This is a genomic window from Algoriphagus sp. (genome assembly GCF_024305035.1).
Taxonomy (GTDB): Bacteria; Bacteroidota; Bacteroidia; order Cytophagales; family Cyclobacteriaceae; genus Algoriphagus.
In genome coordinates, this window is the sequence record NZ_JAMWZB010000008.1 from 1 (window position 1) to 115,343 (window position 115,343).

The window sequence follows — 115,343 nt, forward strand, 5'->3', positions numbered from 1 at the left end:
CTTTTCATTAATAAAAAATCAAACTAAGCAAAGACGGGGTTGCTCGGGTGGATACCTTGATTTTGGCTTGCTTTCGAGCAGCCTTTCTGAAATTTAGATTTGACATAATAGCCATAATTAATTATGTGAATAATGATTTACTTGGCGTATAGGCATAAAAAAAGGCAGAACTAGTCCACCTCTATGTAAGCATATATCCACCAGTAAGCTGATTAACTGAACTTTTGCTACTTTTAAAAAAAGTAAGCTCAAGACTAAAGAAATGTAATGAAGCACTGTTTGCTTTTATTGATATACTCTTCAATTGAGTAAAAAATTAGAGCTATTAATTTTACACTGGCAGACCCCATACGGGGACTATCCCCCAAAAAAGTTTGGCGGGGGGACTTTCTCTAATGTGGTGCTTGAAGGGGGGTATACAAATGGACAGGGGTCATATATTTATTAAAAAGAATCTAACCCCTGTCCAAATTATTTAAGAAGGTAGTCAATATCCTTCCTATCTAAATGAAGTAAAAAATACCTAATTGAGGAACCCATTTTATCAGATAGTTCTACAGGTGTTCCATATCTTTTACTTGATAAGCTAACTTTAGAATTTTCTAATCTCTCAAATGATGGACTTTCAAATGCGATGATTTTATACTTATATGGACTTTTCTTTCGTGTTATTGGATCAAACTTTCTATTTACTTTTTCTACTTTAAATAATAGAGATAAAACAGAAACTAAATATGCCTGTTGAGAGATTTCTTTTTCAATGAAAAATTTCCTAATTTTTTCATATTTAACATATAATGTAGAGATCTTAGTTTCAATCTCAATAGCAGAATATTCATCATTTAACTTAAATTCCCCTTTAAATTTTTTGAACTCAGAACTCCAATAAAATTGAAATAGTAACAAAAGTTTTCCAAATCCCTTAATCTTAAATTTTGGAGAATTAAATTCTATAAAATCCTTCTTAGTCAACTCTAAAGATTGTGTTTTATCCAAAAAGAAAGCAATTTGAAGTCCTGCACAAAAAAGCCTTTTATTTGACTTATGTTGCTCCAAGAACTTAAAAAGATACACATTAAAAATATCTCCGACCCTCCATTCTTTGTTCTCTTCAATCCTTTTACTTAAATCTTTAAATAAACCTTGAACCTTTTCGCTAAAAGAATCAATAAAATCAATGCCTTTATAAGACTCTATTTCACTAACAAATGAATCACTCAATGAAACTTCCCTTTCAACATTGAAATAAACCTCAAGTCTTTCAACAAGTGATTCCAAACCATCATTATACTCTTGAATAGATTCATAAAAATGATTTTTATAATCTATAGTAAAATTAGAAGGAACCAAAAATCCATCCTTATTTATCCTTAAAAACCCGTCTTGACCATCTAATTTTGTCTTAGAAATTGATACTTGTAAAGATTGATAGTCATCTTGAAATTCTCCGTCTTGGTAAATACCTTTACTAAATTCTAATATTTCATTAATCTTAGAAATTCTAGATTTCATTTCTTCCAAATCAAAAAAGTCTTTATATAATTCTAACCTCTGAAACGAAATTAATTGAGTAGAATAAGTGCCATTTCTAGCCCTTCCTGTAATCTGATAAATTTTCTCAAAAGTAAGAATAGTATGCTCTCGATAATTAATGTTACCTATAATTAAATGAAAAATATCCTTAATATCTATTCCAATGAAATAGGCTGATGTCATAAAAGTAACTTGGTGCTGAAGATTTATCTCACCATTTTCTGGAACATCTATCCATTCCAGCTCATGAGTTGCATCATATTTACTATATTGACTACATAGAAGACCTAAATCACCTTTGATTAATGATGTTCTTTTGATAAGTGTTTTTGTTATTCTATTGATATTCGAGATAGAATTAATTGCCACAACTATTCTCTCTCCCGAATCAATCAATTGTATAATCTCTTCTACAATTTTATCAACTGGAAAATTGGATTCAATAATTTTAAAATCAGGCTTATCCTCAATCTCTTTCTCAACTACCCAATAGTCTAAATTATCCACATCAAATTCTGGGTCAGAGAACGGAATCAATGTGGCTGTTAAAGCACACTTATTTGTAAACTCTTTGAAATAGTCAACTGCATATTCTAATGACACCCTATAAGAAGTGTCAATTTGAAAGGTATCTATCTCATCAACCATCAAAAAGTAATCAGAATATGCTGACTCACCCAAAATCTCTATCAATCTTGGCAGGCTATCAGCAACAACGAAGAATTTTGTAAACTTCTCAGGTTCTTTGATTTCTAGAAATTCTTCTATGTGACTATTTTTTACACCTCCACCAACATAAAAGAATTCAAAACTAGACTCCTCCTGATTCTCCTTGTATCTTTTTACTTCAGCTAAAGATTTATTACATTTAGATTTTGCCAAGCTGACAGTCGGAAATACTAAAATACTATTTCTAGGAGCCTCAATTTCACATGTTGTAGCCCCAATTCCTGTGAACTTTTTATGTAATATTCCATTAGGCAATCCTTGGTTAAAGTTCCAGACTTCGCCACTATATTCCTTAAGGAACCTTATGCCCTTATTTAGCTTAATGATTTTACTATTTAAATAGATCATAAAGAAAGAAAATGAAATTATAAATAAAGTTCTTCATAAAGGTCTAATAATTCCTTCTCATCATATTTATAAATATCTACACTTTCCCCTAAGTGAGTAAATTTGACAAATTCTAAATTTTGAGGAACCTTTAAAATATGCCCCATCATAAAATCTAAATCTTCACTATCCAACAAGTACTTTTCAGCAAAAAATTCAACAGTAGAATATAAACTCCATAACTCCATACTGAAAAAATCATTTAAATCTTCAATTTTAGCATCTACAAGAATTAATTCATACATATTCAACTCTAATTGAGGGAATTTTTCCCTAAGTAATAAATAAGATTTCATATCTAATAAAACTTGACCTAATTGAACACTCTTACTTATCGACGGAAGATTATACTGGAGAAAAAAATCTATTTTCCCATTTAACAAAAAAATACAATCTATATTAGGCAAATTCAAAATATGTATGAATTCATTTGGAGTTATATTTCTATTTTTAATTTCAACCACTTTAAGATTTACCAAACAATCCAAATCATTAATTTTTCCAGGATAGTTAATTTCGATAAAATCTATATTATCAATATCAGAGGGACCTATTCCTTCTTTCTCCAACTTTCTCTTGGTGTTTAAATTAAGGTTTTTCCAATTTTCATTAATTTCCAAACTAGGATAATTATCAATAATTTCTAAATCTCCTTTTATAGATTTGATTTTATCTTCAATCAGAGGTATTAAATAGCTTCTCTCTATATTGATTTCCTCAGGAGTTATTGAATTATAATTTGGATTTTTTTCTTTTAAATCCTCTACGAATTCATAAGACAGCAAATAATCTATCTCACTCAGTAGATTATTTATTCTATTTTCATACTCAAAGTTTAGGGAATTAAATTTAATTCTAAGATCCTTAAATTCTTTCAAATTCTCTTTCAGAGTTTGTAATTTAACTTGTGCAGCTGTAGAGGCTTTTTCCGAACTTGACTTTTCGGAATAATTTCTTGATTTATTATCAATCGTTCTACCATAATTCATAAAATAAATAATTAATCCAAGAATAATTATAATTGTAAATAAAAGACTTTCCATTTTTTAATTTTTTAGACAACTAGTCATTCCTATTCAACCAATCCAATTTCTCCTTTTTTAGTTGGTAAAATGCTATATTTGCAATATTTTTTGCCAGTTACATTACTTTTTAAGTGGATTATAAGTTTAGCCCAAAAGATTTTTTTGAGTTTTTGTGCCATTTTGTTTAATTCTTAGATAAATACAATATAAAAGCTAGCATTAAAACTAATGAAAGCAAAAAATAAATAATGTTATTTAATGCTTCACGACTTTTTTTGAGCTCATATTCAGATTTTTTACGAGCCGAAATAGATTTCTCTCCTTCTTTTGAATTGGATTTTTTGCTAATTATCAACTTCAAATAACTTCCAAGTTCTAAATCAGGCAATTCGTTTTGATTAGCGAAAGATAAAAAATCTATTGCCAATCCATCCCGTTTTAAAATCAAAGCCTTTCCATCTGCAAAAACCTCATTCATTAGGATTTTCTTACCTCCTAAATCTATCACCAGAGAGTTCATCGCTGGAAGGTACTCCCACTTACTTTCTTGGATTTCTCCTTCTCGGACGATGTATAAGGAGTTGTCCTTTCGGAATATTAGTCGCTGAAGATTTAGATCCCCATCTACCATAGTCCAAGGGATATCTACCAATAGGTTTTGTTTGGTAAGTCCCTGACTGTAGTTTTTCAAGGTGGATTGTAGGTCTTTGATGAGTTCCTGGAGCATTTGCTAAAAATAGATCTGGCATGAAAATAAGAATTTAATTTAAAACTTCCTCTTTCTTATTGATTTCAAATTTGACAGGGCTTGGAATTTTTCTTATTAATTAGCTGACTCCTGTCCCGGGGGTCGAAATCATTTGGGAACACAATCTTCTTTACATGCTCCACAGTTTAAATTCAGACCTATTCGTTTGGCAGTCTTTCTGCAGCGAGGAATACCACCAGCATTTGGTAGCATAACACTCCTTCGTATCAAACTCTTTACAGATTAACTCTACTATTTGATTCACTGATTTATTCTCAACAGAAATGGTAAAAAATTCGCTCATCAATTTCCCTTGGAGGTCTAAAGGAATCCCACTCATCTTGTAGCTCCTGAAGTGCTTCGTGTTTTTCCTCTTCCGAAAAATTGATTTCCTTGTTTTTCATTAGAATCCTTCTTCAAAAAACTCTTTTAAACTGATATCCAATCCTTTCAAGATTTTTAGTAAACTGCTGAATTTCAAATCTTCCCCTTTTTCGTATCTGCCATACTGAGCCCTTGGGATATTGTGATCATAGGCAAAATATTCATAGGAGGTGTAGCCCTTTTTGATTCTCAGCTCCTTGATCCGACTAGCTAATTTCTGGAGCTGTTCCTGCTTAAATTCCTCGAACTGCTCATCTTTATTCTTCATAAAGATAAAGCAAATTCATTCCGAACTCTTGCGTTACCACTCAAAAGTTACTACTTTAGAATAGCAAAAAAAATTTTGAGCTATGAGACTTATAATATTTACAACTTTTGTATTTTTCATCTCTTTCAGCAGTTTCAGTCAAGTAAACAGGTACACAGCTCCGCCGCCTGTGGCTAAGTACAACCCTATGACTTTCAATGAGCTATTGTTTGCTCCAACAATAAAATCAAAAAAATCTGATGAGAATTTTCAAAAGTTAATATCCCTTCACTCTAAGGTATTAGCATACGTTGAGGTCTACAAAGAGGAATTTGATGAAAAATTTAACAATGAAATAGTTGATTTCGCAACTAAGTTCGATGAAATTTTAAAAGGAGACTTGTCTTCTAAAGAATATGAAATTCAAAAGCTTGAATTCAGTTTTGAAAAAATTCAAAGGGATTTTGAAAACAGGTTAAAAAATAAATCCTCTGCCCCACCAAAAAGCTATTCACCCCAACGGAAGAGAGAAGAATCGAATGCTCCAACAAAAGTGGTTTTAGGTAGTCCAGTTTATTCTATGCCTATTTTAGCTAGAGAATCTTCAAATAGTAAAATAATCGGTTATACAAAAAGATACAACTATCAACTTCTTGAAAAGTATGATGAAAAATTCCACAAGATTAAAATTGAAGGTAAACTAGGCTACATTTCTTCAAATTGGATAAATGAGAAATGGAGGTAGTTGCTAATTGGATAGATTATTTAAAATAATTCGTAAACTTCTCCAGCTCAGATTTCTTAGAGTCATCCGCAATCTCCACATACTTCTGAAGCGTGGTAAGCTTTCTATGCCCTGTTATCTTCTGGATCACGGGTAACGGAATCCCTGCAAGAATAGCATTCGTGATAAAGGTTCTCCTGCCTGTGTGACTGGCTATCAGCTTGAATTTGGGAAATACCAGGTACTTTTTTACTCCCTTTTCATGCCTCACTATCTCCACAGAATCTTTTATCTCCGCAGCTTCACATAAGTCTTTGACGTAGTCATTGAATTTCTGATTGGAGATTTTCAATGGAGCTAAGTCAAAATTATACTTCATCAATACTTCTTTCAGCTTAGGGTGAATAGGTATAGATACTTTCTCTCCTGTTTTCTGTGTATTGATATAAAGGAATTCTCCCCTTACCCAGCTACTATTGATCCGAATTGCATCCCCAAACCTCAGTCCTGTGAATATCAGAACTAGGAATAAATCTCTCACTTTACTCTCTGAGGCAGTTTTTGGATGGTACTTCATCAATTTTACAACTTCAGATTTGGTCAGGACGATGGTATTGGTTTCTACCGCTCTGGGGTATTGGAAGCTTTTGTAGAAATCAGAATCTATTACACCTTCTTTTCTCAGGTAATTCAGAAATAGCAAGATAAACCTGAAATTCTTGTGGATAGTATTAGGTTGAAGCCCTACTTTTTGTTCCCAGTAATGAGTCAATTTATTGATAAAACCTTGGTTGTATTCTACGATATACATTTTCTTACTGCCAAGGAATATCTTGAGATGGTTTTTGATAGTATTCAGCTTGATCACCATTTTGTGTTTAGCTGTCAGCTTCTTCACCTCCATAAACTCATCGTATAGGGTAAGAATATCCTTTTCAGCATTTGACTTTTCAGAGAGCTTGTTTCTCACCAAGTCTGCATTGAGGAATCCCAATTCATTTTCCCATCGATGGAGCTTTTGTTTGAGTTCCTGATGCTTCTCATCCAGCCTTTTCAAAAGCTGATTTTTTAGTGGATAGGATTTAGAAATAGATCCCTTGTTCCAATAATTATTGTTTAGCTCCTCCCCTGTAGGAAAGTACATTCTATCTCGAATGCCATCCTTATAGAAGTAGATTTCAATTGCGATTTTACCTTTGCCAGTTCTCTTACTGACATTTTTAAGGACAAATTTTGTACGATACATTCTAGTGGCAATTCAGTGGCAAGCCACCTACATCATCACAGATTATACTCATTTTTGACACATTTTGTCAATTCGAAGTTTGGTTGATATTTATGTCAATTTATGACGTAAATACTTTTCCACATCTCACCACCTGTGGTCTGATCCGGACGGATCCGAGGTGTCGATCAGGTCAGACTGCGGCTTGTGATGCGATTAAGCAAGCTTAAGTCCCAATCGCTAAGCTAGACTCAGGTGTGTCTCCCAGCATAGTCTAGTCGAAAAACCAACAGGTGACTAAGCATGTAGACGGTACGGTGTTTCCTTATCTGGACGCGAGTTCGAATCTCGCCAGCTCCACAACTTTTAAGAATCAACCCTCTTGTTTTTCAAAACATTACAAGGGGGTTGTTTTTTTTCTAGTGACAAAACAGGAACAAACTGCCATTTAAATGATTATGGCTAACCTATCTGCTAAATTTCTCATCACATCGATGCCCTTTATAAATCATGATGAGTTAGGAAATATTTACTAGATAAGGGTAGATAAACTGTAATTCATTGGCTCTAAATTGATTGACTATTGAAACTATAGCCTTTGTAGTTGCGCAAAATTGCTTTTCTGGCTTCTAGTATTTTTCAAAATGAGCCAAAAAAAGAGAATTTCTCCGATTTCGCTTGCTGATAATTTGACCCTTGACCAGTTCCAAGTGCAAAGATTACTGCTGCCTAATTTTATCCCGGCCCTTTCAATGCTTAGGATCGCAACACGTTAAAATTGATGTCGGTCCTCAAAAAAACAATGTTACTAAAGGTCTTTTTATCAAAACCCTCACCCTTCAGGGTAAAATTTACCTGTCAAAACAAGATCGCCAATTCTCTCATGCTGTCTTGCCCATTTTTAAACCGCACCAAAAGAGCTCGCCCAAAATCTAGACAAATTGTCTATCCGTTAATTTCCCCTTCCAGTCTTTGATAAAATCCCTGCGCTCAATCAGTTCATTAAGATTCGCCTCAAAAGTTTTGGTCTCACCCAGTTTTGGAAAAGTCCATTTCCCTTTTGCAATGGAATAAGAGAGCATAAGATTAAAGTAATTGTAAACTAAAATACATTTCTGCAAAAAATCAGTCTGAACAATTCGGAATCCCAATTTCTGGGCAGTCCTCTCATTGATTATATAGCTGGTGCCCCGTAGGATTAGATTCCTTTTATTCTCTTTTTGAAGCTGATCAATGAGTTGATCTAAGCCCTGAAGATAAAGAAGGAGGATCATGTTCATTCTTTTCCTTCCACTCAGTTTTCTGTCGATCACAAAAACATAGTCAAACAGGGTTCCTCCATGAATGATTATCTTTCCATTTTTAGGCTTTTCTGCCAGGAATAAAGGAGAATAATAAACCAAATTACCGGTCTTTTTTAACGAAGGCACATCAAAAAAAGGAGCAACAAGGGAGAGTGTGATGGGAACGATGATGATCAAAGGGAGAAAAAATCCAGTTATCCAACAAATGATAAAAACCAAAAGTAAAGTCAAAAAAGTAGTAAATCCAATTTTTACCTGAATCCAAACCTGATCCTGTTTGGGCTTCAAATAAAATCCATGTTCTTGGTCCAAGTTTGGTAAATTTAAAGTGGGCATCAGTTAAATTCACCCAAAACTACCCAAAGTGTTTCAAAAAGTATGCATCTCTTTTAAAGTCTGCATCGCTCTTACTTTTCCAATCCCGGCTCCTCTAAAAGCCATACAACAAGACAAATCATGACTTAAACAAAACCAACCAACACAAATCCAAACATCCGCCAATAGGCCTTGTAAATCCTCTTGGAATTCTTGACATCAAATTTAAGTTTTTCCAGTTCTAGCTTTTTCTTTCTACTGCTTCTTGACTCTCTTTTTCTTGCTCTTCGAAAATTGGCCTAAAAACCCATTGAACTAGAAAGCCGGGAAAGTAATCATTTGCCAAAAAGTATCAGGGGCAAGATTGGTTATTGGAAAAAGCTGACCTCGCCTATGCTTATTGGGCCGGTAAAAAACAGAAATCAAACAATCCTTTAGTTTATCTGAAAAAAGAACCTCCTTCGTACCTTCCACAAAACAATTTTAGGATTTTCCATAACCAATTCTTTGATTAGAAGATCCAAATCTTTGCTTTATACTTAGTTAATTTATGAAAGCAATTTGGCTTTGGGGTAGGCTCAATTTCCCAAACCCCATGATTAGATCAGTCAGTTTTATGCTTTATCCATTACCTCTTAAAATCTCCATCGGAGGTTGATTGATGATTTTCCGGCCATTGAGCCAGCCTAAAACGATGGTAAGTATGGTAATGGTTGCATAAAGTCCGAAAGCAGCTGCCCATGCGGGTCTAAAACTCATTTCGAAAACAAATACGCTCAATAGCCAAGTGGCCAGAAAGGATAAAATAATTCCAGATAAAGAGGCCAAACTTCCCAAAAAGAAATATTCCAGCGTATTGATTTTACTCACTGTGCCCGAATCCGCTCCTAGAGTCCGAAGAAGAATACTTTCGCGCATTCGTTGGTACTTACTGATGATCAATGAACTGATCAAAACCAGTATCCCAGTCACAATGCTAAACAAGGCCATAAACTGGATTACAAAACTGATTTTATTTAAAATATCCTCCAGCGTTTCCACGATCGCTCCTAAGTTCACTACAGAAATATTTGGGAATTCCCGGACCACTTCTGATTGGATTGCCGCAGATTCGCGGTCATTATTGGCATGGGTAATAATTACATGAAACTTGGGTGCCTGTTCCAATACTCCTTCTGGAAACAAAACCACAAAATTGGTTGAAACCTGATTGAATTTAATATCCCTAAAGCTACCAATATAAGTTTTAATCGGCCTGCCTTGGACATTAAATTCGATTTCATCCCCAATTTTCATCCGATCACCTCCAAACCCTTCGGACAAACTCACAAAAATAGAGTCTCCACGAGCTCCTACGGGGATTAATTCTCCCTCTACCAGCTTTTCGGTCTCAATCAGCGTATCTCGATAGGTCACCCGGTATTCCCGATTATACATCCAGCGGGAGTAGTTTTCCTCATCAGGTAACGCTTCGTTTTCCCGTTTATCGATTCCATTGATTTCATTGAGCTGCATGGTCACAATGGGAACCTCTTGGATGATTTTGAGATTTCTGCTGAGCACTTTTTTCCTTACTTCATCAAGCTGTGGAGTTTGAATATCAAACATCAACAAATTGGGTTGATCTTCTTCATCAGCAAATTTTGCCTCTTCCAAAAGCTGACTTTGGAGAAAGAAAAGTGTACTGATCATCGCCGTACCTAACCCTATGGTGGCAATAAGTGAAATTGTCTGATTATTGGGTCGGTAAAGGTTTGCCAAAGACTGACGTATGGTATATCTGAGTGTAATCGGAAGGAATTTTCGGACCGACCACATGATCAATTGCCCCACCCCCCAAAGGATACCAAAGGCAAAAACCACAAAACCGGTAAAGCCAAAAGACCAATCAATTTGACCTAGAAGATAATAACTAAAACCCCAGATAAATGCCAAAATTCCAAAAATAACCAGCCAACGCATCGGATCTTTGAGAAGCGAAGCGTCTGCTGTTTCTGGCCTCAGCGTAGCCATGGGTGATACTTTCCTCACTTTCAACAGCGGTAAAAGGGCAAAAAGAATGGAAACAAATAATCCTGTAATCACCCCAAACCCTATGGATAACCAAGAAATATTCACACTTACCTCCACGGGTAAAAAATCCGCAAATACTGTCGGTAAAATAAACTGGAGCCCAGTGCCCAGAAAAGACCCAAGTATGGCTCCCACCAAGCCCATAACCACAATCTCAAACAGGTAAATCAACAAAACGTCTCGGGAGGAGACACCCAAACAGCGCAAAACTGCAACAGAAGCGAGTTTTTCTTTGACAAAAACATTAACTGCCGAGGCCACTCCCACACAGCCTAAAAGCAAAGCAATAAAAGCCACCAAGCTTAGAAAATTAGATAGGTTTGCAAAAGACCTGCCCGTTGAACGTTTCCGGTCTTCAACCGTATCCGCATCCACCCGATCAATTTCCCATTCCTCTTCAAATGGCTCAATCAGGGCTTCAACATCTGTATTGGCTTCAAACTGAAAATAGCGATTGTACTCTACACGGCTACCATACTGGACCAATCCCGTCTGTTCCAAATAAGCCATCGGGATATATACGGCGGGAGCAACTGTGGCAGTGATTCCAGTCTGACCGGGAACTCCCTGAAGTTCACCTGCAATTTCAAATTCGAGATTTCCAACTTTTATTTTATCGCCCACTTCGGCATTAAACTGGGCCATCAGAACTTTTTCTACCAAAGCCTTTTGTCCTCCAGATCTAAAATCCGTATCTCCGGATTCGGGAATAGTTTCCAATTTTCCATAAAATGGAAACGCTCCTTCTAGGGCCCGGACTTGAGTTAAGCGACTAGCTCCTGTTTCTGGAAATGCAACCATGGAGGCAAAATTCACCTCACTTGCCGTTAGGATAGCCATCGAATCAATGGCCTGATCACCGATTGGCTTGTTGTTTTCCAAGACTAAATCAGCACCGAGAAGTTCTTTGGCCTGATTATCAATATCCGCAGTTAGATTATCACCAAATGAGCTAATGGCTACCAGTGCGGCAATTCCCACAACGATAGAAGATACAAAAAGCAACAATCTTGAAATATTTTTCCGAAAATCCCGAAGGGCCATTTTCAGAATCCACGCAAAATCAGGCATGATTATCCTCCTGTATTTTCCCTCCCTTGATGTGAATAATTCGCTGTGTTTTGGCGGCCAGTTCGGTATCATGGGTAACCAAAACCAGAGTGGTTCCTTTTTCTTTATTTAAATCAAATATCAAACGTTCGATCATTTCCCCGGTTTCGGTATCCAAATTCCCCGTCGGTTCATCTGCAAAAAGGATCTTGGGTTCATTGGCAAAGGCTCGGGCTATGGAAACCCGCTGCTGCTCGCCTCCTGAAAGTTGCGTCGGATAATGAGTCATCCTGTCACCCAAACCCACTTTCTTTAAAAGTTCCATGGCCTTAGTTCGCGCATCTTTTCGTCTTTTTAGTTCGAGCGGTACCATCACATTTTCCAAAGCAGTAAGTGTGGGCAATAACTGGAAATTTTGAAAAATAAACCCTACATGCTGATTGCGGATAGCAGCACGTTGATCCTCTGAGAGTTTTTCCAATGAGGCTCCATTTAAAACCACCGAGCCGGAACTAGCAGAATCCAATCCTGCACACAAGCCCAAAAGCGTAGTTTTGCCACTCCCGGAGGGCCCAACAATGGAGATCGTTTCCCCGATAGCAAGGTCAAAGTTCACATCGTCCAAAACAGTCAGTTTTCTGCTTCCGCTTTGGTAGGTTTTGCTCAAATTTTGAATGGAAAGTATATTCATTTTACTAGTAAGATGCCAGATGATTTTCTTCTCAAACGAAAAGCCCAACCCTTTGTTAACATACCTGGGTTAACATACCTAGGTTCTGGAATTTCTGATTTGACAAGAAACAAAAAAATCGGGTCACTATCGGACTTTAAGACGATGATCGGCTCAAAATCTGTATGATTTTTGAACTTGTGAATAAAAAAAACAATTCTCTAAAGTAATTAGCCGCTCAAAATGATCCATCTTCGAGTGGAATACCATAGTTCTTAAATAAACCGATGATAAAAATAAAATCAACCTTGTCCTTATTATTTACAGCTTTTGCTTTCTTACTGGCATTTGCCTGTACTAATTCCAATGAAAAAACAGCACAAGACTTACCTAAGGAAGAAGTTGAGGAATCTACCAATCCAACTTCCCAAAAGACTATACTTTTCTTTGGAAATAGTCTAACGGCAGGCTATGGAATAGAAAAAGACGATGCTTTTCCAGGGTTGACCCAGCAGCGTATTGATAGTCTGGGATTGAATTATCGGGTGATCAACGGGGGATTAAGTGGTGAAACTACTGCGGGCGGATTAAATCGCCTGGATTGGTTTCTGGAAGAGGAGCCCTCTATTTTCGTATTGGAATTGGGTGGGAATGATGGGCTTAGAGGAATAGCTTTAACTGAAACCCGGTCCAATCTGGAAAAGATTATCGACAAGGTTCGAACGAAATACCCTTCGACAAAAATCATCTTGGCAGGAATGCAGATCCCTCCAAATATGGGCATGGAATATACGCAGGAATTTCAAACGATTTATCCAGAAATAGCCGAGAAAAAAAAGGTAACCTTGATCCCTTTCTTACTTGAAGGAGTAGCCGGAGATCCAAACTTAAATTTACCCGATGGCATTCATCCAACCGATGAAGGTCACCAGATCGTTTTCGAAACAGTCTGGCCCTTCATTGCTAAAGAAATTTAAGAAATACAGACTTATTTTAAATCGATTAAAATTATTTTCAACCGCCCATCCATATTTTAAATAAGTAGTATTTTCATCATCTATTTTTTTACCCTATATTTTCAACTTCATTAAAATTTTTAAAAAATGAGCTTTCAAATCAAAGAAACTCCTGATAGCTATGACGTGATCATCGTAGGTTCAGGAGCAGGAGGTGGAATGGCTTCAAAAGTCCTTTCGGAAGCAGGGCTTACGGTAGCTGTGGTTGAGGCTGGAGGAGATTTCGATCCAGCAAAAGAAGAAGACCGAACCCAACTAAGACCACCATGGGAATCCCCAAGAAGAGGAGCGGGCACCAGGATTCGCCCATTTGGAGATTTTGATCAAGCCATCGGAGGATGGGATATTGAAGGGGAACCCTATACCCGTAAAAACGGATCCCAGTTCGACTGGTTTCGCTCCCGAATGGTCGGTGGTCGGACCAATCACTGGGGTAGAATTTCCCTTCGCTTTGGTCCAAATGATTTCAAAAGAGCTAGTATTGATGGGTTTGGGGACGATTGGCCCATAGGTTACGAGGATTTAAAACCCTACTACGATCGAGTCGATAAGCTAATCGGTGTTTTTGGCACCAAAGAAGGAATCTATAACGAACCAGATGGCTTCTTCCTTCCCCCTCCCAAACCACGCCTTCACGAGCTGTTCATCAAAAAAGGTGCAGACAAAGCAGCTATACCGATGATTCCTTCAAGACTTTCGATGTTGACTAGGCCCATCAACAATGAACGCGGGGTTTGCTTTTTCTGCAATCAATGTAACCGAGCCTGTCAAGCCTATGCAGATTTTTCAGCAGGAACATGTCTGGTACATCCTGCAATGAAAAAAGGTAAAGTTGATTTATTTACCCATTCGATGGTCAGAAAAGTAACCACCAACGACCAAGGAAAAGCCACCGGCGTTTCTTTTGTATCCAAGCTGGACATGAAAGAATACAAACTTCGTTCGCGAGTAGTCGTTCTTGGCGCCTCAGCCTGTGAATCGGCGAGAATAATGATGAACTCTAAATCCAAGTCTCACCCTAACGGAATTGGAGGGGATTCCGATGCCTTAGGTCGGTACCTCCATGACTCCACCGGTGCGGACCGAATGGGAATCATGCCTGACCTAATCGACCGGGAGCGTTACAATGAAGACGGCGTGGGCGGAATGCACATGTATACTCCTTGGTGGCTAGATAATAAAAAACTTGATTTTGCCCGCGGTTATCACATCGAATATTGGGGAGGAATGGGACAGCCAGCCTATGGAACCGGAATGAGCATGGACAGCATGCGGAAATACATCAAGGATGAATTTGGCAACCCAAGTCCAAACGGCGGATATGGAGAAGGCCTGAAAAAAGACATTCGCCGGATCTATGGCTCTACGCTGGGAATGTCAGGTCGGGGAGAAAGTATACCTCGCTATGATAATTACTGCGAAATCGACCCTAACGTCGTCGATAAATATGGAATTCCTGTACTTCGATTCAATTACAATTGGACGGATCAAGAAATCAAGCAGGCCAAACACATGCAGGATACTTTCGAAGAGATTTTGACCAATGCCGGGGCAATCCTTCTGGGAAACAAACCAGGACCCGAGTCAAAATATGGACTTGCAGCTCCTGGTCGAATCATCCACGAGGTAGGGACCACCCGAATGGGTACTGATCGCAAAACATCGGTTGTTAATTCGAATTGTCAGGCACATGACTGCGATAATGTATTCGTGGTGGATGCTGGACCATTCGTTTCCCAAGCAGACAAAAACCCCACTTGGACCATTTTGGCTTTGTCTTGGAGAACTTCAGATTACATCGTGGATCAATTGAAACAAAAAAATATTTAAGCCATGAACAGAAGAGAAAACCTCAAATTGCTATTCACTGGCTCAATCGGAGCTGGCTTATTGATGACTGGTTGTGAACCCGAGGAGCAAATTGCTACCGGACAACTATTGGAAGGAGGGACTCCAGGTGCCCGCACTGCCGAAGAAAAAGAACGAGATGCTAAGCTTTTGGCTGATTCTTTTTTTACAGAAGAAGAGCGAAAAAAACTTGATACCCTAATCGATATTATTATGCCTGCCGACTCAGAATCCCCCGCAGCCACAGAATTAAATGTGACTGATTTCATGGATTTCATGATGCTGGACCAGCCCGGCTATCAAACTCCCATGCGGGGTGGGTTGATGTGGCTGGATTTCGAAGCGGATGAAAAATTTGGAAAACCCTTCAACGAACTTTCCAAAGACCAAGTCATTGAAATCGTTGAGCTGGTCGCTTGGCCAGACAAAGCCGATCCTGCTTATGAAGGTGGAGTAAAGTGGTTTAATTTACTGCGAAACCTGACTTGCACCGGATACTTCACAACTGAGGCAGGATGGAAGTACATGGGATACCAAGGAAATACTCCCAACGTCTGGGACGGAATTCCGCAGCAAGTATTGGATAAACACGGCTTATCCAACCCCAGCCAATATGAAGAGTTCTATCTCAAACCAGAAGACCGAGCCAAAGTGGTCCAATGGGATGAACAGGGGAATATAATTGGTTAAAACTGACAAAAAATCCACGGGAAGCAACCGTGGATTTTTTATTTCGTAGTAACTTTTCAAATTCAACCCACACGATGAAAACAACTTTTCGAAAAATCCTCAACCTAATCCTTTCCATCGGATTAGTCCTCCAATTTTCCAGCTGCTCGAAAACGGTAACCATGACCCGATTGGTTCCTGCAGCGGTCAGCGTTTCTCCCGAAATCCAAAAAATAGTCATTGTCGATCGAACCAAGCCTCAAAATGAAGTTATCAATGTCATTGAAGGATTAATTACCGGAGAGCTTCCTTTTGAAGTTCGAAACTCGATCGAGGCGACACTTTCTTCGCTACAGCAGACCTTAAACACCAGTCCACGATACCAGGTAGTCAGGGCCAATCAACGCCTAACTGGGGGAATGTTTGGACAGATTTTTCCCCATCCATTAGATTGGTACACCATTGAGCGGCTTTGTGCGGAATACCAGGCAGACGCCGTATTGGTTTTGGAAAATTTTAATGCAGACTTTGTGACCACTGAACAAGAAAAACTCATCAAAAAAAGCGTAGGAGAGGGAACGAATGCCCGTACTGTTGAAGTCAAAGGAATTGGGGTTGAGGGAATTGCAAATGTATCTGCCGGTTTTCGCCTCTATGATCCTTTTCAGAAGAGCATTATTGACCAGCAGCGCTTTCAAAAAACGAATACCTGGTCAGCCGAAGCAGAAACCAAAACCCAAGCTTTGGCGCTGTTGATTGCAAAAGCAGAAGCCACCCGGATCGTTGGCGAGTTGGCCGGAGCTGGATATGCTACCAAAATTGCCCCCATGTACGTAGATGTCGACCGTGGCTTTTTCCCCAAATCAAAGACTCATCCTGCAGTGGCAGAAGGAGCTCGATACGCCGAAGTGGATCAATGGGAACAAGCTATTCAAACTTGGGAGTCCGCTTTACCCAATGCCGACGAAAAGACCGGCGGCATGCTACTTTATAATATTGCTGTAGGTTATGAAGTACTGGGCAGCCTAGACTTAGCCAAAGATTGGGCTGGCAGGGCATATACGGAATATGGGTTAAAAAAAGCAAAAAACTACGTACGAACCTTGGATCAGGAAATTCAAAATGCGAACTTATTGAATCAACAACTCCAAAATAATTAAGCTCAACTTTTCGGCCATGAAATCTACTTTTTACACCTTTGCAGTCTTTTTTTTATTTGCCTGCGGAAATGAAAATTCGAAGAAGATTGACCAAAACCTGGGAGAAAACACTTACTCTGAAGCCAAAATTAAACTTCAAATAGTAGATTCCACGGATTATAAAATTTTGGGTAATCCTATCCTCTCAGATGTCAGCGAAGATGGTAGCCAAATTCTATTTTACGATTACGCTTCCAGCCAAATTATCTCCATCGATCAACATGGACAGCTTTTGGGGAATTTTTCAAAGAAAGAGGACACTCCCGATGCTTATGGGTTTATGATGGAATTGCCAGGTTTCTTGGGAAATAACCAGATTGCTTTGGTAGGAATGCGCGGCATATTTATATATAATCTCACTGGCGATTTGGTTAAGAAAATCGATCATCCAGAATCGGTGGGCGGAGTGGGTTTTATGCCTACCGAAGGAAAATCAATCGAAACTGCCCAGTGGGATGGGAAAAATTATTTACTCCCAAAATCCGTACGATCCAGAGAAACTTATCCAGGCGAGCAGGCTTTTTATGATCGATTTAGAGCATTGGAATGGGTTGATGTTGTATCCGGAGCATCCCGGGAAATTATTCCTTTTGAGGAAGAAAGTTTGTTCAAAAATGGATATGGCTACATCCTTAGTGATTATACACCCGCTTTTGAGTGGATGGAGGAAAGACTGTACCTCAGCTTGGGGGCAGACCCAAAACTACACGTTTATCAGTTTTCAGAAAATGAATTTAAGCGAGATACGACCATCCTGATGAATATACCCGGGTTTCAGGAATTAGTTCTCAAAGCGCGAAGCGAGTTCCAGGAAGGCACCGTCTCCCTAAATGGAAGCACACCCGCCATTCGGAATATACATCGCTTAAAAGATCTTTTGGTTATTCACTATTTTGGAGGCTTAGACCCAATAGGCACAGAAGAAGCGGAGCAAATTTGGATGTCAGGAAATGAAGAAGAAGCAGAATTATTATTCGAAAAATTGGAACAAGATGCAGCCAAGGGACTCCTGATTTTTGATCCAAAAACCAGTAAATTCCTGGCTAACCTACCTTTTCCCGAAGGGGTAAATGATGGAGGGCTTTCAGCAGGAGGAGATTTCCTCTGGTTCCAAAAAGCCCCTTCAGAAGAAGTAGAAGAAGATTTTGTGCGATTTTATGCATACAAATTAGATTATTAATGAGGTTCACAACTGCGTTTTTTTTATGTTCATTTTGTCTATTTAGTTGTAAACAGGAAAAAAACAGCATCAGTGAACAAAGTAATACTTGGCAATTGGAGATTTTGGATTCCATCCAAGTCGATTACATGGCTCAAATCCGGGAGGGAACATTTTCAAAAGGGGTGGGGATAATCAAAGATATTATGAGTACTACCTTGGTGCAATTTGACAGTACTGGAAAAATCCTAAACCAAAAGACTTTTCCACAAGAAGGGCCAGGTAGCATTCAATTTTTAGCTACGATTTACCCCATTAGAAATGGGTACTTGGGAACCTCTTCCTTCAGTGGAATTTACCGACTGAACAAGGATCTTCAATTGATCGATGTACTTGAAATGCCTTTCATGGGAGAAGCGAGAGGGGGAGCTTACAACCGAACGAACATTGAAGTATGGAAAAGTAAGATCATTCTCTGGTATCCAGGACGCAATGGCGCCAGCCCCTACCAAGATTTTTTCTATCGAGATCACCCCTTACTTGAGGTATATGATTTAGAAAAAAAAGAGACCCGATCCATTGTAAGGATTCCTCCAACTTCCAAATTTAGCTCTGATGATTATTTCGGAAGGCCGGATGTCAATTTCACCATAGAAAATGACAGTCTGTACCTCACCCTCTCCAATGAACCACTTGTTCATGTTTATGCTCTGGGAGATTCGGTCAAATGGATTCGAACCCTTGACTTTCAACCTTCCGAGTTTGTTCAGATTCCCGGGCAAAAAAAACCAGTAACTTACCAGCAAGAAATGCAGTTAAATGAGGCCTCCATTCTAGCAATCTACAGTGATCCCAATCATCTAATCGTCAACTATCAAGGCGGAATCGAGAGCGAACCCTTTATTGAAAATGAATTAAAAGAACGCAAAAACTTTTACCGATACCCAGAATTCAGGAATGAATACCTTAAAATTTATCATCCCAAAAAGGGCTGGTCACCTGAGGTCATAATTCCCAAAAAAGTGGGATTTATCCTAACTATTGAATCCTTGAATGAATCCTTTTACGCCCTACGCGATGACGAATATATTGGGGAAGAACAGGATTATTTAACCTTTTATAAACTCCAATTGAAACGCAAATGAAATTCAACTTCATTCTTTTTTCAGTCCTTTTAGCCATACTAATCAGCTGTTGTAAAACCGGTAAAGAAGAACCCACCGCTCCGCTAAGCGAACAAAGCTTAAAATTTGAGATTTATGATTCCTTGGTTGTGGATTATTTGGGTAATTTACTTCTCATGGACATCAGCCCGGATGGAAAAAACTATTTGATGATCGATCAAAATACCGATACGATTTTCGTGACCAATCCAGAAGGAGAAGTAAAATACAAATACTACCGAAATGGAGATGATCCGCAAGCTATTCCTGGAAATAGAGCTGGTTTGGGTAAATTTTTGGATAATCAAACTATTTTAATTCCCGGTACACGAGGATTAGCATCCTATTCGATTTCTGGCTCCTTAAATGATTCCTATCAACCAGATTTTACCGGCGCAACAAATTTGGTAGTGCCGTTCAACCAAATTCATGATGTGGTAGGCAGCCAAGTTTATCTGTATCTTCCTGGAAGATACGGTGATTCGGGTTCACAGGGTATTGAGTTCCAAAAAAAATCTACAAGATTAGAAATACTAGATTTAAACTCAGCAGAATTTGAACCTTCAATTCCTTTTCCGGCAGAATCTAAATATAGCAGCGAAACTCAAGCTTTTGGAAGCATTGACTACTACCCCACTTTTAAAATAGTTGGTGATTCACTTTTTATTTTCTTCAGAAATGAGCCGAAACTATTCACCTATCATTTATCAAACTTGGATAGCCCATCCAATGTGAAAATTATTCCATATCAGGAATTTATTGAAAGAAAACTTGAAGATAAGCCATCGAATGGAAGCTTCAATTTGAGAGATTTTTTCTTGGGTATAAATCTTTCCTTATTTCCAACTGAGGATAACGAGTTTTTAATCCAATACCTCTCTGGATTAACAGACGAGGTGGCCAATGAAGTCATTTCCGCTGGAGGAAGTGACTTCGAAAAAATTTTTGAAGAAGCGGAAAAATACAACACCGGAGGCTTTGTGCTCTTCGACGGTACTCAACTTAGCCCCCTGATTGATCAACCCGAGATTCTAGGAACCTTAAACAAATACGTTTCCAAGGACGAAATTTGGTTTTCGCTTAATTTTGCTGAAGCGGAAAACGACTACTCAGTCATCTATAAAACAAGGCTGGTGAACAAATAAGCACCACTTATCTTTTTCCTTTTCCATTGGAGGGCAAAGCTGATTCGGTTTTGCCCGCTTATGCTTATATTCCAACTTGATCAAATGAATCCGTATGAAAAAATCATCGACCTACCTGATTTTAGCTGCAGCAGGAATGCTATTGATGGGCACAGCCTCTGCTCAGCAAATCAAACCCACTACCGAAAAAGAATTGGTGGAAGCGATCGAAAAACACCGAGCACTATTTGCCTCCACCCCACTCAAAGACTTCAAAGCTAGAAATATCGGCCCAACCAATATGTCCGGCAGAATCGTGGATTTGGAAGTAGCCCAAAACCCAAACACCTTTTACATCGCTGCCGCATCGGGTGGCGTCTGGAAAACCGAAGACAACGGTCAGTCGTTTATCCCGATTTTTGATCATCAGAGTGCGTTAGGAATCGGTGATATGGCGCTTTCTCCATCTGACAATACCATCCTGTGGGTAGGAACTGGCGAGGATAACTCCAGCCGATCTACTTATGCAGGTTCTGGGGTTTATAAATCCACAGATGCTGGAAAAACATGGGAGTTCATGGGTTTACCACATTCACAGCATATCGGTTCAATTCAGATTCACCCCACCAATCCCGACATCGTTTGGGTGGGATCCATGGGCGGACTTTATTCTCAAAACAAAGAACGTGGACTTTACATGACCTCCGATGGAGGTTCTACATGGGAAAAGGTGCTCTACATCGACGATAATACCGGGATCATCGACATTAAAGTTCACCCAAAGAATCCCGATATTTTATTAGCTGCCTCTTGGGAGCGATTCCGACAAGCACATGATTTCGTAGGAAATGGAGATGGATCTGCGATCTGGCGATCTGAGGATGGAGGGAAAACCTGGAAAAAAGCAGTTGAGGGTTTCCCCCAAAATGAATTTGTCGGTCGAATCGGTTTTGACTTTGCCCAAAGTAATCCTAATGTAGTCTATGCCCTTCATGACAATCAAGGACCATCCGATAAAGAGCCTCAAGAGCCTCGCCAAAGAAGACAGGAAGAAGAAAACCCACTGAATTTTGAAGACTTTAAATCCATGTCAGTTGCCGATGCTTTGGGATTAGAGGAAAAAAGGTTGAATTCTTTTTTACGAAGAAATCAGTTTGCCAGTCACTATACCGCTGAAGAAATTAAACGGCAATTACAAACTGGCAAAATCACCACCGTACAGATCGCGGACTACAACAAAGAAGCAAATGATGCCAATGCCGCATTGACCAATGCTTCGATCATCGGAGCAGAGGTGTTTCGCTCGGAAGATGCCGGCAAATCCTGGAAAAAAGTATCCGAATCCGACTTGAGTAGATTATACAATACTTACGGTTACTATTTTGGCGAAATTCGAGTCGGAACCGAAAACGAAGATGAGGTTTTCGTGTTGGGAGTTCCCCTTCTAGTCTCTCGAGACGGAGGCAAAAACTTTACCAGAACCGACTCTATCGGCAGACCACACTCCGATCATCAAGCCATGTGGATCAATCCTAAAGATGGAAAGCATATTTTACTCGGAAACGATGGAGGCCTGTATCGAAGTTATGGTGGTGGAGCCCGCTGGGATCACTTAAATACTCAAATGCCTATTTCCCAATTTTATTCCATCATGACGGATAATGCCACTCCTTATAATGTTTATGGGGGTATGCAGGACAACGGGGTTTGGTTTGGCAGTTCCAAGAATGACCCTGCTGATCGCTGGGAATCCTTGATGGGCGGTGACGGAATGGTCGTAGCTGTCGATACGCGAGACAATGATATCGTATACACGGGTTTTCAGTTTGGCAATTACTTTCGAATTGATAAATCCTCAGGAGAGCGAAAACGAATTACCCCAGGACATGATATAGGAAATGATCCCAACCGTTGGAATTGGCGTACTCCTGCCCGTCTGAGCCATCACAATCAGGATATTATTTATATGGGTTCGCAGTATGTGTACCAAAGTCTAGATCAAGGAAGCACTTGGACGACCATTTCTCCGGATTTGACAAAACATGAAAAAAGTGGAAATGTACCATTTGCGACCCTAACTGTGGTGGAAGAGTCTCCATTCGAATTCGGTACACTTTATGCCGGAACAGATGATGGAAATGTCTGGATTACTCGCACTAATGGGGGGAGCTGGGAATCTCTCAATGAAGGCCTTCCACAAGATCGTTGGGTGAGTTCTATCGCTCCCTCCAAACATCAAGAGGGCCTGGTGTACCTCACGCTAAATGGCTATCGCTATGATGAATTTAAAACCTATGTATTCCGAAGCTTTGACTACGGTAAAACTTGGACATCGATCAAAGGGAATTTACCTGAAGAATCTACCAATATCATTTTGGAAGACCATCTCAACCCATCTATCCTTTATCTAGGAACTGACCACGGTCTTTATGTCACCATGGACGGAGGAAATAACTGGAATCTCTTCCAAGGTGAAATCCCCAATGTCGCCATTTACGATATGGTGATTCAAGAAAGAGAAAATGACTTGGTCATTGGCACACATGGCAGAAGTGTTTACCTGGTCGAATTGGAACAAATCCACGAATTGGCAACCCCTGATCAAAAAGTAATGGATTAAGACCCATTTGATAATGAAAAGCCCGAAAGATGATCTTTCGGGCTTTTTCAATTAACCTCTTACCGGCTAAAAGAGCTTAAAACCTACCGACAAGACCCATTGGTTTAAGCGATTATCCGTTCCAAATCCAGCGATATTTTCGGTTACTTTACTTAAGCCTCCCTCATATTTGGCATCGATAAAAAGATTCCCAAAATCTACACCTACCCCTGCTTGATAACCTAAAGTAGCGGAATTAAAATCTACATCACGGACGGTTCCGCTAGCATCTTCCAGATTGGAATTCACATTGATACTGGCGATCGGACCCGCTTGTAGGCGTAACAGTTTAAACATTTTTACTCCCAGCATAACTGGAATATCAAGTCTATTGAAATCCGCCTGATAACGTTCTGACCCTGAACCTTGCGGATCCAATACAAAAACACCACTGGTTTGGGTAAAAAGAAGTTCTGGCTGCGCATAAAAACCCGCGCCTCCTAGTCTTGCAAAAACACCCAAGTGATACCCCGTCTGTGCGCCTTGGGGAACAAATTGATCGGATTCAAAATCGATTTCCGTACTACTCAATCCCCCCTTAATTCCAAAACCGAAATTTTGACTGAATGCTGGAAGTGATAGCACAAACAACAATAAAATAATTGGTAATTTTTTCATAGCAGTAAAGGTTTAATGAAAAACTATAACGAAATGCTTTCAGAAAAATTAGCAATTCTACTGCCAGACTTTGTTAATTCAGCGCGGAAGTGGCTTTGGCCTTAGCCAAATTATACAATTCCCAGAAATCAATTGGTTTTGGAACAAGCGTATCAAAAGGTATAGGTGTTTTTTGCCTGTAATAATCCACATCTCCGGCAGTAAAACCTATGACGGGTATACCATGTGTGACACTATTACTTTTCACTTCGCTCAAAAATTCCAATCCATCCATTTCAGGCATCATGATATCAGTCAAGATCACATTGAACCCTGGATTTTTACGCAATTCATCCAGGGCTTCTTTTCCATTATTCGCAATCACCACGGTTGCTGCCGATTTTTCAAAAATCTTTCGCAAAATCAATAAGTGAAGGGCATTATCATCGACGACTAGAACTCTCATGATGGTATTAAAAACAGTTAATTTGATTTGAAAAGCGTTTAAATATAGGTAAAGTGCTGATTAAAAGCCAGCTAAATCACAAAAAGTATTTCTCCAAGAATCATAAATCCTTCAAAAGAAAAGATCCACGTACCCGGATGGCTTTAGGAAGTCCAGATCACTCATTTTAAAGAAAAAAAAAGGGGTTGATTCTCGAAGAATCAACCCCTTTGAAATTGGAAACGAAAACTTAAGCAGCCTGAGGAGCTCCAAATATTCCAATCATATTTAAAATCAAGAGAATAATCACTATGGGACAAACCCATCGGATAAAGAAAATCCAACCTTTTCGGAAAGAACCTTTAAATCCAGGAGAACCCATCGCCAATTCATCAGCAAAGTCCGATATTTTACTCGCCCAGCCGGTATAAAGTGCTAACATCAAACAAATCACGATCACCGCAAATGTCCCGAAAATAAAGTCCATTGCCCCAAAGAACCCCTCAATAGGATTGCTCAGAAAAGTAAATTGGATATCGGCAAAGAAATTTCCCTCAATATTAGAAAGTGCTGAAGGTACCGACATGATCATTGCTGCGATTCCCACAATCCAAGTGGCTTTTTTACGATTCCACTTTCTATCATCAATCAAATAAGCTACGGGCACTTCCAGCATGGAAATCGTAGAAGTCAAAGCCGCAACCATTAAGAGTAAGAAAAAGAGCGCCCCGATAAAGTTACCCCCCGGCATTTGATCAAATACCCGAGGTAAAACGTCAAATACCAAGGCAGGTCCTGCTGAAGGGTCCTTTCCAGGCAGTAAAGCAAATAGAGCAGGAAATACCATCAATCCCCCCAACAGCGCCACCGTGGTATCCATTCCAGCTATCCAACCCGAAGATTGTATAATATTGGATTGTTTTGGTAAATAGGAACCAAAGGTAATCATCAATCCCCAGCCGACAGACATGGAAAAGAAGGCTTGCCCCAAAGCTTGAAGTACCACAGTCCCGGTTATTTTTGAGAAATCAGGATTCAGGTAATATTGAATCCCGGCTTCTGCTCCTTCAAGGGTTACAGACCTACCCGCGATAAAGATGATAATTATAAACAGTACCGGCATCATAAACTTTGCCGCCTTTTCGATACCTCCAGAAACACCCCCCAATACAATCAGAATAGTCACTAGGATAAAAACAAAAGTTAAGGGAATGACATATTCAGGTGTCTCTACAAAGACTTCAAAATCAATAGGTATATTGATAATCTCGGTGAAAATATAGCCTAAAGTCCAGCCAGCAATCACAGAGTAATAGCTAAAAACAAAAAAACAGACCATCACACAAAGGACGCCTGTTAATTGCCAAAACTTATTTCCACCTGTATCTCGAATCGCTCCAATTGGATTTTTACCAGACTTTCTTCCTAAGGCAATTTCATTGAATAATAAGGGAAGTGCGATCAAAACCACACAAATTAAATAAACAAATACAAAGGCACCTCCTCCGTTTTCTCCTGTGAGATAGGGGAATCTCCAAATATTTCCCAGGCCGACTGCAGATCCTGCCGCTGCCATGATAAATCCGAGACTCGAGCCAAATTGATCTCTATCGTCGGGGTTTACGTTTACTGCCATAGATAATGCTAAAGTTAATGAAAGGGTATAAACTGCTTTTTACGAGCGGGCTAAGATAATTTGTTTTGATAAAATACCAATTGCCGCTCGGAAAGTTTTGGGTTCAAAACCCAGCTCTTTTCGTGCTTTTTCAATTTTAAATCCTGTTTTAAGGGGTCTTTTGGCTGGCTGGGTAAATTTCAATGAGTCTGTCCTTTGAATTAAAGATGAATCCAATCCAAAAAAATCAGCGATGATCTGAGCCATTTGATAGGGGGTAAGAAAATCCGGCCCTGAAAGATGAAAGATGCCGGCTGCACCTGTTTTGGCAATCAAAATACAGCCTTCAGCCAAATCCTCTGCCAAGGTTGGAGTCCGGAACTGATCATCCACCACCTGAATTTCCTTTCCGGATTCCAGACTTTCTTTGACCCACAAGACAATATTGCTTCGGCTCAAATCATGTGCACTACCAAAAACCAAGACAGTCCTGGCTATTGCCCATTTTAATTTTGATTTCAACAAAATGGACTCCCCCTCCAGTTTGGTCTGCCCATAAAAATTTACAGGATTGGGTACCGCCGATTCTTCCAATGGACCTTCATTTCCTTCGAAAATAAAATCCGTGGATACAAAAATGAAATGCGCATCAATTTCTTCGGCTCCCTCCACTAGGTATTTTGTAGCCAGCACATTTGCCCTGTAGCAAGCCTCCTTTTGAAGCTCACAGGTATCGACATTGGTCATTGCAGCTCCATGGATAATGATTGAGGGACGCTCAACAGACAAAACTGTTTTGACCAACTCTTCATTTTCAATATCTAAGGAAAGGTACTTGAACCCGGTACCCGGTAAACGACATTCACCTCTACCTGTGGCCAAAACTTCAACCTCCCCTTCTTCCACCAGCCTTTGAACCAGTTTCTGCCCCAATAGACCGTTGGCGCCGGTGATTAATATTTTCTTCCTAGTTGCCATCCGGATAGGTATAGCCAAATTCTCTTTCGATTTTCCCTTTGGACACCCGCTCAATGCTTACCGTCATATACACCGGTTCTAACGGTTTATCACGTGGGCCACGTCGTTCCTGCGCTATCTTTTCAGCCACGTCAAGCCCTTGTATCACTTCTCCAAATACCGTGTACTCGTCATCCAAATGTGGCGTCCCTCCCACTGATGTATAGGCATCTATCCGTTCCTGAGGAATATCTTTGGTCAGTTTCATACTGAGTGATTGCTCAATCTCATCCCGTTTGGAAAGCAACAACTGATTCAAGGAATCATAGGCTTCGGCTTCATACAGCCTGGTGTAGGTATTTCGCAGCTCTTCTTGACTTTGGACTTGAATATACTGCATAAAAGCTGCTTGAAGCTTAGGCATATCGGTGGTCAACTCCAACTCGGTGTATTTTTTACCCAAAACAATGTAAAACTGCGAACCACTAGACCTTCGCTCAGGGTTAATGTTATCTCCCTGCCGAGCTGCGGCAATTACTCCCTTTTTGTGAAAATGATGGGGTAAAATCTCCTCCTCCAAAGTAGGCCATTCTTCAGATGGCACATCCTCTTTCCCAAATACATCTCCACCCTGCACCATAAACTCTGGGATCACCCGATGAAATTCTGTCGAATCAAATCTGCCATTTTCTGCCAAATCAATAAAATTTGTCTTGTGGATGGGGGTATCATCATATAACACGGCTACAATTTGTCCATGTCTGGTATCGATCTTAATCAAATGATCTTTTTGTCCTGCACAGGCAAAAAAGAGCAGCGCCACTAAGCCTACTATAATTCGATTGGATAGTTTCATTTATTCAAGGTTGATTTAATCTGGTCTAAAATTTCTTTTCCCCCAGCGTCAAAAACTTCTTTTGCAAGTTGCTTTCCAAGGGCTTCGGGATCCTCTTTGGAGCCCTCAACTTCCAATGAAATTCGCTGTTTCCCATCCAGGCTTACAATTCCACCACAGAGCTTCAGCCGATTTTCCCGAAGATGGCCCAAGGCAAAAACGGGAATACTGCAACCTCCCTCCAAAACCCGAAGGTAGGCCCGTTCTGCTCGCAATTTTAGTGCAGTTTCGGTATGATTCAAAGCCTCCGTCAGTTTGATTTTCAAGGCAGAATCCATGTTGGAAGCCACTTCCACTGCCACTGAACCTTGTCCCACCGCAGGGGTGAATTCCTCCAGAGAAAGTTCCTGGACAATTTGAGCATCATATCCCATTCGATGGACTCCGGCATAAGCCAGTAGTAACCCGTCACACAGCCCTTCATCCATTTTTCGAATACGTGTCTGTAGGTTCCCTCTGACTTCGACAGTTTTGATATGGGGGTAAAAATGCCGAAGGGTCGCTACTCTTCTTGTGGAAGAAGTTCCCAACAGAAGCGGTTTGGATCCATCTGTCAAATCCATTTCCGGTTGATGCGATAGAATCACGTCATTTTCCTTTTCCCGCTCGGTAAAGGCTATTATCTCAAAGCCTTCCGGCAGGATGGATTGCATATCCTTAGCTGAGTGAACTGCAAGATCAATTCGCCCATCAAGCAACTGATCTTCCAGCTCTTGAGTAAACACTCCTTTACTTCCAATTTTCGAAATCGATACATCCAAAACTTGATCACCTTTAGTATCAATAATGACGATTTCAGATTCCAAATCTGAATTTTTCAGCAATTCCGCCACATGATAAGCCTGCCAAAGAGCCAACTTACTTCCACGGGTTCCTATTTTAATTTTTCTCATTGTTCGGCAGCTCGTTTTGGGGATTTCTTCTGTACTCCTTCTTCAATAAACTTAATAATTTCGGCGGCAATGTCTATCCCCGTGGCCTTCTCAATCCCCTCTAATCCCGGCGAACTGTTCACTTCTAAAATCAAGGGCCCTCGAGCAGACTGAAGCATATCCACCCCGGCAATATCCAATCCCAAAGCTTTGGCCGCTCCTAATGCTGCCTGACGCTCAGCCCTACTCAATTTGATAATGGTTGCTTTTCCCCCTCGATGGAGATTGGATCGGAATTCTCCTTCAGCTCCTTGGCGCTTCATAGCCCCAACCACTTTACCATTGACCACAAAAGCACGAATATCAGCTCCTTTGGCCTCCTTGATAAATTCCTGAACTATAATCCGGGCTTTCAATCCATGAAATGCCTCGATCACAGATTGCCCCGCTTTCTTGGTCTCGGCTAAAACCACCCCAAGTCCTTGAGTTCCTTCAAGCAATTTAATAATCAAGGGTGCCCCCCCCACATGCTCTATGAGTTGTTTTTCCCCGCCTTTGGAAAAATTGGTAAAGGCGGTTTTTGGCATTCCCAAGCCGGCCTTGGAGAGAATCTGAAGGCTTCTTAGCTTATCTCTACTTCTGACAATAGCTTGAGAATTAACTGCAGAAAAAGTTCCCATCAATTCAAACTGCCGGACCACCGCAGTGCCGTAAAATGTGACCGAAGCTCCAACCCGTGGAATAATCGCATCCACATCAGTTAGCTTTTCACCCTTGTAGATAATTGAAGGTCCTTCTTGCTCAATGATCAAATCGCAAACGCTATGATTGACAATCAATGGCTCATGACCTGCTGCTTGAATGGCTTGATACAACCTTTTAGTGGAATATAAACTGGGGTTCCTTGAGAGAATTGCTATTTTCATTTTACTTGCGGTATGCTTTGGCTTGATTAATGGTCGATACATCCACTAAAAAACGATTTCTGAGGATTTTTCTTCCCAATAGGATGGCATTCTTCATACTAGACCGATCAGTTAACGTGATTTCGGCCATAAAATTCTCTCCCGCCAATTCCATGGTGGTTTCAATCAGGTATCGAACTTCAGCTTGTCCAAACGAGTTTTTTACTTTCTTCTCTTTGTATTTCTCAAAAAGGACTTGTTTGCCCGTAAACCCTTTATGTCCCGGAAGAAGAGCTTCGAAAACCAACACTTTCTTCCCATTGCGGACTTCCTCTCTGATATTTTCAGCATGAACAGAGCTGGTATAGGCACCGGTATCTACTTTGGCCCAGACCAGCTTCAAGCCCAATTCAGGAAGTGAGATCCGTTCCTTTCGGCCAATTATTTTTTTATCCATGTTGACTGATTTTCATCATAAGACGGGCAATTTCCATCGATAAATCGGTAAAGATTAACTTTGCATTTCCATTTCGCTCCAAATGGTAATGGGCCTGATTAAATAACTGATAAAGTCCGGGTATATGGTCTTCGGTGAGTACGTTCCCACTAATTTTCTCAATAAAATCCCGGTCCTCACCCTTGGTTCGAAGAAGTGAGTCTACCGAAGAATTCTTCAATAAAATCTCCCTCAATACATTCATCCCAGTCTGTAAAACGGATTTTTGTGCTTCTTTATCATATTTATGATAAGCGTCCGAAAGAGTGAAAATCTCTTTAAAATTACGACGATTACACAATCTAAACCAATCTCTCACCCAGGCGACTTGCTGATCTTCCACCTGATGGACCAAACGCACAGCTTCTCGGAGGTTTCCGTCGGCAATCATAGCAATCTGACTAGCCGTTTGAGCATCACAAAATCCACCGTTGACCAAATATTCATGGATTTCCTCATCGGTAAAAGCCCGGATCATGACTTTTTGAGTACGGGATAAAATCGTGGTCAAAAGCTGCTCAGGCCGAGAAGTAATGAGCATGAAAATCGTTTTATGCTGTGGCTCTTCCAGTATTTTTAAAAGGGCATTGGAGGCTTCAGTATTAAGATATTCGGCCCCCCATATCAACATCATTTTATATCCCCCTTCGAAAGAAACCAATGAAAGCGTCTGAATGATTTTTCGAGCTGCACCCACCGAAATATTCAATTGTTTCTTTTCCAGACCATTGAAATAAATATAGTCATGAATATTTCCATATGGCTGCTCTAAGGCAAACTTTCTGAAATTAGCCAAATGATCAACCTTATCCTCTTTTTCCTCTTTTTTTTCTTCCTTATTTTTTGAAATAAGGGGAAAAGCAAAGTTTAGATCTGGCATCACCAATTTTGCCATCCGCTGACAGGCAGGACAGGTCCCACAAGAATCTTCTTCACTCGGATTTTGACAGTAAAGAAAAGTGGATAAGGCCAAAGCCATCGTCAAACTAGCTGAACCCTCCGGCCCATGAAAAAGCAGGGCATGCGCCAAATGATTCTGTTTGACTGCATTAATTAAATGTTTTTTGGTTTCGGGCAAACCTGGTATTTCGGCAAACTGCATGAGGCTATTTTTCTGGGTTGTTTTCCCAAATTCGATAATTTTTGGTCATTTCAAAGACCTTTTGAAAAAGTGCTGATTCCACTTCAGTCCATCTTAGTTTTCTTCGTTGCATGACAATGGCTGCGGTCTGCTCAAATTTGGAATATTGAAAGGTAGAAAAACCAGCCGCTCCACCCCAAGCAAATGAAGGAATAAAATTGCGGGGAAATCCATCTCCAAAAATATTTGCTCCTACTCCGACAACCGTACCGGTATTAAACATGGTATTGATTCCACATTTGGAGTGGTCTCCCATCATCAATCCACAAAACTGCAACCCGGTAGACACAAACCCTCCCCGGACGTAATTCCAAATTTTTACAGGCGCATAATTATTTTTCAAATTTGAGGTATTGGTATCTGCACCCAAGTTACACCATTCCCCAATGACTGAATTCCCGAGAAATCCATCGTGCCCCTTGTTGGAATATCCAAAAAACACAGAATTTGAGATTTCTCCACCCACCTTTGAATAGGGCCCCACAGTGATATCTCCACGCATTTTAGCGCCCATATTGACCGTGGATCCCTCACATAATGCAAATGGGCCTCTAATCACCGCTCCTTCTTGAATTTCAGTATTTTTTCCGATGTAAATCGGTCCATTTTCTGCATTGAGTAGTGCCGCTTTGATCATTGCCCCCTCTTCGATAAAAATATCCTGCCCATAGGTCCTCGTATAAGGGTCGGTAATCGTTTGACTTTTCCGCCCATCAGTGATGCGTTGAAAGTCCCGTGCTATTTCTTTCCCATTTAAACTGAAAATTTCCCAAGGATGCTGAATCAGTTGCGGTACTTCAGATAATTGAATCACCTGCTTTTCTGAAGCGGATGAAAGATTTTTCTCTGTTTCTCCGATATAAGTTGCAATCAGTGTTTTCCCAAAATAAAGGGATTGATTTTTATCCAATCTCCTAAGGAATGCCAGGGTATCAGGCGTGGGAATCAGTGCACCATTAATTGCTAAAGCTTCACCGGATAGCCGGGGGTATTTCTCTTGCAAATAATCTTGGGTAAGAAATGAAACTTTCTTATGGGTGATGAGCTCCCATTTTTCGGAAAGTGTTAGGATTCCTACTCGGATCGCTCCGACCGGACGCGTAAAAGTAAAAGGCAATAAAGCTCCTCGAATCGAGGGGTCGTCAAACAACAGTATCTGCTCCATGGGACAAAAATAAAAAAGTCTCCCGGAATCCATGCTCCGGAAGACTTTTTCGATAAAGACTCTTGCGAATTACTTCTTGTATCTTCTGTTGAATTTCTCCACCCGACCTGCGGTATCGAGCAACATTTTCTTTCCTGTATAGAAGGGATGAGACTCAGAGCTCACTTCTATTTTGTAAACAGGGTATTGCTTGCCATCTTCCCATTCGATTGTCTCAGAGGTTTCGATGGTAGATTTGGTCATAAATTTAAACTCAGAAGAAGTGTCATAAAACACAACGTCTCTGTAGTTTGGATGAATATCAGCTTTCATATCACTAGTATTTTTGGAGTACCTTTTTCAAATGAGGCACAAAGTTATCCTTTTTCGCAAAAACCACCAAATCTTTATTGGAAATTTCTAAGAAGCACCGCAAATCTCTTGGTCTGTAAAGGTAATGAGCTGCAGGAATTTCTAACTACGGATTATAAAAGTTTAAGAAAAAGATCAGGATCTCTTTGAAAACTGTATTTTCGGGTAGAAAAGCGTTTAATTTCTCGCTTTTCAACTAGAGACCCTATGCAAAACTCCCTTTCCACGCCACTCCATTTCAGTTTGATTCTGAGCTGTATTTTAGCTTTTATCACCTCCTCTATTTTTGCTCAGGGCAGCTACATTCCCTACGAACGGGATTACTATCATAAAATCGAGCGCTATGAAATTCTACAAGGAGCGATTACCCCGTTTTTTCTAACCGGATTCAAACCATACCGAAGGGATATTTTAGCTCAATACCTGGACAGCTTGTCGGGAGACCCAACGATTCAATCGGCCTCGGATCGATTTAACATCGCCTATTTGGCTCAGGATAATTGGGAGTTCGTCCAGCAAGAAAGTTCAGAATCCAAAACCCCATTTTTAAATAAGATATATCGTCGACCGGGGGATTTTGCTCATTACTACAGTGAGGATTTTGACATTCATCTCAGTCCGGTACTTTTTTTAAGTGGAGGAATAGAAAGCGATCAAGAACGGAAACCCGCCCAACTGAGTCGAGGAATTGTGGTTCGAGGAGCCATTGATAAAAAAGTAAGTTTTTATACTTACCTAACCACTTCAGAGGTTTTCCTTCCCTCATGGACAAAGGCTTATGCCAACCAAAACCTCGCAGTTCCCGGGGAAGGATTCTGGAAAGAGTATCAGCAAGACGGCTACAGCTATTTTTCTGCCCGAGGCCATGTCAATTTTCACCTAACCAAAAGCATCCAGGCACAAGTAGGACATGATCGGAACTTTGTTGGCGAAGGCTATCGGTCATTTCTCTTATCCGACTTTTCCAATCCCTACATGTTTGTGAAACTGAACACCAAAATCTGGAAATTTCAGCTCACGAATTTATGGTCCCAAATGACCGCAGATGTCTTTTACAATCGCCGAAGGCCCACAGACGGGCGTTATCCTCAAAAGTTTTTCTCCATGCATCGTCTGAGTTTCAACCTGGGCAAAAAGCTTACTATCGGGTTTTTTGAATCCGTAATGACCGATCAGATTAATTTTAACTATTTCAATCCGGTTGTCTTTTTCCGCTGGGTGGAGCAGCAACTCGGTACTCCAGACAAGGTCATGCTAGGGATGGATGCCAAATGGAATTTCCGTCCGGGAATGCAGCTTTATGGACAATTTGCATTAGATGAATTTGTCTTCGGAGAATTTTTTGGAATTGACGGAAAGGGCTCCAAGCGAAATAAATACGGCGTTCAAGCCGGTTTCAAATACATGAATGCGTTTAAAGTGTCCAATTTGGACCTTCAAGCTGAATTCAATACTGCGCGTCCTTATACTTTTCAGGAAAAAGTCGATTACCAATCCTACTCCAACTGGCGAACTCCACTCACCCACCCTCTTGGAGCTAATTTTCGGGAATTTATTGGAATTCTACGGTATCAACCACTCCCGCGATTAACCCTAACGGCTTTGGGCATGTATCAATTTTTTGGAACTGATCCGGAACCTGAAACCAATTGGGGGGGAAATGTCTTGAAAAATCGACTTAACGGAAGCCCCACCGGATTGTTTGGCAATGTCATTGGACAAGGAGTAGAAAATCAAGTGTATCAATCAAATCTGACTGCAAGCTATATGCTGAAGCATAATTTCTTCCTTGACGCATCGCATACCTTCAGACATCGGCAAATCGAGGGAACAGATTCCCAGCGATCCCAATTGATTCAACTGGGAATCCGATGGAATTTTATCCGACCAGAATTCAATTTCTAGTCCAACAGCTATTTTCCGTAACTTGCGCGCTCAAATGATGAATCGATATTCATGAAGACTTATCTGCGGATTCTTTCCTATGCCAGACCCTATGGAAAGTTTGTGCCCACCTATATTATCTACACGCTCTTTTCCATCATTTTTGGACTGATCAATTTTACTCTGCTCAAGCCACTTTTTGATGTCATTTTTGAGCAAGTGGATCCTAAGACTTTGGACCAGTATCGGAACCTGCCTGAATTTAATCTTTCGATAGACTACTTTACAGGCTTGTTCAACCATTATTTCTTGGAGGTTTCAGGTGAATACGGGAAAGTTGGTACGCTGATTTTCGTTTGTATCATCATTGTTATTTCGGTCTTTCTCTCGAATCTTTTCACCTATTTATCGGGAGTGGTTTTAGCCAAAGTCCGAGCGGTGGTCATCAAGCGGATGCGGATGGATATTTTTGGGAAAGTGAGTGGGCTGCACATCGGCTATTTTTCAGATGAGCGAAAGGGCGATCTTTTGTCTAAAATGACAAATGATGTCCAAGAAGTCGAAAACACCATTGTACAATCCCTTCGCGTGGTATTTCGCGAACCCGCGACAATCCTACTTTATTTTGCTGTCCTGTTTTTTATGTCGGTGAAACTGACTCTTTTTACCATTTTGATTATCCCAATTTCTGGTGCTATCATTGGGGGAATTACCCGAAGGTTAAAAAAACGTGCCGTTCAGAGTCAGCAATCGTTGGGTAGAATTGTGAACATTCTAGACGAGACACTTAGCGGGATGCGAGTCATCAAAGCTTTCAATGCCGAGCAGTTCATGTTTGGAAAGTTTGATCAGGAAACTGACCAATACGCTGCTATCAATGTCAATATGGCCCGAAAGAATGAATTAGCTTCACCGATTTCTCAATTTTTGGGAGTGACAGTAGTTGCGGGAATCTTAGTTTATGGTGGTAGTTTGGTCTTAAGTGGAAATTCAGATTTGAGTGCCTCAGATTTTATCACCTATATTATCATTTTCACCCAAGTCTTAAATCCCGCTAAAGAAATCTCACGTGCGGTGTCCAGCATTCAGCGGGGTATTGCCTCGGCGGAACGAATTTTTGAGGTGGTGGATACCGATTCAAAAATCAAAAACCCAGCTCATGCCCTCAGCCTTGATCGGTTCGAACGGGGGATTAGTTTTGAACAAGTTAGCTTTGCCTACGAGGAGCAACTCATCTTAACAGACATTAATTTTACCCTTGAAAAAGGAAAAACCATCGCACTAGTCGGCCCTTCCGGAGGTGGAAAATCTACCTTAGCCGATTTGGTTCCACGCTTTTATGATCCCACCAAAGGAAAAATCACTCTTGATGGAAAAGATCTCCGAAGCTTGAAGCTAGAAGAGCTTCGCAAACTCATGGGTATTGTCACGCAAGAATCCATCCTCTTTAATGACACCGTATTTAACAACATCGCCTTCGGAATAGAAGAAGTCACAGAAGACCAAGTCATTGAGGCTGCCAAAATCGCCAATGCCCATGAATTTATCCGAAAAATGGAGGAAGGCTACCAAACTTCCATTGGAGAACGTGGCACAAAACTTTCAGGTGGCCAGCGGCAGCGACTAAGCATTGCCCGAGCGGTTTTGAAAAACCCTCCAATTCTCATTCTGGATGAGGCCACTTCAGCTTTAGATTCCGAGTCAGAACAATTGGTACAAGAAGCTCTTAGTCATTTGATGAAAAACCGGACTACTTTGGTGATTGCCCATCGGTTGAGCACCATACAGCATGCCGATGAAATTTTGGTAATTGAACGGGGTCAAATCGTACAGCGAGGAAATCATCAAGAATTAATAAGTCAGGATGGACTGTATCAAAAACTTTCGAGTATTCAGTCGGTTTAGTATATTTAAGCAAGCAAATTTTACTGTTTATGAAAAAATTTCATCAAATACTTCAGATTACTCTCTTAGTTTATTTCTCCATTTTCTTGGTCTTTTTTATTGCATTTGAAACGTTGGGAGGAATTTTCGGAATGGAGGAAGTTACTTCAGACACTGTGGTTAAAATTATCTTGGTTGGGTTTATCTTGTTTTTGGCCTCTTGGCTAATTGGGAAGGGAGTTCGATCTTCTTTGGAGAAAAAAATCAAGAAAATGGAATCTGAAATGAATGGACTCAAGGCTAAAATCTATGACATGGAACATCCAACAACCCTGCAAAAACCAACGCCGAAGCCCATGCCAAAACCAACTGCATCTGGAGATTCCGAAACCGGAAATTTGCCGCCAAGACAAAATTTCACGGATAAATAAGGAGTTAATTTTCAAAAAAACTGTATATTAAGGAAACCCAAACAGGTTTCCTTTTTTCATGATGGTAACAACAATTTTTGGAAGTACGGTATCTGGCCTCAATGCCAACCTGGTCACCATTGAGGTCAAGGTGGACCTGAGCACCAGTTTCTTACTCGTAGGATTACCCAAATCTGGGATCAACGAATCCCAGCAACGAATAGGGTCTGCGTTACATTATTCTGGCTTTCTAACAGCTGAGAAAAAGGTCATCATTAACTTTTCATCCGCTGAAAGCTGTCCAGAAAGCGCTGCCTATGATCTGCCCATTGCCCTGGGGATTTTACAGGCTTCTCAACAAGTCGAATTTCCCGAACTCGGTCGCTATAGTATCATGGGTGAATTATCCCATGACGGAAAACTTCTGCCCATCAAAGGGGTTCTTCACATGGCCATCGCCGCTCGGAAACAAGGGTTCAAAGGCTTTATTCTTCCACTGGAAAACGCCAAAGAAGCCTCTATCGTGAACAATCTGGACATTATCGGAGTGGAAACACTACAGCAGGCCACAGATTTTCTGAAAGGTGATCTTCAGATTGAGCCCCTCATAACCGATACCCGAGAGCTATTTTTCCATTCGCTCGACAAGGTAGCGTTTGATTTTGCCGATATTCAAGGTCAGGAAAAAATTAAACGGGCCATGGAGATTGCCGCTGCAGGAGGCCATGACCTTATCCTGATCGGGCCACCCGGTGCGGGAAAAACTAGGCTTGCCAAAAGATTTCCCTCGATTCTTCCTTCCCTTTCTTTACAGGAAGCATTGGAAGCAACTAAAATCCACTCCATTGCAGGAAAACTTTCACACCATGCTTCCTTACTTACCAATCGTCCTTTTCGTAATCCTCATCACACGATGTCGAAGGCAGCGCTCATGGGATGTGCCGACAATTCAAAACCAGGGGAGATTTCACTGGCCCATAACGGAGTACTGTTTCTGGATGAATTACCCGAATTCGAGCAATCCTTATTGGAAGTCATCCATCAAGCTAGAGAAGGGCATAAAATAACCCGCTCAAGTACGAAAACATCAGAAGCTTATCCAGCTGATTTTAGCGTGATCGCCAGTATGAACCCTTGCCCCTGTGGCTATTCCAATCACCCCGAAAAGGAATGTGTATGCGGGCCGGGAATCGTTCAGCAGTATTTAAAAAAGATCTGCAGCCCACTACTTGAGCGAATTGACTTACAGGTGGAAGTGACTCCGGAAAAATTTGATCAGATGACAGCCACCCGAAAAAGCGAATCCAGCAAAGCTATTCGAGAGCGAGTCATCAAAGGCCGTGAAAAACAAAAAGAGCGTTTTCAAAATATCCCTGAAGTCTATTGCAATGCCATGATGCCATCTCATATGGTCAAAGAATTTTGCCAAATCAATGAGGCTAGTAAAACTTTCCTGAAAATAGCCCTAAAGCGACTGGGAATTTCAGATAGGGTCCACGAGGGGATTCTTAAAGTGGCTCGTACCATTGCGGATATCGCTGACAGTTCCGAAATCAAAGTAGAGCATTTGGCCGAGGCAATTCAGTACCGGAGTTTGGATCGACAAGACTGGGCAGAATGAGTGTTTTATTCATGATTTTATTAACTATTACTTCTTTGGACGGAAAAGAAATTGAAGGAACCACAAGTTTTAAGTACCATGAACCTGAACCTGACCTGATAAGTCACAAGGAGGGTGATAATTACCTGAGTGAGACTCTATCTGACCATTAAAAAAATAAGAAACACATGAATCCCACGAAAAAAATCACCAAACGAGAAATCATCGCTTTCATCTTGGGAATAGTCAGCATTTTAACTTTGGACACATCACTCAACTGGGACCATGCGAAGGACGCTTTTCAAAGCGGATATGAAGATGGTTACCAAAAAGGATATGAATCGGTAAACTAAAATCAAAAAATGCCCCACCCAAACGAATTTTTCTCCAAAGAATTTATGCTCACCTTGTATCGAGAGCTATGGGAAGCGGATACCGAAACCAAAATCCAATTTACCCTTGACTACATCGAGACTGTCCAAGAAAATTATCCGCCCAACCTAGTCGACTACCTAACCAAAGGACAGCTATCATCGATCTATTTTGATCATCAGGACTATGAAAAAGCCCTGCCTTTTCTAAAAGAAATCAACGAACAGGAGGCCCCGGAGAAAACTGCCGGGAAACACCTCTACACCCTCTTACTCATTCGGACTTATCGATTCCTAAAAAATTACAAAAAGGCATTCTCGGTATTTAAAAAAGCAATGGAGCAACAAAAACAAGCCCGGAAAGCTTTTGAAATCTTGGACCTTTTGGAAGATTATGTAAATCTGTGCCAGGATTCGGGCTGGTCTTTTGACCCAATTTACCAACCCAACATCCATCAAGTGATCCAAGATTTGGGCTTTCCACCACAGGATCTACCCCCCATGGAATCGGTGAGGTCTCTCAAGGAGTTAAATAAAACTTGGAATTTTCGTCTCGGAACTATTCATCTTAAAAAGGAAATTTCTCAAGAAGAACGAAATCAACTATTTCAGGAATACATCCAAGAATGTCCTATCCAATGGTATCGGGATTATGCCTCTCGGTGCATATCCTCATCAATTTAATCTCCAAAACTAATTCCCATGCCTTTTGCAGCCTGCACCAAAGTACCTTTTGGGTCCACATAATTATAAGCTGAAATCGCTTTTTTGATCGGAACGGAAGTGTATTCATTGTTGAGCAAAACGACTAATTCACCAAACTTTCCTTCCAAAACCAGTTCAAAGGCTTTCACCCCAAAAACCGAAGCAATCACTCGGTCAAAAGCAATCGGCGTTCCTCCACGCTGCGTATGTCCCAAAACGGTTTCTCGGATATCTGCATCTAGACCGGCAGCTTTCAACTGTTCACTTAACGTATACGCCACACCACCGAGGCGAACGGCAATTCTACCTTCTTCCCCCTGACTTGAAGTCACGGTTCCTTCCTCGGCATGGGCGCCTTCTGCAATGACAATATTCACAAACCCACGACCATTGGCATAGCGGGACTCGATTCGCTTCACTACTTCTTTGAGGTCATAGGGGATTTCGGGTATCAGGCAAATTTCAGCACCTCCGGCAATCGCCGTGTAAAGTGCAATCCAGCCGGCGTTTCTCCCCATTACTTCCATAATCATCACCCGATGATGGCTGGCCGCTGTGGTCACCAACCGATCAAACGAATCAGTAGCGATTTGTACCGCAGTCTGAAATCCAAAAGTAAAATCGGTGGAAGACAGATCATTGTCAATGGTTTTGGGTACACCGACAACCGGCATTCCCGCCTCAAACATGGCCTGAGAAATTTCCTGTGAACCGTCTCCTCCAATATTAATTACAGCATCAAACCCCTTTTTTTTAAGGTCAGCTACCAACTCAGGGATTTTATTGATGACTTTAACCGAGCCATCAGCCTGCTTTGCTGAAAAGCGAAGCGGATTTCCTTTATTCGTGGTTCCCAGCATCGTCCCTCCGATCACATGGATTCCAGCCGTGTTTTGCTCGTCCAACTTGAGGATTCGAGGAGGATTTTCCATGACTCCGTTAAACGCCTCAAAACTTCCCCAGACTTCCCATTCTCCTGACTGAGCGGCACGTTTGGTAATTCCTCTAATGACTGCATTGAGCCCGGGGCAATCCCCGCCTCCGGTAGAAACCAACAATTTTTTCATATCTTCTGGAAAATAAAGAACGCTGTCCCCAACTAGTTTTGGATTCAACCTTCAGAAAGTACAATTTTAAAACAGATTTTAAGTATTCGAGTTATCCTTCAAAGCAATTAACCTATGAAAAAATTCAGCTTTCTCCTAGTTTTTATTTCCTACTTCAGTTTCGGACAGGATCAAATCCCCGCTCAAAATGGACCCATCCAAATCACCCCCATTCTTCATGGTTCTTTAGTGATTGAATATCAGGATCTGACCATTTATGTAGATCCTTACGGGGGCGCTGAGCTATTTTCAGAACAAAAGCCCGCAGACTTGGTATTGATCACTGACATTCACGGTGATCATCACAACCAGGAAACCTTAGACGGTTTAGACCTGAGCAAAGCTACCATCTTAGCCCCTGCAGCCGTAGCTGAAAAACTTCCTCAGAGCAACTATGCAAAAATCGAAGTCATCAGTAATGGTGAGCAAAAAGCAATTTCAGGAGCTGACATTCGTGCCATTCCCATGTACAACCTCCCAGAAACGGCTGATAGTCGGCATCCCAAAGGAAGAGGGAATGGGTATATTGTGACTTTGGGGGGAAAGCAAATTTATCTTTCAGGAGATACCGAGGATATTCCCGAAATGCGCGCATTGACCGGAATAGACGTCGCTTTTGTATGTATGAATTTACCCTATACTATGGATATCAATCAGGCAGCAAGTGCAGTTTCTGAATTCAAACCTGCCATTGTTTACCCTTATCATTTCAGAGGAGGAGACGGATTGGCCGATGTGGATCAATTCAAAATCTTGGTTAACGAATCCGCACCCAGTGTAGAAGTCAGGTTGAGAAACTGGTATCCCGAAAATTAAAACTCCAAATTCAATTTAAGATTAAAAGCGGCTCAACAGGCTGCTTTTTTGTTTTTTGATAGGGCAGGAAATTTAAATTCCCTGCTACTTTGGTGTGCGGAGTCACAAAGGAAAAACAGTGGAATTGAATATTTTTGCTGCATAATTTACCCACTATGAAAAATTTGCTTTTTGCTTTTGCCACACTTCTGCTTTTGGGAAGCTGTACAGGTGGAGGTCAAACCGACTCCCAATCCCAAACCGATCAGTCTCCAAATGCCCGCTTCATCACCTTGGATGCTAAAGACTTTCAGTCCAAATTTCATGCAGGAAAGGGGATTTTACTGGACGTGAGGACTCCGGCTGAGATCAATCAAGGCCTCATTTCCAAAGAAGCCATAGTGATTGATATCTATTCCAGTGATTTTGCCAAGCGCGCACTCGAGCTACCCAAAGATCAGGAAATTTACATCTACTGCAGTGCAGGAGTCCGAAGCGAACAGGCAGCTAATTTTTTAATCGAAAATGGGTATACTCAAGTATTTCACTTGCGTGGTGGCCTTGGAGATTGGGCACGAAACGGCCTTCCACTAGAGCGCCTTTAAATCTTCGAAAAGGCCTGGTCCAGATCCTCCAATAAATCATCACTGTGTTCTAATCCTACCGAAACTCTAATGAGATTTGGGGGAGTCAGGGTGTCTGGACCCTCCACCGCTGCTCTTCGCTCGATGATACTTTCTACACCTCCCAAGCTCGTGGCATTGACAAAAAGATGAAGCGCCTTAATCAGTCGATCTGCAGCATCTTTACCCCCCTTGACTTCAAAAGAAACCACGCCACCAAACCCTGTCATCTGACCTGCTGCCACCTCATGGCCTGGGTGAATTTTTAGTCCCGGGTAGTGTACTTTATCCACTTTGGGATGAATCAAAAAATATTCGGCCAAAACCATGGCATTCTGAGCATGACCTCGCATTCGATAAGCCAGCGTTCGGATGCTTCGACTTAGCCAGTAGCAATCTGCTGCTGCAGGGACAGCTCCTCCTACTCGCTGCACGGTTCTGATTTTTGCCCAAAATTCATTGTCTTCTTTTCCCACCAGAATTCCCCCCAAAATATCACTGTGTCCCCCAAAATACTTGGTACTGCTGTGCATCACGATATCCGCACCTAGTGCCAAAGGATTTTGAAAAACAGGAGTGGCAAAGGTATTGTCACAAGCAAAAATAGCTTTTTGGTTTTGGGCTATTTCAGCGATTTTTCGGACATCACTGATTTTCAGCAAAGGATTAGACGGTGTTTCTACCCAAAACAGACGCGTATTAGGTCTGATTGCTTTTTTCACTGCCTCGAGGTCTGCCATATTCACAAAGCTCACCTCATGAATCCCTTTGAAAAGTATGCTCATGGAATTGTGCAGACCATGGTACATATCATCCGGGGCGATGATATGAGATCCTGGTTCAAGTGCTTGAAAAACTGCCGTGCCCGCGGCATTTCCGGAAGAAAAAGCTGCAGCGACCTTTCCCCCTTCCAGAGAAGCCACCAGCTCTTCCAATGCCAGCCGATTGGGATTCCCTGCGCGAGTGTAGAGCATTCCGGCTTCATTCTCATGCTCAAACGTGGTACTCAGCGTAATGGGCTGAACCACCGGTCGGTTAGTGTCAGTAATATGATTTCCTTTATGAATAGATCGGGTCTCAAATTTCATAGCTTGAATATTTTTGGGAAATTAAGAAAACCTAGCTCATAAGAATATGATTTGAGTCACAAGCCTCAAAAAATTCAAAAAAATTCAAAAAAAAGCCCGGCAAAAAACCGGGCTCACTTATTTTTTATCGTATCCGATCAACCGACCTGACGAGTGCTTCATCTTTCTTGATAAATCGATTTGCGAGCATATTACAAACCATACCCCCTAAAATCACCCAAAACCCAAAATGATAAGTCCCTCCTCCGGAAGCATCCAGCTCGGTATTGATTCCATTGGTGGTGAGAAAAACAGCTACCACCAAAGACACCATTACCAAACTATTGATCATATTAAAGAGCATTTGTTTAGCTCGACTTTTATATTGAAAAATAGAGATCAGAGCCAAAAACCCTGCAAAAGCGGCCAAGGCAGAAAGATACCATTTCGAAGAAGATTGGATCACCTCACCATTAGCGTCCAAGTTTGTCAGCATAAATGCGGTTAACTCCCAGGAATCTCCCGTACCGCTTCCGGTTTCTGTTTGGCTCCAAAGCGAAGTACCTATGGTAATTCCCATAGCGACGACTACCAGAAAAAGGAAAATGGTTTGAACCCGTTGAATCATAATTTTTAATTTTTTGCAAAGAAAAGTCCAAATCCCCGCTTTCACAAGAAAAGGCTAAATCAGAATCAGGGAGGAAGTGTATCTTTGTGCTTGATGAGTACATCCAAAAGATATTTTCTGGAATTGAGTTACGATGGGGCTGATTTTCATGGTTGGCAATCCCAGAAAAATGCCCATTCTGTCCAAAAAGAAATTGAAAACGCGCTATCCACTTATTTTCGCCAACCGATTGCCATCATGGGAAGTGGCCGGACAGATGCAGGGGTCCATGCCTCCATGCAAGTTTGTCACTTTGATAGTGAAGGAACTGTTGATTTGGAACGAACCGTCAAAGCACTCAATGGGATCCTCCCCAAAAGCATTGCCATTCATCAGATACGCCCGGTTAAACCAGAGGCTCATGCTCGTTTTGATGCCGTGGAACGCTCCTATTTTTACCGTGTGATTTTCCGAAAAAACCCGTTTTTAGATCAATTTGCCTGGGTTTGTTTTCATTCCCCTGAGCTGGATCGAATGAACCAAGCTGCGCGATACCTGTTGGAACACGAGGATTTTGAATGCTTTAGCAAGGTGCATACCGAAGTAAATCACTTTCGCTGCCAAATAAAATCCGCCTATTGGGAACAAAAAGAGGGGGAATTGTTATTCCATATAACCGCTAATCGCTTTTTACGTGGGATGGTACGTGCAATTGTGGGAACTTTGATGGAAATCGGTTTGGGAAAACGTCATCCGAATGATATGAATCAGATCATCCAATCCCGTGAGCGATCAAAAGCAGGTAAAGCAGCCCCAGCCAAAGGACTGTTTCTCAGCAAAATCATCTACCCGAACGACATTTATTTAGACTAGCATACCTTGAGCTTAGAAAAAGAGAAAGAATCATCTGGAGAAATCGTCGACACCCGTGTCCTGAGAGAGCTCTATCGCTACGTGCAGCCCTACAAAGGAAAATTTTACCTTTTGATATTTTTGACCGTAGCCTTGGCTCTCCTGGCTCCCACTCGGCCTTACTTTATCCAAGTGGCTATCGACGACTATGTGACCATTGGAGACAGTCAAGGATTGATCAGAATGATTTACATTTTGGTAGGATTAATGGTTCTACAGGCCGGAGTTCAGTGGGCTCATACCTTTTATTCAGGCTGGATCGGGCAAGTAATTATTCGAGATATTCGAATCAAATTATTCAAACACCTCTTAAAATTAAAGCTGAAGTTTTTTGACAATACGCCCATCGGAAGACTGGTGACGAGAAACATTTCAGATATCGAAACCTTGGCAGATGTATTTAGCGAAGGGTTGGCGGCAATTATCGGGGATTTACTCCAGTTGGTGACCATTTTGGCAGTAATGTTTTACATCGATTGGAAACTGACACTAGTAAGTTTGTGTACCCTTCCTCTAATGATAATCTCGACCTACATTTTCAAGGAAAAGATTAAGGTCACCTTCAATGATGTCCGAAATGCCGTCTCCAACCTCAATTCTTTTCTTCAAGAGCACATCACAGGAATGAATATCGTTCAGATCTTCAACAGAGAGGAACGAGAATTTGAAAAATTCAAGGAAATCAATCGGGAGCACCGAAAAGCACATATACGTTCGGTTCTTTATTATTCCATTTATTTTCCGGTGGCCGAAATCATTCAGGCGATCGGTATTGGTTTAGTCGTCTGGTACGGGGCTGTAGGTGTATTGGGAATGGAGCTTCAAATCGGAGTTTTGATTTCCTTTATTATGTATTTGCAGCTCTTTTTTAGACCGATACGCATGATTGCCGATCGATTTAATACACTCCAGATGGGAGTAGTGAGTTCTTCGCGTATTTTTAAACTTTTAGATAGCAAAGAACACATTGCCAATGAAGGCACGTTCAAGCCGGAAAAAATCCAAGGAAATCTGTCGTTTCGGGAGCTTTGGTTTGCCTATGTTGACCAAGATTATGTATTGAAAAACATTAATTTTGAAGTTAAAAGAGGACAAACCGTAGCCTTAGTCGGAGCCACAGGAGCTGGCAAATCTTCCATTATCAATCTCCTTTCACGATTTTATGAAATTGATAAAGGGGCCATCGAAATAGACGGCACAGACATCCGAGAGTTTGAGTTGGATACCCTAAGAAAACATGTTGGAGTAGTCCTTCAAGACGTGTTTCTATTTTCCAATACCATTTATTACAACATCACTTTGGGTAATCCCGACATTAGCCGAGAACAGGTAATGGAAGCTGCTGACATGGTAGGGGCAAGAAAATTCATCGAGCGACTTCCGGGTGGATTAGACTACAATGTCATGGAGCGTGGCTCCACACTCTCGGTAGGTCAGCGACAACTGATCTCTTTCGTTCGGGCTATGGTTTACAATCCTGAAATCATCATTTTGGATGAAGCTACTTCTTCTGTGGACACTGAAACCGAGGAGTTAATTCAAGAATCCATCGAAAAAATGATGAAGGGGCGCACATCCATCGTGATTGCCCACCGACTCTCCACGATCCAAAAAGCAGATCAAATTATCGTGCTGCACAAGGGTGAGATTGTCGAACAAGGAACTCACGATGTTTTATTGGAAAAAGGCGGTTTTTACACCCAATTGCATCAAATGCAACTCAAGTCCATGGCAATCTAGCCTGGAATTTGCTCTCAAACTCGAGAAAAATTAAACCAACGATACCGTGAAAAATTTACTAGTAGCCATTTTTGCTTTCTTAACTCTCACCTCCGTGGCCCAAGAACGCGGGGCAGGTGTTAGAATCGGGGAGCCGTTTACACTAACCTACAAGGATTTTATTGATGATTACTTTTCTTACGAAGTAATGATCGGAAGTGGAGGAATCAATAGTGATGGATATTTTCAGCGGGATTTTGATACCAATCCCCCTTCATCGAATGCCTTTTATGTGGGACATACGGCCAGAAAAGGCGTTTCATTTCATGCCAGAATGGCCTACCATGAGGATATCACGGATATGTTTGAAATTGAGCAAGGCTATCTTTTGGCCTATGGTGGCCTTGGCGCTCAGCTGAGAACCACCCGAGTCAATTACACCTTTACAGAAGGTCAGGTCGGCGGTGGAATTGTGCCGATGAGCGAAGAGCGAACCAATGCTGATTTTGGTCCGGAGGCTTTTGTGGGATCAGAATATTACTTTGACGATGTCCCCATTGCTGTTTTTGCTGAACTAGGGATGTTTTTGGAACTTTTGGATCGTGTCGGCCACATCAAGGGTCAAGGAGGGATAGGGGTCAGATATCTATTCTAATTTCATCATGAATCGGAAACTTATTACCATTTCCCTGATCCTCATCATCTTAGGAGGAATAGGATTTTGGCTTTTTGATCGGATGGGCGGAAACAATCCTGTTTCCATTTCAGTGGTTGAAAAAAGACCGGAGCCCTTATCAGGTATTTATTTTGTCGGAGTACCGAGAGATGAAGCGCTCGGAAAAGCTTTTGAAGCGATGGAAGCGCAAAAGACCCTTCATCCCGGAAGTGCTTTGCATACGATTTATGAAATCGAACCTGCAGGTAAGCTTGACACGATGCGCGTATTTGTGGGAATCAATGCCTTGATTTCTGCGGATTCGCTGGAGTTTAGACAGTTTCAATCCTCCCGTTATTTGCTTGCTAAGGTCAACGCAAGCAAATGGGTCATGCCAAGTCCCAACACCGTCAAAGAAAAAATCAAGAATTTTGCTGACTCTGCAAAACTCACATTATCAGAAACCTACATCGATAAAATCATTTCCGAGCAAGAGGTTCACGTTATTGCACCGATCAAGGACTAAAATCATTTTACATTTTTTAACCAACCCTTGGCATTCTTTTAGCGTGAAAGAATTTATTACTTCTTAAAACCCCAACATTCTATGAAACGACTCAGCACAGTTTTTGGCTTCTTGGCCTTGGTCCTATTTCAGGCTTGCGAAGGCCCTCCCGGTCCACAAGGCCCTCCCGGATTTGACGGGCAAGACGGACAGGATGGGGTGAATATCGTCGCTACGACATTTGAAGTAAATTTTGATTTTACTCAAGAGGAAAATTATGAGGCCATTTTTGACTGGCCAGAGCCCATATTCGAAAGCGATGCGGTCCAAGCTTACATCCTTTGGGAAACGGATGGAAATGACACAGAAATCTGGAGAGCACTTCCGCAAACTGTTTTCTTTGAGGAAGGACCACTAGTGTATAATTATGATTTCACAGTTTTTGATGTCAGACTTTTTTTAGACGGTGCGATAGATCCTACCTTGCTTGGACCTGAATGGACAGACAATCAGACTTTTCGAATCGTAGTCATTCCCTCTGATTTCCCAAGTGCTAGAATTGATTTGACTAATTATGAAGCCGTGACTAAGTATCTGGGAATCACCGAAGAAGACTTCAAAAACAACACCTTGCTTCCCCAGAAAAAATAATAGCTAAACCAACTTAATTACCAACAGGATTGAAGCCTTGCAGCAATCCTGTTTTTTTATTGCCTTGCTTTTAGCTCCCAAATATTATTTGCTTCCTATCTTTGCAACATGCAACTCCAAAATGATCTGCTGCTTAGAGCAGCCAAAGGTGAAAAAGTAGAACGAACGCCAGTTTGGCTCATGAGACAAGCGGGAAGAATTCTACCTCAATACCGTGCGGTGAGAGAATCAGTTTCAGGATTTATTGAGCTCGCGCAAACTCCGGAATTGGCCGCTGAGGTCACCATCCAACCCGTAGAATTGTTAGGTGTGGATGCGGCAATTATTTTTTCTGACATTTTGGTGATTCCTGAGGCGATGGGCTTGCCTTATGAAATGGTCGAAAAAAGAGGACCTTGGTTTCCTCAAACTGTACAATCAGAAGCTGATCTGAAAAAACTCCGAATCGCCGATGGAGCCAATGACCTATCCTATGTAATCAAAGCGATCGAAATTACCAAAAAAGAATTAGCTGGCCGAGTTCCTTTGATCGGATTTGCTGGAGCCCCTTGGACGATTTTTGCTTACATGATTGAGGGAAGCGGAAGTAAAACGTTCTCCAAAGCCCGGGCGATGCTGTATACACAGCCTGAATTTTCACATCGCCTTTTACAGATGATTACTAACTCCACAATCAATTACCTGAAGGCTCAAATCCAAGCTGGAGCAGATTTGGTTCAGATTTTTGACAGCTGGGCAGGAATTTTGGGTCCAAAGCAATACCAGGAATTTTCATTAAAATACATCGCTCAAATCTGTGATGCTATAAATCAGGTTCCTAAAACCGTTTTTGCAAAAGGAGCATTTTTTGCACGGGAGGAAATGGCAAAATTAAATTGTGAAACCATCGGACTAGACTGGAATATGGGGATAGCAGAGTCCCGAAAATTGATTGGTTCAACCAAAACTCTTCAAGGAAATCTTGATCCTGCGGCACTTTATGGAAATCCCGATCAAGTTCGAGAAGCTACCCAGGATATGATGCAACAATTCAAGGGTACACGCCATATTGCTAATTTGGGCCATGGCGTCTATCCTGACATTGATCCTGAGATGGTCAAAGTGTTTATAGAGACGGTAAAAAAATATTAGATTACTGATCGTTCAAGTCTGGAACTTAAAGGGGAGTGACTAGGTCGCCGACTTGGATTTTCCCTGATTCTAGGGCTACTGCATTCTGTCCGAAAAGCACCTTATTGCCAATTTTTCGATAGGAAGACAGCGTCTTTAAGGGTTCTTTTCCACCTTCACCCGTATGCTGATCCACGGTGATCATCACGCAACGCGCGCAAGGCTTTACGACCTGAAACAGCACCTGACCGATCCGGATTCGTTTGAGATTGTCTTCTTGAAAAGCGGTTCCTCCTGAAAAAACGATATTGGGTCTAAATCGATCCATATTCACCGGTAATTCCAACCGAGAATTCAACTCATCTAGCGAAGACTGTCCGATAACCAAGTACGGCATTCCATCTGCAAAACTGACAGATTCGTCCTTGACCGAGTACTTTTGACTGACTTTTCGATGGGTTTGTTCCGAAATTTTGACTAAAAACAGCTCCATTTCCAAAAATTCGGAAAACCACTGATCAAAACTCTCCCCGACCCGGGCAGCTTTCATTTCATCATCCCAAACCCTGACCGTAAGACTTTCATCAGTTTGTTGCTCAAAAGGAATCAAAATAAAATTTTCAGGCCTAGCTCTTTCAAAAACCAGCAAACCATCTTGGTCAACCTTGACTTGAAGCAAAGCCATTTTGGGATGTTTTCGTTGTGAAACAAACATCCCATCAGGGGTAACCAGCATCCATCTTCGATCAAAGCGAAAACCCCGCTCTTCCACTATGGCTTTTTCAAGGCGGATTCCACCAAGAGATTTGATGGGATAAATAAAAATATCCTGAATACGAAGTACTGAACCCATAAGTCAAATTGCTTTTTCAGCAAATTACATTCAAAAACTCAAAAATGAACAAAACTAATTCCCTCTTTTTTCTTCACCGAAAAGGATCTAATGAGTTGAAGCCTTCAGCAAAGACAAAAATCAGACAAATCAACAGAAATACCAGAAACCAGCGTAACTTCTCGGATAAAGGTCTTTTTCCTAACTTTTTCATCTTATCCCTTAGATGCAGGGGCCCGTGAAAAGGTTGCTTGACTGGCATTCTTTTTCCACAGATTCTGCCAAGAATACTTCACAATTCAAGGGATGGTGCCAAAACCAACAGTAAAAAACCGAATTCTGCCAACATCTTCTGACAATCTGACACAAAAGATCTGTAAATAAGGGATGGCACAAGCATTGAAGCAAAGGAAAAGTATCGATTTAGCAACTAAATAAAAATCATAATTATGGGAAAAATTATAGGCATTGACTTGGGTACTACCAACTCCTGCGTAGCTGTCATGGAGGGAAATGAGCCTGTAGTCATCCAAAACAGTGAAGGCAGAAGAACCACACCGTCAATTGTGGCATTTCTGGACAATGGAAATGGCGAACGAAAAGTAGGTGACCCGGCAAAACGTCAGGCCATTACCAATCCAGCCAATACCATTTCTTCAGTCAAACGATTTATGGGAAAGAAATTCTCTGAAGTTTCTGATGAGAAAAAACATGCTTCCTATAAAGTAGAGCAAGGTTCAAATGATACCGTTGTCATCAAAATAGGCGACCGTTCCTATACTCCTCAAGAGCTTTCAGCGATGATTCTTCAAAAAATGAAGAGTACTGCTGAAGATTTCTTAGGACAAGAAGTGACCGAAGCGGTCATCACAGTTCCTGCTTATTTCAACGACTCCGAACGTCAGGCAACCAAAGAAGCCGGACAAATTGCAGGCTTGGAAGTAAAGCGTATCATCAATGAGCCTACCGCTGCTGCTTTGGCTTATGGAATGGATAAGAAAAATCAAGATATGAAAATCGCCGTGTATGACCTCGGTGGTGGTACATTTGATATTTCTATTCTTGAGCTTGGTGATGGTGTATTTGAAGTAAAATCAACCAATGGAGACGTTCACCTAGGTGGTGACGACTTTGATCAAGTGATTATCGATTGGCTGGCAAGCGAATTTAAAGCCGAAGAAGAGATCGATTTGAAACAGGATCCGATGGCCCTTCAACGATTGAAGGAAGCTGCAGAGAAAGCTAAAATAGAACTTTCGAGCTCTTCATCCACTGAAATCAACCTGCCCTATATCACGGCTACCCAAACCGGACCAAAGCACTTGGTCAGAACATTGAGCAGATCAAAATTTGAGCAGCTTTCTGAAAATCTGGTCAAAAGATCTATGGATCCATGCAAAAAAGCTTTGGCTGATGCTGGTATGAATCCTTCCGATATTGATGAAGTGATCTTGGTGGGCGGATCTACTCGAATCCCAAAAATCCAGGAAGAAGTTGAAAAATTCTTTGGCAAAAAACCTTCTAAAGGTGTTAACCCTGATGAGGTGGTAGCGATCGGCGCTGCGATCCAAGGTGGGGTATTGACTGGAGAAGTAAAGGACGTTCTTCTCTTAGACGTCACTCCTTTATCACTTGGTATCGAAACAATGGGTGGAGTTTTCACCAAATTGATCGAGTCCAACACCACGATTCCGACCAAAAAATCAGAGGTATTCTCCACTGCAGCTGACAATCAGCCCGCTGTAGATATTCACGTATTGCAGGGAGAACGCTCCATGGCCAAGGATAACAGAACCATTGGAAGATTCCAACTTTCTGATATTCCACCTGCACCACGCGGGGTACCTCAAATCGAAGTAACCTTTGATATTGATGCCAACGGGATCTTAAATGTATCTGCCAAAGACAAGGGAACCGGAAAAGAGCAAAAAATTAAAATTGAGGCTTCTTCTGGTCTTTCTCAGGAGGAAATTGACAGAATGAAAAAAGAAGCCGAAGCGAATGCGGCTAACGATAAAGCTGAGAAAGAAAAGATCGATAAGTTAAATGCTGCAGATAGCTTGGTCTTCCAAACTGAAAAGCAGCTCAAAGAATACGGAGACAAACTTTCTGAAGGTAACAAAACCGCCATTTCAGGTGCTTTGGAAACCCTCAAATCTGCACATCAAACTCAAGACTTAGCCGGAATCGATGCAGCAATGGAGGGATTGAACAAAGCTTGGGAAGCAGCCTCTCAGGAAATCTACAACGCCACTCAAGGTGCTGGTGCTCAGCCAGGGGCTGATGCCGGAGCTGCTTCAGGCTCTGCAGAATCGGGTGATGGGGTGTCCGATGTTGATTACGAAGAAGTCAACGAAGACAAAAAGTAATTTCTGAACCCATAAAGCGCGGTTGGGGACATCCCATAGCGCTCTAGTTTAAGAGCCAAGAATCAAGATGTAAATCAAGAATCTTGGCTCTTTCTTCTTAACTCTCGTATTACTAGACATGCAGCTTACAGCCGATAATAAACTAAAAAACCTAATCGTCGTTGGGGATCGGGTATTGATCCGATTAAAAAAGCCAAACGAAAAAACTGGATCAGGACTCTATTTGCCTCCCGGTATCCAGGAAAAAGAAAAAGTACAACAAGGCTACATCATTAAAGCCGGACCGGGATACCCTATCCCCTCTCCTGTGGAAGAACATGAACCTTGGATGGAAAATGATGAAAAGGTCAGATACGTTCCCCTTCAAGCCAAAGAAGGTGATCTGGCGATTTTCCTTTTGTCAGGAGCTCACGAGGTAATTTATGAGGGAGAAAAATACTTTATCGTATCCCAAGGAGCCATTTTGATGCTCGAAAGAGAACAAGATCTTTAACTCAAAAACGGAAACAATTGGCTAAAAGAAAGCTCGGATTAACCGAGCTTTCTTGGATTTAATGCCACCAGATTTTTTTCTTTCTCAGGCTTTTGGGTTCAATGTAGGATGCTTTTGAATTCACGCTGATCTGGTTGGAATTTTGCCAAACTTTCTGATTCTTGGCCTCCAATCCTTTTGGGTTGTTGATCTCCTTACGGGTTTGGATTTTTATCGTCTCAGACTCACCCATCCAAAACTTAGAGGACTTAGCCTTGATTCCTTGCTCAAATTGTGGGCTTTCAAAAGCGAGGAGTACATTCCCGTCGCCCCTCTTTTCCCAAACTTTTTGGTTTTTGGCTTTAGGACCTTTGGACAGATTTTGCCCATAAGAAAATCCTCCGATCACAAGAGTCGCTGCTAATAAAAGGGTCTTTTTCATATCTCTGTATATTGGGTGTACAAAAGTATACAGAAATGAATCCTATTTGTTTCAAGAATCAGTATTTATTTTAGGTTTTATCCTTTTTTTTAAAATTTTATTCTTAAATACGAAGTTTTTCAATCTAAAAACAAGGTTAAATTTTAAGCTAATTTTTAAAATAACACCCTAAACCTCCTTCTTTTGGATCATTTTTATCCCCTAAACCTGCTAAAAAACCACCTTTACTAAAAAAACCGAGGTGAAAATCACCCCGGCTTTTCTAACAATAGACCCTGTTTTAAATTTTAGAAAGCAAAAACAGCAGCAAGCAAAACTGAGGAAAGGTTTTTGGTGGCTGCCAAATCTTTATTCATGAAAAACTCATTTTTCATAGTATCGAGTCTGAGTTCTGGAATGAGCGTGAGATTTTTTCCGACTTTGGCATTTCCTGATAAAGTCACTGCAAACACAGAACCGTCTCCTGAATCATCGATCCCCACTACACCTTCCAGTCCGGTATTAAAGACATTGAAATATTCTCCACGCAGTCCTAGGCCAAACTTCTCTGATGTGGTCGTCTGCAGGTATCCAGCGAACCCATAAAAACCATAGCCATCTCCTCCAATTTCTTGAATGTCAGACCCACTGAACAATTCGCCTGATGCCGTACTGTTGTAGGTAGTATTCACTCCCAAATACAGCGCTTCAGTCAAATTAAACCCCGTTGTCAAATCGATCTGAAAGGTATTCCCTCCAGAACTTTGCCCATCGATCAAGGATCCGTCATTGACCAGTTTTCCATCTTGATCGCCATAGACTAGGTTTAGGTAGGTACTTCCCGCATCAGTAGAATAACCCAATTGAGCCCCCAGGGTATAAGTACCATTAAGGTTAAACTCCGTCATATCCGTGGGATTCATCACCGAGGTCATCAAGGAAAATTTATCAGAAAGTGCAAAGTCAACTTTCAAACCGGTGTGAGAAAACGGACCGTAGGAAAACATATAAGAGGTGGAATAATTGAAATTACCGGTTGGTGAAATTACTTCATAGCCGAGAAAGGTATTGAAATTACCCATCGTGAATGTCACCTTGTCGGAGACATTCCAATACACATATAATTGATTCAGGATTTGAGAACTACCCGCTACTCCACCACCGTAAAGCGGAGAACCAAAAACCGCATCTTCGCCTCTTGGTCCAAAGACCAAATCAACTACTGCCCCGATTTTTTCTCCTTCATAAGTGGCGATAATATTGGCCATCCCGAGGGAGAAACCGGGTAAATTCCCAAATGAACTGGCTGGAGCCATGATATTTTCCCCTTTGTTTGGGGCGTTTAAGTTGGACCGAAAATAGGCATCAACTGAACCCGAAAGCATCAGTGTAGGAGGATCACTTTCTGAAGCCTCCTGAGACAATACTACATGAGTGGAGCTAATCGCTACGCATAGAATTAGTAAGAATATATTTTTCATTATACTTTTGAATGTTGGTGAATGATAGAGTTGACCAATAGGACCCTGACCCAATCGAAAGAGAGTCGCGTTTTTTTCTTTGGGCAGGGTTCTTTAATTTTTCTTTTGATTATTCGTCAAAGACGATCGTATATCCGCGGATTCCATGTTCGTGAGAATCTAAACCAGTCCGCTCATGCTCTTCGGAAACCCGTATTCCAACCGTCTTTTTAAGAAGGTAAAAAATCACAAAAGCTGCCGAAAAAGCCGTAGCACCACAAATGGCTACGCCGATGAGCTGAGTTAATACGGAGTGCTCCGAATTGGTCGAAAAAATTCCCACAGCCAATGTTCCCCAGACGCCACACGTCAGGTGTACTGAAACCGCTCCCACTACATCGTCCAGCTTCAAGCGGTCTAATAAAATTGCTGATAGCACTACCAAAATCCCCCCAATAAACCCGACCAATACAGCGGCACCCGGATTAATGACGTCCGCACCAGCGGTAATCGACACCAAGCCAGCCAAAATTCCATTTAGCACCATTCCCAAATCCAAGCGCTTGAAGGCAAAATAAGCAGCTAAAAACCCCCCTAAGCCCCCAGCACAGGCTGCCAATGAGGTGGTCACCAAAACAAAAGAAACTAATCCTGGGTCTGCAGAAAGCACGGATCCCCCATTAAATCCGAACCAGCCCAACCAAAGTAAAAATACGCCGATTACAGCAAGCGGAACACTAGCCCCCGGTTTTTCTATGGTTTTGCCATTCACATACTTACCGATTCTTGGGCCAACCAAAATCACTCCGGCCAAGGCACCCCAACCCCCCACAGAGTGGACCAATGTACTCCCTGCAAAGTCATAAAAGCCCATTTCGTCCAAGGCTCCGCCGCCCCACTTCCAGCTTCCGATTATCGGGTAGACTACCCCTACAAAAAGCAAGGTAAACATCAGGTAAGCTCCAAGCTTAACTCGTTCAGCAATAGCTCCAGAAACTATCGTAGCAGCCGTGGCTGCAAACATCGCCTGAAACAGAAAATCTGTCCAATAGGTGTATCCCCCGTCGGCATACCCCGCGGTAATGTCCGCTTTGCCTGGGGCAAACCAAAACATATTCCACCCTGCAGAGTCAAAACTCAACCAGCCAGGAACATCAAATCCAGGATACATCAAATAAAATCCGATAGCTGCATAAGAAATGATACCGATAATCGGAGTCACGGTATTCTTAAACAGAATATTCACTGTGTTTTTGGCTTGGCCAAAGCCCGCCTCTACTCCAGCAAAACCCAAGTGCATGATAAAAACCAGCGCCGTGGATAACATCATCCAGACATTGTTAGTCGTCAGGATGTTTTGAGAAATCTCCAAAGAGAGATCCAATGAGGCCATATCATTGGCCAACAGGGTTGCAAAATTCTTCATAGGTTTGAGATTAAATTTGAACTTTTTTCAAAATTTTATTGGGTAATTATTGAATTACACACAAACGAATGTAAAGTATTTTCACCCAATAAAAAAAATCACTTTCTCACAAAAAGACATTTTTTATTATTTTAATGATTAATATTCAAACCTTTTTTTAATGATTTTTCAATTTTTTGACTCATATAGGGTATTTTTTAACCCTTTGATTAAAAAAAATAATATTCTGTTTTGTTCTAGAATATTTTTTGAAATCGATTTCGAAAAACTAGATTCAAAATGAAGCCCACCCTATTGAGACATGAACCAATTTTAATTCTGTTTTATGCCATATTTTGCAATATCGTATTGTTTAGTGGGTTTTATGAAAAATATAAATTTTCATGATAGGCACATTTTTTTAACCTAAAAATCAATCTTACTCCACATTTCGTCGCATCATAGCCCAAATTCGGGGCAAAAAAATAAGATCCTCATTGAAAATGAGGATCTCACAACCAAAAGCAAACTGGTGACAATTAACGCTTCAACAGGGCAAATTCCTTGGCAAAATAGCTCAGGATAACCTTTGCCCCTGCTCGTTTGATACTGGTCAGCATTTCTATCATCGCCCGGTCATTTTCCAACCATCCCTTTTCTACGGAGGCTTTTAGCATGGAGTATTCCCCAGATACGTTATAGGCCGCAATAGGAAGCGGATAAGTCGTATTTAGGAGCTGAATAATATCCAAATAAGCCAAGGCAGGTTTAACCATCAAAAAATCGGCTCCTTCCATCAAGTCAAGTTCCCCCTCAATCAAGGCTTCCCGGCTATTGGAAGGGTTCATCTGGTAGGTTTTCTTATCCCCAAACTTTGGGGCAGAATCCAATGCATCCCGAAACGGCCCATAAAAGGCACTCGCATACTTGGCCGTGTAGGACATGATGGAAGTTTCACTGAAGCCATTTTCGTCCAAAAGCTGTCGAATGTAACCTACTCTCCCATCCATCATGTCAGAAGGGCCCAGAATATCCACTCCTGCCTCGGCCTGTGCTAGAGCCATTTTTCCCAATATCTCCAAGGTCTCATCATTGAGGATTTTCCCATCCTTTACTAAGCCGTCATGCCCATCGCTACTGTAAGGATCCATGGCCACATCAGACATCAGGCAAATTTCAGGAAATTCCTTTTTAATCTCCCGCAAGCCTTTGAGGTAAAAGGTATCGGGATTGTAACTTTCAGTGGCAGTAGCATTTTTTAATTGCTCCGGGTAAGCGGGAAACACATCAATTGCTTCAATTCCCAGCTTCATACAAGACTCTATTTCCTTCAGCAGGGCATCAATAGAAAAGCGAAAAATTCCGGGCATCGAATTGACCTCAATTTTTTTACCTTGGCCTTCGATCAAAAACATCGGAAAAATCAGATCCTTCACGGAAACTGATGTTTCTTCTACCATATTTCGTATAGCTTGGGATTTTCTATTTCTACGAGGTCGTCGGTTCATGGATAGTAAAGTTTCTTTTTCCAAAGGTACAATCAAACCTTCCCTTCTTAAAATCCTGAAGAAATAATCATGAATTCCCGCTCATAAAAATCGGATTTCTGTAAATTGAGGGAAATAATTTTTTCTATGAACCACCCAAAATACATCCAAACTCTTTTTGGTCAGAGAGACGCTTTTCAATGCCTAGATATCCGAGATCTAAATACGATCCATTCCATACCTAATCCATTATTTGAACCTTCAGGCATTTGTACTCACTCCGAACTTCAAAAATTAAGAAGAAAGGGTTTTAGTTCTGAAATAGGAAGTGAGCTAATGAAACGGGTTGAAAAACTAAGCCAGCATTTCTACCCCAACACCCCAATCCTTCTGTTTGATGAGGCTCCCCAGCTTATGGCTCAGGCAATTTGGCAGCATTTTCGTGCCCAACATCCAGTCTACATCTATAAAGGAGGGATAAAAAAACTACTTTTTGAGGCGGAAACTGTGTTTTCACGCCACTATGATTTCATGGTGCTTTGCGGGCCTACTGGGGTAGGAAAAACTGACCTATTGGAAGAATTATTCAAAAAAAGCCAACAAGTCCTCAATCTAGAATCCCTGGCAAATCATCAAGGTTCTACTTTTGGCAATCTAAGACAGGAGAAGCAAGCCCCACAAGAAACCTTCCTACTGAAACTAGCCGCCAAATTAGATTCTTTTAATCCTGGGTTACCTATCTTTACCGAATCAGAAAAACTGAGCTTAGGAAAAAACATGATCCCTTTAGGGCTTGCAGAGCAGCTGGAAACCGGAAAAATGATTTTGCTTAGGCTCTCAAATAAAAAGAGAGTCGAACGACTGGTTGCCCAATACGCAGGCATAAATGACGGGATGCTGGCGGATGGAGTAAATACCTTGAAATTTAGAATAGGAAAGGAAAAATCAGCAACAATCCTTTCCCATTTGAAACGGAAAAATTATACCTCCGTGGCGGAAGGACTTTTAGCCTACTTTGATCACTCCGAATCCTATCAAAATGCGTATAAAAATGAATTCTATACTATCCTAGACAATAGCAATGTGCAGAAATCAGCTGAAGAGTTATTGTCAAAAATTCATTCCATTTAATAGGCAAAAAAAAACGTCTCCCGATGGAAGACGCCACTGTGTTGACACCGAATTATTGCATTACTCTTCGTTATGCTGTTACTCAGACTTCAATTTTCCGTTTTCTTCTGCATGCCTACTCAGATTTCTAACACTCAAGGTGCATTTATCTTTACCCTAGATTGGCTTCATATTTTGGTGTAAATTAAGCGATTACGTATTATTTTCCAAGACTTGGTCAAAATTTAGTCCGCTGCTTCCCTCTCCTCTTCCGGTTCGTTTTCTTCTCCCATACCAAGTGACGATTTTACCATGATACCAACGCGTGCGCTGATAGGTACCGGTTAATTTAACTCCAGACCGAGGCACTTCTTCTTCGTCAATAAACAGTGGGTGTAGTTGTTCATCATTCGGGTTTATTCCTTCTCGAAGCAACTGTGTACGGGGTCTGACCGCATGTGTTGGCATAAATTCTGTAATTCGAGGCATGGAAGCCCGCTGGAAATGGATCTCCCGATTGGAGCCCTTTTGATGTACGGGGATAAATGGAATCCAATTTTCACTGATTGTATTACCCAGTTGATACTTTAGCATGGCTTTATACGTACTGGCTTTACCTTCGGGGGAATTTAAATTAAGCTCAGGAAGGGCAAGCATGGACAATGCTGATGGTTCCTTTTGAAGCTTCTCCAATAATTCCTGAAGATTCCGAGCAGTTTCATAGCCGTCGATCGATCCTCCTAAGCCGTCCGGAATTTGACTTTCGATTGCCCAAACCAGATTGGCCATTTCATCCCGGATCAGTTTAATCTCCTCTATTGGTTCACTTTCCATGGTTCGGGCAACCACAGGTGGCAGCAGGATTCGTTTGTCAAAATCAGGTTTTTCAAACTCACCCTTTTCCACCGATAGAGAATACATATTCCAGTCGTTCCAATCATTTCCGGCTTGATGAGCTGGCGCTATGAAATAATTTTGTCCAAAAGTATCTCTGACCACAATCCCTTCTACTTCTGCCAAAGAGCCACTAGGAATATCATAAGGTATGGAAAGCCAATCATTGCTGTATTGCATCGCATATTGCGTGACCAGGATTTTGGCGATATCCGTATCGGAAGCTTTCAAATTACCCAGATCGATCGCCCCGTCTTCCATCTCCCACCATCGTGAATTAGGCATTCCCGCAAATGCTGCCTCAGTCGGAATCAGGCTGATAACCCTTCGGGTTTTTAGCGATTCGTCAAATTCGGTTTCTGAGGATGAACTTTCCTTGCTCACGTCAAATGAATACCAATCCAAATGACCCTGAAAATACGCTGCAGCAGTAAGTTCAGTTTGTCCACCATTTCCTTCCTCCACCTTGGCTTTGAAACTATACTCCAACCGCTCCTGATGCCAACAGGTCTCTGCGGGATCGACCGGAATATTCAATTCCTCTCTCACAAATTGGATCCAATTACTCGCCGCCATCTCCAAGATCGCCTGATGTTTCCAAAGGACAAATCGGTCAGTTTCCGGACTTTGATTTTCTTCCAAGACCAGTGAATTGATTTTTGTAAAATCCCCCTCCAAAAACAACCACAATTCCAAACCATTTACGGCCCTGCCAGCCAAGGTTCGAAGAAAGGCTGTTGCTTGCTGAAGACTCAATTGACGGGCCTTTGAAATCTCCTCTCCCACTGATTCATTTCCTTTATCCAATTCAGGAACCTCAAACGAGAATTTGACTAAAAGGTCATTCTTGTATTGACCAAGGGTATAGCCCTCTTCTTGAGGGGCATTTGACCCTTGCTCATCTAAAAGCTGGAGAAATTTTCTACCCCACTTTGCTGCTTTTTTTAAATCAACCTGAGGAAAAAGCCGCTCTACCTGCGTTTCAAGCGGTATATTTTCAGAATACACTTGACTGAAACCATTTGGAAATTCCAAATTCGAAATCCGAACGGAATTTACCGCCACCTTGGCCAATATAGCGGAACCTGCATCTTCACCCTTAAATTCACCAAACTGATATTGCCGGGCCAGCATCCACAGGGGATCATGGATACGCGCAGCCAACGCATCCTCCAGTTCCTCTTCACGCGGCCTACCTTCTATTCGATTAAATGCCCTAAAGGGCGCACAATAAATATTACTCATAGCTATTCTGGTTCATACCCAGTGTTTATCCTAGAAAAATCTACATATAATCCCATTTTGGACTCACTATCTTCATCGATTTCATCCTCTATCAGCCGTTGGACATGCTCCGTATTACCGTAGGCCAAAGTCGTTGTGGCAGGGAGTAATTGGGAATACATGGACTCCTCCACATGCTCCGGCTCGACGGCCCTGAGTTTACTCAGACTCAATGCTTCCTCTACACAATGAGCAAGTTCTTCAAAGTCCCAAGTGCCATTCTTTTCCCCCGGTACGGCAAGGAGCAAACTTTGGGGAGCTCTGGCATCGGGTTGATTGAAATGAAATGCTATCCCCGTGGTTTGCTTAGCGATCGGGATTAATTCTGTCCATTCGTCCAATACCAATCCCACGCATTTTTCCTCCACTTTCTGGTGGCCCAGGATCAAAAGCGACAATCGGTCGCCATCAGGCTGGTAGGAGTCTGGGAAGGCCGCCCCAAACCAATAATCTCGATCACTCAATGGGGGAAGATTATCCATATCCCAGGGAAGTTGAACAGGTTTTAGATGCAAAGGGTCTTCATACAGGAGTTCACCGAGCATGGAAACGGACTCCAACTGAGACATTGGTTTGCGAACATGGGAAATCTCAGCCCACCAATCCACTAAATCACTTTCTCCAGAAAGATGTCGTAATGGGCTTTCACCCCATGGCATAGCCAGTTGGCTAGTGATTTGAGCAGCATGGGTTAGGCTGATTTCTGGAAGAATTTTAAATCCACTTCCCAAAAACTTGGAGCTAAAGTCTTGACAAAAGGTCAACCATTTTGCCTGATCAATCTCTAAATCCAAGGCTGACAGTTTTCCTTCGGCAAAGGAGATATTCTGCTCCATTTTCTCTTTTGCAGAACTAATCCGTTGAGCCATGATCAACACATCTTCAGCTGGATTTGACGGATAAAATCCTGCAAATCCGAAAAGACTGAGGGATTTGAGCGAATCAATGGCTAGATTTCGCTCAGTTTCAGTATACGTAGTTTTGCCCGATTGAAAGGGAGAAAGTGTATCGAACATGGTTTTATAGTCTTGGAGAATTGAATTAATTCTCGACTTTAACTTCGAGATGTCGATTCCCGGTGCCTCTACTCCAAAATTGGCCTCCTCCTCGGCGACTCTAAAATCACGTGCATCACAACTCCGAGCAGATCCGATAACTTTGCCCAGATGCTGAATCAATGAAACCAACTCCCCAAAACTCAAATCCGCAGGATTGCCCGGGGAATTAAATCTGATTTCGACTTTGCCTTCCGTACTGTGCCCTAAACCTCGAAGATGGTCCAGACAGCGAGCTTGAAGTTCTTCCTGACTTTCATCACCTCCTGCAGCTACCAACAGCACCAAATCGATCGGCTGAAGTCCCAAATCAATCAAATGAATTGAAAAATCTCCGGAATCGAGTTTAATCAACCAAGAAATATTAGCCGGATCTCCTATTCGGGAGGCCAACCAGTGATTGAGTGAAGGCTCAGCTTTGCCTCGTGGGCTTTCTGGAACTCCATCCCAAGGAGATCCTACCGCAGCTGAGACCGGAATCTGAAGAATTGCCCGATGTGAGACCATCACACCTTGCCGCATACTCCTGATGATATCCGGGTCCATGATATTTTTCCCTTCAGCGATGGCATCCAAAATAGCTGCTGCTTTCACATGATTACCTCGAACAAGTTGATACACTCCTTCAGCAGTCATCAGGTCACCCAGTGCATCCAGTGCATCCATCACATGGTCTATTTCATGAATAATGGCCCTTATTTTTTTGCGCTCCAATTCGGCTGTAGAACCTACATCAGGAGCACTTGGATTGGGGAGACTTCCGGTCAATCCCCACGGATAATTGGCAAAGCCAATCGTACCTGAGTTAGAGGTAATGACACTTTCCACCAAAGTCTTATCAGCGAGAAGGTAGGATTCAAAATGATCAATTAAAGCAATTCCGTCCACCACATGTGCGGGGCGTATGCTCTCCTTTTGAACTTGACTTGCCGATTCAATATTTTCATCCGAATAGCTTGGAAACTTCCTTCGAAGACGGTAAATGTATTTATCCATTTCCAAAGGATTGCCTACACCATCCTCATAGTTCTCGTGCAAGGCCCGCTCAAACTGATACCCGAGTAAAGCCCCCAATTCCTGGCCTTGGCTGACTCCCTCCAATAGATGAAGCGCCTTTCTTATCCTACTCGATGTTAAGTTAATGGCAAGTGGATTAGCCTTACCTTCTTGATTCTTCATTGCATTAAATCCTGCCCGCAAAACCGCAGCGGTCACGGCATGATTCATACTGGGGCCATGAACAAAACCCTGACTATCCGGAAGCTTGCTTACCAATCCTCCATTGGGAGGCTCCAAGCCTTTAGGTAAGGTGGTTATGAGTTGTTGCGGAGATTTTTCCCGACGTAAATCATGCACAAACCCAAAAGCTCCCAAATACGTACCTTTTTCGTTTTCCTTTCTTAATTCGCCAAGCCTGAAATTGGATAAGCCAGTCAACCAAGCATCCAGTCGATAACTCACCAAATCAATATGCGAGGCCAAAAGTCGCTCTAACGACTCCACGTCAAGATCAACCAGTTTTTCTACCGCATTTTTAGCGAACGTCGATCGGTCAAAAACTAACGCTCCACGAAGCATCGCAAAGAGTGCGGTGTATTGAATACGTTCCTCTTCTTCAATCCTAACTTTTGGGAGTTGGTCAAATTGCAATTGGGTGATTTTATTGAGAGTCTCAGGTTTGAGCAGCCATTCGATATAATTGACTCCCTTATCCGTGACAGCAAGCTTCTCCCCCAATCTAGAATCTTGTACCAGCGGTCCAAGAATAAAGTTACCTTCAGTAAAACGGTTTTTGTAAATATCTGCTTTACTGATCGCATTGCTTTGCGCAAAAGAAGTGGTAAGATCCAGGTTTTTGAGCAGCTGGCTGTAATTATTGGCCACTTTAGTCGGTGAAAAAACATCATTTTCCAAATCCCAATTGACCACAAAAGTGGAATCCTCGGGTTCCTTCCAACGACTCGCAGCATTGACCCCAAATCGGTAAAAGAACTCCTTGGAAAGTGGCTCTAAACCTAAGATCTTCAAAAACTGTCCTTGAGGATCATTTTTATATTCTGGGTCATTGATGGAAATGGGTTGGGTTGAGAAATGCTCAAAGGCTGCTTTGGTCTGTTTCAAAAACAGGGTAAGGTTTTTAATATAGTTGGCCTCTGAACCTTTAGTCAATGCCCCTTGAGATTTGAATAATTTCACCGGACTGATCGGCAAAACACCATAGGGCTGATTATCAATTTTGAAACTAGGAATAGTCCCTATCCCTGAAACATGGCGAAGCATGAAAAGCATAGTCTGGCTGATATCATAGTCACCCATCAGGTTGTCCACCATATTTTTGAAATAGTACTCCAGTGAGGTCGAGAAGAGTGCACGATTCATTGCTCTTCCATTACAAATATCTTTTTTGTTGAAATGCTTCATTAATCGAATCAAATCCTCAGAAATTCCCAAGCCCTCTTTGAAAAACTGACCGTCCGATATCAACAGCTCATTTTGATCCAAGGCACTATTCACAAATTCGGCTTGATCCCCATTGAAAAAGACCTGGTAGGCCTCATCAAAATCATTGTCTAGTCCCCGATAGGGAGATTTGACAGATTCCGTATTGTTGGTTGCTGTGCCCAATGGCAAAAACTCCAATCCCCCTTCACTATACAGGTGATTGGTAAAAAGCTTATCGATCAACTCTTGACTGGATTGTGCATCTTTGTTTTGGACACCATAGGCCATCACTAGATCAAAGCCCTCTTCAAAATCAATCTTGTCCAGCGGGATTTTAAGCCCCATCCCAACCTCAACTGCTGCTTCAAAATCAAACATCCAATTCAGCGATTGGGGAACTTTCAACTCCCCATCCTCCAAGTGTTCAAACTCATCTGCCTGATTGCCACTGGGGTCAAGACTCAGAGGAAGTGGATTAGGGATAGTTTTACCGGTCACAATGTGCTGGTATTCATCTCCACGCTTGGTTACCACCACAAAGCGATCCGGCAGCACTTCAGTAAACCCTGCCCGATCCCAGCTTTTGCTTTTTTTCTCTACTTTAGGGAAAGTCAACTTAGGTTTAAAAGGCTGATTCAAGCCTTTCAAATTCGATTGATAAAAATGATAGATCAGTTTTCCAACTTCGTTTACTTGCTTGACAAAAGCCCTGATATCCGATTCCTGAAGGGTTCTACTCCCAGACCGATTCCAGGTAGCCGCCCAATCAATGGCTTCCCGGCAGTGCGCCAAAGCCTGATCAAGAGAGTCTTTATTTTCCAGACAAACTGTAAACCGTTTGGGTTGCAGATAAATTTTCACCTTACTTGACCAAGCTGCAAAGGCATCTACCATTTTTTTCGAATCGGTCGTATTGCGAACAAAACCTCTTCCTTTCGGCACATAGAATAATTCTCGAATAAGAATATCCCAAAATTCATTTTTGATTTCCTCAACCTGACCTAATTTGACCTCTTGCGGCTCCAAAATCTTGATAGCATAGGCTGCTCTCCAGACTCCCATACTAGCAGCAGCTGCACGCCATGCACCCAATTCAGCAGTTTTCCGCCCAGCTGGCAAAAGCCGATATACCTCATGGTAAAAATCCTGAGCGATTTTAATCTCATCCTCTGTCAATCGCTCATCATGATTGTCGATGGCAATATCATCGGGAAAAATTCGCACCCACAATTCCATAACCTCCACAGAAGAAGGCACCCGGAATACCACCCGATCACGATTTCGCTCATAAAACCGATCCCGAGGATCATTTATATCTACCAATTGATCCAAAATTTGATTTTCGATCGCAACCAGGTTAATCTCGGCCTCCGCTCTAGCAGCAGAAGCATCTGGTCTCGGATTGGCAGTGAGGATATTATTCACCTGATCCTTCAAGCTGAAATAGGCGCTTTTCAGCTGATTGTAATCCCCTCTTGGAAGTAAAATTGTGTTGGATGAGGATATTTTGATTTTATCCTGAAGTTCACCAAGCTGTTTGCTCAGGACTTCCAGTTGTTTTTTGGGAGCTGAGGCCTTACTTACACGAATTACATCTCGGGCTCGAAGCAGATTGATCCGTGAGTCATTTGCTGCTCTGGCACTGAGTCGGATTCGATCATCTGCTATGATTTGATTTTCGGTTTTGACCAGTTCCGGATCGAGCTCTCTTAATTGGTTCAGGTAGCTCGTAATCTGATTTGATGCCTTAGTCAAGGACGCCTTTTGAGCAGGCGTCACGACTTTTACCCTTCGGATCTTCTTTTGAAAATCAATCAATTGATTCTTCAATTTCAGAAAATTCCCCTTTAATTCATTAATCTCCGTCAAACTACCCTCAAGCGGAATCTGAGCATGTTCGTGGATAGATTTCAGCTGGGAAAAAAGAACCTTTTGGATAGTGGATACGGACCCGACGTTGAGGGAAGAAAATCTGGATTGATCCATTAACCTACTCATGACTTTTAGGATTTCCGCATTCAACTGCTTGACAGGATAGGTTTTCAGCTGTCCCCGAGTCCGAATGAGCGGAACATGTTCTTCATCTATCCGCTTTTTGAGCGCATTGATTTTTTTCCGGAGATCATATTCTTCTTTTTTGAGATCTCTGATTCCGGTATAGCCAATTTTGAAATTAGTCAGCCGTACATCCCCACTTTTATGACGCCGCTTGATATAGGAAATCTTACGTTGGATTTCCTTTATCATTTCCTCAGTCGCCCCAAAATCCGGTTCATCTGCGAGCTGGTCAAGTTCTTCGATTTGAAGGTCAATTTTATCGAGCTCCGCGTCTAATTTAGCAGCGTTGATTTCATTGGAGACAAAAATTGCATCTATACTCTTATTGAGTTTGTTTAATGAATCCAGGTATTTGTTACCCTTCTCAAAGATGGAAACTGAGGGAGTCTTTAGCTTCTCGATGGTTTTGGTTAACCTTCCTATTGCTGAAGAAAGATCTCCTATTTTCCCGCTGTACCGGGGATCTTTGTCTATTGATTTGGCCAAAGAGTCCAAGTCCTTAGCTGCATCTCGAAGGACTATTTTGTCTGCTCGGGTAGCCTGATCAATCGCCTCGATTTGGGAGATTTGTTTTTGGATTAGGCTAATAAAAGTTGTGATTTTTGACTGGATCTGTCGGGTGCTTGGCTGCTTTTTTCTTTCGGGTAAAAAGAAAGTTCGGATCTGATGATAAATGGCGTATAAATCTTGAATGATCCCTCCTACATGGGGTTGGCTGGGCTTTTCAGGAGAAATTATCCGCGCATATTTCACAAACTTCGTCTCCAGCCGCACAGGAAGCATCAATACGGGAAAATCATCGCTTCGCTGGTTGAAGGCCGATTTGATATGGTGAAAAGTGGGGTCGTTATATTTTCCTATAAGTTCGGTGATAGGCATGGCATTATTCGGTTAGCATGGTGGACGCATGACGAGCAAAAAGGATTGGAGACTGATAGAGAATATAAGCCATCTCACTACTGCTGGAATTCCAACTGACTTTAGGAGAACCCAATCCCAAACTTTTTCCATTAACCTTCAATTTTCCCTTAACCTGCAGGTAAGGAGGGTACTGGTCAATATCCTGAGTAATGTGCTGCCATGCTAAATCGTCCCAACTATTCAGTGAAGGCAAGGTTTCGGCAGCATCATCCAATCCAAAACTGATCTGGGCTGGACGCTCCCGAAGTACGAAAAACCAACCTGGGTCCCCGGTTCGATTTCCGTTGGCCTCTTCAGGGGTAAGCTCAAATCCAAAGAAATAGACATCCGGCTCTAAGGTGCCACTCAGGACCGGCCATTTGACATTTTGAAGATCATCATAATCACTTAACTGCCTGTGCAAAGCTGGATTGTCATTTTGGTACACAGCCTTCTGTGCATAAACCAGTGTGTTTGGATACTTCCTTAATAGGTCACCCTTGATCAATAAGACCAAACCTATCCCTTTCTTGGCTTGGTTATTTCCCAAGGAAGAATTCCAAAGGTGAATTTTATCGATATCTGCACATTTATCCTGATTTTCAATTAGTTCACTCAATTCAGCCACTGAGCCTAGATTCGGATTATTTTCGTAATCCCAAAAATGCCTGAAATAACTTCCTCGCATATCGGTAGGAAATTCCCTCCATAGAAGTTCGCGAGAAAACTCATGATTCATTCCCACAAGAAATGACTCCACAAATTTCCAATTGGGCTCCATCAGCGTAATGGTATTGGGCTCGATCTCAGACACGTTGGGAATAATGTAATCCGGAGAAATTTCTTTGAGGTAATGATAAACCGGAAATGGAAATCTCGGATAGGCCATGATCGGCTTATGATTTTTTGGTACTGCTCCTTTGAAAAATGCTCCTAACTTTCGCTTAAAGTTGACTTTTGGATCCAGTTTGCTTTGTAGCGTAGCCACGAACGTCTCCTCCAATACCGGCTTAATAGGGCGGGTCGTCACCTGAAATGCAGCAGGATCACTCGCCGCATTAATATTAAAAAGGGTAGAAAAGCCATTCGAATATGCTATCCGACTTTTCAGCATTTCTACCTGTTGAAATTGAATCAGTGTGGAATTGGTCGATGCTGACTTCTTTTTGAACAAAATTTGCTTTTCAAACTGAAAATCAGAATTAACAGTCTTGACAGTGCCATAGATTCCTTCATCAAAATCATCACTTATCCGTCCTTCAAAGACCTCATTTTCCACTAAAAATTCCCATGCCTTATTGGCTTGAATGACTTTGCGTGAACCGGCTTTCTTACACGAATTCACGATTGCAACAGCTCGCTCAAATTCTGCAGATTTGGTAAACTCAGCCTGCAGTGCAGGAAGAAAGGAGTCCGTGTTAGTCACCATTGGCCCCACAGCAATCAGTACAGTGGCAAATCGCTCCATAAAAGATTTAGGTGGATTGGTCACCACCTGGTTGATTAACTCAAAAGTTTTTGTAGAGCTAATTGACATCAGGGGTTCTCCTTTGGGAGGTGCAGCTGAGATTTTGCCAATTTCCCCTTCGGCCTTATTCATCTTGGCAAAAAGTTCCTGATTAAGAACCGCTTTAGCTCCGTCTACTCCTCCATTCATTAAAGCGGTAGGGGTAAAATTGTTGGCTACTTTCAAAAACGTCCCTGATCGAATGGCTGTGGGAACGGTCGATGTCTTTAAGATTTTTTTGATCGTTGCATTAGCCTGAAACTTGACCATTTCAAAAGATTTTCCAGCAGCAAGCATCAAATTCAACTGATCGAATTTTTGGATTTTTTTAGAAAACAGTGCCTTGGAAGCCCTTTTTGCAAGCTCATTTTCCCGGATTTTCTGATTGGCCTCATTGATTTCACCGATCTGTTCCCAAGCCAACTCCATAAACTTCTCTTGATGCTTTTGGACCACCTGAACTCCAAGGCCTGCTGCGGCGCGGTTGCTGGGATGCAGGTTTAATTTATGAACCCAATCTGTCCCATTATTGGAAAGCTTATCCACTCCTTTATGCCATTTTCCATAAATGGGAGGTGTGATAATCGGATCCTCTTCCCGATTGGGAGAAAAGAAAAAAGCCGAATGATCAGAATCCGTGGTGCTCTGTAAATGGAAGGATAGATTAAGCACCTCTAGCAGTTGCTGCTTTAACGCCAAATTTGTCATGGGCCATGCTGCCGTTTGGTAATTGGGGTGGCGCATGGCACCTTCTATAAAACCCAGCGCATCATCACCCACGGGCATAATTCCATAACCCATATCATCCAACAGCATCTCACGCTTTCCGATATTTTCAGGCAGTTCGCGCGCTTCCAATAGCTGTGCTAAGCTTTCAAAATCTCCTCCTTGATCCACCTGGAAGTTCCAAGTGAAATAATAAGGGTAATCATTGGGGTTAGTACCTTCAGTGATCGCATGGTTACTCCAAGAAGACTGCTGCGCGGGTACCTCACGCGTGTCCAGATTTAATCCAGCCCGACGCCCCGTCTCAAAGGCGGGAATCAAAAAAGCATGATATCGATTCGGGTCATAATCAAGACCAGGGCCGGGAGTAGTAAATTCGAGTTTGCGAGCGCATAGCAACCGGGAAAGGGCCGAGTCAGGATCTTTGGCAATCAAATCGGCTAAACCGGAAGAAAGATTGGGGCTACTACTTTGAATTTCCTCCAGTACTTGGACGTGAGCCAGTGCATAGGTATCCTCTGTATTACAAAAAACTTTGGATAATGCCTCATTGGAAATCGTGATATACGGAGTGGGAGTTCCTCCTTTACTTTTTTCAAATTCATTTTCTCTCAGCACAATCAAAGCTAACCATGGACGTAACTTCTCTCCATTGGGTCTAGCTGGCGTAAACCTCCAAGGAAGGTCTTCTTCGTAAAATTCAATATAGCAGAGATTATTGGTTTCAAAATTTGCTACCCCACTTTTCGGGTGTACCCGGATAATTGACTGGGAATTGACGCCCAACACATCTCCCGGACCTTGCACCTTGACCGTTTTGGTGATGGTGGATTCTTTGCTTTGATTTTCTTGAATTCCTTTAAGAGTGGCGGAAACTGAAATCTCGGGACGCTCCAAAACCGGATTGTTCCCAAGAGCAGCGCCCAAAGAATCCACCTCAATGATTTCATTTCCGAGTCCCAATCGAACCCACGGCAAAAAAGAGTAGCTTGCTAAATCTGGCATAATTATAATTCTAACATATCACTGGAAACCACTTGTATACTTCGTGCACCCTTTTTGGAAGTTGACTTGACCACGTTCATCGCCTCGATATAAGTCATTTGCTTCTCATTAGGCAAAGCCGTCAGATCTTCCGTGCTAGCCACCGCAAAGGCAGGCTTATTCAATTCCACACGATGAAGATTATGGATTTTTGTTCGTTTAGCCGAAAGCTTGGATTGGGCTATTGCACCATTTTTACCAAAATAAGCTCCCTCCACTTTAGGTAATGAAAATGTATTCCCCCTAACCAAACTCCACTGAGTATTGACTTCATCCATGACCATCTCTTCGTACTGAACGGGACGATGGATCAGTTTGCCACAGGATAACTCACTTCCGGCTTTTAAACTGACACCGGAGTCCTGAGGGTTGAAGGAAGGCAAGCTGAGCTTTTCATTATCGGGCAAGTCCACAAAGTTGGCCGATGCAAAAAGCTCTTGAACAAAACTTGGATCTACATCAGAGCTGCCAATGGAAATCTCGGATATTTCAAACTCGGAATAATCTGCAGGCTTAAATTGTCCAAACTTACTTATCTCCACATTGAGCGGGACGATTTTCTGACTGATTTCTATACTACCATTTGGGGTCAAAATCAACTCCCCTTCATCACTGAGTGTCTTCATGCGCAATCCCGAACTTCCTGCTGACTGGGTAATGCTTCGCCAGTTTTGACTATCTTCCAAGGCCTCCAACAGCAAAGGGTACACCTCAATATCCGGTAAGCTGGTATCCCGCTGATCTCCCCAAGTGACATCAAATTTGACCTTGACCGAGAAAAATAGCACTTTGAATTTGGCTGTACCTTTGGCACGCCAAGGAGCAGGACCTTCCAGGCTAAATTCAAGCGATAGGCTTAGAAGCGTTGTATTGCCAGCCATAACGGCCAATCTTGCCCTTGCATCGGCGATAAAGCGAAACGGTGAAAATTGGAATAATACATCAAAACCAAACTCTCCCACGACCTTAAATCCAGCTACGCCAAAATAAAAATCAATCCCGGCACCAAACTGAACCGTATTTGAAGTCACTGCAAAATAGCAGGTAAGGGTCAGTCGAGGATTGCCTGAAAGAATTTTAAGCGTCATCCGCTTCATGGTTGGAATCTGCAAATGGGTGGGGGGCTCAAACCTAGGGTGAAAACCTCCCACAGAGAGGACAAAATCTGGTTTTCCACCCCAACTGATCCGAAGTACCATATCACCTTCCAAGCCAAAAGTCAATACTTTGGAATCGAACAGACTTGCATCGAAGCTAAGCATGCCCTTTTCAAAATCAATCAGGCCCAAGAATGCTACTTGAATTTTGATCAAGGAGACATTTTCATCGGGTAATATCACTCTCAACACACCCAATATCCCAAATCGGACCGGATTGGCAAATTCTATCACCAATCCCAAATCCACTCGGAGGATTGTCGGAACTCCCCAGGTGATTGCAGCCATCGGGCCGAGTACAAATTGATCCCGCTTGACTGGAAAAACCTCCTTAATATCAGTCAGAATCTGATTGATATTGGCGATGATATCCTTTGGGAATAGAATATTTTGAATGGTGCCCGATCTGACACCGTCTCGTAGGCGCTCTACTTGAATCGTACGATGAATCCCTAAAATACCCCCTAAACCCGATAAGAAAAACCCGAAGCCTAGCGCGATTCCTGTTCCAAACTCAACCGAGACAATAAACAAAACAGAGGTCCCAGGTTTCCCGTCTGGCATTTTGCTATTGATCAGCCCGATGGCCGACACTGCAAAAAGATTCATAAAGGAAAGCTCTACCGCACCGGCATATTCGCCCTTTTCATGGTCAAAAAATAAATACCCGCCCCCTGTAAAAACAGGAGTTTCCAAAGAAACCCCTAAGCCGGTCGGTGGCTTAAATTGGATATCGATATTAACAATCCCAAAATTGGCATCCCCTTGTGGCGATCCGTTTGAAAATGTTGCCTTAGTCAGCCTAGCCTCTATCCCCAAGCCTTCTACCGAGGCTGCAACTGGGCCCAGCGTAATCGTTGCCCCTGAAAACGCAATACCTAAATCAACTCCTGAAGACCCATTGTCTTTGAAGGAGATTTTGAGTGCATCCAAACTGACTGCATTTCCAAATTTCCCGTTGACTGGAATCAAAGCTTCACTTTGTACCCCACCAAACGAAATATTCAATCCGGATGGCCAGCGGATATCCAAGTCAATATCAAAAGCAGAACCAAATTGAAGATTTTTTAAGTTGATTTCACTGGGAAGCAGATCATCCATTCCGGGGATCACGATTTGATTTTCTATCAAACCTCCCAATCCAAAATCCCAATCATTAGTCGAAGTTCTACTGAGTTTGATTTTATTGAGGTAGATGCTTACAACACTCGGTACATCCACCACTTTGAGTGCATTGGTACTTGGATTGATTTGACCGAGAATTTCAAATGCCCCCTGATTATCGATCTTAATTCCTACTTTCAAAGCCGTGGCTTGTCCATTTGCTCCGGTAAGTCCTTCCAGCTCCAATTCTCCCTCCAATTCGACTGTGACTTCCTCACCCTGCTTAGTTATCCGTATTTTGGAAATTGAAATTTTGACATTACCGAGGTAAAAAACCGCATCACTTTCTACATTTCCCGTAAATTCATCCTCAGAAGTTACTTCCACACGTACTTCGACTTTGGCCTGTTGATCAGATTCATCTTTTAGGCCCGGAATCTCGAGTTCCCCCTCGAACGTAAAAGGATACTGCAAATCCTCTGGGGTGAAACTGACCACAAGGGTTTTGATTGTAAAAGCAAACCCTCCAAACTTGATTTTTTGATCCTGAGTGATTCCTATTTGATACTGGTTTGAGCTCTTCTCATAATCGAAATCAATGGCTATTTCCGCAGGACCTGAGCTATCTTCGGCTTCGAATCCCGGAAAGCTCAATCCAGCTTTGGCAGTGATGGACTCCAACTCCCCAGCTAAAATCTCCAGGTCAAAATTTTCTATAAAAAGACTGATATCGCCTAGCTTAAGCTCCGTTTTTTGTCCATCAGGATTGGCCTGGATTGTATAATTATTCCCATCGGTCAGTTCAAATTCAAAAAACAATTCATCATGACCCGGCTCACAGGCAGGGATTTTTAGATTTCCCTCAAATTCAGCATCTGTTAATGCCTGACCTACGATAGCAAAACCAAACTTGCTGAACGTAAAATCCATCCCTCCGATCTGAAAGACAGGGATCGAATTGGCCACAAATTCCAGCTTATTTTCGGGTTTGCTGTAGTCAACATCCACTGCCACTGGTTCATCGCCTCCCGGCAGCTTAAACTTGGCTCCGCCATTTAAAGACTGGAGACCGGATTCCAAAACCGTCAATTCAAAAACCACCTCATCCAATACCAATCCGTTTCCTGTGAGTGGACCTGAGGAATTGATCTTGATTTTGTAGGAATTACCCTCATCTTCCACCTCAAAAGAAAAATCCAATTCCCCACCCTGATCGAAAACTGGGAGCCCCAGAGTTCCGGAAATAGACGCCTCATCGAAACTTTTGTTACGAACGGTAAATCCCAATTCTGAAACTTCCAGCGTAAAAATTGCCAGATCGACAGGGGGGAGGCCTTCTGCTTCTAGTTTGAAAATTTCGTCTCCATTTTTAGAATAATCTACCGCTACAGTAAATGGTTGTCCTTCTGGAGTGATTTCGGGAATAAAAAATTTGGCTGAACCTGTGGTACTGGTCAATTGACCATCCTGAACTCTGAGATCAAAATCTAAGTCACTGAGTACAAAAATTCCAAAATTAGCGGTTTGACCAGGGCCTGAAAGTGCAATGATATAAAATTCATCTCCGATCTCCATCGAAAAATCAATCGGGTCACCATCAAAAACCGGCAAAGTAAGCTGACCTATACAATCAGCTTTGAATTGATTTCCGCCATCAGGAGACTCAAAACGGATTTTTTCAAAGAAGAGACTAAAACTCTCCAGTTCAGCCCCCAAATTATTAACCTCGATCACAAACTTAGAGTCTGACCCATTTTGTTCGATAGTTAGCTGAAAAGCAAAAGAGGGGGGCTGTAGCAAGGGAAGTTCCATTGCACCTGCACCAGAGAGATTCTCTAAATCCCCATTTTTGACTTTCAGATTGAAGGAGTCAAACTTTAAAACCGCTACGCCAAATTCAATTTGATTTTGGTCGGGATCGCCTTGGACAGCTAGCTGATAGCCTTTACCGTCTTGATCGACTACCAACTGAAATTGAATACCTGCCCCACCAGTGTTTGCTGGAAGCTGAAATTTGCCTGTCGCAAGCCCCTCTTCAAAACTTCCATCTTGAATGACAAAATTCAAGCTTTCGAGATCAACAGACCCATCAAAAAGATCGACGTCAAGGGGATTTTCAAGTTGAATCTGGTACCGGTCCTGGATATGGGAATAACTGATGACTACGGCACTATCTTCCTCAAAACCCGGAATACGAAGCAAAGCTTCTCCTTCAAAATCCTTCAGCTCTCCCCCCTCGATTTCAAGATCCATCGAGGCCTCCTTCAGTTCAAAATCTCCGAATTTGACCAATTCACCCGTCCCGTCAACTTTGATCCGATAATTGGATTCGCTGCCAAACTCTACTTCAAAGCTCAACTGGCCATCCTCTTCAAATACCGGTAGAACTAAACTGCCGAATGCTTCCGCTTCCAAGGATTGACCTTTTTCTATTTCCAGACGGATCCGATCAAATGTCAACTTGAAGTCCTGAATCTCCGCCTCTACATTATTGACCTCCAAATGGTAGGAAACATTCGGACCACTGATGTCGGTATCAAAACTGAAATCAAATGCTTGGCTCAATCCAGGCAGTTTTAATTTGCCGCTTCCATCGACGGAGCTCAATTGCTGACCGACTATTCTCAATTCAAATGTGGTCAGCAGCAATTCAATCGTTTCAAATCGTAAAATTTGAGTTTGTGGATCTCCTGAAAGTTGGATAGAGTAATCCTCCCCTCCATTTTCGATTTCCAATTGAAAACCAACACCTGTTCCTTCATTGGAATGAGGAAGTGAAAGCGAGCCGGTAATTTGACTGGATGAAATTGTATTGTTGACAAAATCGAATCGAATCTGCGCAAAGTCAATTTGGCAGCCCGCAACCTCCGGAGTACCAAAATCTGTCGCTTCTAGAGTCAGATTTTCTTGGTTCCCCACACGGTTAAACTTAACTGAGACCCAGATCGCGGACCCATTGGTAAATTGAGGAATCAGTAGCTCCCCTGCTCCATCAACATCCTGCAGGATATTGTTTTCATAAATCAATTCAAACTGCTGAAGATTCAATTCAAACCCACCATGGCGCAGCGACTGACTGGCAGGATTACTAGCTGACAGTTTAAACCGGTTACTGGGCGTATTTTCAAACGTAACTGCAAAATCAAGAGCCCCATCTGAGAAAAATGGCAGGGAAAGTTTGCCCAACCAGTTACTTTCTTCCAGGGTGCCGTTTTTGTGAATTTCCAAATGAACTTCATCGAAAGTCAAGCTGCCAAACCCGAGAGGAAATGTCTGAAAGTTTTTTCCTGTAAATTCAAAATAAGGATCTGTGTAGGCAAATTGAAAATCGGTTTTCACCGGTTCATCCGTAGCAGGATTCACCAATCCGGGAAGCTGAAACCACCCCATGATGTCCACATCTGCCGGAGAATCAGGATGAGTGAGGACTTCGATTTTTTCAAAAAAGACAGAAACGCTGCCTTTTTTCAGCTCTTGTCCTTCTGGATTTTGGGCTTGGTAGCGGACATCACCATTATTGAGCAATTCGACAGAAAAGTCGAGCGTACTTCCATCCAAAAAATCAAATTCAAACGCTCCCGACATTTGGGTACCGGATTGAAAATCTCCATCCTGAATCACCAGAGTCAATTGGGTGAGACTGGCCCTGATTCCTTGTAATCGGGCTGGAGGAAGATTGCTGGCAGTTCCAGTAAATATCCCAGCAGCAAAATCCAATTTAAGGTTGATTGGTTGAGAGGCGGCATTATTTAGCGCATTGAGCTCAGGCATCAACACATCAAGATCTAATGAAAGCCCGGACAGCATGGATGTGGTAAACGAAAGCTCGGATTCTTTGATGTTCATGTTTACTCCATGGACCTTGCCCTCGATCATTCCTGTCTGAGTGATGAAAAACTCCCGAGTTCCGTTAGTGTCTCGGATTCCAATTTCATAGGGGATTTTGACTAATTCATCACTCACCCGATCCCGTATAGACAGAAGCTGAGACTCTGCACGAAAAATTAATTCCTCAATAGCCGTGGTGGTTTCATTGAGTTTGATATGAAACTCCTTTAAAACCGATTCTAGATCTTGGAGAAAAAATTCAAATTCATCAGTAACCAAATCCTGAACGGTCTCGATGACATATTGCGCGGATTCCTTGGAAACCGAAACCGGGATTTTGATGGGAAGATCTGCATTATCCCGCAAATGCTCTAGAACCATTTGGCCTCTATCAGAGGGATTGGAAAGCAATTGATCCAATTGTCCTTTAAGCTGATTTATTCCAGAATCAGAAAGAAGCGATTCAAAAGGCAAGTCGATTACAGCCATAAAAATGGATGGTTTGAAAAATTCCACAAAAACACAACAGCCTCAATCTAAGAAGATTATATTTTATTTAAAAATTTTGTGGAAAAATTTTTAAACCAATATTCAATTGAATAGTATAATTCAACCCATAAATTATTTTGCTTTTTTAAATACTTATGAAATTAATTAAAAAAATATTTATTTTAAAAAAGGTCTTTTCTCGGTCGCAAGAATAGGTTAAAAGTACAGAAAAAAAGACAAGCTCTTCTGAACCCGTCTTTTCTAGTATAATTTTTTATTCTTAGAAATTCACCTGTGCCTGCAATCTGAGCAAGCTTCCTTTTTGACGATTGGTGGGATTGGTTGAATTTTCAAAGGTCCGATCAGAAATCGTATACATGGTCACCAATTCAAAATTGGGGTTAAACTGCCACTCTACACCTAACTCCAACTCTTTGACTCGATGACGGGTAGCATCCATCTCAAACTTTTTTCCTCCTTTATAAAAATGATAGCGCGTAAAGGGGATGAATAATTTATTTCCTGCTTTCCACTGATAATTGAGCATGGCATAACCGCCACTCAGCGGAGCATCGACGACATCATTTGTCTCAGGATGATACTCAGGTCCCCTTCCCCAGTTGTATTCAAGTTGAAATCCAAAAGGCTGTGGATATAGAACGAATGTAGGCCCGTAACGATATTCTCTAAATTCATTTTGATCTTGATCAGAAGGCGTAGTACGCTGTACGATATAAGAACCCGAATAGCCTTGAAAGGAAGCTTCAAAAATCTGACCCGAAGGCAGCAAAAGCGGATAGGTAAATCGCGAAACGACGTGGACATTTTTGTCCCTATCTTGCGCATTGGGTCCTTGCCCGTTGTAAATCCCAAATCCAAACATCCCGTAATCACCTGAACCCTTCAGTCCAGAGGAAACCAAATAACTAAATCGCTTGCGGATTTCCTGTGGGGCATAATAGAAGAACACCCCTGCTTCACGTTCATTAGGTACTGCAGAATTCATTCCATCATGGCGGTCAAGGGGAAGTCTATTTTGACTGGACTGCATATTCTCAAATCCAAACGGAACTTTGGATTGGCCGATCCGCAGTCTAAACTCCTGCTCAGCATCCAGAGCCACATCAAAATAGGCATCTCTGATTTGAGCAAAATTACCTCCACCCGAGGCAAAATCCGGCTGAATGTAAACGTAAACTCGCTCATGAACCTGACCAAAGAAAACCAAGCGAATTCGACGGAAGAAGAACCCTCCCCCATCACCTCCCCAGGACTTATCGCATTGGTCACACAGGAGGTTGGGGTTGGTTTCAAACAACCCGTTATATCGCAGCTGCGCATATCCTCTTAATCGTAGTTTTTCATACCAGCCCTTGATAGGAGCTGATTCTTTGGAATTGGATGGCAGTGAATCACTCTGCACGTCCCTTGCAAAAACGGCAGGTAGTGACATCATCACTTGGATGATAGCCATCGCGAAGAATCTTCGCATATAAGATGTAGTAATAGGTATTATAAATTGTACAGCGGATCAAAGGTCTAGGTTAAAAATGTCTAAATAATGAAGCCAATATTATCAAATCATTACTTGAACTAAGATTAAATTTGATTTCAAATAGAGACAGTTTAATTAATTAGCTGCTAATCAATTTTTAACCACATTTTTAACATTATCTAAATGTGACTTTAAAAATCAATGTTAAAAAAATATTAGATCATTGTTAGCTAAAAACTTTCTTCTCCCAAGTGCTCCAACAAAAATTCAGGCTCTAGTCCTTCATAGTTTTCAATATAGTAATGACACACTGGCAGCTCTTCTTTGCTGTGAGAAGAAAGCACCGCGACTACTTTCATCCCCGCATTTAATCCTGCCGTTGCCCCTGAAAAGGAATCTTCAAATACAATACAATCAGCGGGATGTACATTCAGCTTTTCGGCGCTTTTCAAGTAAACCTCCGGATCCGGCTTATGCTTGGTCACATGTTCACTAGCCATAGCTGATTCGAAGTGTGGAAACAAGTTTAATTTTCCCGCAATCAATTCTAGATTAGCCAAAGGAGCAGAAGTAGCCACAGCGGTTTTAAGGCCTTTATTTTTTAGTTTTAAAAAGAAATCCATGAATCCCGCAATGGGTTCAACCTGGTATTGATAGATTTCCCGAAAGAGACTCTCCTTTTCCTCTTCCAGTTCCAAAAGTTCTTCTCCCTGAATTTTCCTCCCAAAAAAATGACTCATTATATAAGAGTTACTTTTTCCATACATGTGAAGCGAAAACTCCTCTTCAGTAGGAAACAGGTTCCGTTTTGAAAAAAACTGCTTGAAGGCTAAGGAATGAAATGGGTTGGTGTGACAGATGACACCATCCATATCAAATAAAATCGCTTTGTTCATCGTATTATTAGGTAAAGGGGTGGCCAGACTATTCAGCCAAGCCCCCCGATCTAAATAAATTCTTCTCTTATTTAAAATTGTGATATCACCCGCTCAATAATATCGCAGCATTCGTGCAGCTGCTCTTCAGTTATGACTAGCGGAGGGGCAAATCGAATAATATTACCATGAGTTGGCTTGGCCAAAAGTCCATTTTCAGCCAATTTCACACAAATATCCCAAGCGGTGGTACTATCCTCGGAGTCATTGATTACGACCGCATTCAACAACCCTTTTCCTCTAACCAGTTTTGCAATCGGATGCTTGTCAATCATTTTTTGCATTCGCTCACGGAAAAGCTGTCCCAGCTTTCGTGCATTTTGAGCCAATTTCTCATCACGAACCACCTCAAGGGCAGCAATTGCCACTTTAGCTCCTAAGGGATTCCCTCCAAAAGTGGATCCATGTTGGCCCGGCTGGATCACATTCATGATTTCATTATCTGCTAGGACTGCCGATACGGGATAAAACCCTCCTGAAATAGCTTTCCCCAAAATCAACATATCCGGCTTGGTATAGCTCCTCTGTTTTTCGCAGTGACCTTCACAACTGCAATTTCCACATACTGCCAAAAGCGAACCTGTCCGGGCTATCCCGGTCTGAATCTCATCGGCGATCAACAAAACTTCTTTTGCCAAACAAGCTTCTTTTGCCTGTCGGATAAAATCATCTGCAGGGGTGTATACCCCTGCTTCACCTTGAATGGGTTCCACTAAAAAAGCCACTACATTTTCCTCACTCAAAGCGGCTCTTAATGCTTTAATATCATCATATGGGATTCGGATAAAACCGTCGGTGTAAGGTCCAAAATTTTTGCGGGCATTGGCATCATTGGAAAACGAAATAATGGTAGTCGTTCTTCCATGGAAGTTATTTTCAGCAACGATGATTTTAGCCTTATTTTCTGCCACACCCTTCTTTTCATACCCCCACTTTCGGGCAATTTTAATGGCAGTCTCCACTCCTTCTGCCCCTGTATTCATCGGTAAGACTTTGTCAAATCCAAAATACTCGGTGATGTATTTTTCAAAAGGACCCAATACATCATTATAAAAGGCCCGTGAAGTCAGTGTAAGTGTGCCCGCTTGCTCGATCAAAGCATTCTTGATTCGAGGGTGGCAGTGTCCTTGGTTGACTGCCGAGTAGGCTGAGAGAAAATCAAAATATTTTTTTCCTTCGACATCCCAGAGAAAAACCCCCTCACCTCTACTGAGCACTACAGGCAGCGGATGATAATTGTGCGCGCCGTATTGATCTTCCAGGGTAATAGCCTGCTTGCTTGAAGTGATGGTCTCCATGATTTTAATTAATTTTGAGTTTAAAATAATTTTACCAGAGCAAATATAGCAAATGCCCGAGAGGCCTACCATGAAAACAGAAAAGAAGAAAGGACCAATCCCGGAGTTGAAGCCTGGAGACTATTATTTCAATGAACAGGGGCTGATGGTTTTCACCGAGCAATACCACCTTAACAGAGGCTATTGCTGCGGAAGCGGATGCCGACACTGCCCCTACCCCAAGCGCTAAAATAAACCCATATATTTTTAAGGGGCTTTGTTGTTAATTCCCAAAAAGTTCCGATATTTGCAGACTCATTACAGAAACGCATACCAATTACGATATAAAATCATGGCAAAAGTTTGTGACATTACCGGAAAAAGACCTCGAGTAGGTAACAACGTGTCCCATGCAAACAATAAGACAAAACGTAGATTCTACCCAAATCTTCACAAGAAGACTTTCTACGTTCCTGAAGAAGACGCATGGATTACTTTGAAAGTGTGTACCAAGGCATTGAAGACCATCAATAAGAAGGGAATCACTGCAGTGTTGAAAGAAGCACAGAACAAAGGAATGATTGTAATCAGATAATCAGAGTCACGACGCAATAAAAGGACAATAAGATGGCTAAGAAAGGAAATAGAGTACAAGTGATTATGGAATGCACGGAGCACAAAGCCTCTGGCATGCCAGGTACTTCCAGATACATCACAACCAAGAACAGAAAAAACACCACTGAGCGTTTGGAGTTGAAAAAATTCAATCCAATCCTCAAGAAGGTTACTGTTCACAAAGAAATTAAATAATTTAGCTGAGGTTTTCCTCCATAAATAACATAAGATATGGCTAAGAAAGTAGTAGCAACCCTAAAAAAAGAAGGCGGCGTATCCTACGCCAAAGTGATCAGAGCGGTCAAGTCTGACAAAACTGGCGCATACACCTTCAAAGAGGAAATGGTTCCAGCCACTTTGGTTCAGGACACCCTGAAAAAATAATTTGCCAAAAGCATCGTAATGATTTATAGTCCCTCTGTCCATCGGTCAGCAGGGACTTTTTCATTATATTCCACTTTCAACTCAATCATTTCAGTATGGGAATCTTTGGTTTCTTCTCAAAAGACAAAAAAGAAAGTCTAGATCAGGGACTTCAAAAATCCAGTGAAAATATCTTTTCAAAACTTGGGAAAGCTGTCGTCGGCAAGTCCAAAGTGGATGAAGAGGTTTTGGATGAACTGGAAGAAATACTCATCACTTCCGATGTGGGGGTAGATACCACCATCAAGGTCATTCAGCGGATCGAAGAGCGGGTAGCCCGAGACAAGTACCTTTCTACTGATGAACTTGACCGGATATTAAAAGAAGAGATTGTTGCCCTCCTTGAGGAAAACAATACTCAAGATTTTTTGGATTTTGATATTCCAGAGGACAAAAAGCCCTACGTCATCATGGTAGTTGGAGTGAATGGAGTAGGAAAGACAACCACCATCGGAAAGCTTGCCAACCTTTTCAAAAATGCCGGAAAAAAAGTAGTCCTTGGTGCAGCAGATACCTTTCGTGCAGCAGCTGTAGACCAGTTAATTCTGTGGGGGAATAGAGTTGGAGTCCCCGTAGTATCCCATGGAATGAACACTGACCCAGCTTCTGTGGCTTTTGATGCGGTAAAGCAAGCCGTGGATCAAAAAGCAGATGTAGTGATCGTGGATACTGCGGGCAGGCTGCACACCAAAGTGAACTTGATGAACGAGCTCAGCAAAATCAAACGCGTCATGCAGAAGTTTATCCCCGATGCTCCACATGAGATCCTTTTGGTCCTTGACGGTTCTACCGGTCAAAACGCTTTTATCCAAGCCAAAGAATTTACCAAAGTCACTGAAATTACCTCGCTTGCCATCACCAAACTAGATGGCACGGCCAAAGGCGGAGTAGTCATCGGCATTTCTGATCAGTTAAAAATCCCGGTCAAATACATCGGTGTAGGAGAGAAAATGACCGATCTACAACTATTTAATCGAAAAGAATTTGTCGATTCATTATTTACCAAAAAGTGATTTTAACCAACTAATCATTCGAAGTCCTGAAGAAATTCAGGACTTTTTTTTTACAAAATTTGAACAAATGAAATCTTTTATCGTAATTCAATATAATATCAATTTAATATCATATTGAAATGGAAAAAATCATCAAACCCGCATCAGGCTACCTGCTCCTTCTGTTGGAGTTGGCCCTTATTCCCACCATTGCATTAAGCTTTATCAATGATCTTCTCATCCTAGGAGTAATTGCAGCTATTGCTCTTATCCTGATATTACCGGGATTTTTTACGCTTCAGCCCAACAAAGCTATGGTTTTAATCCTTTTTGGCGCCTACAAAGGAACGGTCAAAGCCAACGGTTTCTTCTGGGTCAATCCGTTTATGACCAAACAAAAGATTTCACTTCGAGTCCGGAACTTTGAAAATAAACCGCTCAAGGTCAATGATAAAATAGGAAACCCAGTCATGGTGGGGACTATTGTCGTTTGGCAGGTAGAAGACACCTTTAAGGCCACCTTTGATGTGGAGGATTACGAAAACTTTATCCATCTGCAATCAGACGCTGCGGTGCGAAAAATGGCTGGAAAATATCCTTATGATGATTTTGAGGCAGAAGATGCAGAAATCACTTTACGATCTGGAGTGGAAGAAGTCAATCACTCCCTGGAATTGGAGATTTCTGAGCGGCTGGAGCATGCCGGCATTAAAGTAATTGAAGCCAGAATTTCGCATTTAGCCTATGCTTCGGAAATTGCCTCAGCCATGCTTCAGCGTCAGCAGGCCACAGCAATCGTTGCTGCCCGACGTAAAATTGTAGATGGTGCAGTAGGGATGGTCGATATGGCTTTAGAGGATTTAAAACTCAAGGGGATTGTAGACTTCGACGAGGAGAAGAAAGCCGCCATGGTCAGTAACCTGATGGTAGTGCTTTGTTCAGACCGGGCGGCTAGTCCAGTATTGAATGTAGGAACGCTAAATCAGTAAAGTAGTGGTCGTCACAGAAACTCAAAGCTTTCGAGGTACCTGGCTCATGTACCTGGTGATTCTGTTGGAATTGCCGGGCTTAGTTTTGATTTCGACCTTTTATTACCTCGACCAACTCGGTGATGATGGTTGGATTCCCCTTCTAATCATGATTGCAGTCATCGGAGGAACTTTCCTTTTGATAGCTAGCCTAAAACTGGAAACAAGAATGGACCGCTATAGCTTTTCCTATAGGAATCCACCTTTTGTGGCTAGCTGGAGAAAACTAAATCCCGAAGAAATCACATCCATTCAAGTGGAAAAGAAAGACGGAATTCTGGACCATGGAGGGTATGGAATTCGATTTGGGAGGAAAAAGACAGGATACATCTATTTCGCAAATCACCTTATTCGAGTGGTCACCCAGAAAAAAACATTGGAGTTTACCACCCGAAAACCAGAAGAGTTCCAAAAAATGATTACCCAATGGAACACCGAAAACTCATAAATGATGGCTAATTATATCTTCACCGAAGCCCAGCGATTCCGACAATTCTGGATTTGGATAATCCTAATTGGGACAACAGCAGTGAACTTAATCGGAATATTTTCTTCTGGACTAAAAAGCGAACCCATCCTTTACCTGTCGATTCTCCTTTTGATTCTTGGGCTGGTCATTCTACTTTTTTCAACCCTGAAACTGGAAACAAGAATCGACTCCCACCGTCTCTCCTTTCGACTTTATCCCCTGATCGGAAACAAAACCTATCTTTTGGAAGAGATTCAGTCCCTTGAACTGATTAGATTTACTCCCCTTTGGAATATTGGAGGATGGGGAATCCCTTACAATTTTGATCACTGGGCTTACACAGTGGGTGGAAATACTGGGATTTTAGTCATTACCAAAAAGGAGAAATTCCTCTTAGGAACAAAACAACCCCATGAGGCCCAACTAGCTATCAATCCATTCAAGAAAGCAAAGCAAACCCATCATGCCAGCTAAGAAACCATTTGCACTTCGTCTCAATGAAGAAATGATGAAAGCGGTCGAAAAATGGGCAGCTGATGAATTTCGCAGTACCAATGGGCAGCTGGAATGGATCGTTCGCGAAGCTCTGAAAAAATCTGGCCGCTTACCTAAGAATAAAGAATGAACTATTTTTATAAAATCATGTTATATTACTACTAAACTTTATCATCATGACTTATTCAAAAATTCTTAAAATTGCACTAATTGCCATCGGAGTCTATCTTTTCAACCCTATTTCCGAAGCTATAGCTCAAGAAGTCATCATCGAAAGTGAAATGACCAAGGAGGAGAAAAAAGCACTTAAACTGGAAAAGAAAGTCAAAAAGGCGGAATTAAAACTTTTGAAAAGCCAAGAGAAACTCGTCAAGGAAAACGAAAAGAAAGAAAAAATCCAAGACAACTATGAGAAAGATAATTCTGCGGGAAAACTCTCACCCAATGACATCGATAAAATCAACAAAAAGATTGACAACCAGGATAAAAAAATAGAAAAGCTGGAAAAGCAAATAGAAAAACTCAGTGAGTCCATAGAGGACTATAAAGAAGACATGGCTGAACTTGACCCAATGGCCCCCACGCTTTAACCCAGATATTTGACAGAATTCAAGAAAAAAGGTTGTTTCTTTAGCGGAAACAACCTTTTTTTATCAACTGAAGAAATAGGATTCAAATGACTTCACTCCACTACTGAAGCATAGAGATCAAACTCTGAAGCTTCATAAACTTTAGCTTGAACAAAATCTCCTACTCGGCAATAGGTCTTCGAAGCATCAATCAAGACTTCATTATCCACTTCCACTGAGTCAAATTCGCTGCGGCCCACGAAATAGCCACCTTCTTTTTTATCAATCAATACTTTAAACGTCTTGCCTACTTTCTCTTGATTGAGGTCGTAGCTGATCTGTTCCTGTACCTCCATTAAGTGATTGGCACGGCGTTGCTTTTCTTCCTGGGAGAGTTTATCCTCCATCCCAAATGCATGGGTATTTTCCTCATGAGAATAGGTAAAAACCCCTAATCGCTCAAATTTCATCCGCTCCACAAAGTCCACCATTTCCTGAAATTCCTTCTCTCCTTCTCCTGGGTGTCCTGCGATCAATGTTGTACGAATGGCAATCTCCGGGATCATTTCCCGGATTTTATTAATCAGTTCCTCCTGCTTCTCACGGGTTGTCCCTCTACGCATGGCCTTTAAGACATCAGTTGATCCATGCTGCAGGGGAATATCCAAATACTTGCAAATATTATCTCGTTCCTTCATCACCTCGATCACATCCAAAGGAAAGCCCGTTGGATAGGCATAATGAAGGCGAATCCAGTCAATTCCTTCCACATCAGATAGCTTGCGAAGTAACTCCGCCAGATTACGCTTTTTGTATAAATCCAGCCCATAATAAGTCGAATCTTGGGCGATCAACAGCAACTCTTTTGTTCCTTGAGCGGCTTTGTGTTGTGCTTCTTTGACCAACTCTTCAATCGGTCGGGAAACGTGGCCACCACGCATCAGTGGAATCGCGCAAAAAGAGCAAGGCCGATCACAACCTTCCGAGATTTTCATGTAGGCATAATGTGCCGAATGAGTCAGTAATCGCTCACCTACCAATTCATGCTTATAATCAGCCTTGAATTTTTTCAAAATCGCCGGCAAATCCCGTGTTCCGAAAAAGGCATCCACCTGAGGAATTTCCTTTTCCAAGTCATCCTTATAGCGTTGCGAAAGACATCCCGTTACATAGACTTTATCGACCAATCCCTGTTCTTTGGCATCGACGTATTGTAAAATCGTATCAATGGACTCCTGTTTGGCATTGTCAATAAATCCACAGGTATTGATGATAATGATATTATGCTCCTCTGAATTGGACTCATGACTGGCATTGATTCCGTTTCCTTTGAGCTGTGTCAATAGGACTTCTGAATCCACCAGGTTTTTGGAGCAACCCATGGTGATGATATTGACTTTGTCTTTCTTTAATGTTCTCGCTTTCACTGCTATTCCTCGATTTTGAGTTTGCAAAGGTAGGGAAAAAGCCTTGCAAAGTGCGGAAAGATGTCTAATCTACTCTTCAAAAATTTTAGAGCTCTGTATTCCAAAGAAAAAGACCATTAGCCGGCGCAGGGGGTATTTTCTCCCAGTTTTTTTCCGGAACTTTTAACCGTTCACTTATTTCGGCTAAAGTCCAATTTCCTAAACCCACGTACCAAATCGCTCGCATGATTTTCCGTACTTGATGATGGAGAAAACCTTCTCCTTTGATTTCCATCATCCAGATTTCCCTTGAAAAAAACTCCCCAGAAAATTGATCAGATTTTGAAATTTGGCAATGAGTGATTTTTCGCTGATAGTCAGACTTCGATTCGGAAAGCGTGCAAAAAGCCCGGAAATCATGTTTCCCTTCAAAGAATTGGGCAGCGGCATTCATTTTGGACAAATCTAATTTACCCTCAGAAACTTCAGCGACAAAGGCTGTGGCAAAGGGATGAAGATTTGAATCCGAAAAAAAATAGCGGTAAGTTTTTGATTTCATTCCTGCGATCAAATTAAACGAACGCTCTGTCGCCATAACCCCAAGCAATTTTATTTCCCCTCCTAAATTTTGGTTGAGCCGGTCAAGATAATTCTCCCAGTTAATTTCCTCTTTGGAAAAAAACTGAAAATATCCTTCCCGACAACTTACTCCCGAGTCCGTCCTACTCCCACCAAGAATCGTAAAATCGTCATTCCCCAATACAAATCGAAAAACCCGCTCCAGTTTCCCCTGAATTGTAGGCTGGCCTTTTTGAACAGCCCACCCCTTAAATCGGGCTCCAAAATAACTGATAGTAAAGAGGTAAGAGAAGGGTTTACTTTGCAAAATGATGAGGATTAATAGTTCGGATGAGTTTGATGCTTGAAAGCAGTTCTGTACATTTAAGAAAACCCAAAAATACAGCTATGAAAGCAATTTTGTTTCTATTCCTCGTTTTTAGTGGATTTTCAGTCTTTGCGCAATCCACAACGTCCAAAGAAACCCAAATCAAGTTAGCAACTCTTGCTGCTCCTGAAGATCAGCGAGCCGATGCAACTGTTTATGGATTTGATGGCACTTTACTTCGAAAAGGCAGCAATCAAACCGTTTGCTTAGGAGATGATCCTAGCAGAGAAGGCTTGAGCGTTTCCTGCTATCACATCAGCGCCCAGCCTTTTATGGAGCGGGGATGGGCACTTCGAAAAGAAGGGAAAAATGCCCAAGAAATATTTGATATCCGGGAAGCTGAATCCAAAGCGAGCAAACTCCAACTCCCTGATCAAGGGGCTACCCTACATGCACTTACTGCAGAACATAGCGATGTAAACTGGGAAACAGGTGAGGCCAAAAACACCTACACCCGTTCTGTCGTGTATATCCCCTGGGCCACAGCGGAAAGTACTGGACTTCCCCTAAAGCCCGCCAGTCCGGGATTACCCTGGATCATGGATCCGGGCACGCACCGGGCGCATATCATGATCAATCCGGCGAGAGATTGAAAGAGATAGATTCAACTGTTAATCTGCTTAACACTCATAAAAAGCTAAAATTCAAAAATGAGCATCCCCCAATTGTTAGGCCAGTAAATTACGTTAAAAATTAACCTTTAAATTTACTGTGATGACCACACGAAGAAAATTTACATCGAAGTTCAAGACCAAGGTGGTTTTGGAACTGTTGAAAGAGCGCTCCTCACTAGCCGAGCTTGCTTAGAAATATGAACTGGCACCCCAGCAGCTCAGCAACTGGAAACGTGAGTTCCTCAACGGCACCGAAGAGGTCTTTGAAAAGGGCGGCAATAACAAGAAAGATCCGGCCGATGAAGAGAAAGACCAATTGCTCAAAACCATTGGCAAGCTTTAAGTTGAGGTTGATTTTTTAAAAGACGCCTTGCGCTAGAATCTCTGGCAAAACGACGCAGCATGATACGCAAGGGTCATACCGAACTGAGTCTAAAGACTCAATGCAACATTCTCAATATCCACCGTTCTGGGATTTATTACCAACCCAAGCCGGAGTCGGAACTGAATCTGGAACTCATGAGGCTGATGGACGAACATTATCTCCATCATCCCTTCAAGGGTGCCCCAGGCATGCATACTTGGCTGACCAGGGACAAAGGATACAAGGTCAGTAAAAACCGGGTGGAGCGCCTGTACTACCGCTGCATGGGATTGCAGGCCGTCATGCCCGGCAGGCATACTTCGCGACGGCATAAGGCGCACAAAGTATATTCTTACCTGCTGCGGAATCTGGAAATTACCCGTCCCAACCAGGTATGGGCTATCGACATCACCTATATTCCGATGAAGAAAGGCTTTATGTACTTGACAGCGAGTATTGATCTGTACAGCCGATATATCGTCGGCTGGTCGATCTCCAACAGCATGGACGCCGCATGGTGCAAAGAAGTACTCCAAGAGGCTATCAGTCAGTATGGCTGTCCCGAGATCATCAATACCGATCAGGGAAGTCAATTTACCTCAGAGGTCTTTACTCAATCCGTATTCTCCCATGGAATCCGCTTAAGTATGGACGGCAAAGGAAGAGCTATAGACAATGTGTTTATCGAACGGTTCTGGCGAACCGTCAAGTACGAAAAGATCTATCTCAACCCACCACAGGACGGATTGGATCTCTATGCACAGCTGGCAGAATACATGGATTATTACAATCACCGTAGAAGGCACGGCAGTCTGGACAACCAAATTCCTGCAGAAGCATATTCCTTGGTTGAGCAGGTGCCGTGAAACGAGTTTACCACATTCCCACACTCTTCTGAAAATCTAAAAAGGGATTTTCAGGTGTGGAAATATGGAAAACTCAACCGGCCTCTGTATACTTGAAGTCAAATGAATTCTGTCCTAACAATTGGGGGATGCTCACTAGTCATGGGATTAGATTATCCCAATATTTTTGAAGCCAACCAGTCTCCCACTTCGGAGGTTTTGTAGGCCTTACCACCTTCGGCAATATCTTCGGTTACTATTCCTTCGGTTAATGAGAGGTTGACGATATCGGAAATTAGGTTAGCTTCTTCTTTTAGGTCAAATGCATACTCAAACATCATTGCTGCAGAGAGTACAGTTGCCAAGGGATTGGCGATATCTTTTCCCGCAGCCTGCGGATAGGAACCGTGAATTGGTTCGAAAAGCTTCACATTCGAGCCCAAAGAAGCAGAGGGCATCAAGCCCATGGAACCGGAAATCACCGATGCCTCATCGGTTAATATATCTCCAAAAAGATTCTCTGTGATCAAAACATCATAAGCTTTAGGCCATTGAATCAGTCGCATCGCTACCGCATCCACAAATTCGTATTCTACTTTCACATCCGGGTAGTCAGAAGCCAACTCCTGTACAGTTTCCCTCCACAATCTGGACGTGGCCATAACATTGGCTTTGTCTACACAAGTCAAAAGCTTTCTTCTTTTTTGTGCGGCTTCGAAACCCATTCTCGCTAATCTCACGATCTCTTCTTTGCTGTACACGTTAGTATCAAAAGCCTTAGTACCTTGCTCATTTCGACCTCTAGGTTCGCCAAAATACACCCCGCCAGTCAATTCTCTAAAGAAGACAAAATCCACTCCATCCACACGATCGAGTTTCAGTGGAGACTTATGAACCAAGGAAGGAAAAGTAAAGGTCGGCCGCACATTGGCAAAAAGCCCGAGTTTTTGTCTCATTCGAAGAAGACCTTGCTCAGGTCTTACTTTCGCTTTCGGATCATTGTCATATTTCGGATCTCCGATTGCTCCGAAAAGGACAGCATCTGAGGCCGCACAAATTTCATGGGTAGCATCCGGATACGGGTCCCCGGTAGCATCGATGGCACAGGCACCTACCAAGCCTTCTTTAAAAGTAATTTGATGACCAAATTTCTGGCCTACAGCCTTCACCACTTTGACTGCCTGAGCAATTACCTCAGGACCAATGCCGTCACCCGGCAATAACGCGATATTCATTTCCATAATAGGTGGATTCTTCTTTTTCTGGGTTGTAATTAATTGTTTCGATGATATTGAGCATCTTTTCTGTAGCCTTCATGGCTGCGATGGTTTGATCGGCGTCAAGGCCCTTTGTTTTAAATAGTTTCCCAAATTCCCATGTGATCACCGTTTCCACAAAGGCATCTGTCTTTCCTCCAGGGGGAATGGAAACATGATAATCGGTCAACCTAGGCAGCTCTTTCCCGATTGATTTATAGATCTTCTTCAATGCACGCATAAAGGAATCGTACTGCCCGTCTCCAGTGGCACTTGCATCAAAAAACTTCCCATGAATGTTCATTCGAAGCTGCACGGTTGGCTTCAATCCCTTTGAATGCGTCATATGGTAGCCTTCGATACTGATATTTTTAGTAATCGAGTTATTTTGTAGGACATCAGAAATAATATAGGGCAAATCCTCCGTCGTAACTCGCTCCTTTTTATCACCCAATTCGATGATTCGTTGAGTGACTTTGGTAAGTTCATCCTTTTCCAAAGAAATCCCCAATTCCTCCAAATTCTTCAAAATATTGGCCTTACCTGAGGTTTTACCCAGCGCGTACTTCCGTTGACGCCCAAAGCGCTCAGGAAGCAAGTCATTGAAATAGAGATTCTTTTTGTTATCCCCGTCCGCATGGATACCGGCAGTTTGCGTAAAGACATTTTCGCCTACCACGGGCTTGTTAGCAGGGATATGATGTCCGGAAAACTGCTCAACCAGCTTGGAAACACGGAAAATCTTCTGCTCTTGCACGCTGATCTCCAAGTCTGTAAAATCCTTAATAACCGCAATCACGGACTCCAAAGGAGCGTTTCCAGCACGTTCACCCAGACCATTGACCGTGGTATGGATCCCAGAAGCCCCATGAAGAACTGCTTCCATCACATTGGCAACCGAAAGGTCGTAATCATTATGTGCATGAAAGTCAAAATGAACAGTAGGAAATTTTTCCACTAATTCATCAAAGAAGGTCCTCACCTCATTTGGAGACAAAAGCCCCAAGGTATCCGGAAGCATGATTCGCTTAATGGGCTGAATGCTGAGAAATTCAATGAGACTGAGGGTATAATCTTCGGAGTTCCGCATCCCATTGGACCAATCTTCTAGATACACATTCACCGACACTCCATTGTCCTGCGCGTAGCCAATACTCCGTCGAATATCCTCAAAATGCTGACCAGGTGTTTTTTTAAGTTGATGGGTCAGGTGATTGAGTGAGCCTTTGGTCAATAAATTCATTACTGAGGCTCCGGCTTTCAAAATCCATTTTACCGAAGCCGGAGTATCAACAAATCCCAACACCTCCACTCGATCCAAGTAGCCCTTTTGGGCGGCCCATTGGGTGATTTTTTGGACCCCTTCCATTTCTCCCTCAGACACTCGGGCCGAAGCCACTTCAATCCGATCCACTTTGAGCTCCTCTAACAGGAGTTTGGCGATTTGAAGCTTTTCCGAAGGCAAAAAGGAAACCCCCGAGGTCTGCTCCCCATCCCTCAGTGTGGTGTCCATAATTTCTATTTTCCTATTCGCCTCCATTTTCAATCTTATTTGGACGCTTCAAAAGCGTCAATTTCAGCTGACATGTTTAACAAATAATCGATATCGTCAAACCCGTTTTGCATATTGTCCTTTTTGTACTCATTGATGTCAAAAGACTCCGAATCTCCCGTGGAAAGGAGTGTGATTTTCTGTTCGGGAAGGTTCACTTCGATTTCGACATTGGGGTTCTGCTCAATTGCCTCGAATAACTTCTCAGCGAAATCCGCAGAAACGGTCACCGGAAGTACCCCGATGTTGAGACAGTTGTTTTTAAAGATATCGGCAAAAAAGCTGGAAACCACGCATCGAAAACCGTAGTCATAAATCGCCCAGACGGCATGCTCCCGACTGGAACCTGAACCAAAGTTTTTGCCTGCCACCAAGATTTTACCGGAATAAGTGGGGTCATTGAGCACAAAATCCTTTTTGGGATTGCCTGCTACATCGTATCTCCAGTCACGGAATAAATTATCCCCAAAACCTTCTCGCTCCGTCGCTTTTAAAAAGCGTGCAGGGATGATTTGATCGGTATCCACATTCTCCGCTGGGAGTGGGACTGCGGTACTTTTTAGTATTGTAAATTTATCGTAAGCCATTATTTTTTCGATTTTAAAACGTGAGAAGCAGGTAGAACTTTAAGGCATGAAAAGATGGGACACCTTTCCTCTTTTCGGATCTTCACCTTCTAACTTTTTAATTATTAAACACTTCTCTTGGATCAGTAATTCGACCGGTGACAGCAACTGCCGCTACGGTCAGTGGCGAGGCAAGCATCGTTCGGGCACCGGGACCTTGACGGCCTTCAAAATTCCTGTTGGAGGTCGAAACCGCATATTTCCCTGCAGGAATTTTATCATCATTCATGGCCAGACAAGCTGAACATCCGGGCTGCCTGAGTTCAAATCCTGCTTCTTCGAGAATTTTCACCAAGCCTTCTTCATGTGCCATTTTTTCCACTTCTCTGGATCCCGGTACTATCCAAGCCGTGATATTATCGGCTTTCTTTCGACCTTTGACAAATTGGGCTACCGATCGGATATCCTCGATTCTCCCATTGGTACAGGAACCTACGAATACATAGTCCACCAATTTCCCTTTGACTGCTTCTCCTGGCTGAAAACCCATGTAATCCAGCGATTTGAGGTAAGATTTTTTATTGGAACCTTCCATTCCATCCAAACTGGGAATAGTGCCTTTTACTTTGATCCCCATACCTGGATTGGTTCCGTAAGTGATCATGGGCTCGATATCTGCAGCATCAAAGGCGTATTCCTTGTCAAAGACTGCACCCTCATCGGTCTGAAGCGAATTCCAGTAAGCTACAGCTTGACCCCAAGCTTCCCCTTTTGGAGAATATCGTTTGCCTTTCAGGTAATTATAGGTGGTTTCATCCGGCGCGATTAATCCTCCACGAGCCCCCATTTCAATGGACATGTTACAAATGGTCATCCGGGCTTCCATGGAAAGATTTCTGATGGCAGACCCCGCATATTCCACAAAATATCCCGTAGCTCCAGCTGCTGATATTTTCGAAATGATGTAAAGGATGATGTCCTTAGAAGTGACTCCAGGGCCCAATTCTCCCTCTACAGAAATCCGCATCTTTTTGGGTTTAGACTGCATGATGCACTGGGTGGCTAAAACCATTTCAACTTCGGATGTACCAATTCCAAAAGCAATCGCTCCGAAAGCTCCATGCGTAGAGGTATGAGAATCTCCACAAACAATAGTCATCCCAGGTTGAGTGACTCCGAGTTCCGGTCCGATTACATGGACAATTCCATGATGAGCCGAACCCAAATCATGAAGTTCGATTCCGTATTTTTTACAATTTTCCCGAAGCCGCTCGACTTGCATTCGAGAAAGTTTATCCTTAATCGTTTGATCTTGTTCCACTGTTGGAACGTTGTGGTCTGGAGTGGCAATGGTCCGTTCTGGGTATTTAACTCCAATGCCTCTTTTTTCCAGGTTTAGGAAAGCAACAGGGGAAGTTACCTCATGAATAAAATGCTTATCGATGAAGAACACGTCTGGACCTTGGGGAACCGATTTAACCACGTGTGCCTCCCAAACTTTATCAAATAATGTTTTCTTTTCCATAGTAATTATGCAGTCGCGTATTCCTTGACCGGTATTTTGTTTAATGCATCTACAAAAGCAAACGCTGATGCCAAGACGATATCCTCATGGGAAGCAAACCCATAGTAGGGTTTGTCTGATTTAATGACGCGCATGTGAACTTTGGCTACGTCATTTGATCCGTGCGTCATGGCCTGAATTAGAAATTCCTCCAAATCAACTTGAGGCTGAACCAAGGTTTCAATTGCCTTTAACACCGCATCCACTGGCCCCACACCAGTTTGAGTGGCTTCAAGACTTTGGTCTCCAATTTTTAGCTGAACGGTTGCATTTATTTCACCGTTTGAAGAGTATGTCACTTTTTCAAGTTCAATAAAATTCGACTCATCCAGGTATTTTCCAACCAATTCCAAAAGGTCTTTTCGACCGATATCACGCTTGGAGTCGGCCAATAGCAGAAACTCCTCATATACTTTGCGAAGCTCTTCCCCTTCCAATTCTACGCCCAAAGCATCCAAATGATGTTTCAATGCAGCTCTGCCTGATCTGGCGGTCAAAACGATGGAAGACTCCTCTACCCCTACTTCCTTGGGATCGATAATTTCATAGTTTTCTCGATGCTTCAGCACCCCATCTTGATGGATTCCAGAAGAATGCGCAAAAGCATTTCTACCCACTATGGCTTTATTGGGCTGCACCGGCATATTCATCAGTTTGGATACCAAACGGCTCGTTTTATAGATTTTTGGGGTATCTATCGAAGTATGAACAGGAATAGATTTATGGCATTTGATCGCCATAACCACTTCCTCCATGGAGGTATTTCCCGCCCGTTCACCGATTCCGTTAATCGTTACTTCCACCTGCCGGGCCCCATGCTGCACACCGGCTACGGTATTGGCAGTCGCCATTCCTAGGTCGTTGTGACAATGAGTTGCGATAATCGCTTTATCAATATTGGACACTCGGTTTTTTAGATCAGCGATAATCCCCCCATACTGCTCAGGAAGACAATAGCCCGTCGTATCCGGAATATTCACCACAGTCGCTCCGGCTTTGATGACTTCTTCAATGATTTTGCATAAGAAATCAGGCTCAGAGCGGCCAGCGTCTTCGGCATAAAACTCCACATCCTCGACAAATTGCTTGGCGAACTTGACCGCTGCTACTCCCCTTCGGATAATTTCTTCAGGAGTAGAGCGAAGTTTGAATTGAATATGATATGGAGAAACCCCAATTCCGGTATGAATACGTCCTTTTTTTGCAAATTTGAGTGCTTGTGCCGCTACTTCGATATCCTTTTCGACTGCCCGAGAGAGTGCACAGATAATGGGGTTTGAAACCGCCTTCGAAATCTCTACCACCGAATTGAAATCACCAGGACTGGAAATAGGAAAACCCGCCTCAATGATATCTACGCCCAGATCCTCCAGGGCTTTGGCCACAATGATTTTTTCTTGGGTGTTCAGTTGACATCCCGGCACCTGCTCTCCATCTCGGAGTGTCGTATCAAATATCCACAGCTTGTCACTCATCTTATTTGGGGTTTTGGGTTATTAATTATTTTCTGGTCTCAATTGACGGACAACAGCTCCAGCCTGCCACATCTCAGAGTCTCTTAATTCTTTCAATTCAGCTTCAAGCTTCACTCTATAATCAGACTTCGAATTGGAATCAATGGATTTTTGAGCTTCTTTACCCGTTTTCACAGACTCGTACAGTTCTTCAAATACCGGCTTGGTTGCATCACGGAAAGGCTTCCACCAATCCAATGCCCCACGTTGAGCAGTAGTAGAGCAGTTGGCATACATCCAGTCCATACCATTCTCTGCTACCAATGGCATCAAGGATTGAGTCAGTTCTTCCACCGTTTCGTTGAACGCCTCCGAAGGCGTATGTCCATTGGCTCTCAATACTTCATATTGGGCAGCAAAAATCCCCTGAATCGCTCCCATCAGCGTTCCTCGCTCTCCAGTCAAATCAGAGGTCACTTCCCGATAAAAATCTGTTTCAAAAAGATAGCCTGATCCTACTCCGATCCCCAAAGCCACTACCCGGTCTTTGGCTTTGCCTGTGGCATCCTGATAAATGGCATAGGAAGAATTCAATCCTCTTCCTTCGACAAACATTCTTCTCAAAGAGGTCCCCGAACCTTTTGGGGCAACCAAAATCACATCCACATCGGCAGGAGGCACAATTCCTGTTTTATCCTTGTAGGTCACTCCGAATCCATGGGAGAAATACAAGGCTTTTCCGGGCGTCAGGTGTTTTTTAACCGTAGGCCAAAGTGCAATCTGACCCGCATCTGAAAGCAAAAATTGCAAAATTGTCCCTCGCTCGCAAGCTTCCTCAAGTTCAAATAAAGTCTCTCCTGGCACCCAACCGTCTGCAACAGCTTTATCCCATGTTTTGGATCCTTTTCGCTGTCCAACGATGACATTAAAACCATTGTCTTTCAGGTTTAATGCTTGTCCAGGTCCCTGCACACCATAACCTAGGACTGCAATTACTTCATCTTTCAATACTTCTTTGGCTTTTTCCAGCGGAAACTCCTCTCGGGTTACCACATTTTCTTCAACGTTGCCGAATTTTAATTTCATGATTTTCGGATTAATAGATTTATGAGTTTGTTTTTTAAATTTTATTTCAGAAGGGAATCTATAGTCAGCATTCGTTTAGCTACTGCCACGCGACCAGACCGAGCAAATTCCAGTAAGCCGTAGCCTTTTAGAATTTCCAACAATTCCTGTGTTTGTTCTTTATGGCCAGTAAGTTCCAAAACCACAAAATCTGGTTCTGCGGCAATCACCTTGGCATTGTGCTGTCGGATGATTTTCTCCAGTCCTGACTCAAGCCTTGCCACGGGAATCTTATACAGGGCTATTTCCTGATACACCACCGCATCATCTTCATGATAAAAGGCCTTAATTACATCAATGATCTTTTCGATTTGATTAACCAGTTGAATGACTGTGTCTTCACTTGCGGTTACTTCAATGGTGATCCGATGAATACCCTCCAACCTACTTTCTGAAGCGGTCAAAGCATCAATATTGATCCCTCGCCTGGTGAAAATAATCGTGATCCGATTGAGGATTCCGATAAAGTTTTCGGTAATGACGAAAATGGTATAGCGTTTCATAAGTTGATTTTAAGAAAGTCGAACCTCCTCCACGGAGCAACCCGTAGCGATCATAGGAAATACATTATCCTCTTTTTCTACGACCACTTCTAAAAAGAAAGGCCCATCGTGAATTAGCATATCCTCAATCGCCTCTGTAAGTCCTGATCTTTCGGTTACTTTTTGAGATTTGATATGATAGGCCTCTGCAATTTTAATAAAGTCAGGATTGTCCAATTCGGTAAAGGAATAGCGTCTGTCAAAAAACATCTGCTGCCACTGACGCACCATGCCAAGGAAATTGTTATTCAAGAGCACAATTTTCACTGGAGCTTTCGTCTGCATGATCGTTCCCAATTCTTGAATGGTCATTTGAATGCCCCCATCTCCTACCACACAAATTACCTGACGTGAATAATCGTAAAGCTGGGCACCCAAAGCGGCCGGTAAAGCAAAGCCCATCGTCCCTAAGCCACCCGAAGTAACCTGGGTTCTTGTTTTCTTATAGTTAAAATATCGCCAAGCGATCATCTGATGCTGCCCCACATCAGTCACTAAAACGGCATCATCGGCTTTGTATTGATTGATCTGATTGATGACTTCACCCATGGTCAATCCTGTTTTGGTAGGGGTAATGTCATGCTGCATGACCGCTTCTTTTTCCATTTTCTCGAGTTCCCGGAATTTCCCCAGCCATGGAGCATGTGATTTTGACTCAATGGCTTCGGTCAGCATACTGAGGCTTTCTTTACAATCCCCGTGAATAGCTACAGCTGCTTTAACATTTTTATTGATTTCGGCTGCATCCAGTTCGAGATGGATCACTTTTGCCTGTTTTGCATATCGCTTCAGGTCACCTGTTACTCGGTCATCGAAGCGCATACCAACAGCAATCAAGACATCGCATTGGTTAGTCAGCAGATTCGGTGCATAATTTCCATGCATTCCCAGCTTACCCACAAAATTTGGATGATCCTCTGATAGTGCTCCGGACCCCAAAAGGGTGCAAGCGGCGGGGATACCGGATTTATCTAAGAAAAACTTCAATTCCGTTTCAGCTTTCCCTAAAGTAACCCCCTGTCCAAAAAGCACATAGGGCCGTTCAGCCTCATTAATCAATTTGGCAGCTTGGGATATCACGGATTGATCGATAATTTGATGGGTTTTATAGGACCTGAACCCCAAGCATGGCACATAATTAAATTCACCAAAATCAACTTGTGCATTTTTGGTAATATCGATCAAAACAGGCCCAGGTCTTCCTGATCGGGCAATATAAAATCCTTTGGCAATGGCAGGTGCAATATCCTCAACGCAACGTACTTGAATATTCCATTTGGTACCAGGCATAGAAATACCTACTACATCTGTTTCTTGAAAAGCGTCTGTCCCAAGCAAATGGGCCGCTACTTGACCGGTTATGCAAACTAAAGGTGTGCTATCAATCTGTGCATCCGCCAGGCCAGTAATTAAATTTGTGGCTCCGGGACCGGAGGTAGCCAAACAAACCCCTACTTTCCCGGAGACGCGGGCATAGCCTTGGGCCGCATGAATAGCTCCTTGCTCATGGCGAGTCAGCACATGTTTGATCTGCTCATGGTAATCATACAGGGCATCATACACCGGCATGATGGCGCCTCCCGGGTACCCAAAAATTATTTCAGCTTGCTCGGCTATAAGCGAACGAACAACAATATCTGCTCCTCTGATCATTGAATCCTTCATAGCATTAAAATTTATCGGTCACACAACCTTCAGATGCGGTAGAAACTAATTTATTGTATTTTTTCAAGGTCCCCTGTAGTCCTGAAATCGCTTTTGGGGTCCAGGATTTTTTGCGCTTGGTAAACTCTTCCTCACTGACGTTCACCGACAGCGATTGAGCATTGGTATCAATGGTGATTTCATCTCCATCTTGAATCAACCCAATCGGTCCGCCACTCCAAGCCTCAGGGGTCACATGTCCTACCACAAAGCCATGAGTACCTCCTGAAAACCGTCCATCAGTTATCAAAGCCACATCCGCACCCAATCCTGCTCCAATAATCATAGAGGTTGGCTTAAGCATTTCGGGCATTCCGGGAGCACCTTTTGGCCCAACATTGCGGATCACAACCACATCTCCTGCTTTTACGCTATGGTCCCGGATGGCATCGTTGGCTTCCTTTTCCGAATCAAACACCTTAGCTGGTCCAGTGAATAGACGACCCTCTTTTCCGGTGATTTTGGCCACCGCACCTTCCGGAGCCAAGTTTCCATTCAGAATGCATAAATGTCCGGTCTCTTTTATTGGTGACTCTACAGGATGAATCACATTGACTTTAGAAGGAACTATCGGTGTGATATGTTCTAAGTTTTCGGCCAGAGTCTTTCCGGTCACCGTCATGCAGTCCCCGTGTAAAAAGCCCTTTTCCAAAAAATATTTCATAAAAGCAGGCAAACCACCCTGCTCATGCAAATCCTCCATCAAATAGTTACCCGAAGGTTTAAAATCCCCAATCATTGGGGTTTTGGCATTTAATTCCTTAAAATCTTCCAAAGAAAAATTTATTCCCGCAGTCCGGGCTATCGCAAGAATATGCAAAACAGCATTAGTACTACCTCCTAGCGCTATGGCCACACGAACCGCATTTTCAATGCTTTTCCGGGTAACAATATCACTTGGCTTGAGGTCCTTTTCGAGTAAAACTTTGATGTACTTATTAATATCCTTGCATTCCTGGATTTTCTCAGGGGAGTTTGCTGGGTTTGATGCAGAATAAGGAACAGACATACCCATGGCTTCAATAGCAGAAGACATGGTATTTGCGGTGTACATGCCTCCACAGGCTCCTGCTCCTGGACAGGCATTTCGGATGACTCCGTCGTAATCGGCTTCTGAAATGGTACCTTGGATTTTTTTACCAAAAGCCTCAAAAGCGGAGACAATATTGAGCTTCTCGCCTTTGTAATTGCCCGAGGCAATCGTACCGCCGTAAACCATAATCGAAGGTCGGTCAATGCGAAGCATTCCCATGACCGCCCCGGGCATATTTTTATCGCATCCGGCTACCGCCACACATGCATCAAATGAATGTCCTAAAATGAATGACTCAATGGAGTCTGCTATAATTTCTCTCGAGACCAAGGAATAGCGCATTCCGAGTGTGCCCATCGAAGTGCCATCAGAAATCCCTATTGTATTAAAAACCAATCCTGTGAGCTCTTGCTCTTGAGATGATTCTTTAATCAATGCCGCAAAATCATTAAGGTGCATATTGCAGGGATTACTTTCATAACCACAGCTCGCAATGCCCACAAATGGCTGCTTCATTTTTTTGTCACTCAATCCGGTGGCATAAAGCATGGCCTTACCTGCCGGATGCTCAGGGTTATCAGAAATTTCCCAACTGTATTTCTTTAGATTCATAGGTTATGGGTATAAAAAAAGTGCCTCAACTAACTGAGGCACTTAGGATTTTATTTTATCAGAATAAATAGTCTAGTGCCTCACATTAATTTTCAATGAGAATAATCAAGCTTAGCAAAAAGACTACTGGGTTCATAGGATTTAGGTTGAGCGAATAAGTTGCGTTCATTTATTTTTCAAACTTAAACCCGAAAAACCACACTTACAATATTTAATTCGCCTTTCTGTTCAGCAGACAAAATTTAAGTAAAAGTAAAATGATTTTTTTCAAAATAATAGTCTTAAAATATAGCCGATTTACCCTTTTTCAAAAAATTGAATTCAGGATTTAACCATTTTTCAAAATATTATTTCGAATTTCTGTTTTTTCAATTTTTTTCAATTTTTATTCCCTTTTTCATAATGAAAAATCCGAAACGAAATCAAAGCCCTAATATTTTGAACTTTCTTTATAAAATTTTCAATTAAAATCCTCAAGTTTTACCTGTTAAATTTATTCTATTTTTGTTAAAATTTACTTCCATGATCACTTTCCCAAACGCCAAAATTAACCTTGGACTTCACATCACCGGCAAACGAAAAGACGGATACCATGAAATTGAAACTTGCATGGTTCCCATTCCGCTCTTGGATGCATTGGAGATGATTCTGGATAAAAAAGGAGGCTGGGATAGTACCGGATTACCAATTCCCGGAGAAGCAAAAGACAATTTGATCTTAAAGGCAGAAAAACTTCTCCGAAAGGATTTTCAGGGCTTACCAAACTTAAAAATCCATTTACACAAACACATTCCCATGGGAGCCGGTTTGGGTGGCGGCTCTGCCGATGGAGCCTTTGCGTTGAAGCTGATGAACAATCTTTTTGACCTACATTTGGATGATTTTTTTCTGGAAGAGTATGCAGCCCAACTCGGAAGCGATTGTCCGTTTTTCATCGAAAACACCCCAAAGATCGCTAGGGGACGAGGGGAAATCCTAGAACCCATTGACCTCTCCCTCAATGGAAGCTATTTGGTACTGATCAATCCCGGAATTCACATTGGCACCAAAGAAGCCTATGCCGGGGTTACTCCTGCCCAACCCAAAGTCAAATTGGAAGAAGTACTCGCCGACCGAAGTCGATGGAAAACGGATCTAGTAAATGATTTCGAGGAGAGCATTTTCAAAAATCATCCTCAAATCGCCCAAATCAAACATCAATTTTACGAGGCCGGCGCGTACTACGCTGCGATGTCCGGATCCGGTTCGAGTGTGTTTGGGTTGTTTGAGAAGAAGCCAACTTTAAATGATTTTTCCGCAGAATATTTCCTCTTTGAAAAAGAATTATGAAATTCATTGGATAGATTTTAACGACATTACTTTCACTAACTTCCGAACTCCATATTTCTCAATTTGCAAGTTTTGGTCAATAAACCTATTTAAGCGATGGCGGAAGAAAAGAGCCTATGTCCGATCATTCAAAAAAGCAAAATCCGACCCTGATATTCATATCCTTGCAGAATGGAGGTTGAGGGAATACTATCAGCAGCTCCTCGATTGCGAAAATGAGGATTAAAATCTATCCCAAAGTCCGCACGGCCTTTCTCCGCTTATTCCAATAATTCAGCACTGGATAGGTCAGGACTGAAATCAAAATGATCAAGGTTCCCAGATAAAATTCCGAAGTCATTTTTTCACGTTCTCCAAAAATCAATACCGCCAAGACTATTCCGTAAACCGGCTCCAGATTAATGGTCAAATTGATGGAAAATACGGTCAATCGCTTCATCAAGTCTACCGAAACCGAAAAGGCATAAACCGTACAAACCCCTCCCAAAATCAACAGCCAAAACCAGTCAAAGCCTTGCCAAGCCCATTGGATCCCTTTCCCATCGGTCAAATACGCCGCATAGATTGGCATAAATGCCAAAATAAACATACTAGCTCCAGTCATCTCATAAAAGGTAATCTGATAGGGATCGTGCTTTTGGGTCAGTCTCCCATTAATCACCGAAAAGCAGGCCGCCAAAAAAGCTGATGCCAAAGCCATCGCCAAGCCCAGCCAATACCCGGTTTCGAAGTTGAAAATGACCACCAATCCTGAGATCACCATGATTCCAAGAGCCACCTCGTACCATTTGATTTTGGTCCTGTTGAAAAAAGGCTCCACGAAAGCCGTCCAAAGTGAAGTTGTCGCCATTCCAGCCAAACAAACCGAAACGGTCGCCATGCGAGCAGACCAAAAAAACAAAATCCAGTGTAAGGCAATCAAAATCCCTGTCCCCAGCACTTTCCACATTTCTTGGGTTGGGATCAGGATATTCTTTCTTTTCCATACGAAGAGTAGCGCTACTCCCACTGAAGCTATCAGCGTTCGATAAAAAACCAGTTCCAAGGCTGGAAGAGAAATCAAAACACCCAAAATCGCAGTGAATCCCCAAATCAAAACGATGAGATGGAGTAGTAAATAATCCTTGAAACTAGTCTGCATTTATCGGGGTACCGTTTTGTATAAAATCAATCCCAACAACCCAAACACTATGTTGGGAAGCCAAACTGAAAAGATGGGGTATTCGGAGCCATTCTCAGCGAAAGTCCGTGAAAGAATGAATAGCAAAATGTAAACAAAGGCCATCAAAAAACCCATGGCAATTTGAAATCCCGATCCTCCCCGAGTTTTCCGAGCAGACATAATCACCCCGATGAAAGTCAAAATCAAGGCGGCAAAGGGCGACATGAACCGAACATATCGTTCGATTTTATAAAACTCCACATTATCCGCCCCCCTTGCTTCCAACGTTTTGATCTGTCGACTGAGCTGGGGAAGTTTGAGCGTTTCATGGTGTTTTTCCGGAACCCCAAAATCCTCGGGAACGATTGATAATACGGTATCTTTAGCCTCCCCAACCGTCCATACTTCCTTTCGATCCTTGAGTTCGCGGAGTCGCCAATTTCGTAGTGTCCAAGAATTTTTTGCGGTATCCCACTCGATACGATCCGCTGAAAGTTTGGCCAAAAGTTTACCATCTTTAATGGTTTCCAAGGTGAAAGTAAACCCAGAGTTACTGGTTTTATAAAAACGATTTAGGTAGGCATAACTATTTTCTCCCACTTTGATGTGAATATTCTGCTCGGTGTTAGGTGCTCCTTTATCCAAATACACCAATCGAAATACCGTCACCCCCTCTGTGGCTGCAGGCAAAACCCAGCCATTCAAATAAAAACTTACCGCACCAATCAGAGCCGCTCCCATTAAAAAAGGACGAAGCAAACGAACAAAACTCACTCCACTGCTGAGAATGGCAATAATTTCTGTTCGCCCAGCCATTTTGGAGGTAATGAATATGACGGAAATAAAAACTGTGATCGGGGTCAGTAAGTTATTCAAATACAAACCATAATTTCCCATATAACGGAGGATTTCAGCCGAGGGAACTTGGTTTTGAATATAGACATCATTTTTCTCGGTAAAATCCAGCACCAAAACCACCAAAATAAGCATCAAGACCACAAAGAAGTAGGTCTTCAAAAAATCCCTTATAATCAGCTTATCGAGTAGTTTCATTGGTTAAAGTCGTGTGCTTACTTTTTTGACCATTTGATCTTTCCAAACGGCAAAATCACCAGCTAGGATATGTTCTCTGGCTTGTCCTACCAGCCATAAATAAAAAGACAAGTTATGAATACTGGCGATTTGCGCAGCCAAAATTTCCTTAGAAATCGTTAAATGACGCAAATAAGCCTTGGAATAGAAACTGCTCGCATAATTCCCAATCACCGGATCGATGGGATTAAAATCATCCTTCCACTTTTCATTTCGGATATTGATGATTCCTTCGGAAGTAAACAACATGCCATTTCGGGCATTTCGAGTAGGCATCACGCAATCAAACATATCCACCCCCAGGGCGATGCATTCCAAAATATTGGCTGGAGTACCCACTCCCATCAGGTATCGGGGTTTATCCGCAGGCAAAATCTCTGTGACCAACTCAGTCATTTCATACATCATTTCTGCCGGTTCGCCAACAGAAAGTCCACCGATGGCATTTCCTTCTCTTCCTTGCTCAGCGATAAACTCGGCACTTTGCTTGCGCAGATCCTTATACACAGAACCCTGGACTATTGGAAAAAGCGTCTGAGTGTAGCCGTATTTCCCTTCTGTAGCATCAAATCGATCCATGCATCGTTTCAACCAGCGATGGGTCATTTCCATGGAATTTCGCGCATAGCCGTATTCACAAGGGTAAGGTGTGCACTCGTCAAAGGCCATGATAATATCCGCTCCGATGGTGCGCTGAATATCCATCACATTTTCGGGGGTAAAATGATGTTTAGACCCGTCGATATGGGATTTGAAAGTCACGCCTTCTTCTTTGATCTTACGGGTTCCGGCCAGTGAAAAAACCTGATAGCCCCCTGAATCGGTCAAAATTGGCCGATCCCAACCATTGAATTGGTGAAGTCCGCCTGCTTTTTCCAGAATATCCAATCCAGGGCGAAGATAAAGGTGATAGGTATTTCCCAGAATTATCTGAGCTTGAATATCCTCCTTAAGTTCCCGCTGATGGACCGCCTTTACCGTACCCGCTGTGCCCACGGGCATAAATATCGGGGTTTGAATCGTCCCGTGATCGGTCTCCAGTTTTCCAGCGCGGGCCTTTGATGGGTTGTCGGATTTTTCTAATCGAAACTTCATTTACTTATTTTAAGGAGAATTAATACTTTTTTCACCTCCTGGTTTAGGCTCACAAAAATATCCACTTATTCTTAAACGAATGCTGAAATTGATTTTATATTTGCCCAGCAAAACCCACCTATGGACCTATTTTTACTCTGGACTCTCTTTAGCCTCGGGATAATCATTCAGGCGGTGTATTTATTGGTGATTTTTGGCAGAGTAGCCTTTTTCAAAACACCTTCTACAAAGCAAGAAACTAAAAATGAAGAGCCGGTCACCATTGTCATCGCAGCCAAAAATGAATTTAAAAACCTCAAAACCCTAATCCCCAAACTTTTTGAGCAAGATTACCCCAAATTTGACGTAATGATCATCAACGATCAAAGTACCGATCGTACCAAACGACTGCTGGAAGAAATGATGGCCATCTATCCCAAGCTTCGATCGGTCACCATCAAATACACACCCGATCATGTCACACCGAAAAAATATGCGCTTACGCTCGGTATCAAAGTAGCTAAAAATGACGTCATCTTATTGACCGATGCGGATTGTGTACCAAGTTCTGATCAATGGATCCGTAAAATGACTTCTCCGGTTCGGGAAAAAGGCAAACGATTTGCCATCGGCTATTCTGCTTATGAACCAAAGCCCGGATTCCTTAACCGCTGGATACAATTTGAAACCCTAATGACCGCTTTGTATTACCTGTCTTTTGGATTTTGGAAAGCTCCCTTTATGGGAGTAGGAAGAAATCTATGCTACCGGAAAAGCTTTTTTATGGAAGTCAAAGCCTTCAAAGGAATCTGGCATCTTGAAGGAGGAGACGATGACCTTTTTGTCAACCAGCACACCACCGGAAAAAATACTGCGATGGTCTTAGACCCCCTGGCAAATACAATTTCCAAGCCGAAGGAAAACTGGAAAGAGTACCGAATTCAGAAAAAAAGACATCTCCATATCGGAAAATACTATCGGAGTGAGGATAAACGAAAAATTGGATTTTACACCCTTTCTCATGCATTATTTTGGCTTGGAGGGATTGCTTTACTGATTTATTTTGGACTTCAGGCCAATTGGGAACATTTTCTGATCATTTTCGGTATTATCCTTGGAAGATCTATGCTCATGTACTTGATCTTTTCCACAGCAAGTAAAAAAATCAATGGGTCTAAAATCCGCTCGAATTTCCTAATCAATGACTTTTTGTATTTAGGTTATTTTTGGATTTTGGGTTCCATTTCCCATCAGTCAAAAGACATTCAATGGAAATAAACGAACGCGGATTTTCAAACAAGGCACTCGAAGATTTTGATCTGATCGATCAGGCCGTGGATCACAAAGACCAGCAGGCCTACGCTACCCTGATGAAGCGGTACAAAAAGGCGGTTTATTTCATGATTTTGAAAATGATCCGAGATGCCGACGATGCAGAAGATCTGACCATGGAAGCTTTTGCCAAGGCATTTAAAAATCTTCACCGATTCAAAAAAGATTATACCTTTTCTACCTGGCTTTTCCGGATCGCTACCAACAATGCCATTGATTTTATCCGAAAGAAAAAACTCAAAACCATGAGTCTCAACTCCACCATGTCAGATGACAGCGGAAATGCGGTCAATATCGACGTGGAAGACGGAGATAATAATCCTCAGGATGAATTCATCAAATCCCAGCGCATCGAAATGGTACGGATTTTTGTAGACAAGCTTCCGGCGAAATACCGAAAACTAGTTCAATTGCGGTACTTTGATGAATTGTCATACGAGGAAATTGCCCAAGAACTCGAAAAGCCCTTAGGAACAGTAAAAGCCCAGCTCCACCGCTCCCGAGAGCTCCTGTATGAAATCGCCTCCGGCAAACAAAAACACATCTAAATGAATCCGGGCACCCAACTGATCCAATCCTACTTTCCCAACCTCAGCGAAAAGCAAATCGAGCAATTTGAGCGTTTGCAATCCCTCTACGAGGAATGGAATGCCAAAATCAATGTGATCAGCCGCAAGGATATGGATCAGATTTACATCCATCATGTCCTTCATTCGCTGGGAATTGCCAAGGTGATGGGGTTTCAACCCGGCACCAAAGTACTGGATATTGGTACAGGTGGCGGGTTTCCCGGAATTCCCCTGGCTATTTTATTTCCGGATACCCATTTTCACTTGGTCGATTCGATCGGAAAGAAAATAACTGTGGTCAAAGAAGTGGCCCGAGCGTTGAAGCTCAGCAATGTAGAAGCGCAACAAGCCCGGGCGGAAACTTTGGTGCGGAAATATGATTTTGTGATCAGCCGTGCAGTCACGCGCATGATCAATTTTTACCCTTGGGTCAAAGGAAAAATCAAAAAGGAAGACTTTAATGAATTTCCTAACGGCATTTTATATCTGAAAGGTGGGGATATCGACGAGGAAATGGAAGAACTGGACAAATCCTACGTTACCTACCACCTGAGTGATTATTTCAAAGAAGAATTTTTCGAAACCAAAAAGGTGGTCTATATGCCTTGGGAGGATAAAAGATAACAGATTGTATTTTTGAAGATACAATTATTGTTAAAAAATGTATTTTCAAAAATACAATTTGACCTTATTTCTGTATCTTTGAAGATACAATGGAAAACCTTTTAAAAAGATATCAATCACTGCTATCCAAGGTTCAGCTTGGGTTTGAGAGAAATCTATCTTCCCAAATCAATTGGGAAGCAAGAGCTATTGGACTAAAAGGAGCCCGTGGAACGGGGAAATCCACACTCATGCTTCAGCAAATCAAGAAGCGGGGGGATTTCTCCAAATCGGCATACATTTCATTAGATGACCTCTATTTCAAAAATAATACTGTCCTAGATACTGCTGAGCAACTTTATCGTGACGGAATCCGAATACTTTATTTGGATGAAGTTCATAAATACCGTGATTGGCAGCGGGAAATAAAAAATTTATATGACTTTTATCCGGATCTGAAGCTGATCATCTCTGGATCTTCTATTCTTGAACTTCAGAAGTCAAGTGTTGATCTCAGCCGAAGAGTTTTGTTTTATGAATTACCAAGCCTTTCTTTTCGGGAATTTTTAGCGTTGAAATATGATATTATCATTCCGAAATTCACACTAGAAGAACTCCAAAAAAACCACATTACGATCGCTCAAAGCCTCAAAGAAAAGCTGGACTCACCACTTACCTATTTTCGTGAATTCCTAGAATATGGCGCTTACCCTTACTTTATGGAAGGGGTAACAGATTTCAACTATCGGCTTCAGCAGGTCGTCAATGTAATAATCGATTATGATTTGCCTGAGGCCAAAGACATCTCAGTAAGCACCCAAAATAAATTAAAAAAGCTCCTTTTTATACTCTCTGAATCAGTCCCTTTCACTCCGAACATTTCAAAACTAGCTACCCAACTCGAAACCACTCGACCTATGCTAACTGAGATGTTGTATTTGCTAGAAGAAGCACGATTGGTCCGAAATTTACGATCCGCAAGCAAAGGAACTTCACTGCTAAATAAACCTGAAAAAATCTATCTCTCAAACACCAGTTTGATTCATAGTTTTTCTGAAAAAGGAAGAAATCAAGGAAATCTTAGGGAAACTTTTGCAATTGACCAACTTCAAAATGCAGGCTATTCAGTCACATTCCCGAAACAGGGTGATTTCCTAGTTAATGAAACTTATTTATTAGAAATCGGTGGAGCGGGGAAAGGCTCATCTCAGGTTTCAGATTTTGAAAACCATCTTATCTTCTCAGACGATTTGGAAATAGGCTGGGGAAGAAAGCTCCCACTTTTTTTACTTGGACTACTCTACTAAATACTTGAATTAGATTTTCTGCGATTTCAAAAAAATCCCTAATTTAACTACGTTTAATGGCATATCAGATCTTCCAAAAAAGAATTAATTCATGCCAGAGAACTCAATCAAAAACAACCCCAGGGGGGGCGTGAATTCTTTGAGGAATTTTCCAACATTGTAAATGAATCCACTACCTCAAAACAGATAATTCACAAATATCCCAGTGTAGGGCCTTATATAGAAATTGGTTTCCTTAGAGATCAAGTCATCCTGATACGTGACAGGGGTGGGAATAGGAATGGTCATTTGTGGATCATCCAATCGAATAGATTCTTTAAAGGCAGTGCTTGCCCAAAAATGAGATCCGATAATTTTCGCTTCGGCACTTAATACCATCCTTTCTGTAACTCGATACCCAAAGCCAATAAATGGCATCCCTGCCAAAGCATATCCTTTTTTAGTTTGGACATCATACCGGTTTTGCGGTTGATTATCCTCTGACAACAAATAGGCCTCATCCTTTTCTCTTTTGCCACTTGAAAATTCGAATTCGAATTCGACCCCGTAATATCCAAACCACTTCTTTGATAAAAAAAACTGCCACTCATGACCCAGCGCCATCCCAATAGCTGAATTTCGATTTTTTATAAAAGGAGGATTGGGTGTAGGTTCGGCACTTTCTTGGGTAAAGGACTGAAATTCACCGAATACTCTTAATCGGATTGCTTTGTTTGACGTATAATTTCTCCTTGCCAACAACTCAATTCGTGGGGAAATCAAACTATCTCCCCCAAATAAATCCTCAGTCACAAAATCAAAGAAAAGCTGGGTATTTAATCCGATTAGCCAGGTTTTAGCCGGAAAAACTTCCACGGAGTCTTTTTCTTCGATTGATTGGGACCATACCTGACCTGAGATCAGGCAAAGAAGAAAAAGGATACTCATTTTATGCCTCTGAATCATAGCAATCAAACTTATTTTGAATAAGAGGAGTCTCAAAAGAGGCTCCCCTATCTTATTTATTTTTGAACTTTATTTTTCTATGTATATCCGCTTTCTTACCAGTAAGAATTGTGCACGGACCAAAATGAGGGTTGAAGTTCAATTTAAGCAAACTTCGGTCATCGGTCATCGGTCTCCTGTGCTGAGCAAAGTCGAAGCATCCAGCTGATTAAGCAAAGAAAATATGGCTACTGGTATAATTACGGATAATCAGTTTAATTTTTAATACCTATACCGTTTTAAACATCATTACTTATCAATGTACCAATTTTCCAGCCCGCTGGAATCAACCATTAGTAACTATCGGCGTAGGCAACTGTGATACTTCCTCCATTTTGACCTGTTTCAGGAAACTGTATTCTTGGAATTGAGAAAGTTCTGTTTGATGTGTTGCCAATTGGAATAGATGGATTTCCGGAGATATTACCCGGAGTAACGCCATTTAAGGTTTTTATAATAACCTCAAAGTCGAAATTAATTGGTTCGTTAGTAGGGTAAGCACAATCAGAAATTTGAATCTTTAAAAATCCTTTTGGAATAGTGCTCCCACCCTGAAAAAGTAAATTATCCCATATTACGGATACATTACTTACTAATGCATAAGATCCCTGAATAGTTGTTTGCCCATTTGAAAAAACTACATTTGTCACAGTCCATCTATAAGTTGAATTACAAGGATTCCCCTCATTTGAGGCGGCAAAGGTAAAGTAATTTACAGCTTCCCCTGGACATACCAAATTACTTTGATCCCTAGTTATCTCAATTTGGGAGTAGGTTAAGATTGAGAACATAAATAAGAAGGGAAAAATTAGAATGTACTTCATGTTTATTGAATTTTAAATTGAAAACCTATTTTTGTCGTAAATGAAATTTTGGTATGAGAAAAAACCCCGCCTGCGTTTGTAGTAATAAATTCCTTTTCGGAGACAAGATCAAGTGGCACCACTTCTCTGGCCAAATAGGATTCATAAGAAGAATGAGAAATGTTTAAATCTTGCTGAACTGAAAAAAGAAGTTTTGAACTTACAGAATAAATAAAACCCAATAACCCTCGAACAGAATTATCAACTATCCGATTTTCGCCTTGTGAATTACGCAAGACCAATGTATCAAAAACAACACTTGGAATTGTACTATCCTCGTCATTCCAAAAATAAGTCATTGCAACCTCGCCTCCATAAAACCAACTCCATTGTCGGCTGATCTTCTGATGCCATTCGTACCCCAATCCCACTCCTAGACTGGAATTCCATTTCTCTTCAAATAAAGGCAAATTTTCATTTATAGATTTCTCATATCTCCCTTCAACTCGGAAGCGGATGGCTTGATCATCTTTCGTAAACTTCCGGTACAAAATTTCTAGTGGTAGGGTTTCAGGCTTATCAAAGAAAAAGTTTGGATTAAGGATCGCATTGATCCCAAGAGTTTGTGTGCCCTCTTCAAAAACCTTGGATTTGATCGCCTGACCATCTGAATTTTCCTGAGCAAAAACTGAGAAACTCATAAAAAGAAATGGAATTAGCAAAAATATTCTCATGGGTTATTGTGATTGACTGATATGCTAATTTTAGAAATATAAATTTTATTTTCCAAATCCATATTTCTATCTATAGATCTATTTTTTTATCTTTTTGTACTATTCAAAGATAATTTTTGAAATAAAAACCTGAATGCCCATGAAAATTTAAACAGAATCAAAATATTTTTTTGTTTGTTCCGAAATAATAGTAGTTGACTTTGTTTTTACTAAAAAAACCAACTCTTTAATTGTACTTTTCCTCCCGTAACTCACCCTTTTCGGTACAATTTTGATGACATTTATTAGTGGACATCTGATAGTTGAGGCACAAAAATCCCTGTTGATAACCCTTCCGGAGTACTATTGAGTTTTGCAAAAAAACATGCATAGGAATTGAGATTTTCGAAAAAGAAACCTGAAGCTACTATCCACTTCTTGGAATTCTCGTCTCCAATAATTTTTCCTGACATTTCCCGACAATCGGTTTCATCCTAGTTCGAATTGCCCTAATTTGAAGCCTCAATTTTCGATAGCACATGTATATTATTTTCGATACCGAAACCACCGGTTTACCCCGGGACTACAATGCCCCCATGTCCGATGTGGACAACTGGCCCAGGCTGGTTCAGCTGGCCTGGCAGCTGCATGATGCCAAGGGAAAACTGCTTTCCAATCATAACTATATCGTCAAGCCGGAAGGTTTTACCATCCCCTACAATGCCGAAAAAGTGCACGGCATCTCCACCAAGCGAGCACTAGCCGAAGGACATGATCTGAAGAAAGTATTGGCTATTTTTGAAGAAGACGTCGCTGAAGCCAAGCACCTGGTCGGACACAATATCGAGTTTGATATTAATGTGGTTGGATCGGAATTTATTCGTGCAGAATTGGGAATGCCACTAACGGCCAATCCGCTGGACACCAAGGATATTTCTACCGAATTCTGTGCGATTCCCGGCGGTAAAGGCGGAAAATTTAAATGGCCTACCCTCACCGAGCTCCATCAAAAGCTCTTCGGCAAAGGCTTTGGTGATGCCCACGATGCGGCCTATGACGTGGATGCTACAGCTCGCTGCTTTTTTGGCTTGATCACTCAGGGAGTTCAGAAACCCGAGGATGGCATTGCTGTCGCCGAAGTGATTTATGAGGCGCCCGATTTGGCCGAAGCTAATTTTGCGCAAGCCAAAGACGAACAAAAAGCCGCAGCCAAAGAGGTTCTCAAGCAAGCTGGAAAAGCAGATATCTCCGAACTGGTCGATGTGCCTTTCACGCACTTGCATGTACATACCCAATATTCTGTATTGCAAGCTACTTCTGAAATTCCGGCACTGATCGCCAAAGCAAAATCCATGAATATGCCCGCCATTGCGATGACAGATCACGGCAATATGATGGGAGCTTTTCATTTTGTAAAAGCTGCCATGGGAGCAGATATCAAGCCGATCGTGGGATGCGAGTTTAACCTGTGCAGAGATCGAAAAAACAAATCTTCCAAAGATGACGGCTATCAGACGGTCCTCATAGCCAAAAACAAGGCCGGCTATCACAATCTCGCTAAACTGGCCTCCTATGCCAATATCGAAGGCTTCTACTATGTTCCTAGGATCGATAAAGAAGTATTGGTTCAATACAAAGGAGACTTAATCGCTACCACTGGTGGTTTGTGGGGAGAGATTCCTTACCTGATTTTGAATGTCGGAGAAACCCAAGCGGAAGAAGCTTTCGTCTGGTGGAAAGAGCAGTTTGGAGAGGATTTTTATGTCGAACTCAATCGGCATGGAATTCCAGAAGAAGAAAAAGTAAACGAAGTCCTGTTAGAACTTGCCCGAAAATACCAGGTCAAGTATTTCGCAGCGAATAATACTTACTACAATGACAAGGCTGATGCCAAAGCACATGACATTTTGCTTTGTGTAAAAGATGGGGAACTGGTCGAAAAACCAAAAAAATACATCGGTAAACGCGGAAGAGAATTCCGCTATGGCTTCCCCAATGATGAGTTTTACCTCAAGTCTCCAGAGGAGATGAAAAAGCTTTTCGCTGACTTGCCGGAAGCCATCGAATGCACTCATGAAATTGTGGAGAAGATTGAAGCCTATAAATTGGCGCGGGAAGTACTCCTTCCCAAATTTGATATTCCTGATGAATTTAAGCATCCCGAAGACGATCAGGATGGGGGAAAGCGAGGAGAAAATGCTTATCTGCGCCATCTTACTTACGAAGGAGCCAAAAAACGCTACTCCGAAATCACGCCGGAGATTCAAGAGCGGTTGGATTTCGAGTTGGAGACCATCGAACGAACCGGCTATCCGGGTTACTTTTTGATCGTTCAGGACTTTACCCGAGCAGCTCGGGATATGGGCGTTTCTGTGGGACCAGGTCGGGGGTCTGCAGCGGGTTCAGCCGTGGCCTACTGCATCGGCATTACCAATGTGGACCCGATTGAGTATGATCTCCTTTTTGAGAGGTTCCTCAATCCGGATCGGGTTTCACTTCCCGATATTGATATTGACTTTGATGATGAAGGACGGGGAAGGGTTATCGACTACGTAATCAAAAAATACGGCAGTAATCAAGTCGCTCAAATCATCACCTACGGCACCATGGCTGCCAAATCAGCCATTCGGGATACCGCACGGGTACTCAACCTCCCTCTGGCTGAGGCCGGTAGACTGGCCAATCTTGTACCCGACATCAAGCTCAAAGCGCTTTTCGAATTGGCAAAAAACAGACCCGCTTTGTTGGAGAAACTCAAAGGCCAAGGGGAATTGATACAAAAAGCAGAAGAACTCATTCGAATTGCGCAAGGTCAGGATGAATCGGCCAAGACGGTCAATCAAGCTACGGTTTTGGAGGGATCTGTGCGGAATACAGGCATTCATGCCTGTGGAGTGATCATTACGCCTTCTGATATTACCAATTTTGTTCCTGTGGCCTTGGCCAAAGACTCGGACATGGTTTGCACCCAGTTTGACAACTCTGTGGTAGAATCTGCCGGCTTGCTCAAAATGGACTTTTTGGGATTGAAAACCCTCACGTTAATCAAGGATGCAATCAAAATCGTCAAAGAGCGTCATGGAATTCAGTTAGATGCGGATGAATTTCCAATTGACGACGAAAAAACATACGAGCTTTTCCAACGAGGTGAAACCG

General features: G+C 42.1%; 96 protein-coding genes (1 of these 96 running past the window's edge). 44 read left to right on the forward strand and 52 right to left on the reverse strand.

Going from position 1 to position 115,343, the window contains the following annotated elements; all coding sequences use genetic code 11:
• Positions 1 to 471: 471 nt before the first annotated feature.
• From Q0L00_RS05680 to Q0L00_RS05695, 4 genes are all read right to left on the reverse strand, one after another.
• Entirely contained in the window at positions 472 to 2,610 is a 2,139-nt protein-coding gene (locus Q0L00_RS05680; protein ID WP_297335900.1) for a hypothetical protein, read from the reverse strand.
• 17 nt (positions 2,611 to 2,627) lie between these two features.
• Positions 2,628 to 3,692: a hypothetical protein gene (locus Q0L00_RS05685; RefSeq protein WP_297335901.1), complete on the reverse strand. Its 1,065-nt coding sequence runs from the start codon at positions 3,690 to 3,692 to the stop codon at positions 2,628 to 2,630.
• 166 nt (positions 3,693 to 3,858) lie between these two features.
• On the reverse strand, positions 3,859 to 4,401 hold the full coding sequence (locus Q0L00_RS05690; protein WP_297335902.1) for a hypothetical protein: 543 nt from the start codon (positions 4,399 to 4,401) through the stop codon (positions 3,859 to 3,861).
• Positions 4,402 to 4,825: 424 nt separating this feature from the next.
• On the reverse strand, positions 4,826 to 5,074 hold the full coding sequence (locus tag Q0L00_RS05695; RefSeq protein WP_297335903.1) for a helix-turn-helix transcriptional regulator: 249 nt from the start codon (positions 5,072 to 5,074) through the stop codon (positions 4,826 to 4,828).
• Positions 5,075 to 5,156: 82 nt separating this feature from the next.
• Here Q0L00_RS05695 and Q0L00_RS05700 point away from each other — a divergent pair, with 82 nt between their 5' ends.
• Entirely contained in the window at positions 5,157 to 5,798 is a 642-nt protein-coding gene (locus tag Q0L00_RS05700; RefSeq protein WP_297335904.1) for a hypothetical protein, read from the forward strand.
• 16 nt (positions 5,799 to 5,814) lie between these two features.
• Here the strand turns inward: Q0L00_RS05700 and Q0L00_RS05705 are convergent, their stop codons facing one another.
• The 4 genes from Q0L00_RS05705 to Q0L00_RS05720 form a co-directional block, all read right to left on the reverse strand.
• Positions 5,815 to 7,023 (reverse strand): site-specific integrase, encoded by a 1,209-nt coding sequence (locus Q0L00_RS05705; RefSeq protein WP_297335905.1) that lies wholly within the window; start codon positions 7,021 to 7,023, stop codon positions 5,815 to 5,817.
• Positions 7,024 to 7,934: 911 nt separating this feature from the next.
• A complete protein-coding gene (locus Q0L00_RS05710) occupies positions 7,935 to 8,642 on the reverse strand; it encodes a hypothetical protein (protein WP_297335906.1) in 708 nt (235 codons plus the stop codon).
• A 600-nt stretch (positions 8,643 to 9,242) separates the two neighbouring features.
• Entirely contained in the window at positions 9,243 to 11,765 is a 2,523-nt protein-coding gene (locus Q0L00_RS05715; RefSeq protein ID WP_297335907.1) for an FtsX-like permease family protein, read from the reverse strand.
• Positions 11,758 to 12,435 carry an ABC transporter ATP-binding protein gene (locus Q0L00_RS05720; RefSeq protein ID WP_297335908.1) on the reverse strand — a complete coding sequence of 226 codons (678 nt, stop codon included), beginning with the start codon at positions 12,433 to 12,435 and terminating at the stop codon, positions 11,758 to 11,760. The genes Q0L00_RS05715 and Q0L00_RS05720 overlap by 8 nt, the downstream gene beginning before the upstream one ends.
• Before the next feature lie 266 nt (positions 12,436 to 12,701).
• Here Q0L00_RS05720 and Q0L00_RS05725 point away from each other — a divergent pair, with 266 nt between their 5' ends.
• The 8 genes from Q0L00_RS05725 to Q0L00_RS05760 all read left to right on the forward strand — a co-directional run bounded on the left by Q0L00_RS05725 (position 12,702) and on the right by Q0L00_RS05760 (position 23,212).
• Positions 12,702 to 13,391, forward strand: a complete 690-nt coding sequence (locus Q0L00_RS05725) for an arylesterase (protein ID WP_297335909.1) — start codon at positions 12,702 to 12,704, stop codon at positions 13,389 to 13,391.
• A gap of 126 nt (positions 13,392 to 13,517) precedes the next feature.
• A complete protein-coding gene (locus tag Q0L00_RS05730) occupies positions 13,518 to 15,260 on the forward strand; it encodes a GMC family oxidoreductase (RefSeq protein ID WP_297335910.1) in 1,743 nt (580 codons plus the stop codon).
• 3 nt (positions 15,261 to 15,263) lie between these two features.
• Positions 15,264 to 15,968, forward strand: coding sequence for a gluconate 2-dehydrogenase subunit 3 family protein (locus Q0L00_RS05735; RefSeq protein WP_297335911.1), 705 nt, complete (start codon positions 15,264 to 15,266; stop codon positions 15,966 to 15,968).
• 74 nt (positions 15,969 to 16,042) lie between these two features.
• The gene (locus Q0L00_RS05740; RefSeq protein WP_297335912.1) at positions 16,043 to 17,107 is read left to right on the forward strand and encodes a DUF6340 family protein; all 1,065 of its coding nucleotides are present in this window, start codon (positions 16,043 to 16,045) and stop codon (positions 17,105 to 17,107) included.
• A gap of 16 nt (positions 17,108 to 17,123) precedes the next feature.
• The gene (locus tag Q0L00_RS05745) at positions 17,124 to 18,326 is read left to right on the forward strand and encodes a hypothetical protein (RefSeq protein ID WP_297335913.1); all 1,203 of its coding nucleotides are present in this window, start codon (positions 17,124 to 17,126) and stop codon (positions 18,324 to 18,326) included.
• The gene (locus Q0L00_RS05750; protein WP_297335914.1) at positions 18,326 to 19,450 is read left to right on the forward strand and encodes a hypothetical protein; all 1,125 of its coding nucleotides are present in this window, start codon (positions 18,326 to 18,328) and stop codon (positions 19,448 to 19,450) included. Before Q0L00_RS05745 ends, Q0L00_RS05750 begins: the two co-directional genes overlap by 1 nt.
• Positions 19,447 to 20,613 carry a hypothetical protein gene (locus tag Q0L00_RS05755; protein WP_297335915.1) on the forward strand — a complete coding sequence of 389 codons (1,167 nt, stop codon included), beginning with the start codon at positions 19,447 to 19,449 and terminating at the stop codon, positions 20,611 to 20,613. Before Q0L00_RS05750 ends, Q0L00_RS05755 begins: the two co-directional genes overlap by 4 nt.
• 94 nt (positions 20,614 to 20,707) lie before the next feature.
• Entirely contained in the window at positions 20,708 to 23,212 is a 2,505-nt protein-coding gene (locus Q0L00_RS05760) for a glycosyl hydrolase (RefSeq protein ID WP_297335916.1), read from the forward strand.
• Positions 23,213 to 23,278: 66 nt separating this feature from the next.
• Here the strand turns inward: Q0L00_RS05760 and Q0L00_RS05765 are convergent, their stop codons facing one another.
• From Q0L00_RS05765 to Q0L00_RS05815, 11 genes are all read right to left on the reverse strand, one after another.
• Complete coding sequence (locus Q0L00_RS05765; protein WP_297335917.1) at positions 23,279 to 23,869, reverse strand: porin family protein; 591 nt, start codon at positions 23,867 to 23,869, stop codon at positions 23,279 to 23,281.
• A gap of 73 nt (positions 23,870 to 23,942) precedes the next feature.
• Positions 23,943 to 24,314, reverse strand: a complete 372-nt coding sequence (locus Q0L00_RS05770; RefSeq protein WP_297335918.1) for a response regulator — start codon at positions 24,312 to 24,314, stop codon at positions 23,943 to 23,945.
• Between the two features lie 229 nt (positions 24,315 to 24,543).
• The gene (locus Q0L00_RS05775; protein ID WP_297335919.1) at positions 24,544 to 25,929 is read right to left on the reverse strand and encodes a sodium-dependent transporter; all 1,386 of its coding nucleotides are present in this window, start codon (positions 25,927 to 25,929) and stop codon (positions 24,544 to 24,546) included.
• 39 nt (positions 25,930 to 25,968) lie between these two features.
• Positions 25,969 to 26,886 (reverse strand): SDR family oxidoreductase, encoded by a 918-nt coding sequence (locus Q0L00_RS05780; protein ID WP_297335920.1) that lies wholly within the window; start codon positions 26,884 to 26,886, stop codon positions 25,969 to 25,971.
• A complete protein-coding gene (locus tag Q0L00_RS05785; protein WP_297335921.1) occupies positions 26,876 to 27,721 on the reverse strand; it encodes a peptidylprolyl isomerase in 846 nt (281 codons plus the stop codon). Before Q0L00_RS05785 ends, Q0L00_RS05780 begins: the two co-directional genes overlap by 11 nt.
• Positions 27,718 to 28,653, reverse strand: a complete 936-nt coding sequence (hemC, locus tag Q0L00_RS05790; RefSeq protein WP_297335922.1) for a hydroxymethylbilane synthase — start codon at positions 28,651 to 28,653, stop codon at positions 27,718 to 27,720. Before hemC ends, Q0L00_RS05785 begins: the two co-directional genes overlap by 4 nt.
• Positions 28,650 to 29,558 (reverse strand): 30S ribosomal protein S6--L-glutamate ligase, encoded by a 909-nt coding sequence (rimK, locus tag Q0L00_RS05795; protein WP_297335923.1) that lies wholly within the window; start codon positions 29,556 to 29,558, stop codon positions 28,650 to 28,652. The genes hemC and rimK overlap by 4 nt, the downstream gene beginning before the upstream one ends.
• 1 nt (position 29,559) lies before the next feature.
• Entirely contained in the window at positions 29,560 to 29,994 is a 435-nt protein-coding gene (locus Q0L00_RS05800; RefSeq protein WP_297335924.1) for a RimK/LysX family protein, read from the reverse strand.
• The gene (locus Q0L00_RS05805; protein WP_297335925.1) at positions 29,987 to 31,135 is read right to left on the reverse strand and encodes a DNA polymerase III subunit; all 1,149 of its coding nucleotides are present in this window, start codon (positions 31,133 to 31,135) and stop codon (positions 29,987 to 29,989) included. Before Q0L00_RS05805 ends, Q0L00_RS05800 begins: the two co-directional genes overlap by 8 nt.
• A gap of 4 nt (positions 31,136 to 31,139) precedes the next feature.
• Complete coding sequence (locus tag Q0L00_RS05810) at positions 31,140 to 32,339, reverse strand: GlmU family protein (RefSeq protein WP_297335926.1); 1,200 nt, start codon at positions 32,337 to 32,339, stop codon at positions 31,140 to 31,142.
• Between the two features lie 69 nt (positions 32,340 to 32,408).
• Positions 32,409 to 32,651 (reverse strand): type B 50S ribosomal protein L31, encoded by a 243-nt coding sequence (locus Q0L00_RS05815; RefSeq protein ID WP_087938486.1) that lies wholly within the window; start codon positions 32,649 to 32,651, stop codon positions 32,409 to 32,411.
• A gap of 246 nt (positions 32,652 to 32,897) precedes the next feature.
• Here Q0L00_RS05815 and Q0L00_RS05820 point away from each other — a divergent pair, with 246 nt between their 5' ends.
• The 6 genes from Q0L00_RS05820 to Q0L00_RS05845 all read left to right on the forward strand — a co-directional run bounded on the left by Q0L00_RS05820 (position 32,898) and on the right by Q0L00_RS05845 (position 39,523).
• On the forward strand, positions 32,898 to 34,595 hold the full coding sequence (locus Q0L00_RS05820) for a hypothetical protein (RefSeq protein ID WP_297335927.1): 1,698 nt from the start codon (positions 32,898 to 32,900) through the stop codon (positions 34,593 to 34,595).
• 51 nt (positions 34,596 to 34,646) lie between these two features.
• Positions 34,647 to 36,479, forward strand: coding sequence for an ABC transporter ATP-binding protein (locus tag Q0L00_RS05825; RefSeq protein ID WP_297335928.1), 1,833 nt, complete (start codon positions 34,647 to 34,649; stop codon positions 36,477 to 36,479).
• Positions 36,480 to 36,508: 29 nt separating this feature from the next.
• Positions 36,509 to 36,889: a hypothetical protein gene (locus Q0L00_RS05830; protein WP_297335929.1), complete on the forward strand. Its 381-nt coding sequence runs from the start codon at positions 36,509 to 36,511 to the stop codon at positions 36,887 to 36,889.
• A 61-nt stretch (positions 36,890 to 36,950) separates the two neighbouring features.
• Positions 36,951 to 38,489, forward strand: coding sequence for a YifB family Mg chelatase-like AAA ATPase (locus Q0L00_RS05835; RefSeq protein ID WP_297336026.1), 1,539 nt, complete (start codon positions 36,951 to 36,953; stop codon positions 38,487 to 38,489).
• A 167-nt stretch (positions 38,490 to 38,656) separates the two neighbouring features.
• Positions 38,657 to 38,821, forward strand: a complete 165-nt coding sequence (locus Q0L00_RS05840) for a hypothetical protein (RefSeq protein WP_297335930.1) — start codon at positions 38,657 to 38,659, stop codon at positions 38,819 to 38,821.
• Positions 38,822 to 38,830: 9 nt separating this feature from the next.
• A complete protein-coding gene (locus Q0L00_RS05845) occupies positions 38,831 to 39,523 on the forward strand; it encodes a hypothetical protein (RefSeq protein ID WP_297335931.1) in 693 nt (230 codons plus the stop codon).
• Here the strand turns inward: Q0L00_RS05845 and Q0L00_RS05850 are convergent.
• Complete coding sequence (locus Q0L00_RS05850; RefSeq protein WP_297335932.1) at positions 39,520 to 40,611, reverse strand: ATP-dependent 6-phosphofructokinase; 1,092 nt, start codon at positions 40,609 to 40,611, stop codon at positions 39,520 to 39,522. The genes Q0L00_RS05845 and Q0L00_RS05850 overlap by 4 nt on opposite strands.
• 114 nt (positions 40,612 to 40,725) lie before the next feature.
• Here Q0L00_RS05850 and Q0L00_RS05855 point away from each other — a divergent pair, with 114 nt between their 5' ends.
• Both Q0L00_RS05855 and Q0L00_RS05860 read left to right on the forward strand, forming a co-directional pair.
• The gene (locus tag Q0L00_RS05855) at positions 40,726 to 41,466 is read left to right on the forward strand and encodes an MBL fold metallo-hydrolase (protein WP_297335933.1); all 741 of its coding nucleotides are present in this window, start codon (positions 40,726 to 40,728) and stop codon (positions 41,464 to 41,466) included.
• A 155-nt stretch (positions 41,467 to 41,621) separates the two neighbouring features.
• Positions 41,622 to 42,050 (forward strand): rhodanese-like domain-containing protein, encoded by a 429-nt coding sequence (locus Q0L00_RS05860; protein ID WP_297335934.1) that lies wholly within the window; start codon positions 41,622 to 41,624, stop codon positions 42,048 to 42,050.
• Here the strand turns inward: Q0L00_RS05860 and Q0L00_RS05865 are convergent.
• Positions 42,047 to 43,156: an aminotransferase class I/II-fold pyridoxal phosphate-dependent enzyme gene (locus tag Q0L00_RS05865; protein WP_297335935.1), complete on the reverse strand. Its 1,110-nt coding sequence runs from the start codon at positions 43,154 to 43,156 to the stop codon at positions 42,047 to 42,049. The two genes, Q0L00_RS05860 and Q0L00_RS05865, sit on opposite strands and share 4 nt — an antisense overlap.
• Before the next feature lie 124 nt (positions 43,157 to 43,280).
• Entirely contained in the window at positions 43,281 to 43,763 is a 483-nt protein-coding gene (locus Q0L00_RS05870) for a DUF4293 domain-containing protein (RefSeq protein ID WP_297335936.1), read from the reverse strand.
• Positions 43,764 to 43,856: 93 nt separating this feature from the next.
• Here Q0L00_RS05870 and truA (Q0L00_RS05875) point away from each other — a divergent pair, with 93 nt between their 5' ends.
• From truA (Q0L00_RS05875) to hemE, 6 genes are all read left to right on the forward strand, one after another.
• Positions 43,857 to 44,615, forward strand: a complete 759-nt coding sequence (gene truA / locus Q0L00_RS05875) for a tRNA pseudouridine(38-40) synthase TruA (protein ID WP_297335937.1) — start codon at positions 43,857 to 43,859, stop codon at positions 44,613 to 44,615.
• 6 nt (positions 44,616 to 44,621) lie between these two features.
• Complete coding sequence (locus tag Q0L00_RS05880) at positions 44,622 to 46,394, forward strand: ABC transporter ATP-binding protein (protein ID WP_297335938.1); 1,773 nt, start codon at positions 44,622 to 44,624, stop codon at positions 46,392 to 46,394.
• A 46-nt stretch (positions 46,395 to 46,440) separates the two neighbouring features.
• Positions 46,441 to 47,028, forward strand: coding sequence for a hypothetical protein (locus Q0L00_RS05885; RefSeq protein ID WP_297335939.1), 588 nt, complete (start codon positions 46,441 to 46,443; stop codon positions 47,026 to 47,028).
• Positions 47,029 to 47,035: 7 nt separating this feature from the next.
• On the forward strand, positions 47,036 to 47,554 hold the full coding sequence (locus Q0L00_RS05890; RefSeq protein ID WP_297335940.1) for a hypothetical protein: 519 nt from the start codon (positions 47,036 to 47,038) through the stop codon (positions 47,552 to 47,554).
• An 81-nt stretch (positions 47,555 to 47,635) separates the two neighbouring features.
• A complete protein-coding gene (locus Q0L00_RS05895) occupies positions 47,636 to 48,184 on the forward strand; it encodes a hypothetical protein (protein ID WP_297335941.1) in 549 nt (182 codons plus the stop codon).
• A gap of 108 nt (positions 48,185 to 48,292) precedes the next feature.
• Positions 48,293 to 49,315, forward strand: coding sequence for a uroporphyrinogen decarboxylase (gene hemE / locus Q0L00_RS05900; protein WP_297335942.1), 1,023 nt, complete (start codon positions 48,293 to 48,295; stop codon positions 49,313 to 49,315).
• A 25-nt stretch (positions 49,316 to 49,340) separates the two neighbouring features.
• On the opposite strand, the gene Q0L00_RS05905 is transcribed toward hemE, so the two are convergent.
• Positions 49,341 to 50,147 carry an MOSC N-terminal beta barrel domain-containing protein gene (locus Q0L00_RS05905; protein ID WP_297335943.1) on the reverse strand — a complete coding sequence of 269 codons (807 nt, stop codon included), beginning with the start codon at positions 50,145 to 50,147 and terminating at the stop codon, positions 49,341 to 49,343.
• 428 nt (positions 50,148 to 50,575) lie between these two features.
• On the opposite strand from Q0L00_RS05905, the gene dnaK reads away from it, so the two are divergent.
• Positions 50,576 to 52,495: a molecular chaperone DnaK gene (gene dnaK / locus Q0L00_RS05910; RefSeq protein WP_297335944.1), complete on the forward strand. Its 1,920-nt coding sequence runs from the start codon at positions 50,576 to 50,578 to the stop codon at positions 52,493 to 52,495.
• A 118-nt stretch (positions 52,496 to 52,613) separates the two neighbouring features.
• Positions 52,614 to 52,988 (forward strand): co-chaperone GroES family protein, encoded by a 375-nt coding sequence (locus Q0L00_RS05915; RefSeq protein WP_297335945.1) that lies wholly within the window; start codon positions 52,614 to 52,616, stop codon positions 52,986 to 52,988.
• Between the two features lie 58 nt (positions 52,989 to 53,046).
• Here Q0L00_RS05915 and Q0L00_RS05920 read toward each other — a convergent pair whose 3' ends face one another.
• The 4 genes from Q0L00_RS05920 to hemB all read right to left on the reverse strand — a co-directional run bounded on the left by Q0L00_RS05920 (position 53,047) and on the right by hemB (position 57,761).
• Positions 53,047 to 53,409, reverse strand: a complete 363-nt coding sequence (locus Q0L00_RS05920; RefSeq protein WP_297335946.1) for a hypothetical protein — start codon at positions 53,407 to 53,409, stop codon at positions 53,047 to 53,049.
• 287 nt (positions 53,410 to 53,696) lie between these two features.
• Positions 53,697 to 54,869, reverse strand: coding sequence for a porin (locus tag Q0L00_RS05925; RefSeq protein WP_297335947.1), 1,173 nt, complete (start codon positions 54,867 to 54,869; stop codon positions 53,697 to 53,699).
• Between the two features lie 109 nt (positions 54,870 to 54,978).
• Entirely contained in the window at positions 54,979 to 56,274 is a 1,296-nt protein-coding gene (locus Q0L00_RS05930; RefSeq protein WP_297335948.1) for an ammonium transporter, read from the reverse strand.
• Between the two features lie 518 nt (positions 56,275 to 56,792).
• The gene (gene hemB, locus Q0L00_RS05935; RefSeq protein WP_297335949.1) at positions 56,793 to 57,761 is read right to left on the reverse strand and encodes a porphobilinogen synthase; all 969 of its coding nucleotides are present in this window, start codon (positions 57,759 to 57,761) and stop codon (positions 56,793 to 56,795) included.
• A 126-nt stretch (positions 57,762 to 57,887) separates the two neighbouring features.
• Here hemB and Q0L00_RS05940 point away from each other — a divergent pair, with 126 nt between their 5' ends.
• Complete coding sequence (locus Q0L00_RS05940; RefSeq protein ID WP_297335950.1) at positions 57,888 to 58,871, forward strand: hypothetical protein; 984 nt, start codon at positions 57,888 to 57,890, stop codon at positions 58,869 to 58,871.
• Positions 58,872 to 59,063: 192 nt separating this feature from the next.
• On the opposite strand, the gene Q0L00_RS05945 is transcribed toward Q0L00_RS05940, so the two are convergent.
• The 7 genes from Q0L00_RS05945 to rocD all read right to left on the reverse strand — a co-directional run bounded on the left by Q0L00_RS05945 (position 59,064) and on the right by rocD (position 81,069).
• The gene (locus tag Q0L00_RS05945) at positions 59,064 to 60,989 is read right to left on the reverse strand and encodes a hypothetical protein (RefSeq protein WP_297335951.1); all 1,926 of its coding nucleotides are present in this window, start codon (positions 60,987 to 60,989) and stop codon (positions 59,064 to 59,066) included.
• Positions 60,990 to 60,991: 2 nt separating this feature from the next.
• A complete protein-coding gene (locus tag Q0L00_RS05950) occupies positions 60,992 to 67,462 on the reverse strand; it encodes a hypothetical protein (RefSeq protein ID WP_297335952.1) in 6,471 nt (2,156 codons plus the stop codon).
• 4 nt (positions 67,463 to 67,466) lie between these two features.
• Positions 67,467 to 70,721 (reverse strand): hypothetical protein, encoded by a 3,255-nt coding sequence (locus Q0L00_RS05955; RefSeq protein WP_297335953.1) that lies wholly within the window; start codon positions 70,719 to 70,721, stop codon positions 67,467 to 67,469.
• A 2-nt stretch (positions 70,722 to 70,723) separates the two neighbouring features.
• Complete coding sequence (locus Q0L00_RS05960; protein ID WP_297335954.1) at positions 70,724 to 77,338, reverse strand: DUF6603 domain-containing protein; 6,615 nt, start codon at positions 77,336 to 77,338, stop codon at positions 70,724 to 70,726.
• Between the two features lie 280 nt (positions 77,339 to 77,618).
• On the reverse strand, positions 77,619 to 78,812 hold the full coding sequence (locus Q0L00_RS05965) for a porin (RefSeq protein WP_297335955.1): 1,194 nt from the start codon (positions 78,810 to 78,812) through the stop codon (positions 77,619 to 77,621).
• A gap of 251 nt (positions 78,813 to 79,063) precedes the next feature.
• Positions 79,064 to 79,729: an HAD family phosphatase gene (locus Q0L00_RS05970; RefSeq protein ID WP_297335956.1), complete on the reverse strand. Its 666-nt coding sequence runs from the start codon at positions 79,727 to 79,729 to the stop codon at positions 79,064 to 79,066.
• 71 nt (positions 79,730 to 79,800) lie between these two features.
• Positions 79,801 to 81,069 carry an ornithine--oxo-acid transaminase gene (rocD, locus tag Q0L00_RS05975; RefSeq protein WP_297336027.1) on the reverse strand — a complete coding sequence of 423 codons (1,269 nt, stop codon included), beginning with the start codon at positions 81,067 to 81,069 and terminating at the stop codon, positions 79,801 to 79,803.
• Positions 81,070 to 81,136: 67 nt separating this feature from the next.
• Between rocD and Q0L00_RS05980 the strand changes: the two genes are divergently transcribed.
• The 10 genes from Q0L00_RS05980 (at position 81,137) to Q0L00_RS06025 (ending at position 85,657) form a co-directional block, all read left to right on the forward strand.
• Positions 81,137 to 81,295, forward strand: coding sequence for a DUF5522 domain-containing protein (locus Q0L00_RS05980; RefSeq protein WP_297335957.1), 159 nt, complete (start codon positions 81,137 to 81,139; stop codon positions 81,293 to 81,295).
• 102 nt (positions 81,296 to 81,397) lie between these two features.
• Positions 81,398 to 81,640 carry a 50S ribosomal protein L28 gene (gene rpmB / locus Q0L00_RS05985; RefSeq protein ID WP_297336028.1) on the forward strand — a complete coding sequence of 81 codons (243 nt, stop codon included), beginning with the start codon at positions 81,398 to 81,400 and terminating at the stop codon, positions 81,638 to 81,640.
• Positions 81,641 to 81,672: 32 nt separating this feature from the next.
• A complete protein-coding gene (gene rpmG, locus Q0L00_RS05990; RefSeq protein WP_087938519.1) occupies positions 81,673 to 81,855 on the forward strand; it encodes a 50S ribosomal protein L33 in 183 nt (60 codons plus the stop codon).
• 36 nt (positions 81,856 to 81,891) lie between these two features.
• A complete protein-coding gene (locus Q0L00_RS05995) occupies positions 81,892 to 82,044 on the forward strand; it encodes a DUF4295 domain-containing protein (RefSeq protein ID WP_092792398.1) in 153 nt (50 codons plus the stop codon).
• Positions 82,045 to 82,139: 95 nt separating this feature from the next.
• Entirely contained in the window at positions 82,140 to 83,096 is a 957-nt protein-coding gene (gene ftsY, locus Q0L00_RS06000) for a signal recognition particle-docking protein FtsY (RefSeq protein WP_297335958.1), read from the forward strand.
• 119 nt (positions 83,097 to 83,215) lie between these two features.
• Positions 83,216 to 84,064 (forward strand): SPFH domain-containing protein, encoded by an 849-nt coding sequence (locus tag Q0L00_RS06005; RefSeq protein WP_297335959.1) that lies wholly within the window; start codon positions 83,216 to 83,218, stop codon positions 84,062 to 84,064.
• 4 nt (positions 84,065 to 84,068) lie between these two features.
• Positions 84,069 to 84,551: a hypothetical protein gene (locus Q0L00_RS06010; RefSeq protein ID WP_297335960.1), complete on the forward strand. Its 483-nt coding sequence runs from the start codon at positions 84,069 to 84,071 to the stop codon at positions 84,549 to 84,551.
• The gene (locus tag Q0L00_RS06015) at positions 84,552 to 85,046 is read left to right on the forward strand and encodes a hypothetical protein (RefSeq protein ID WP_297335961.1); all 495 of its coding nucleotides are present in this window, start codon (positions 84,552 to 84,554) and stop codon (positions 85,044 to 85,046) included.
• Positions 85,036 to 85,197, forward strand: coding sequence for an Arc family DNA-binding protein (locus Q0L00_RS06020; protein WP_297335962.1), 162 nt, complete (start codon positions 85,036 to 85,038; stop codon positions 85,195 to 85,197). The genes Q0L00_RS06015 and Q0L00_RS06020 overlap by 11 nt, the downstream gene beginning before the upstream one ends.
• A 46-nt stretch (positions 85,198 to 85,243) precedes the next feature.
• Positions 85,244 to 85,657 carry a hypothetical protein gene (locus tag Q0L00_RS06025; protein ID WP_297335963.1) on the forward strand — a complete coding sequence of 138 codons (414 nt, stop codon included), beginning with the start codon at positions 85,244 to 85,246 and terminating at the stop codon, positions 85,655 to 85,657.
• A gap of 92 nt (positions 85,658 to 85,749) precedes the next feature.
• On the opposite strand, the gene rimO is transcribed toward Q0L00_RS06025, so the two are convergent.
• Both rimO and truA (Q0L00_RS06035) read right to left on the reverse strand, forming a co-directional pair.
• Positions 85,750 to 87,063, reverse strand: a complete 1,314-nt coding sequence (gene rimO / locus Q0L00_RS06030; protein ID WP_297335964.1) for a 30S ribosomal protein S12 methylthiotransferase RimO — start codon at positions 87,061 to 87,063, stop codon at positions 85,750 to 85,752.
• An 85-nt stretch (positions 87,064 to 87,148) separates the two neighbouring features.
• Positions 87,149 to 87,928 carry a tRNA pseudouridine(38-40) synthase TruA gene (truA, locus tag Q0L00_RS06035; protein WP_297335965.1) on the reverse strand — a complete coding sequence of 260 codons (780 nt, stop codon included), beginning with the start codon at positions 87,926 to 87,928 and terminating at the stop codon, positions 87,149 to 87,151.
• Between the two features lie 80 nt (positions 87,929 to 88,008).
• Between truA (Q0L00_RS06035) and Q0L00_RS06040 the strand changes: the two genes are divergently transcribed.
• Together Q0L00_RS06040 and Q0L00_RS06045 are read left to right on the forward strand one after the other, a co-directional pair.
• On the forward strand, positions 88,009 to 88,581 hold the full coding sequence (locus Q0L00_RS06040; RefSeq protein WP_297335966.1) for a hypothetical protein: 573 nt from the start codon (positions 88,009 to 88,011) through the stop codon (positions 88,579 to 88,581).
• 405 nt (positions 88,582 to 88,986) lie between these two features.
• A complete protein-coding gene (locus tag Q0L00_RS06045; RefSeq protein WP_297336029.1) occupies positions 88,987 to 89,832 on the forward strand; it encodes an IS3 family transposase in 846 nt (281 codons plus the stop codon).
• A gap of 152 nt (positions 89,833 to 89,984) precedes the next feature.
• Here the strand turns inward: Q0L00_RS06045 and leuB are convergent, their stop codons facing one another.
• The 9 genes from leuB to ilvD all read right to left on the reverse strand — a co-directional run bounded on the left by leuB (position 89,985) and on the right by ilvD (position 101,219).
• A complete protein-coding gene (leuB, locus tag Q0L00_RS06050; RefSeq protein WP_297335967.1) occupies positions 89,985 to 91,052 on the reverse strand; it encodes a 3-isopropylmalate dehydrogenase in 1,068 nt (355 codons plus the stop codon).
• A complete protein-coding gene (locus Q0L00_RS06055) occupies positions 91,021 to 92,607 on the reverse strand; it encodes an alpha-isopropylmalate synthase regulatory domain-containing protein (protein ID WP_297335968.1) in 1,587 nt (528 codons plus the stop codon). Before Q0L00_RS06055 ends, leuB begins: the two co-directional genes overlap by 32 nt.
• A gap of 8 nt (positions 92,608 to 92,615) precedes the next feature.
• On the reverse strand, positions 92,616 to 93,206 hold the full coding sequence (gene leuD, locus Q0L00_RS06060) for a 3-isopropylmalate dehydratase small subunit (RefSeq protein ID WP_297335969.1): 591 nt from the start codon (positions 93,204 to 93,206) through the stop codon (positions 92,616 to 92,618).
• A gap of 97 nt (positions 93,207 to 93,303) precedes the next feature.
• Entirely contained in the window at positions 93,304 to 94,710 is a 1,407-nt protein-coding gene (gene leuC / locus Q0L00_RS06065; protein WP_297335970.1) for a 3-isopropylmalate dehydratase large subunit, read from the reverse strand.
• Positions 94,711 to 94,715: 5 nt separating this feature from the next.
• Complete coding sequence (locus Q0L00_RS06070) at positions 94,716 to 96,224, reverse strand: 2-isopropylmalate synthase (RefSeq protein ID WP_297335971.1); 1,509 nt, start codon at positions 96,222 to 96,224, stop codon at positions 94,716 to 94,718.
• A gap of 21 nt (positions 96,225 to 96,245) precedes the next feature.
• Complete coding sequence (gene ilvC / locus Q0L00_RS06075; RefSeq protein WP_297335972.1) at positions 96,246 to 97,289, reverse strand: ketol-acid reductoisomerase; 1,044 nt, start codon at positions 97,287 to 97,289, stop codon at positions 96,246 to 96,248.
• 41 nt (positions 97,290 to 97,330) lie between these two features.
• Positions 97,331 to 97,831: an acetolactate synthase small subunit gene (ilvN, locus tag Q0L00_RS06080; RefSeq protein ID WP_297335973.1), complete on the reverse strand. Its 501-nt coding sequence runs from the start codon at positions 97,829 to 97,831 to the stop codon at positions 97,331 to 97,333.
• A gap of 9 nt (positions 97,832 to 97,840) precedes the next feature.
• Complete coding sequence (gene ilvB / locus Q0L00_RS06085) at positions 97,841 to 99,535, reverse strand: biosynthetic-type acetolactate synthase large subunit (protein ID WP_297335974.1); 1,695 nt, start codon at positions 99,533 to 99,535, stop codon at positions 97,841 to 97,843.
• Between the two features lie 4 nt (positions 99,536 to 99,539).
• Positions 99,540 to 101,219, reverse strand: coding sequence for a dihydroxy-acid dehydratase (gene ilvD / locus Q0L00_RS06090; RefSeq protein ID WP_297335975.1), 1,680 nt, complete (start codon positions 101,217 to 101,219; stop codon positions 99,540 to 99,542).
• 522 nt (positions 101,220 to 101,741) lie between these two features.
• Between ilvD and ispE the strand changes: the two genes are divergently transcribed.
• Complete coding sequence (gene ispE, locus Q0L00_RS06095; RefSeq protein WP_297335976.1) at positions 101,742 to 102,548, forward strand: 4-(cytidine 5'-diphospho)-2-C-methyl-D-erythritol kinase; 807 nt, start codon at positions 101,742 to 101,744, stop codon at positions 102,546 to 102,548.
• A 229-nt stretch (positions 102,549 to 102,777) separates the two neighbouring features.
• On the opposite strand, the gene Q0L00_RS06100 is transcribed toward ispE, so the two are convergent.
• Genes Q0L00_RS06100 through tgt form a run of 3 tightly spaced genes read right to left on the reverse strand, consistent with a single transcriptional unit; the run spans position 102,778 to position 105,897 of the window.
• A complete protein-coding gene (locus Q0L00_RS06100) occupies positions 102,778 to 103,689 on the reverse strand; it encodes a DMT family transporter (protein WP_297335977.1) in 912 nt (303 codons plus the stop codon).
• On the reverse strand, positions 103,690 to 104,763 hold the full coding sequence (locus Q0L00_RS06105) for an LptF/LptG family permease (RefSeq protein WP_297335978.1): 1,074 nt from the start codon (positions 104,761 to 104,763) through the stop codon (positions 103,690 to 103,692).
• Between the two features lie 3 nt (positions 104,764 to 104,766).
• Positions 104,767 to 105,897, reverse strand: a complete 1,131-nt coding sequence (gene tgt, locus Q0L00_RS06110) for a tRNA guanosine(34) transglycosylase Tgt (RefSeq protein ID WP_297335979.1) — start codon at positions 105,895 to 105,897, stop codon at positions 104,767 to 104,769.
• 120 nt (positions 105,898 to 106,017) lie between these two features.
• On the opposite strand from tgt, the gene Q0L00_RS06115 reads away from it, so the two are divergent.
• From Q0L00_RS06115 to Q0L00_RS06130, 4 genes are all read left to right on the forward strand, one after another.
• Complete coding sequence (locus tag Q0L00_RS06115; RefSeq protein ID WP_297335980.1) at positions 106,018 to 107,154, forward strand: glycosyltransferase; 1,137 nt, start codon at positions 106,018 to 106,020, stop codon at positions 107,152 to 107,154.
• Positions 107,145 to 107,756: a sigma-70 family RNA polymerase sigma factor gene (locus Q0L00_RS06120; RefSeq protein WP_297335981.1), complete on the forward strand. Its 612-nt coding sequence runs from the start codon at positions 107,145 to 107,147 to the stop codon at positions 107,754 to 107,756. Before Q0L00_RS06115 ends, Q0L00_RS06120 begins: the two co-directional genes overlap by 10 nt.
• Positions 107,757 to 108,401, forward strand: a complete 645-nt coding sequence (gene rsmG, locus Q0L00_RS06125) for a 16S rRNA (guanine(527)-N(7))-methyltransferase RsmG (RefSeq protein ID WP_297335982.1) — start codon at positions 107,757 to 107,759, stop codon at positions 108,399 to 108,401.
• An 89-nt stretch (positions 108,402 to 108,490) separates the two neighbouring features.
• Entirely contained in the window at positions 108,491 to 109,687 is a 1,197-nt protein-coding gene (locus tag Q0L00_RS06130) for an AAA family ATPase (protein WP_297335983.1), read from the forward strand.
• Between the two features lie 177 nt (positions 109,688 to 109,864).
• Here Q0L00_RS06130 and Q0L00_RS06135 read toward each other — a convergent pair whose 3' ends face one another.
• From Q0L00_RS06135 to Q0L00_RS06150, 4 genes are all read right to left on the reverse strand, one after another.
• Positions 109,865 to 110,632 (reverse strand): hypothetical protein, encoded by a 768-nt coding sequence (locus tag Q0L00_RS06135; protein WP_297335984.1) that lies wholly within the window; start codon positions 110,630 to 110,632, stop codon positions 109,865 to 109,867.
• Between the two features lie 332 nt (positions 110,633 to 110,964).
• Positions 110,965 to 111,495 carry a hypothetical protein gene (locus tag Q0L00_RS06140; protein ID WP_297335985.1) on the reverse strand — a complete coding sequence of 177 codons (531 nt, stop codon included), beginning with the start codon at positions 111,493 to 111,495 and terminating at the stop codon, positions 110,965 to 110,967.
• Positions 111,496 to 111,497: 2 nt separating this feature from the next.
• The gene (locus Q0L00_RS06145; protein WP_297335986.1) at positions 111,498 to 112,208 is read right to left on the reverse strand and encodes a hypothetical protein; all 711 of its coding nucleotides are present in this window, start codon (positions 112,206 to 112,208) and stop codon (positions 111,498 to 111,500) included.
• Positions 112,209 to 112,492: 284 nt separating this feature from the next.
• A complete protein-coding gene (locus Q0L00_RS06150) occupies positions 112,493 to 112,660 on the reverse strand; it encodes a hypothetical protein (protein ID WP_297335987.1) in 168 nt (55 codons plus the stop codon).
• Positions 112,661 to 112,726: 66 nt separating this feature from the next.
• On the opposite strand from Q0L00_RS06150, the gene dnaE reads away from it, so the two are divergent.
• Positions 112,727 to 115,343, forward strand: the 5' portion of a protein-coding gene (gene dnaE / locus Q0L00_RS06155) for a DNA polymerase III subunit alpha (protein ID WP_297335988.1). It continues 1,673 nt past the right edge of the window; the window shows 2,617 of its 4,290 coding nt (coding positions 1-2,617); it begins with the start codon at positions 112,727 to 112,729; its stop codon lies beyond the right edge, outside the window.

What these genes read in the sequence shown, in the direction of transcription:
- Q0L00_RS05715 (WP_297335907.1), bottom strand. Translation starts at nt 11,765, where the DNA reads ATGCCTGATTTTGCGTGGATTCTGAAAATGGCCCTTCGGGATTTTCGG.
- Q0L00_RS05725 (WP_297335909.1), top strand. Translation starts at nt 12,702, where the DNA reads ATGATAAAAATAAAATCAACCTTGTCCTTATTATTTACAGCTTTTGCT.
- Q0L00_RS05785 (WP_297335921.1), bottom strand. Translation starts at nt 27,721, where the DNA reads ATGAAACTATCCAATCGAATTATAGTAGGCTTAGTGGCGCTGCTCTTT.
- Q0L00_RS05855 (WP_297335933.1), top strand. Translation starts at nt 40,726, where the DNA reads ATGAAAAAATTCAGCTTTCTCCTAGTTTTTATTTCCTACTTCAGTTTC.
- Q0L00_RS05710 (WP_297335906.1), bottom strand. Translation starts at nt 8,642, where the DNA reads ATGCCCACTTTAAATTTACCAAACTTGGACCAAGAACATGGATTTTAT.
- Q0L00_RS05735 (WP_297335911.1), top strand. Translation starts at nt 15,264, where the DNA reads ATGAACAGAAGAGAAAACCTCAAATTGCTATTCACTGGCTCAATCGGA.
- rsmG (WP_297335982.1), top strand. Translation starts at nt 107,757, where the DNA reads ATGAATCCGGGCACCCAACTGATCCAATCCTACTTTCCCAACCTCAGC.
- Q0L00_RS05890 (WP_297335940.1), top strand. Translation starts at nt 47,036, where the DNA reads ATGAATCGGAAACTTATTACCATTTCCCTGATCCTCATCATCTTAGGA.
- leuB (WP_297335967.1), bottom strand. Translation starts at nt 91,052, where the DNA reads ATGGAAATGAATATCGCGTTATTGCCGGGTGACGGCATTGGTCCTGAG.
- ilvC (WP_297335972.1), bottom strand. Translation starts at nt 97,289, where the DNA reads ATGAAATTAAAATTCGGCAACGTTGAAGAAAATGTGGTAACCCGAGAG.
- Q0L00_RS05965 (WP_297335955.1), bottom strand. Translation starts at nt 78,812, where the DNA reads ATGGCTATCATCCAAGTGATGATGTCACTACCTGCCGTTTTTGCAAGG.
- Q0L00_RS05705 (WP_297335905.1), bottom strand. Translation starts at nt 7,023, where the DNA reads ATGTATCGTACAAAATTTGTCCTTAAAAATGTCAGTAAGAGAACTGGC.
- rimK (WP_297335923.1), bottom strand. Translation starts at nt 29,558, where the DNA reads ATGAAAATAGCAATTCTCTCAAGGAACCCCAGTTTATATTCCACTAAA.
- Q0L00_RS05805 (WP_297335925.1), bottom strand. Translation starts at nt 31,135, where the DNA reads ATGCAGTTTGCCGAAATACCAGGTTTGCCCGAAACCAAAAAACATTTA.
- Q0L00_RS05945 (WP_297335951.1), bottom strand. Translation starts at nt 60,989, where the DNA reads ATGAGTAATATTTATTGTGCGCCCTTTAGGGCATTTAATCGAATAGAA.
- hemE (WP_297335942.1), top strand. Translation starts at nt 48,293, where the DNA reads ATGCAACTCCAAAATGATCTGCTGCTTAGAGCAGCCAAAGGTGAAAAA.
- Q0L00_RS05780 (WP_297335920.1), bottom strand. Translation starts at nt 26,886, where the DNA reads ATGGCAACTAGGAAGAAAATATTAATCACCGGCGCCAACGGTCTATTG.
- ilvB (WP_297335974.1), bottom strand. Translation starts at nt 99,535, where the DNA reads ATGAAGGATTCAATGATCAGAGGAGCAGATATTGTTGTTCGTTCGCTT.
- Q0L00_RS05930 (WP_297335948.1), bottom strand. Translation starts at nt 56,274, where the DNA reads ATGAAGAATTTTGCAACCCTGTTGGCCAATGATATGGCCTCATTGGAT.
- Q0L00_RS05720 (WP_297335908.1), bottom strand. Translation starts at nt 12,435, where the DNA reads ATGAATATACTTTCCATTCAAAATTTGAGCAAAACCTACCAAAGCGGA.
- Q0L00_RS06140 (WP_297335985.1), bottom strand. Translation starts at nt 111,495, where the DNA reads ATGAAGTACATTCTAATTTTTCCCTTCTTATTTATGTTCTCAATCTTA.
- Q0L00_RS05700 (WP_297335904.1), top strand. Translation starts at nt 5,157, where the DNA reads ATGAGACTTATAATATTTACAACTTTTGTATTTTTCATCTCTTTCAGC.
- Q0L00_RS05810 (WP_297335926.1), bottom strand. Translation starts at nt 32,339, where the DNA reads ATGGAGCAGATACTGTTGTTTGACGACCCCTCGATTCGAGGAGCTTTA.
- Q0L00_RS06015 (WP_297335961.1), top strand. Translation starts at nt 84,552, where the DNA reads ATGATGGCTAATTATATCTTCACCGAAGCCCAGCGATTCCGACAATTC.
- Q0L00_RS05835 (WP_297336026.1), top strand. Translation starts at nt 36,951, where the DNA reads ATGGTAACAACAATTTTTGGAAGTACGGTATCTGGCCTCAATGCCAAC.
- Q0L00_RS06120 (WP_297335981.1), top strand. Translation starts at nt 107,145, where the DNA reads ATGGAAATAAACGAACGCGGATTTTCAAACAAGGCACTCGAAGATTTT.
- Q0L00_RS05820 (WP_297335927.1), top strand. Translation starts at nt 32,898, where the DNA reads ATGCAAAACTCCCTTTCCACGCCACTCCATTTCAGTTTGATTCTGAGC.
- leuC (WP_297335970.1), bottom strand. Translation starts at nt 94,710, where the DNA reads ATGGAAAAGAAAACATTATTTGATAAAGTTTGGGAGGCACACGTGGTT.
- Q0L00_RS05775 (WP_297335919.1), bottom strand. Translation starts at nt 25,929, where the DNA reads ATGGCAGTAAACGTAAACCCCGACGATAGAGATCAATTTGGCTCGAGT.
- Q0L00_RS05730 (WP_297335910.1), top strand. Translation starts at nt 13,518, where the DNA reads ATGAGCTTTCAAATCAAAGAAACTCCTGATAGCTATGACGTGATCATC.
- Q0L00_RS05960 (WP_297335954.1), bottom strand. Translation starts at nt 77,338, where the DNA reads ATGGCTGTAATCGACTTGCCTTTTGAATCGCTTCTTTCTGATTCTGGA.
- Q0L00_RS05840 (WP_297335930.1), top strand. Translation starts at nt 38,657, where the DNA reads ATGAATCCCACGAAAAAAATCACCAAACGAGAAATCATCGCTTTCATC.
- Q0L00_RS06040 (WP_297335966.1), top strand. Translation starts at nt 88,009, where the DNA reads ATGAAAGCAATTTTGTTTCTATTCCTCGTTTTTAGTGGATTTTCAGTC.
- ilvN (WP_297335973.1), bottom strand. Translation starts at nt 97,831, where the DNA reads ATGAAACGCTATACCATTTTCGTCATTACCGAAAACTTTATCGGAATC.
- dnaK (WP_297335944.1), top strand. Translation starts at nt 50,576, where the DNA reads ATGGGAAAAATTATAGGCATTGACTTGGGTACTACCAACTCCTGCGTA.
- Q0L00_RS05685 (WP_297335901.1), bottom strand. Translation starts at nt 3,692, where the DNA reads ATGGAAAGTCTTTTATTTACAATTATAATTATTCTTGGATTAATTATT.
- Q0L00_RS06055 (WP_297335968.1), bottom strand. Translation starts at nt 92,607, where the DNA reads ATGGAGGCGAATAGGAAAATAGAAATTATGGACACCACACTGAGGGAT.
- Q0L00_RS05915 (WP_297335945.1), top strand. Translation starts at nt 52,614, where the DNA reads ATGCAGCTTACAGCCGATAATAAACTAAAAAACCTAATCGTCGTTGGG.
- truA (WP_297335937.1), top strand. Translation starts at nt 43,857, where the DNA reads ATGAGTACATCCAAAAGATATTTTCTGGAATTGAGTTACGATGGGGCT.
- ilvD (WP_297335975.1), bottom strand. Translation starts at nt 101,219, where the DNA reads ATGAATCTAAAGAAATACAGTTGGGAAATTTCTGATAACCCTGAGCAT.
- rpmG (WP_087938519.1), top strand. Translation starts at nt 81,673, where the DNA reads ATGGCTAAGAAAGGAAATAGAGTACAAGTGATTATGGAATGCACGGAG.
- Q0L00_RS05695 (WP_297335903.1), bottom strand. Translation starts at nt 5,074, where the DNA reads ATGAAGAATAAAGATGAGCAGTTCGAGGAATTTAAGCAGGAACAGCTC.
- Q0L00_RS05865 (WP_297335935.1), bottom strand. Translation starts at nt 43,156, where the DNA reads ATGAAATTTGAGACCCGATCTATTCATAAAGGAAATCATATTACTGAC.
- Q0L00_RS06130 (WP_297335983.1), top strand. Translation starts at nt 108,491, where the DNA reads ATGGAAAACCTTTTAAAAAGATATCAATCACTGCTATCCAAGGTTCAG.
- Q0L00_RS06025 (WP_297335963.1), top strand. Translation starts at nt 85,244, where the DNA reads ATGACTTATTCAAAAATTCTTAAAATTGCACTAATTGCCATCGGAGTC.
- leuD (WP_297335969.1), bottom strand. Translation starts at nt 93,206, where the DNA reads ATGGCTTACGATAAATTTACAATACTAAAAAGTACCGCAGTCCCACTC.
- Q0L00_RS06070 (WP_297335971.1), bottom strand. Translation starts at nt 96,224, where the DNA reads ATGAGTGACAAGCTGTGGATATTTGATACGACACTCCGAGATGGAGAG.
- Q0L00_RS05740 (WP_297335912.1), top strand. Translation starts at nt 16,043, where the DNA reads ATGAAAACAACTTTTCGAAAAATCCTCAACCTAATCCTTTCCATCGGA.
- Q0L00_RS06105 (WP_297335978.1), bottom strand. Translation starts at nt 104,763, where the DNA reads ATGAAACTACTCGATAAGCTGATTATAAGGGATTTTTTGAAGACCTAC.
- rpmB (WP_297336028.1), top strand. Translation starts at nt 81,398, where the DNA reads ATGGCAAAAGTTTGTGACATTACCGGAAAAAGACCTCGAGTAGGTAAC.
- Q0L00_RS05970 (WP_297335956.1), bottom strand. Translation starts at nt 79,729, where the DNA reads ATGAACAAAGCGATTTTATTTGATATGGATGGTGTCATCTGTCACACC.
- Q0L00_RS05815 (WP_087938486.1), bottom strand. Translation starts at nt 32,651, where the DNA reads ATGAAAGCTGATATTCATCCAAACTACAGAGACGTTGTGTTTTATGAC.
- hemB (WP_297335949.1), bottom strand. Translation starts at nt 57,761, where the DNA reads ATGAACCGACGACCTCGTAGAAATAGAAAATCCCAAGCTATACGAAAT.
- hemC (WP_297335922.1), bottom strand. Translation starts at nt 28,653, where the DNA reads ATGAGAAAAATTAAAATAGGAACCCGTGGAAGTAAGTTGGCTCTTTGG.
- Q0L00_RS05745 (WP_297335913.1), top strand. Translation starts at nt 17,124, where the DNA reads ATGAAATCTACTTTTTACACCTTTGCAGTCTTTTTTTTATTTGCCTGC.
- Q0L00_RS05800 (WP_297335924.1), bottom strand. Translation starts at nt 29,994, where the DNA reads ATGGATAAAAAAATAATTGGCCGAAAGGAACGGATCTCACTTCCTGAA.
- Q0L00_RS06100 (WP_297335977.1), bottom strand. Translation starts at nt 103,689, where the DNA reads ATGCAGACTAGTTTCAAGGATTATTTACTACTCCATCTCATCGTTTTG.
- Q0L00_RS05860 (WP_297335934.1), top strand. Translation starts at nt 41,622, where the DNA reads ATGAAAAATTTGCTTTTTGCTTTTGCCACACTTCTGCTTTTGGGAAGC.
- Q0L00_RS05680 (WP_297335900.1), bottom strand. Translation starts at nt 2,610, where the DNA reads ATGATCTATTTAAATAGTAAAATCATTAAGCTAAATAAGGGCATAAGG.
- Q0L00_RS05760 (WP_297335916.1), top strand. Translation starts at nt 20,708, where the DNA reads ATGAAAAAATCATCGACCTACCTGATTTTAGCTGCAGCAGGAATGCTA.
- Q0L00_RS06020 (WP_297335962.1), top strand. Translation starts at nt 85,036, where the DNA reads ATGCCAGCTAAGAAACCATTTGCACTTCGTCTCAATGAAGAAATGATG.
- Q0L00_RS06115 (WP_297335980.1), top strand. Translation starts at nt 106,018, where the DNA reads ATGGACCTATTTTTACTCTGGACTCTCTTTAGCCTCGGGATAATCATT.
- tgt (WP_297335979.1), bottom strand. Translation starts at nt 105,897, where the DNA reads ATGAAGTTTCGATTAGAAAAATCCGACAACCCATCAAAGGCCCGCGCT.
- Q0L00_RS05750 (WP_297335914.1), top strand. Translation starts at nt 18,326, where the DNA reads ATGAGGTTCACAACTGCGTTTTTTTTATGTTCATTTTGTCTATTTAGT.
- ispE (WP_297335976.1), top strand. Translation starts at nt 101,742, where the DNA reads ATGATCACTTTCCCAAACGCCAAAATTAACCTTGGACTTCACATCACC.
- Q0L00_RS06135 (WP_297335984.1), bottom strand. Translation starts at nt 110,632, where the DNA reads ATGATTCAGAGGCATAAAATGAGTATCCTTTTTCTTCTTTGCCTGATC.
- Q0L00_RS05895 (WP_297335941.1), top strand. Translation starts at nt 47,636, where the DNA reads ATGAAACGACTCAGCACAGTTTTTGGCTTCTTGGCCTTGGTCCTATTT.
- Q0L00_RS05850 (WP_297335932.1), bottom strand. Translation starts at nt 40,611, where the DNA reads ATGAAAAAATTGTTGGTTTCTACCGGAGGCGGGGATTGCCCCGGGCTC.
- Q0L00_RS05950 (WP_297335952.1), bottom strand. Translation starts at nt 67,462, where the DNA reads ATGCCTATCACCGAACTTATAGGAAAATATAACGACCCCACTTTTCAC.
- Q0L00_RS05920 (WP_297335946.1), bottom strand. Translation starts at nt 53,409, where the DNA reads ATGAAAAAGACCCTTTTATTAGCAGCGACTCTTGTGATCGGAGGATTT.
- Q0L00_RS05905 (WP_297335943.1), bottom strand. Translation starts at nt 50,147, where the DNA reads ATGGGTTCAGTACTTCGTATTCAGGATATTTTTATTTATCCCATCAAA.
- Q0L00_RS05825 (WP_297335928.1), top strand. Translation starts at nt 34,647, where the DNA reads ATGAAGACTTATCTGCGGATTCTTTCCTATGCCAGACCCTATGGAAAG.
- Q0L00_RS05980 (WP_297335957.1), top strand. Translation starts at nt 81,137, where the DNA reads ATGAAAACAGAAAAGAAGAAAGGACCAATCCCGGAGTTGAAGCCTGGA.
- Q0L00_RS05940 (WP_297335950.1), top strand. Translation starts at nt 57,888, where the DNA reads ATGAACCACCCAAAATACATCCAAACTCTTTTTGGTCAGAGAGACGCT.
- Q0L00_RS05830 (WP_297335929.1), top strand. Translation starts at nt 36,509, where the DNA reads ATGAAAAAATTTCATCAAATACTTCAGATTACTCTCTTAGTTTATTTC.
- Q0L00_RS06150 (WP_297335987.1), bottom strand. Translation starts at nt 112,660, where the DNA reads ATGTCAGGAAAAATTATTGGAGACGAGAATTCCAAGAAGTGGATAGTA.
- Q0L00_RS05770 (WP_297335918.1), bottom strand. Translation starts at nt 24,314, where the DNA reads ATGAGAGTTCTAGTCGTCGATGATAATGCCCTTCACTTATTGATTTTG.
- Q0L00_RS05755 (WP_297335915.1), top strand. Translation starts at nt 19,447, where the DNA reads ATGAAATTCAACTTCATTCTTTTTTCAGTCCTTTTAGCCATACTAATC.
- Q0L00_RS05955 (WP_297335953.1), bottom strand. Translation starts at nt 70,721, where the DNA reads ATGCCAGATTTAGCAAGCTACTCTTTTTTGCCGTGGGTTCGATTGGGA.
- Q0L00_RS05765 (WP_297335917.1), bottom strand. Translation starts at nt 23,869, where the DNA reads ATGAAAAAATTACCAATTATTTTATTGTTGTTTGTGCTATCACTTCCA.
- Q0L00_RS05995 (WP_092792398.1), top strand. Translation starts at nt 81,892, where the DNA reads ATGGCTAAGAAAGTAGTAGCAACCCTAAAAAAAGAAGGCGGCGTATCC.
- Q0L00_RS05925 (WP_297335947.1), bottom strand. Translation starts at nt 54,869, where the DNA reads ATGAAAAATATATTCTTACTAATTCTATGCGTAGCGATTAGCTCCACT.
- ftsY (WP_297335958.1), top strand. Translation starts at nt 82,140, where the DNA reads ATGGGAATCTTTGGTTTCTTCTCAAAAGACAAAAAAGAAAGTCTAGAT.
- Q0L00_RS05690 (WP_297335902.1), bottom strand. Translation starts at nt 4,401, where the DNA reads ATGCTCCAGGAACTCATCAAAGACCTACAATCCACCTTGAAAAACTAC.
- Q0L00_RS06145 (WP_297335986.1), bottom strand. Translation starts at nt 112,208, where the DNA reads ATGAGAATATTTTTGCTAATTCCATTTCTTTTTATGAGTTTCTCAGTT.
- Q0L00_RS05845 (WP_297335931.1), top strand. Translation starts at nt 38,831, where the DNA reads ATGCCCCACCCAAACGAATTTTTCTCCAAAGAATTTATGCTCACCTTG.
- Q0L00_RS05870 (WP_297335936.1), bottom strand. Translation starts at nt 43,763, where the DNA reads ATGATTCAACGGGTTCAAACCATTTTCCTTTTTCTGGTAGTCGTCGCT.
- Q0L00_RS06005 (WP_297335959.1), top strand. Translation starts at nt 83,216, where the DNA reads ATGGAAAAAATCATCAAACCCGCATCAGGCTACCTGCTCCTTCTGTTG.